Here is a 114,109-nt window from a genome sequence, read left to right as displayed (position 1 = left end):
CTTCGGGCGAGCCTCCTGATTTTGCAGCCGATTATGAGGTCGAGCGCTCGCGCGTCACCGTCGAGTTCCCGCTCAAGCTCAGGCCGCTCTTCGAGCCGCGGCGGTTCAAGGTCATGTACGGTGGCCGCGGAGGGGCGAAGTCGTGGTCCGTTGCCATGGCCTTGCTGGTGCTTGGCAGCAACCGCCCCTTGCGCATCCTTTGTGCCCGCGAGGTGCAGAAGTCCATGCGCGAGTCTGTGCATCGCCTGTTGCAGGACCAGATCGAGGCCCTGGGGTTGGGGGCGTTCTACGAGGTGCTGGGTACGGAAATCCGCGGAGCCAACGGAACACTGATCCTGTTCGCAGGCCTGCAGGCCCATACGGTGAACTCCATCAAGTCGTTCGAGGCGATCGATATCGTCTGGGTGGAGGAGGCGCAGGGCGTCAGCGCGGGCAGTTGGGAGGTGCTGGTGCCCACCATTCGGCGTCCAGGATCCGAGATCTGGCTGACGCTCAATCCTGGCCTGGCCAGTGACCCAACCTATGACCGCTTCATCACCCATGCGGATGGTGATACTTGGCTCTGCGAAATCAACTGGCGCGACAACCCATGGTTTCCCGATGTGCTGGACAAGGAACGGGGACGCCATTTCAAGCGTGATCCAGACAGCTATTGGAACATCTGGGAGGGCCGTCCCAGACGCAGCCTGGCTGGTGCCATCTACGCCAAGGAGGTGGAGCGCCTGCACAACGACGGCCGCGTTTGCCCCGTCCCCTGCAATCCCAGGTTGCCCGTGCATACTGTCTGGGACCTGGGATGGGCCGACGACATGGCGATCGCTTTCGTGCAGCGCACGGCCGTGGACTTTCGGATCATTCATTTCATGCAAGGCCACCAGAAGACCTTGGAGTGGTACGTGCAGGAGATGGAAAAACTCCCTTATCTATGGGGCACAGACTTCCTCCCGCACGATGGCGCGCATGGAGATTTCAAGACCGGGCAGACTTCGCAGCAGATCCTGCAGGATATGGGCCGAGAGGTCGAGGTGCTCGAGCGATTCGGGCTGGAGGCCGGCATACGGATGGCGCGTGGCATCTTTGCCCAGGCCTATGTTGATGCCGGCAGGTGCGCCCAATTGCTGGATTGCCTGAGCCGGTATCGGCGCCAGATAGACCCCCGAACCCAGGAGCCTGGCGCGCCGCTGCATGACGACGCCAGCCACGGCGCAGATGTGTGGCGCTATCTGGCCATGGCCCTGCCGCGCATGGATAACGCGACCCAGGGCGCGATGAGGAATCGGCGGCGCGGAGGCGGCATGGCGCGTTGAGACCGTGCCAAGCCTGCCATTGTCATGGCATGCCTGCATGCATCGATCTTCGCAAGTCCCACCTCCACCGCCGGCACGGCGACCTGCTGGCCATCTACACCTGGATCAATGGAGAGAGGGCCCTGGTCCTGATCCCCAGTCTGCGTCCCAAAGCGCCCTGGTATGTGGTGATGGAGAGCGCCGCCTATCTCTATGACCATCCGTCTTACCTTGCACGCATGTGCGTGAAGGCTTGCGAGGTTTTGGGTATTGAACCCAGCCGGGCCAACTGGGTGCGAGTGGCCACCATCATCAATGAAGGGTTGCCTGATCTGGTGGCCATGCCCAGCGAGCCGCTATGGGAGCGCCGGGGCCGCGAGTTCGGTCAGCTGGTGATCAAGATGGAAGGCAAGGAAATTGCAGCGCAGGCTTTGACCGTTCCTGATGTGGGGGCCGAGTATGTCCCTGCTTGAACCCCGCTTCAACCGCCGAGCAGGCGTGGGCGAGCACGTCCTGAACGATGAGCCGCTGGCTTTCGATGTGGTGGACACAGCGCCCCAGCATCCGCTGGACCAGGCCGAGGCCCGCAATACGCTGCGAAAGCTCCTGAGCTGGTACTACCGCGAACGCGAGATCCAGGCCGAGAACCGCCTGCAGATGTCCATCGACGCCGACTACTACGACGGCGACCAATGGGATCCTGCCGACGCAGCCACGCTGGAGGGGCGCGGCCAGGTGCCCCTGGTATTCAACGAGGTGGCCGTGATGTGCGACTGGCTGATTGGTACGGAGCGGCGAGCGCGCGTGGACTGGAGCGTGCTGCCACGTACCGAGGAAGGCGTGCAGATGGCTGACATCAAGACCAAGGTGCTCAAGTACGTGTCCGATGTGAATCGCACGGGCTTCAACCGCAGCCGGGCTTTTGAAGACACCATCAAGGTGGGTGTCGGCTGGCTGGACGACGGGGTACGGAACGACCCAACCAAGGACATCATCTACTCCAAGTACGAAGACTGGCGCAACGTGCTCTGGGACTCCATGGCCATGGAAAACGATCTGAGCGATGCGCGCTATATCTTCCGCACCCGTTGGGTGGACGAGGATGTGGCCATCACCATGTACCCAGCTCGCCGCGACGTGCTGCAGCGTGCAGTGGAGCAGGGACAGGAGCACAGCGCGCAGCAGTGGGCTGAGGACGCATTCCATTACCAGGGCCATTCCTCCAGTCAGTATTCGCGGGGTGGCCTGGCCAGTGGCTATGGCGATGCCGATGACGAGCAGCGCCGCCGCGTGCGGTTGATCGAGTGCCAGTTCCGCATGCCGGCCTCGGTTCGCGTCGTGACCGAAGGGCCGTTCAAGGGCGCGTTCGTCGAACCCTGGGACCAGGCTTTGATGGAAGCCATCGGTCAGGCTGGCGGGGCCATCGTGGACCGGGTGGTCATGCGCATGCACGTGGCCGTATTCACCGAAGGCCATCTGCTTGCGCTGGGGCCCATGCCCATGCGGCACAACAGCTTCAGCCTCACGCCCATCTGGTGCTATCGCCGCGGCCGCGATCGCATGCCCTATGGCGTGGTGCGGCGTGTACGCGATCTGCAAATGGACCTGAACAAGCGGGCCAGCAAAGCATTGTTCCTGTTGTCCACCAACCAGATATTCGCCGAGAAGGGCGCCTTCGACGATATCAACGAGGCGCGCGAGGAAATCAATCAGCCCGATGGGGTCGTGATCTATCGCGCCGGACGGAAATTCGAGGTGCACCGCGACAGCGAGATGGCCTCCGGCCAGATGCAGATGATGAACCTGGATACCCAGGCGATACAGAAGTCCGCCGGCATCGGCAGCGAGAACCTGGGCCGGCAGACGAATGCCAGCTCCGGCATTGCGATCAAGGCGCGCCAGATGCAAGGATCGGTCGTGACCACACAGCCATTCGACAATCACCGGCTGGCTGTGCAGATCCAGGGCGAGAAGCAACTGAGCCTGATCGAGCAGTGGTACACGGAGGAAAAGGTCATTCGTCTGTCAGGCCACAAAGGGCGTCTCGACTGGGTACGCATCAACTTGCCCGAGCTGCAGCCGGATGGCAGCGTGCGCTACCTCAACGACATCACAGCAAGCCTGGCTGATTTCATTGTGTCCGAGCAGGACTATGCGGGCACGTTGCGCCAGGTCATGTTCGAGTCGCTTTCACAGATGGCCGGCCGCATGCCGCCCGAGGCTGCGTTGCGCCTGTTGACCATCGCCATGGACTACTCCGACCTGCCCAATAGGGAGCAGATCGCAGATGAGATGCGCAAGCTGACCGGCGAGCGCGACCCCGCCAAACCTCTTACACCCGAAGAGCAGCAACAGATGCAGCAGCAGATGCAGGCCCAGGCCGAGGCCCTGCAAATGCAGCAGGAGGGCGCGCGCCAGGCGCTTGCCGAGCAGGTGGCCAAGGTCCGTGAAGTCAATGCCCGTGCCGAGAAGCTGGAGGCCGAGGCCGAGCACATGCGTGCCAGCGGCGGGGACCAGGCTCTGGCCTTGCGCATGGCGGGTGCGGCCGCCTCAGTGCGGCGCGATGCGGACGTCGAGCTGGACAACATGCGCCAGCAACTTGCCAAGGCCAATGCAGACCTTGCCAACAAGACGCTGCAGATCCGGGCAGACGAGGACGTGCGCCTGCAGGTGGCGTGCATCGAGGCCGATTCGCGCGAGCGCGTGGCGCAAATCCAGGCCTTGAGCCGCCAGCATCTCGATTCGATGTCGGGTCGCCTCGCCCAGTTTGAACAACAAGGAGTGATGGATGGGCAATGACGTCACGCAGGCCGCGCTCGAAGCTGCGGCCAACGCAACAAACGCTGGGGCGGCGGCGGCCATGAGCAGCAAGGTCGGCTGGAGCGGACTCGGACTGGGTGGCTTTGGCTGGCTCTTGACCTCCGAAGCCGGTGTCGCTATCGGCATAGTGGTGGGGGTCGCAGGCTTTTCGGTCAGCTGGTACTACCGCCGCAAGGAGTTTCAACTGAAGTTGGCGGAAGAGGCTCGTGATCAGGCTGAGCACGAATTGCGCATGAGCCTCATGCGCCGCAGCGGTACGCGCAATGCCCCAGACGAGGAGGGGGGGCAATGACGCAAGATCGATGGACCACCGCCTTGCCTGGGCGAACTGCCGGGCCATGGGTGCATGCCCAGGGGAATGCATGATGGCTGAGCAGACTTCCAAGGTGCCGGCATGGCTGGCAGGCCGGCTGGCTGCGCTGGTGTTGCTGGCCGGGTTGGGCAGTGGAGGGGCAATCGTGGCCCGGCACATTGACGGCCCGGCACTCAACGATCCCTATGTGCAGGCCGTTGCGGCAGATACTGAAACCTCGCCCGGCGTGAAGGTTGCGATGGTACTGGGCTCGTTCTACGAGAGCAGCGGGCGCCATGTGGGAATGCCCTATGTCGACAAGCTGGGCAAGGGCCAGCCACTGACTGTCTGCAATGGCATCACTGGGGAGGGGGTCACGGCGGGCCGCTGGTACAGCTCCTCAGACTGCTATGCACTGGAACTTGGCCGCTACCTGATTGCAGAGCGCCATGCACGGCAAATGCTTGTGGACTGGGCGGCGTATGACCCATTCGTGCAAGGGCAATTCATCGACTTCGTGCACAACAAGGGGGCGGGTAGCCTGGCTTCCAGCACGCTGCGGCGCAAAGCCAACGCCGGTGATCTGGCAGGGGCCTGCAACGAGAACCCTCGCTGGAATAGGGGCACGGTCAAGGGCGTTTCCACCGTTCTGCCGGGGCTGCAACTGCGAGGCGATGCGAATGGCGAAATCTGCCGAGAGTGGAGGGTCATGCCTTGAGCTCCCGCTTCTTCGTCCAGTCCATGGCTGCAGGACTGGCCTTCATCCTCGGTGCAGGTTGCGCGTGGTGGACTCAGGATCAACGCTACGGAGTGCGCCTGGAGCAACTGAGGCAACAGGCTGTCAGCGACGAACTGTCCCGTGTGCGCCAGGCCGCGCAGGACATGGCTGCTTTTTCCAAGGGACTTGACGATGCACTTGCCACATTCCAACGTACCCAGCAGCGCAATGCGCTGGTCCAGCAGGATCTTGAGCGCAGCCTGCGCGACATGCACATTGCTGCTGCAGGCTTGCGCGGTGACTTCGCCGGTTTGCCAGAACGTATCAGCGCAGCTACCCGGCCCTCTCTTGCCCAGTACGCCAGCACCTGCACAGCCTTACTCGAAAGTCTGGCAGAGCGAGGTACAAGAATGGCACAGCGCGGTGCAGACATCGCGCGAGCGGCTGATGGCCATGCCGCTGACGTCCGATTGATGGGTGATGCCTGGCCCCGTGCCAAGCCTGCCAATCTCCCTTGAGCACGCACATCAGGAACTGCCAACCATGACCAATCAAGACGACCAACTGCGCCTTCTGTCCGAAGCCGAGCGCGCCACGTTGCAGGAAGACGACTATGACCCCAGCGAGGACAATGCGGCAGCGCTTGCTGCGTTGGGCCGTGGCAGTCTCGATGGGAGCCCCGAAGATGAACCAATGGGGCAAGCCGATGGCCGTGACAGTGATGACGCGCCAGCATCCACGCTGAAAGCCGGGGCGGAAGCGCCAACGAGCCATTCGCCCGAAACGGACCACAATGCCGAACGCCACGGCGCCGGGGGATCCTCTAAGCCGTTGCCATCTGGCTACAGGGTGGATCTGCCCTTGGATTACCAGGACCAGGTCTGGGCCAACAAATCTGCCATGGCCGAAGTCCGCCGCAGGTTCAACGACGGTGATCTGGACCACTCGGAAATGGAGGCTGAACTGGACAGGCTGCAAGATGAGCGTGACCAGCTACGCGATGTGAAAACGCGTGCCACTGTCTCTGCGGAAATGCGCCAGCAGTCTGAAATGGATGCATGGACCCACTCCATCCACACGTTCCTGGATGACGCTGCAAAAATGCCTGAACTGGGTCGCGTGAACTACCACGCGGACTTGGAAAAACAGGCTGACCTGGACGCTTTCGTCAAGGCACTTGGGGCAGCTCCCGCCAACCAGCACAGGCCTTTTCGCTGGTTTCTGGAGGAAGCGCACAGGCGTGTTCTGGCCCTGCATGGGATCCCTACCACCAAAAAGCCCGTGGACATGCGACGCCGGGCCGATCCGTCCGACATAGTCACCAACCTGGCCGACGTGCCCGGCGGCGCGGGCGATGCCGACCCGGCGGGCGACGAGTTCGCTGAGCTGGACAAGCTCACGGGCCTGGATTACGAGCGCGCGCTGGGCCGCCTGTCCGAAGAAAAGCGTGCGCAGTTCCTGCGCTCGGTGTGAAGGGCCCCATGGCACAGGCTGCAGCATCGACGCCCGGCGTGCGCCGCATCTTCATCGAGCTGCGCACGGGGGATGTGCTGGAGGTGGGCGGCGTCCGCATCCAGCTGGAATACAAGAAGGGGCAGGCCGCGCGCATGGTGATCGCGGCGGAGCCCGAGACCTGCGTGCGAAAGATCGCAGCGGCCTCGCGGCCCGTACCAAGCCTGCCATCTTGAGGGCTGAACCATTTTTCAACCGGGGCGCTGGAGTGCTCGCTACCACACAGGAGCACTCCTATGGGCAAAACAGTGGTGGGCGTGAACAGCCCCCGCGCGGTCAAGCGCTTTTCCGGCGACCTGGCTCTCGATGTCTCTCAAGCCTCGTACTTCGGCAAGCGCTTCGCGGCCGTGGGCCAGGGCGCCAAGACGCCAATCCAACTGCTGACGGATCTGGAATCCGAAGCCGGTGACCTGGTCAGCTATGACCTGCTGGCCGAGCTGCGTATGGCACCCGTCGAGGGCGACGATGTGCTGGAGGGCAAGGAAGAAGGGCAGCGTTTCTATACCGATGAGCTGTACATCGACCAGGCGCGCGGCGGCGTCAACACGGGTGGCCGCATGTCGCGCAAGCGCACGCTGCACGATCTGCGCATGCGCGCCAAGCAGCAGCAGGCCAACTGGTGGGGCCGCTTCCAGGATGAGCTGACCTTCACCTACCTGTCGGGCTCGCGCGGCGTCAATGCCAACTTCATCCTGCCGCTGGGCTACCAGGGCCGTGCCAAGAACCCGCTGACGGCGCCCACGCCCAACCAGCACCTGTTCGGCGGCGATGCCACGGCGGTGGCCAACCTGGATGCCACCGACAAGATGTCGCTGGCCGTGGTGGACCGTGCCCGCGTTCGCGCAGACAGCCAGGGTGGCGGCGCCACCAACATCCCCGTCATGCAGCCCTGCGTGGTCGATGGCGAGGAAGTGTTCGTCATGGTCATGCACACCTTCCAGGAAGACGACCTGCGCAAGGAAACCGGCACGGGCGGCTGGCTGGAGCTGCAAAAGGCCGCGGCTGCGGCCGTGGGCTTCAAGTCGCCGCTGTTCAAGAGCGCGCTGGGCATGTACCGCAACGTGGTGCTGCACTCGCACCGCAACGTGATTCGCCACAACACCCACGGCGCCACGGGCGACCTGGAAACGGCGCGCGCGCTGTTTATGGGTGCGCAGGCCGGCGTGATGGCCTTCGGCTCGCCGGGCACGGGCATGCGCTATGGCTGGCATGAGGAAACCCGCGACAACGGCAACCAGGTCGTGATCACCACTTCGTCCATCTTCGGCGTCAAAAAGTCGGTCTTCGAGATCGAGGGCGAGAAGCAGGATCACGGCGTCTACGGCATCGACACGGCCGCTGTTTCGCGCTGATCCCCACCGAACGAAAGGAGTCATTCATGACTTTCAAGCAACTCAGTGCCGTGGCCGCAGGCCATCAGGCCCCCATCACCCCCGGCGGCTCCGAACTGGTGCGCTCGCGCTTCGGCCAGCCCCTGGCCGTGGCAGACCACGCAGTGGGTACCCGTGGCGTCATCGGCATCCTGCCCGCCGGCATGCTGCCCGTGTCGCTGTACATCCGCGTGCCTGCTGCCCTGGGCGCGGGCTTCAAGGCCTCCATTGGCCTGGCGGATGCGGCCGGCGACATCAGCACAGCGGCCGACGACGGCGGCGGCGCCTGGGTGACGGACAACGATGTGGGTGCAGCCGGTGGTTACGCGCACCTCGTGCCAGCGGCCTTCGCCAAACTCGCAACCAAGGATGAAGACCGACGCATCATCCTCAAGGTTTCGGGCGCAGGCGCGGCTGCCGGCCTGTTCACGCTGGACTTGATCTACACGAACGCCTGACAGCGCGCTCATGTGTGCGCCCCCGCAAGGGGCTTTCCCCGGTGGCATTGGCCGCCGGGGCTTTTTGAACCCCGGAGAACCAAACCATGAAGCTGTTCACTTCGCTGCCCGCACGCAAGGACGGAACCCTGATCGTGCGCCTTAAGGGCGCCACCTATGTTTTCGAGGGCAAGCCGCTGGCCTGCGACGTCGAGAACGAGGCCCATGCCGAGCATCTGCGCGCTGGCAACTTCCAGACCGAGGAGGAGTTCGACGCCGAGCAGAAATTCCAGCGCCTGGCCGCCGAGCGCGAAGCCCGCCGCGCGGCCCTGGACGGCAAGGTTCCATCCTCGCGCGGCACCTTCTCGCCCGGCGTGGGCCCGGATGATGAGGACGATCTGGACGGCGGCACAGGTATGCCCCAGGAGTCCGACTCCACTCCCACCGGCCGTGTGCGCAAGGCCTCGCGTGCTTCCAACGTGACCGGCTGATCGCACCATGGCCAGCTGGGAGAACTGGATGCCTGAGCTGGTACTGGCTGCCCCCAAGGCGCCGGTACCGCTCATTCACCTGGCGTTGAACCGCGCCGCGCGCACCTTTCTCAAGGCAACGCGCGCCTGGCAGGAATGGCTGGAGCCCACGGACGTGACTGGCGAGGCCTTCGCCGAATACACCTTCGAGCTGCCCCAGGGCGCAGAGCTGCTGCGCCTGGAGCGCGCCACGCTGGACGGCCGTCCGCTGGAAGTCGCCCAGAGCCGCGACCTGCCGGCCGACCCATGGCAGCACGAGTTGCGCGGCCGGGCCTACCTGGTCACGACCAACCTGCGCGAGTTCACGGTGCGCACCAGCAGTGCCGGCCGCCTGCAGGTCTACGCCTCGCTGATGCCGTCCCTGCGCGGCAACAGCGTGCCCGACGAGGTGGCCTCGCTCTACCATGAGGCGATCCGCGAGGGCGCCAAGGCCGAGCTGCTGGCCACCGAGGGCACGGACTACTACAAGCCCGACCAGGCCGGCGTGGCCCTGGCGTTCTTCCAGAGCGCCATGGATGACGCCACGGCCGACGTGTGGCGCTCCAATACCAGCCGCGGCTCGCGCGGGAGGGCATCATGGCTTTGACCGTGGCCCAGCTGCTGGACGATGCAGCGCGCGACCTGCAGGACAAGGGGCACATTCGCTGGACCCGCGCGGATCTGCTGGACTGGTTCAACGCGGCGCAGCGCGCCTTTGCCGAGCAGCGGCCCGACCAGATGGTCCAGCCGCGCGACCTTGTGCTGGCCGCCGGGTGGCGGCAGGAGCTGCCGGCCGACGTGCTCACGCTGATCGACATCACCAACAACGCCAACGCCACGCAGCGGCGCATCACCAAGACCGACCTGTGGGTGCTGGACGCCGTGGCCGGCGCCTGGCGCTCAGGCTCGCCGGGCCGCGAGGTGCAGCACTACATGCACAACCTGGGCACGCCGCAGGAATTCCTGGTCTATCCGCCCGTGGTCGCCGGCACCAAGGTGCGCGCCATGGTGGGTGTCGCGGCTGTGGACCTGGCCGACGAGAATGGCACGCCCTCGGTTCCCGAGCGCTGGATGGACGCCGTGCGGCACTTCGTGCTGTTCCGGGCCTGGTCCATCGACGCCGAGTTCGGCGGCAACGCGACCATCGCGGCGGCGCACCGTGCCCTCTACAACGAGGCGCTGGGCATTCAGGCCCAGGCTGCGGCCACCACGGCCGTGGCCCAGAAGTGAACCAAGCCTGCCATCCTGGCGGGCATCTTCAATCGGGGCGCTGGAGTGCTCGAAGCCATAGGAGCCATCATGGCTGGTTTCAGCACATCCCTCGCCAACGCGATCATCAGCGCCACGCTGCGCAAGCAGGCCTTCCCGGCCATCCGCAACACCTTCTTCGCCCTGTTCACGGCGGACCCCACCGACGCCTTCACCGCCGGCACCGAGGTGGCAGCACCGTGGTACCAGCGCGTGGCCACGGGCGCCTTTGCCGCGCCCAACAACGGCGCCACCTACAACGCCGTGCGTGCGGAGTTTCCGCCCGTCACGGGCGCCCAGGTCACGGTCACGCACATCGGAATCATGGAAGGTGACTCGGCCACCGATGGCACGGCCACGCTCATGTATTCCGAGCCGCTGCCCACGCCGCGCACGCTGCAGATCAATGACGTGTTCCTGGTAGACAGTCAGGCACTGACGGGCGACTTCACGCTGCAGCTGCTGTAAGCCATGAACAGGGGAGCACTCAATGGCTTCGCGCTGAACGGGCGGGCCTCCGATCCCGTGGTGCGCATCCGCGTGGATGCCAAGGGCTATGCCCGTGTGCGTGCCGGTGGCAGAGTGCTCGCCTATGCGGTGGTCCACTCGGCTCCGGCCGCTGCGCTGACCGGCCCGCTGGGCCGCGTGCATGCCAAGCTCTCGGCCGATTCCGTGGCGCGTGCAGCTGTCGAGGGCGTGCTGGGCCGGGTCCATGTGCGCAGCCTGCTGGCCACCACGGGCCGCGCCATCGTCAAGGTCACGCTGCCTCCCGTGCGCGGGCGTGTGGCAGTCCAGGCACGGGCCAACGCCACGGTCACGGCCCATGTGCAGGCCCGCGTTGGCGTGGACGCGACCGCGAGTGCCAGCTTCAAGCCCCAGGCGCGTTTGCTGCGCCGTGGCCCTGTGCAATCCACGCCCACGGCGCGTGGCTCTGCCGATGGCCGCATCTACGTGCGCCGCTGGCTGCGTTCGCCTGTGGACGGCAAGGGCCAGGCCTTTGTCGTCACGCAGGGGCGGGTCGAGGCGCGTCTGGCCGCGCTGGTCCACGCCAAGGCTGCGATCACGGCCCGTGGGCAGCGCCTGGTGCGCGCGCCGCTGCAGGCCCAGGGCGTGGCCTTCATCGACATCGATCCGGCCGTCCACAAGCGCCTGCCCTTCGATGAGCAGGCGCCCGAATCCCGAACCTTCCTCGTGCCCGCAGGAATGACCACCTTCTACGTCACAGACCAGGGGCAAAGCATGTTCCGCACTTCCCCCATGCAGCCTGCAGACACGCAGGACTACGACATCGAGTTCGCCGACTGGTTTCCCCCAGGCGACGAGATTGTTTCCGTGCAGCTCAAGGTCCACCCGGCCATGCCCATGCCGCCGTCCTTTGCCTTCCTTGGTCAGCGCGTGAAGGTCTGGATCTATGCGGGCGGGGCCAGCGGCCAGAAGTACCAGATCAGCGTGGCCGCAACGACCAACGACGGCCGCACGAAAGAGGTGGAGCTGATCGTGCCCATCAAGGAAAAATAGAAATGCCGCAGCTGTTCCTGAACAACTTCCAGACCCAGTTCATCGCCGACGTGCGCGCGGCGCCGCAGACAGGCGCCCCGGCCAGCGAGCTGGACTACGGCGTGCTGCGCGTGTCCGATGGCGCCGCTGGCACGCTGCTGAATCCTCCCGCCGGCGGCTGGTACGTGCTGACAGCGTACAAGCGCAACGGATCGCTCGAAACCGACTACGAGATCCTGCGCGTCACCGCCGTGGACAACTCGGTGATTGGCGAATGCCGCCTGACGGTGCTGCGCGGCCAGGAGGGCACAGCACCCCGGGCCTACAACTCGGGCGACCTGCTGGAGATGCGCATGACGGCCGGGGGTATGCGCGAGGTGGTGCAGACCACGGATGAGCGCATGTCGAATCCGCGTGTACCGACCGGCGCGGCCGGTGGCGTGCTGGCCGGCCAGTACCCGAACCCCACGTTTGCCCAACCCATGGCCACAGCGGCGGATCTGCAGGGCAAGGTGGACAAGGTGCCCGGTAAGGGCCTGAGCGCCAACGATTTCACCGACGAGGCTTCGACAAAGCTCAGTGGTGTAGCGACGGGTGCCACCAAGAACGCCACGGATGCACAGCTGCGCGACCGCAGTACGCACACAGGGACGCAGGCGATAGAAACTGTTGCCGGTCTGCAGGTGGCCCTGGATGCTGCAAGGCAGTTCAGCAATCTCACCGGCAAACCCACCACGGGGGCCGGCTACGGGATTACGGATGTGTTGACCAGCAAACCCATCTTGTTGGCCGCAGGCACAGATTTGAATTTGTTGCCTGATGAGAACAGGATCTATGACGGGTTCAATTTCAAGAACAGCCCGTGGGGTCCGGATATGTGGTGCTACGTGGAAACGAGGGCGCACACATCGCCTAACTACCAGTATCAGATTACCCGTCTACTGACAGAAGAAAGCCCGATTATGGAGCGCCGAAAAATGGGTGTTCTTGGGTTTGGGCCGTGGAGAATCCAGAGCGCATTTTCTGTGCAGCCAATATCCGCAGGAGGGACAGGGGCTGCAAGCGCAGTAGCTGCAAGGCAGAATCTATCCGTTCGGCAATACTCCCCTGTCGGCATGACGTTCTATGTTCGCGCTGATGGAAATGACAATAATACGGGTCTGGAGGATTCGGCTGCAGGAGCATTCAGAACCATTACTCGGGCTGTAAATTATGCGAGCCTAATTGATCGATCTACAGTTTGGACAATTATTAAGATTGGTCCGGGAAATTTTGCCGGGGTATCCATTGGCGCCTACTCGGGATTCAGCGGGAACATGACCTTTGAAGGGGCAGGTGCGGGATTTACGAACGTGGAGGCGGTGGCTGGTGTATCCGCATTTTCGCTGGTCGCGTGCCGTGTCACGATCAAGAATTTGTCCCTTGTGGCTGCGCAAGGAAGCAGCAACACCTACCTTGTGGTCGCTGATCACAATTGCTTGCTTGATCTGTTTGATGTGACGTTTGGCGGTAACGGAGTGGTTCCCTATGTACTGCTTTATTCTGCAAATGGCGGGAATATCATTCTGGGGAATATCACAATCAATGGCACTTTTGGCTATGGCTTGTATGCCACCTACTATGGAAGAATATATGTAGCAAGTCAGAGAACAAATTTTGTGAATGCTGCTTGTCAGAACTATTTTATCAACGTTCTCACTAATTCAGCTGTGGCATGGGCTAATACGACTGTGACAGGGTCACTCGCAGGCTCAGGCGGTAAATATTACGCAATCGGTAATTCCACAATTAGCACGGGTGGTGCGGGTGCCAGTGCAATTCCTGGAGTAAATCCTGGTAGCTTGGTTTCTGGAGGGCAATTGACATGAAAAACTCAATCTATCGACTGTCCCATGACAAACTGGTGTTTCGCAGCAATGTGGATGGCACTATTTCCACCATTGCGCTCACTGATACACCCGAGTTCCCCAACAGGAACCCGGACTACCTGGCCTACCTGGCCTGGTGCGCGGCAGGCAACGTGCCTGCGCCTGCGGACCCGCTGCCAGTACCCGTGCCCCAGGCCATCACCCGAGCCCAGGGCAAAGCGGCGCTGATCCAGGCGGGTCTGTGGCCGCAGGTGCAGGCCTTCATGGCCGGCATCGAAGATCCCAACGAGCAGCTGCTGGCCGAGGTCGCTTTGAACGACACCGTGACCTGGGAGCGCAGCAGCCCGTTCCTCGCGCGTGTCGCCGTGGCGCTGGGCCTGAGCGAGCAGCAGCTCGATGAGCTGTTCATCGCGGCGGCGGCCGTGGTGCTGTAGCGGCCTGTCCGAGCTGGTGCCAAGCCTGACACGGTAGCGGGCCATGACCACCTACAAGCTGTCAGCATTCCCGGGCGAGGCGCCCAGCGTGTCCGATCGCGCGTTGGGCGCGAACTTCGCCCGGGAGCACTTCAATCTCTTTTTGCCCAGCTCCGAGTTCTGGCCGCTGGCCACGGACCGGCGCCACTCGGCGTGCCTGGCCGGCACCCGCACGCTGCACCGCTTTGCACGCGATGCCAGCGGCGCCGTGCAGCAGAACCCGGCCGCTCCCATTCGCTCCTGGGTGCAGGAGCTGTCCCTGGTCAAGGGCCAGATCAACGACGAGGCCACCGAGCGCACCTACCAGACCACCAACGACGGCAGCGCGGCGCCGCGTGCGCTGGACGTGCGCGGCAACGACCGGCTGCTGGGCGTGGTGCGCCCGGTCAAGCCCACCGTCACGCTGCAGGTAGTGGACGAGTTCACCACTGAGGAGGCCAAGACCTGGCTGTATGGCGACTTCGCCGAGCTGGTGCGCGCGGACCTGCTGGCCACGGTGATCCAGCACGAGGGCCACCAGGAGGCCATCCGCTGGGATTCCAACGGCAAGGCCTATGCCGGCGCCACGTCCAACTACGGGCTGTCCCTGTCGACCGCCGTAGGCGCTGGCGCCTCGGCTGGCAACCTCTACGCCGTGGTCACGGCGGCCCGCGCGGCTGCATGCGAGATGGACACTACACGCCTGGGTGCCGTCAAGACAGCCAGCGGCTGGGCCATCCCACTGGCCGCCATGCCGTTCAGTTACCCGTTCCGCCGGCCCGCTCTGGTGGAGGCGCTGCAGCAGCATGAGTTTCCGGACACGGCCGGCGAGCGCTCCGGTGAAACTGTGCTCACGGCCGACCAGGCCGCCAAGCTGGCCGACCTGGTGGAGGAGGCCGTGGCCCCGGGCACCAAGTGCGCCAACTGGCGCAGCGAGCTGGACAAGCTGGTGAAGGAGTTCGCCGACCTGGGCCTGGCCAAGGCCTGGGCCACGCCGGGCGCGGCGCCCGTGAAGCCCAGCGAGCCCAAGGCCGCGCAGTACTACTTCGACTCCGACAACAACGCCATCGAGCATGCCGACTGGGTGCAGTACAGGCGCGACCTGGAGGCCTACTACAAGTCCCTGGACACCTACACGGAAGGCAAGACCGCTGCCACCTCGCAGGCGGCCAGCCTGAATGCCCGCATGGTCGAGATCCAGCAGCGCTGCAGCACGTTGGTGTCCAGCATCCAGACCCAGCTGGCCAGCCAGTACATCGCGGCCACGGGTGATACGGCCGTGATCGGCACCTGGCTGGACCAGCTGGGCGGCGTGGCCGACTTGGTGGGCAAGACCGTGGAGCGCGTGGTGGACTCGCGCTTTTACGTCGTGGCCTTTGTGACCGACTGGGGCGAGGAGTCCGAGCCGTCGCCCATCTCCGACATGCTGGAGGTGGACCAGAACGACACCGTGACCATCCAGCGGCCCCAGGCCATGACGGGCGAGCAGCATGCCGCGCGCCACGTCGTGAAGTGGCGCATCTACCGCAGCAACGCCTCGGCCGCAGCGGCGGCCTGGCAGCTGGTGCAGGAGCTGCAGATCTCCGTGGCCAGCTTCCTCGATGACAAGAAGGGCGAGGAGCTGGACAGCCTGCAGCCGCAGTTCACCTGGGCCGCGCCGCCGTACCGCATGGACAGCCAGTACGAGGGCGACAACAAGCCCAGCGTGGGCGCCAATCCCTACCTGCGCGGCCTCACGGGCATGCCCAACGGGATCATGGCCGGCTTCATCGACAACACCGTAGCCTTCTGCGAGCCCTACATCCCCTACGCCTGGCCCGTGGACTACCAAGTCACGACCGAGTGGCCCATCGTGGGCATGGCTGTGTTCGACCAGACGCTGTTCGTGGGCACGGCCGGCAATCCCTACTTCGTGACAGGCGCGCACTCGGCGCAGATGTCGGCCATCAAGCTGGACAGCAACCAGTCCTGCAGCGCACGTCGCTCCATCGTTCCCGTGCAGGGCGGCGTGCTCTATGCCTCGCCCGATGGCCTGTGCCTGGCCAGCCCGGGCGGCGTGCAGGTGGTCACGCGGCAGCTGATCGCACGCCAGGACTGGCAGCGCATGCAGCCATCCACCATGTTCGCGGCCGAGCACGAGGGCGTGTACTACCTGTTCTACGCCGGGGCCGGCGGTGGCTGCCTGGCGTTCAGCGCACAGGACGGGGCCAAGCTCGGCCATACCGACCTGGGCGGCGCGGGTGTGACGGCGGTCTGGGTGGACCGTTTCAACGACCTCATGTACGTGGCGCGCGGCCAGGACATCCTGGAATGCTTCACGGGCGATGCCCTGCGCTCGGCGCGCTGGCGCACAGGCCTGGCCACCCAGGGCCAGCAGCTGCCGCTGGCCTGGGCCAAGGTCTACGGCCTGCAGGACGCCCAGCACCCGATCACGCTGCGCCTGTGGGGCGACGGCCAGCTGCAGCACACGGCCCAGTTCACCGACCTGCAGCCGCAGCGCCTGCCGCCCGGGCGCTGGCTGGAGCACCAGGTGGAAATCGAGGGCGCGGCCCGCGTCACCAGCGTGGTGCTGTGCTCGACCACCGAGGAGCTGCGCAGCGTATGACCAACCGCAAGAAAATCGACACAGGCGCGGCCCGCCTGCCGGCCCTGGCCAGGGTCAACGTCCAGGACAAGGCCCTGTCCAACTGGATGCAGGCCGTGACCGAGCACCTGGAAGTGCGCTCCGGCGCCCGGGGCAACGAGTTTGAGCGCGGCGTGACCCTGCGCGAGCTGGTGGCCCTGCAGGGCTCGGTGCAGGGCGTCACTCAACTGCTGGCCGCCGACAAGACGCCCGGCGAGGGCGAAACGGTCATCGACCTGGGCGGCGGCCTGTCCGCCATCGTGGCGGTGGACCGCTTTGCCAAGGAGATTATCGAGTCGCGCCTGTTCAAGAGCTTGGCCAAGACCCTGGACGACCCCACCCGCTTCGACCACCTGGCGCAGGAGATCCGCGACGAGCTGCTGCGCTCCATCGCCGACGAGGCCGCCAAGCGCGGCGCCGAGGTGCGCGAGCTGCAGACCGTGGTGCAGAGCAACGAGCGCAGCCTGGCCATGGCCGTGCGCGAGGTCACTGCCAGCCTGCGCAACGCCAGCGCAGGCCTGCGCGCCACACAGGCGGCGTTCGCGGACGGCCAGCGGGCAATGGCCACCAACGTGCTGCAGCTGCAGGCCTCCCTGGGGAACTACTACCAGGACGGCAAGCCGGGCCGCGCCATGCTGGAGCAGGAGATGACGGTGCTGGCCGGCTACAGCGAGGGTCTGCGCGCGCAGTACACGCTCAAGGTGCAGGCCGGCGGGGCTCTTGCCGGCTACGGCATCGCGGCCGAGGAGGTCAACGGCAAGACCTCCAGCGCCTTCATCATCATGGCGGACAAGTTCGCCATCGTCTCCCCCAGCTACAACGCCGGCCAGATGCGCACGCCGCGGCCCGAGGACGTGGTGTTCGGCGTCGATGGCGACGGCATCTACCTGCAGCGCAACGTCTACCTCAAGGGCAACATGCGCATCGATGGGCTGGGCAAGAAGCTCGTGGACGGCCTGCGCGGCTCGGTGCAGCTGGCGGCCAGCGGCAGCTTCTGGAGCGATGCCACCGCACGCCAGGCCGTCTGGCAGGCCCTGGGCAACAGCGGCAGCGCGCCCAACACAAACCACCTGATCGTGGGCGATGCCGTGACCATCAGCAACGGCGCCGGCTTCACGCAGACGCGCCACTGGATGGGCACGGCCTGGCTGATCCCGGCCGCCGTGCTCAACGGCGATCTGCTGGTGGACGGCACGGTGGCGGCGCGCAAGGTGGATACGCGCGGCCTCACCGTGCGCGACAACGCCGGCAACGTCATCCTGGACGCCAACGGCCTGGACGCGCAATGGCTGCGTAATCTCAAGGCCGCCCAGGTCAACGGCCTGGGGCCACTGGCCACCAAGGACAAGGCCCGCATTGGCGACACCGTGGCGTTTCCGGACGGCACGACGATGAACACCAGCGACTTCATCAACCGGCTGCAGCGCATCACGTCCAACAACATCGGGGTGTTCATGGACACGGCGGCCATTGGTACGGCCTATATCGGGCAGGCGGCCGTGGGCACGCTCCAAATCAAGGGGGGCTCAGTCACCTCCATGGTCCAAGGTGAACAGGAGCCCGGTCGGATCATCTACATATCTCCTGGTGCCGAAATTGAACTGTGTCGATGCACCTTGCAGATGGCCGAAGGTGGCACAGGCGTAGCCATCATGGCATTTGCCAACGCCATGCCTCGAAATGGCGATGCAGGGCTGGGGTTGACCATATTCCGCGACAACAACGCAATGCGTTTCAGCGGGACTTCGATGCTTAATGGATTCCGGACAGCGGCCTATGTTGGCGCCTTTGAAAGCTGGCCACCTGCGGGCAATCTGACGTATAGATTGGTGGCCACTAACCTTGATGCAAACCGGGCCATAGAGGTCCATTTGTCGCACATCATGGCCACAGGGGGAAAGCGGTGAACCACTACGTATTGATAGGTGCCGCCGGTGACATCCTTGGCCGGGGGAGTACCAACGCGCCGCTGGCGGCAGTGCCAACGCCGCCAGGCGGGCAAGTGGTGCGGCTGGGCGACGATCTTGTCGCGGGAGGGCCGCTGTTTTTTGATGGGCACCAAGTGCGCGTGGCGGCCCCAGCCCCTTCTCCGTTTCATGTGCTGTCGAATTCAGGCGCCTGGACGCTGAATGAAGCTGCGGCCTGGGCGACCGTGCGCGCGGACCGCGACCGGCGTATCGCCGCCTGTGACTGGCGTGTGACTCGGGCGCAAGAGGAGGGCCGGCGCCTGGAGCCTGAGTGGATGGCCTACCGCCAGGCCCTGCGCGACATCACCGACCAGCCCGACCCGCTCACCATCGTGTGGCCCACGCCGCCGGCCTGATGCGTGCCAAGCCTGCCAATGTGGCAAGCATGCTGGACTACGACACGCTCGCCATCTACGCCTTCCTGCGCATGCGCATCCCTGGCCTGTTGAGCACCGAGGGCGCTGTGGGCATTGGCTGGAAGCGCGGCGGGGTGCTTGTGGCCGGGGCCGTCTTCGAGCAGCACAACGGCCGCACCGTGTGGGCGCATGTGGCCATCGACGCCCCGCTATCGCGCCGCTTCCTGCGCGCGTTTCTTGACTACCCGTTCGCTGTGTGCGCGGTCGATGCGCTGCGCGGCTACGTGCTCGCTTCCAACACCAGGCTGCGTGCACTGGCCCACCGGCTGGGCGCCGTGGAGGAAGCGGTGCTGGCAGGCGCAGCGCGCGACGGCAGCGATGTGGTGGTCTGCACCCTTTGGAGAGGAAAGCTGAAACATGACACGCTGGCACAGCACTGAATTTGATTTCCTGCCCGAGCAGGCATTCCGACCTCGGCCCGGGGGCGGCATGACGTTGGAGGGTGGCGGCGCCTCGACCCCAGCACCCGATCCGCGACTGGTGGAAGCGCAGGTGAAGAACCTGGGCATCCAGGACGACATGATCAAGCAGATCATCGGCAATGCGAACGACATGGCGCCGCTCCAAAAGGAGCAGACGCAGTTCGCGCTGGACTCCACTCGCACAGCGTGGGAGCAGTCGCAGGCCGACCGCGACTATGCGCTGGGGCGCCGTGACCAGTTGACGGGCCTGCAGGACACGATGGTGGAGGACGCGCGCACCTTCGACATGGAGGGCAAGCGCGAGGAACTGGCCGGCCAGGCGGCTGCCGATGTCTCCAACGCCTACGAAAGCGCCAAGCGCACGCAGGGCGCTGAAATGGCGCGAATGGGCATCAACCCCGCCGATGCCAAATATGGCGCCGCGTCCAACGCGCTGACCGCAGGTACAGCACTGGCTACGGCCCAGGGCAAGAATTCCGCTAGAACCGCTGCGCGTGCGGAAGGCCGGGCGCTGACAGATAGGGCATCGAATGCGCTGGCTGGATATCCCTCCATGGGTATCCAGACGACGGCTGCCACTGCAGGCTATGGCACCGCTGGACTGAACATTGCTACCACCGGCCTCGCGGGCCTCAACTCGGGCTATGGCCAGGCGGCAGGCATGGCTGGAAACGCTGGCAACAGCGCGGCCAATATGTGGGGACAGCAGTCCAATGCCTACCAGCAATCTCGTTCCACCGCAGGCTCCAGTACGGGCGCGCTGATCGGTGCAGGTGCAACTATCGCTGCGGCGGCAATTATGTAATGACCATGAATTTACTCGCATACCGACGACCAGCCCTTCAATTCTCTGGCGGCAAGGATTCCCTTGCCTGCCTTTACAAGCTACGGGACAAGCTCGATCAGCTCACGGTGTATTGGTTGAACACACAAGACGTCTGCGATGAAACCTTGGCGGTTATCGAACACGTCCGGCCTTGGATACCCAACTTTGAGGAAGTGCGCTCTGACGTGAAGGCGTGGAGAGCTGAAAACGGTACACCTTCGGACATTCTTCCAACCAGTTGTACGGAGTTGGGGAATCTCTATGGACTGAGCGCATTGCGGGTATCCGACCGATTTGCGTGTTGCGCCGCAAACCGGATGCTGCCATTGCACCAGCGCATGCTGCAAGACGGTGTTGACTTGGTTATTCGTGGCACCAAGCTGTCCGACACCGGGCGCCTGCCGGCCGAAGGCCGGACCCCCTGGTATGAGCTGTGGCTGCCGCTGCGTGACTGGAGTCGTGAACAGGTCTTTGAGTACCTTGAATCGGTCAATGCCCCGCGCAATTCGCTCTACGACTACTTCAAGAGTGCAAGTGCAATGGACTGTCTGGGCTGCACCGCGCTTTGGGGTGAGGACAAAGCTACGTATTTCCGTGCCCGTCACCCGGAGCGACTATCCGAGTACAGCACAACGCTACAAGCGCTGCGCGGTGAGTTGCGCAAGCACATGCAGCAATTGGATACCCAAATTAAGGAGTGTGAACCATGGCAATGAGCGGATTTGCATCTGGCCTGTTGGCAGGGCAACAAGCGGCAATGAACGGCATCAGCATCTATCGGCAAGCACAGCAGCAGCAAGAAAAGGATGAGCAGAAGCAAGCGTTGCGCGATATCGCAAGTACCAAGGCGGAAGAGTCCACGGGCTACACCGCCGACCAGGGCAAGGAGCTGGAAGGCCTGGCCGCCAACGGCTACAAGATCGACTTTGACGGCTCGCAGAAGGCCTATGTCGCGCGCAACGATGCGGGCGACACCAAGACCATCGCCATGCAGGGCGTGACCGACTTCATGGGCGAGCGTTCGGCGGGGTCGATGAGTCGCGAGCAGCAGGACAGCACGCGCATGCTGGCCATGGCCGACGTGATCGGCCGCACGGACCCTGAGCGCAGCCTGCAGATGCGCCAACAGCTCACGCTGGGGGCGCACGATGTCAAGCGCCAGGCTAGAGAGATGAAGCAATGGCAGCAGGATGACGAAGTGGGGCGCATCGAGGGCGAGCAACGAAAGCAGTTCCAGGCATCGTTGATTGACCAGAGCGGCAAGTCACGCGAAGCGACGATGGACGACCGCCTTGCCCATAGTCAGCGCCGTATAGCGGCGCTGACACAGGCTGGGCATCTCAAGGCTGCGGACCAGGCTACCCAGGATTTGATGGCGCAGTCGCACATCAAAATCCAGATGGATACAAAAAGGCGTCAGGAAGCATCTGACAAAGCCGCTGCTGGCCTGGCGGTGGGCGACTATGCCCCGCTGATGGAGCTCTACAACCGCTATGTTCCCAGTGGCTACAAAATTTCCGGCATCGAGGCGGGACAGGGAGGGGCTTTGCAGATCAAGCGCACAGACCTGAATGGCCGGGAGGCGGCGCCAGTCACTCTTAAGGACAGTGGCGAGGCTCTTGGACTTCTCAAGTCCATGGCCAGCCCGGCGGCGCTGTACCAGTATTCCCAGGGCGAGTTCCAACGCAGCTTGCGTCCGAGCCGAGAAACCGTCCCGAGCGGCTTGCCGTATGGCGCCTCCAGGTAGCGCAGCACTGATCCTGGGATGCAGCCACCAAGGCCCGCTTAAGCGGGCCTTGTCGTTTCAGGAGCCCGGGCGCCGCTGCCTGCCGTGCCAAGCCTGCCAGTCTGTGCTTCTTGCCAAAAGGGGATCAGATGAGCAGCAAGAAGTACAAGCGCGAAAGGCTGGATCAGCCGGGCGGCCGGGCCTACGAGCCAGAGGCATTCGAATTGCTGGACGGGCTGGATGTGACCGGCATCGGTGCCGGCGCACGCTACCGGCCCGTGCCTGCCCAACCGCCTGCACAGCCGCAGGAGCGCAGCTGGGGTGAGGCGATCGCGGATGCTGGCGTGCAAAGCGCTGAAGGGGTGAATACAACCTTGGGCAGCGTTTTCAACCTCTTTTCGCCCTCATCCGGTGTTGCGGATTTTTTCCGCAGCAATGGCGAGCATTGGCGCAAGGCACAAAGCCCCGTGATGCAGCGCAAGCTGGCCGAAGCCGAAAAGGTGATCAGCGCGGCGGACCAGGATTCGATCATCGAACAATCCATCGCGGCAGCGCGGGCCTACAGCTCGGACCCCGTACTGATCTCGCGCTTCATCTTCACGAATCTGCCCAGTGTGCTCCCGGGCCTTGGCGCGTCGAGGGTGGGGCAGATCGCCACGCTGGCCGCAGGAGGAAGCACTGCCCTGGCGGCTACGGCCGGCACCACCATGGCAGGTGCTACGGAGGCACTGATGAATGCGGGGGGCGCCCGTGGAAAAGCCTTCGAAGAGATCCGCGACACGCTGCGCAAGCAAAGCGTCCCGGAGGACGAGGCGGTACGGATCGCCCTCGGCAAGTCGGTGTTGCCTGCTGCCATAGGCAGCTTGACCGGCTTGCTGCCTGGCAAGCGCCACATCGAGCGTGCTCTGGCGGGCAGGGGACATGCCGTGACCGGAGCACTGGCATCGGCGATGCTGGGCAAGCAGCTCGATGACGTACTGCCCCAGATGGCGACAAACCACCAGGCTGGGGAGGTCGATGGGCGGCCGTTGTCGCGCAATGTCGGACGCACGGCGGTGGAGGCCGCTGTCAGCGGCCTGCCGCCTGCGGGCGTCGCTGCCATCGCCGCCAGGCGCAGCCGGGCCCAAGGGGGCAAGGCGGGTAGTGAGGGCGATGCAGCGCTGCCCATCACCAGCCCGGAATCTGCAAGCCCGTCGCGGCCCGGATCGCCGGTACCTGTGGACGCAGGCCCGGCTGCCATGGAAATCTCCGCAGGTCCTGCCAAGATGGACAAGGCTGTCAGCACGGTACCTGCAGCATCTGGTCGTGGAGCCGATGGCGACGCCAAGCCGCAAGGCGCCAGGCAACGCGGGCCAGTGCCGGCCGATGCCTTTGCTAGTGGCGATGCGCCGGCCTTCGATCCAGCTACGGTGCAGGCCCGCAATTGGCTGCAGTTCGTGTCCGAGCGCGGCGAGAACATCGGCAGGCTGCGCAGGGGTACACCTGCCTGGGAATTGCTGCAGGACGATTGGAAAGCCGTGCAGGCTGCACGCAGGGAAGCCTCGGCTGACCGCACAGCGCCCGTGGAGGATGCCACGGTCCGTGCACCGGGCGACGAGAATGCGCCCGCCGCCCCTGTCGCTGAAGACAGCGCACCGGTGCCGGGCAGCGAGAAGGCATCCATGCAACCTGCCCCGGGTGTGCGGCGGAGTGGGGAGCCTACTGCGGATGAGGCTTCTGGTGCACAGGACTCCTCCGGGCCGCCTGCCGCTGCGGCGCAACGGCCCCATCCGGGTGGAGAACTGCCCGCCGCGTTGCCAGCTGCAGTGAAGGTCGGTGCGGGCGATGGCGCCTCGGCACCCGATACAGCGCCTGCTGCGGTACAGCCAGCTTCGCGCCAGGATGCAGACAAGAGTGCAAGCCCGGCGCCTGATGCCTCCATGGGCAACGTGAAAGAGGTGGCTGATGCCATCAGTGCCTCATGGACCAAGGGACCTCCGGTGGGCGTCATGTTCGACCTGAAGGAGCCCCGCCTGGCGCAGGCAATGCGTGATGCCGGCCGGGAACCGGGGGCCGATGGCGGCACGCAGGGGCCGCGCGGTTTCTATGCCGATGGTCAGCTCCACCTGCTTGCCAATGCAAGCCATACGCCGGCCCAGGTTGCGCGGGTCGTATACCGGCAGGCGCTAGGCCAGCATGGTCTTCAGGGGGCGTTTGGCGAAGGGATGGATGCCGTGCTCGACCAGATCGTCGCAGCGCGCCCGCGCGATGTGCGTGAGAAGGCCCAGGAGCACGGACTGGCCGAGGGCCGGGAGGGTCGGCGTGCCGCCGCCCAGGATGTGCTGGCGGCCATGGCCGAGCAGTCGCCGCAGGCGGGGTTCGTTCGAAAGGCTGTCGAGGCGGTCCGCTCGCGGCTGCGTGCTCAACTGCCATCCATCAGGCCCATGGCGATGTCCGATGCCAGGATCATCGAGGACTTCATCCTGCCTGCCCGCGACTGGGTGCGGCGGGGCGGGCAGCCTGCTGGCAACGGCCTGCCCGCCGCCGTCGCTGCGCCACGCGCCGAAGCCGATGCGCAGCGGCAGAGGGTGGACACGCAGGCCCGCACCGGCATGGACAAGGGCGAGTCCGGCGATGTGGGCTCCAGGCAGTGACGCGGGGCCCGTGGCAGGAATCGCCGACCCGGGGCGTTGCACACCATGACGACATCCATTGAATCCGTCAGCCCGCCCGAGGACTCGGCGGCGCAGCTGCTGGAGTGCGAGCTGCTGGAGATTGCTGAGCAGGAGCTTGGGCTGAGCGGCCCGCAGGCCTTGTCCGTTGCCCAGGCCATGTTGCGCGGGTTGCGAAAGCGCTATGGCGGCATGCGCATGGGCGCACGCGGCGCCGCCATCTACGTGCCCGCGCCCAGCAAGAAGGAGCGCAACGAAGCCATCCGCCAGGAATTCAACGGGGTCAACCGCAAGCAGTTGCAGACCAAATATGGACTCCAGCGGGCTCAGCTGTACCGCATCCTGGGCAAGCGGCCAGGCGCGGTTCGCAACGGCGTTTCCAGTCCGGAGACATCGCTTTGCGTAGAGGGCTGAGCCGTGCAGCGCAGCGGCGGACGGCGACCGCTGCTGGGCCTGGCATGCGCTTGAAAACAGTCTCATTTGTCGGCAGGAAATGAGACGCGAGGACAGAGAAACTGTCTGAACACGCCCAGCAGGGCGCAATGGAACCCAAGGATACAGGCGGTCTTTTTCCTATGTTCACCCACTCGAGAAACAACACCTTCAACACTGCGGCCTCGGTCGCAGGCTTGCCGGATGCAGCGGACGGTTGTGTCCGCAGCCAGACGGCCGCCATCAGAGCGTGCGCCTGATGCTGCAGCTGGAATCCATCCTGGCCTCCCGCCTCAAGTCGTTGCCGGCCTTCGGGGGCTGGCGCGTCAGCGGAGCCAGTGAGTCCGTCGACGGCTCGGCCGTGCCTGCTGCGCAGGTGCGCATGGCATCTGCCACGGGGGTGGCCGCCATGAGGACCGCGGCGCAGTTGCAGCCGACCTGGGTTGCCGCCCTGATGGTGCCGCGCGGCGCACAGGCTGCTGCCGCGCTGGGCGAGGCACTCGCGGCCTTGGTCGAAGCACTGCACAACTGGTCGCCGGGAGCGGTCGATGACCGCTTCTGGACCCCCTTCCAGTTCGCCTCCATCCAGGAGGCGGTTTTCCCCGACCCAGGCCTCGTGGGGTACGAGGTCGTATTCACCACCACGGCCCTGTTCGACGGCCAGCCGTGATTTCTTACCTTTGATTGGAGCAGCGACATGCCGATTGCACACCCGAAAAATGACTACCAGATTCCACGAGGCCGCGTCTACATCGACCTCTATGACGCCAACGAGCAACTGACGGGCGAGATTCCCATGGGCAACTGCCCGGGCTTCACCCTCACCGTCGCGGCAGAAAAGGCTGAGCACTTCAGCAGCGAAGAGGGCATGTCCGAGAAGGACGGCAGCTGGCCCATCAAGGTTACCCGCACCGGCGCCCTGACCTGCGACAACATCAGCGCGCGCAACGTGGCCTCCTGGCTGTCCGGCACCCATGCGCTGAAGACTCAGGACGCCACCCCCGTGGACAACGAGATCCGCGCCGTGGTCCCCGGCCGCCAGTACCAGCTGGGCGCCACCGCTGCCAATCCGCTGGGTGTGCGCAACGTCTCCACCGTGTCCATCAAGAGCGAGGACGGCCAGACCAGCTACGTCGCGGGCCGCGACTACAACCTGAGCCTGGAGACCGGCCGTGTCCAGATCATCGAAGGCGGCCAGATCGCCGCCGGCAAGGTGGTCTTCGGCTACACGCCCGTGGCCGGCCAGTTCGAGTCGGTGATGACGGGCGCCAAGACCGACATGACCTGTGCGATCCGCATCGTGTCCGACAGCGCTGCCGGCCTGGACAGCGACTGGTACATGCCGCTGGTGGCGCTCACGCCCACGGGCGAGATGCCTCTGATCACCGAGGACACCAAGCCCGTGAGCATGCAGTTCTCGCTGGAAGTGCTCAAGGGGCCCAACGCGCAGGCCATCTACCGCGACGGCCGTCCGGTCTCCATCCCTTGATGTAAGCCTCCCCACCTGGCCACGCGCCGGGTGGTTCGCCCTGCCGCTTGGACAGGCGGCAGGGCCAACCAGAAATGCCTACAAAAAACCTCTGAATCATGGTCGAGAAAATCATTTCCATGCTCACCAGCGCCAAGGATGCCTCAGTGAAGGCATTCGACAGCCTTCAGGCCAAGGCGGCCGAGGTGGGCGCATCGATGCTCAAGAGTTTCGGCGCTGCGGTCACATCCGCTTTCGACAAGGCGGCCAAAGGGATCAGCAATGTCCAGACCGTAATTGACGGCGTGCAGGCAGTCCTGGATCAGTTGGCATCCAAGGCCAGCCAGGGCGCGCAGGCCTTCACCGGGCTGGGAGCGGCAGCCGGCTCGGCAGTGAGCGGGTTGGTGAGCAAGGGCATGGCCTCATTGGACGGCCTGAACTCCAAGCTCCAGGAGGTGGGCGCATCGATGTTCAAGGGCCTGGGCTCCTCGGCGGCCACGACGTTCCAGGGTGCTGTCGACAGTGCGGCAGCCTTCGAGTCGGCAATGGACCGTGTCCAGGTCGCCACCGGCAGTTCGGCCGAGGAGATGGCCGCGCTGACCAAGGCGGCCACGGATGCCGGACTCACCACGCAGTACTCCGGCGTGCAGGCTGCCGGTGCGCTGGAAAGCCTGGCCCAGGCAGGGTTGACGGCCCAGGAGAGCATTGCCACGTTGCCGGCGGTTCTGAACCTCGCGCAGGCCGGCGGCATGGAACTGTCCGCCGCCAGCGAAGCCGTGACCAAGGCGGTCTCGGGCATGGGCCTGCAATTCGAGGATGCAGGGCGCGTGGCGGATGTGCTGGCCAAAGGGTCGGTGCTCACCGGCACCAGTATCGGCAGCCTGGCCGAGACCCTGGGCACGGTGGGCCCTGCTGCCGGACGCGTGGGACTGAGCCTGGAGAGCACGGTGGCCATGATCGGCCAGTTTTCGCAGGCTGGGACCGATGCGGGGAAGGCCGGTTCGGCGTTCAACACCATCCTGGGCCAGTTCGCGGATCCGGCCAGCGCGTTCCGCAAGGAGCTGGGCGAGGCCGGCATTGTCACCGACGATTTCGAGCAGGCATTGCAGCAACTGGCCGGCAAGGGCCCGGAAGGTGCGCAGGCCATCAAGGCGCTGGGGACGGAGGCCGGTCCCGTGCTGTCCGGGCTGCTCAGCCAGGGCATGGGCTCACTGAATGCTCTCTCCACCACGCTGGGCAACGCTTCCGGCAGTGCCGCCGACATGGCAGCAACCATGTCGGACAACCTCAATGGCTCGGTCAAGGGGTTCGAAAATGTCTGGGAGGGTGTCAAGACCACGCTAGGCACGCCCGTGCTGCCTGTTCTCAAGGAGGCGGTGGATGCGGTGGCGGAGGGCTTCCGCACTGCCGTTGCTGACGGCGCCATCGGGCGCTTCGGCGAATCGATTGCCGCGGCCTTCCGCTCCGGCCTGGAATTCGCCAAGGGCTTCATTTCCACGATCGATTTCAAGGCCGTGGGCGAGAAGCTGCAGGCCTTCGCAGACCAGGCCAAGGACGCCCTGACGCGGGTGCAGGAGTACGGCACGAATACCGGCAACGTGCTGAAGATTGCCTGGGGCACGATGAGCGCTGGCGTCAATGGCGTGATGACCGTCATCTATGGCCTGGGTGCGGGGTTCGCCGAGATCGCCAGCGCTGTCATGACCGGAGTGGCGAAGTTGCGCGAAGGTCTGGCCGCCGTGACGTTCGGCCAACTGTCCCAATCCTTCAAGCTGGCCGCGCAGGACGCCGAGGTGATGGCGGGCGGCTTCGGGGCTTCGGCCCAGGCCATGCGCGACAAGGCCGCCGAGTCCCTGCAGGCCGTGGCCGATGCCGCGCAGACGGCGCGCAATGGATTCACCGGCCTAGTGCAAGGCTCCCAGGAAGCCAGTACGGCGAGCGGCGAATCGGAGCGCGCCTTCCGGCAGATGGCTGCTTCCATCGAGGAGACCGGCCGAAAGAGCATGGAAACCAAGGTGGCGCTGGAGAGTACGGCTACGGCGACGGCCACCGCGTCACAAAGCGTCAGCCAGTTGCGTTCCGAATATCGGCAACTGATGGAGGCGGGCAACCTGCAGGCCGCTGCAGAGAAGCTGGAGGAAATCAACAAGATCCAGAAGGCGCTTCCCGAGTCCGCTCAGAGCGCGCAGCAGGCGGCCAAGGCGGTGGATGAAGCCTATACGGGCCTGGACAAGGGCAAAGCCTCCTTGCAAGGTCTCAAGTCCGAGGTGGACAAGACAGGGAAAAGCACCAGGGACCTGAAAGACGCTGCCGACAAGACGAAAGGCTCGAACGATCAGTTAACCCGTGCCGTGAACGACCAGCGTACTGCACTGGAGCGCTTGAATGCCGAGCGTGAGCGAGAGATCGCCGCGCAGGAAAAGGCCAACGAGCTCAAGGAACGAGAGCTGGAGCTGTACCGAAAGAAATGGAATATCGACAAGGAAGGCCACAGCCTGAACACCGCAGGCGAGCGAGTGGCACTCACCATTCTTTCGCGCACGGCCGTGCTCGAAATGGCCAAGGGCCAGGGGCTGGATGACGCGGCCGCATTGCGCGTCGTGGACCAGTTCGAGCAGCAGTACGACAAACCCGCCGGCATTTTCGGCGGGATCCAGGGCGGCGTGAATCCGAACGAGGTGAACAGGGCTATCGCCGATGCTGTTTTGCAGCAGGCGAGGGACAAGGTTGCCCAAGCGCAGAGGGCACCGCTGGAGTCTCCCACCAACACGTCCACGGTTGGGGCCGCAGCTCGGGTCATCGACCTGCGGATCAACGGCAGCTCGCTGGGCAATGTAAGGACCGACGCCGATGGCGAACGGGCGATCGAACGCCTGCTGTCGGAGCTTGAGCGAAGCAAGAACCTTTCCGGAATATGACGATGACAGCCAAGAACCACCTATTGGGAACGCTTGAGATTCCCCGCGGGATGACCTGGATGGATGAATTCACATGGTCCGCCGTGGCGCGCAGTACGGCGCGCAGCATCACGGGGGCGCTGATCGTGGACGAAGCCGGCAAGTCTGCGGGACGTCCGATCACTCTGGAGGGGGATGAGTCCCATGGCTGGATCCGCCGCGCCACCTTGCTCGTGCTGCTGCAGATGGCTGGCGCCGCAGGCCAGGTCTACAGCCTGCGGCTGGCGGATGGCCGCGCCTTCGACGTGCAGTTTTCCGGCGACGAACCCATCACGGCCCGGCCCGTCGGCAGGCCCGAGCTTCCCGCGCTCGCCAATCCCTATGTCGCAACGTTGCGGCTCATCACAGTTTGAGGAGTTGAAAATATGACAATCAGAGACGGCGATATCCGCCTGCTCGAGTCCAAGGTCATGACCGATGACCCCAATGGCGGCGGCGGCCCCACGGGCAACGTCATCGCCTGGGGCAAGAGCAATGGCATCTTCGAGGACATCACCGAAGTGGACCGCGCCGGCGGCGACGTGAGCATCCGTCAGGTGCATGCGGCCGTGCAGACGCCGACGACCGAGGCACTGATGGATACCAATATCATCGTCTCGGCAGTACCCAGTGATCCCAACGTATCCATCACCATAGCGGCCTGTGGTGTGTTCGCGCGCCGCTCGGAGATCGCGGCAGCCATCGCCGCCTACCTGATCCCGGGCACGGAGTGGAGCGGTTTCCTGCTGGAAAACCACGTCCAGGGACAGGCCTCGATCAAGATATTCCATCGTCCCGGAACCCCTGCACCGACCATTGGTCGCACGCTGATCCTCGTCCACAACGAGGGTCTGGCCAGCCAGGTGCTGCAATACGTGCGTGTGCTGCGCGCGGAGACGGAGACGCAGACCTTCACACACAGCGGCAACGGCTTTGTGGACTATCAGGCCAGTGTCACCACCTGTGAGGTCACCCCCCGGCTGCGCAGCGCGTTCCCCGGCACGGCACCCAACCGCAACTATGTCCTGGACACCACGAAGACTCGCATCCGGGACACCACCGTGGCGGATGCGGCCAGCTTTTTCGGTGCCCAGCCGCTGACCGTTGCCGCACAACTGGGCGAGAGCATGCTGCGCGTGGCCGGCATCCATACCCAGCTGGTGCCCAACTCGCGTACCGAGACAGCGGCTCTGGATCAGCGCCCGGCCGGCGTGCGGCAGTTGGTGCTCGCTACCTCGCCGCGTGAGATCCGGGTGCCCAATTCCCCGCATACCAGGCGAATCAAGGTAGGCCAGGAAAACCGTGGTTTCAGCTGGGTGGCCATCCTCAAGCCCTTTCCGGCGCCCGGCACGCTTGTGGTGTCCTTCCAAGTGATGGGCGTCTGGTACACCGCATCCGACAACGGGCAGGGCGGGCTGACGGGCTCGGCCGTGGGCACGGTGAACTATGCCAATGGCTCGGTGTCCGTGACGCTGCCCGCTTTGCCTGATGTGGGCAGCTCCATCATCTTCCAGTGGGGCGAGGCCTCGGCCTTCGTCAACCGCTCCAGCGCCACGGGCTGGCGGCTGCCCGAGCACGCCATGCGCCTACCGCACCAGGGCATCAAGCCGGGCTCGCTGGTCATCAAATGGACCTCGGGCGGCGTGCTGCGCACGGCCACGGACAACGGCCAGGGTGACCTGCAGGGCGCCGCCACGGGCGAGATCAACTACGCATCAGCCGCGCTGTTGCTGCGCCCGCAATTCATGATCGACGCAGGCGGGCAGTTCGCCATCGAGTACGACTATGCCGTGACGGTGAGCAAGAACGTCTCGGTCGTCCTCGACGCAGGCGGCTACGGCGCGATCACCCTGGACACCATCCCTGCGCCCGGCACCGTGTCCGTGGCGTGGATCACCGTGCGCAATCTCTCGGCCAGCTCCGGCGCCTCATCCGGTGGTACCTCGGCCTCCAAAAACGGCGGCAGCGGCAAATTCAGCTACCTGCCCCAGGTGCCCCCGGCGCCTGCGCCCGTCATCACTTCGCGTGTGCCTCTATCCGATGGATCGACCACAGGCAAGTACATGGCCCAGGGCGGCGCGCGCGCCAGCGGCGGGGCCGTCTATATCGAGGTCGGCGCCACCAGCTCGCCCGAGGGCAACCACTACGTGCCGCCCGACGTCGATGGCGTGGTCTGGACCGACGCCGAGTACACGGCGGGCGTCAAGTCCATCGGCGGCGTGGATTACCGGCGCTGGGGCGCCTGATCAATTAAGGGAGAAAAACCATGGCAGAAGTATCAGTGGGCCGCGTATCGGGCGGCGTTGTCATGCAGACAACAAGGACATCGGCAAGCTCGTCTTCGACACACAGCCGGTCCAGCTACCAGACAAGCAAGACCCAGGACACGGTGCGCCACCTGTTGACGGATGACGGCCGGGGCACGTTCGGCCCGGACGGCACCATCAACTACGCGGGCAAGTTCCTCAACATCAAGTTCGTGCAGCTGGACAGCAAGACCGAGGGCTACAACAGTGACTACGAAAACGCCCTGAGTTTTGAAGAAACCACGATGGGCGGCAATGGCAGCGACCCCAGCTTCTCCACCATGTCCAAGGGCGGTGACCGCCGCGATACCTCGGTGAGCGAAGAACTGCTGGCGGCCAGCACGGTGACGGTGACTTACGCTGAGGACTTCACCAGCGCGCAGCACCATGTGATGAATTTCACACCGGAGCCCGTGGTGCTGGACCTGTGCCCCTACACCACCGACTACATCGTGCCGGGCAGCGTGCGGTTTCGGTGGATGGGCCATGTCTACGAGGACTACGACGGCGTGCTGGTGCGCGACCGCACGTCCACGGCGCTGGGCATCGTGGCTGGCGCGCTGGACTACTCCAGCGGCGTGGCGCGGATCTTCGACTATGTGGTCGATGGTCCGGCCACCGACCTGGTGGTCGAGAGCCTGTGGACCGTGCGCCAGAACTGGACCACGGCCAGCATCTTCATGCGCACGGCCGCCGCGCCCATCAAGCCCTCCGGCTTTGTCATGAACCTGTCCGATGCCACGGGCGAGCAGATCACGGCCTCGGCCGGCATCGACGGCGTGATCTCGGGCACACACCTGCGCGGCAAGATCGACTACCAGAGCGGCGTGGTCGAGCTGCAGTTCGGCGACTATGTGCTGGACACCTCGCTGACCGCTGCCCAGAAGACCGAGTGGTGGTATTCGGCTGACGACATCGGGGCTGTGCAGCCAAACCGCATCTGGCGCCCCTGGCCCGTGGACCCGACCACGCTGCGCTACAACAGCGTCAGCTACTTCTACTTGCCGCTGGACGCTGATGTCATCGGCCTGGACCCGGTGCGCCTGCCGCCCGATGGCCGCGTGCCCATCTACCGGGTGGGCAGCTACATCGTGATTGGCCACACAGGCACGGTCGGCCCCGTCACAGTGGCCAACGGCCAGGTCATCAACTGCGGCCGCGTGCGGCTCTCGCGTGCCTATGTCATCGGCGCCGATGGCCAGCGCATCCAACAGGGCTGGAGCGTGGATCTTGAGGCGGGCAAGATCACGGTTAGCGACATCACGGGCTGGGTCCAGCCGGTCACGTTCCAGCACCGCATCGAGGAGATGGCGCGCGTCAGCGATGTGCAGATCAACGGCATGCTGGCGATCACCAAGCAGCTGAGCCACGAGTTCCCCGTGGGCAGCGTGGTGTCCAGCGCGCTGATGGCCGGAACGCTGCGCGCGCGTGTCAGCCTCATGTTTGATCAGGACAACTGGGGCAACCGATGGCAGGACACGGTGGATGGAGCCGAGGCCCTGGCCAGCTACAACGACACCATTGCTCCTCTCATCGTGACCAACGCCGGCGCGCTGCCCGAGCGCTGGATGTGCCGCTTCACCAGCGCCACGACGTTCGAGTTCATCGGAGAGCACGTGGGCAACCTGGGCCCCGGCTCCACGAATGCGGACTTCGCGCCCATCAATCCCATCAGCGGCGTTCCCTACATCACCATCCGTGCCCTGGGCTGGGGCCAGGGTTGGAGCGCGGGCAACGTGCTGCGCATCAACACCGAGGGCGGCATTGCCCCCCATGCCCTCATCCGCACCGTGCAGCCCAGCGAGGCTGTAGCCGACGACTACCAGTTCGAGCACCTGGTGCGCGGCAGCGTCGACCGTCCCTGATTTTTTGGAGATCACCTATGGCATCCCTTGTCGATACCAGCGTCAAGCACTTTCTCTACAGCATGTACGGCGCCCCCGTGCAAAACGGCTTGGCCGGCAGCAAGATTGCCGTGCTCGACGCCTGCCTGGTCACGGGTTTCGGCCTGCGCGCGGCGACGCGGATCACTGTGGCAGCTGGCGTTGCCACGGTGGAGTTTTCCGTGGGCGCTTCGCAGCCTCCCACGCCAGACAGCGTGCTGCTGATCACCGGCGCCGCGCAGGCCCTGCTCAACGGGGAACAGCGCGTGACCGAGTCGGGCAGCGGTGTGTTCAAGTTCCGCACGGCCGCGCCCGACAGCGTGGACAACGGCACAGGCATCACGTTCAAGTTTGCGGCGCTGGGCTGGGCCAAACCGTTCTCTGGGACCAACCAGGCCGTGTATCGGTCCACCGACCCGCAGAGCTATGGCATGTACCTCTATGTCGACGACCGCACAACGACCGCTGTATCCATGCGCGGCTACGAAAGCATGTCGGCCATCGATATGGGGACCGGACCGTTTCCCAGCGCTGCGCAGCGAGCTGACGGCGCCTGGTGGGTCAAGAGCAATTCAGCGAATGCCAGCCCTACACGCTGGACGATTGTGGGTGATAGCCGGATTTTCTTCGACAACTCGGCACCATCATCGCCAATGTCAGCTACGAATACGGCGGGCGGGACGAGGGTATTTGGTGACTTGCTGGCATTGCGCAAGGCGGGGGATGCATACGCCTGTCTGCTCTGTGGCGGCGTATCCCAGTCAAACGTCGCGAACACTCCCAACAATGGAGCTATTGATTCAGCATCCAGCGGTTGGTACTTCTTGCCGAGGGCCGTTACAAGTCTAGGGGGCAGCGTAGCGCCAGATCTCAGGTGCTTCGCATCAACCGCGACCGCAGGATCTGGTTCTGACTCCGCGCTTGGGAATTTTCCGAGTGACGTTGACGGTGAGTTGAAACTCGCGCAGCTGTATTTAAGCAATTCGCCGGTTTCCACCAATACGCCGCGTGCTGTTGTGCCGGGATACAGGTATGTGCCGCAGTCGCAGGTAGCCCAGTATTTCGAGCGTGACTCAACATTGATCGAAGCCGTAAGCGGTCGCCGCCTCCTGGCCCTTCCGCATAGCTCCTCTGCATCCTCCCCGGCAGGCTTTGGCTTCATCGATATCACAGGGCCTTGGCGCTAACGGTATGGCCGAGTTGTCTTATTCAACCAGCCTGTTCCAGCCCACGGCAGTCGTGGGCCTGGGTGGGCGAGAACTTTACCGGGGCGCGTATGTCGTCCGGCGGCCTGGAGCGAGCCAACTGGACTACGTGCTGGGCGGCAACGGCCTGGGCCGCGTGCGCGGCCGCACAGTCGAGCAGGAAGACAAGAACAGTCCCAAGGTGCCTGTCTCGCGCCGCGTGCGTCTGTACCGCGACCGCGACGGCCTGCTGGTCCGCGAGGCCTGGAGCAACGCCCAGGGCGACTACGAGTTCGCGCGCATCGACAGCACCACCGCATACACCGTGCTCAGCTACGACCATGAGGGCGACTTCCGCGCCGTGGTCGCCGACCGCGTCACGCCGGAGGCCATGCCATGACACAGCGCAGTGTTGAAATCACGGTGCAGGCCAACGAGGCCCGCTTGCAGGGCCTGCGCGATCTGCTGCTGGACGTGGGTCCGGGCACGGCCTGCGTGCGCTTCTTTGCGGACGCCCAGCGGCCCGCCTTCGGCGAGCCCTCGGCCCTGCCCATGCTGGTGGAGCTGCCGCTGGCCAGACCCTGTGGCGAGATCGTGGCCGGCCGGCTGCGGCTGCTGGCCCGTGATGCGGCCGGCGCCATGATCCTGGAGTCCGGCATCGCCACCTGGGGCCGCGTCGTCTCGGCCGGCGGTGCGCTGGTGCTCGACGCGGATGTGTCGATCGAAGGTGGCGAGGGTCAGATCCAGATCCCGGACAGCACCCAGCTGTACGCGGGCGGCTATCTGACGCTGGCGCCGACCAGCTACATCGAGTAGCGCCATGGCACGCATTGAGCTGATCTTCCATCGCCCACCAGCCGCTGGCTCACCCAGCCAGATGGTGTTCGGCAACGAGGACGATTCGGACCCGGGCTCGACTCAGGACGCAGTCGCACGGATGGCCATCCGGCTGCCGGGGACGAGCGTGGTCATCGGTGCCTTGCGTCGCAAGGCCGCTGGCGCCGGCATTCGCCTGCCTGGGGCGCGCATGGCGCTTGGAGCGGCGTACCAGACGCGCACCGACAGGCCGGCCGTGGGGGGCACATTGTCGGGATTTGAAGAGGCCCCCCTGGCACAGGGCGGCCTGGTGTCTGTCTACCAGCAGGCGGCCATTGCCGACAGGGTCACGCAGATTCGCGGTTGGCGAGCGCTGCACGCAGGCGCGGCCACCGTGCAGCGCTGGCAGGACTCGGCGCGCCTGCGCCTGACCACGCGCCAAGGCATGGGCTTTGCCATGGACGTGGGGGGACTCACGGCCCAGGCCTGGCAAGAGGGTATGCGCGTGCGCCTGGCCACGCGCCAGGGCCTGGCCAACGCACTGGCTGGCCAGGCGGTTGTGCTGCAGAGGTTCCAGGAGGGCATCATTTTGCGCCGTGCCATGCGGCAGGCTTTCAGCGACGGCCTCTGCGAAGGTGCCTGGCACGCCAGCAGCATGGGCGATGCCCGGGTGCTGGGCATCGTGATGGGCGGTGCCCGCCATCAGGACGCCATGGCGCCGCTGCCCGGCGTCACGCCGGGCCGCCCTGTCGATCCGCCCAAGCCGCCACCGTGCTATCGGCCGCCGCCGGGTGGGGCCGTCGAGCTGGCGTTCTCGAGCGTCTGGAGTGAAAGCTCCGAACTCGTGTTCATCTGCTGCAGGCCGGGCCCGGATCCCCAACCACCCCGCTATGTCATCCCGCAACTGAAGGTTTACATGACAGTACACACGATGGAGGCAGCCCTGCTGCCGGGCATGGAAGCCGTTGCGCTGAGCGATGTGACGATCGCCAGCGATGACGACGGCTTCGGATGGAGCTTTTCGGCCAATGGTCCGGAACACCTGCTGGATCAACTGGCGCCGTCCGGGGGACTGCCTGCACGGCTGCGCGTGGTGGTCGATGGCATCGACTTCGTCTTTGTCGTACAAAGCCTGAGCCGCACGCGCAGCTTCGGCAACCACCGCGTGGCCGTACAGGGCGTGAGTGCCACCGCCCTGCTGAGCAGTCCCTACATGCCGGAGCAGACCTGGCTGAACACGGCGCCGGCCACGGCGCAGCAACTGATCCGCAATGCGCTGGAGTTCACCGGCGTGCAGCTGGACTGGAAGGTGTCGGACTGGCTGGTGCCGGCCGGCGCCTGGAGCCACCGTGGCACGCCGTTGTCGGCCGTGATGCGTGTGGCTGCTTCGATTGGCGCGGTGGTGAGCAGCCATCGGACGCAGGAGCGCTTGATCGTCGCGCCGCGCTTCGCACATCTGCCATGGAAGTGGGCGGATGCGACGCCGGACGTGCGCATGCCGGCGGACGTCATCGTGACGGACGAGCTGCGGCCCGAGCCGCGTGCCGCCTACAACGCGATCTATGTCAGCGGCCAGGCGGGCGGCATCCTCGGTCACGTGCGCCGAGCCGGGACGGCGGGCAACAGCCTGGCTCCCCAGGTCACGGATGCCCTGATCACCGAGGCCGTGGCTGCACGCCAGCGTGGCGAGGCCGTGCTGGGAGCATCGGGCAACAAGCTGGTCCAGTCCATCACCATGCCTTTGCTTTCCGGTGGGACGGCACCAGGCCTGATCCGGCCCGGCCAATTGATCGAAGTCGTCGATACCGACGAATCCTGGCGCGGCCTGGTCCGTGGAACCCGGCTCAGCGCTGCCATGCCCGTGGTGCGGCAGCAGATTACCGTGGAGCGCGCAACCGTATGAGCACCGTCAATCTCTTCAAGCGTCTTGTCCAACTGCTGCCTGACGAGCCTGTGCTCACCGGGCGGATCAGCGCGGTGCATGGCGACGGAACAGCCACGGTCGATCTGCCTGGCAATGGCCGATTGCGCGTACGCAATCCCCTGGGCAGCCAGGAGGGCGGCAGCGTCTATGTCCAGGGGCAGGCGATCACGGGTGAAGCCCCTCAATTGACCTATGTGCTCATTGATATCTAAGGGGTGCGCCAGGGCTTCGATGCAGGGTGACCGGGTAACTGGGGCGTGCTGCGGGGAGGCGCGGTCCCCGCGCTGCCGCCGCACACTGAAAACCGAGGGCAAATCCCCAATGCGGCCTTTCTGATGGGAAAAGCGCCTCGTTTATAATGCTTGGCTTCGCTTATCACGGGTTGAGCGAACCATGCGAGGTCCAGGCGGCCAGGCGCATGCGATGTAAGCCCTTGAAATCTGAGGTGCCGCGCGGCCGACTGGCTTCGGTCCGCGATGCACCGTGACTTTGCGCAATACGGTGCGGGCTGCATGTCAGCCGGCACGGTCCAATCCCTCATAGGAACAAACATGGCCGTTACTGTTGAAACCCTTGAAAAGCTCGAGCGCAAGATCACGCTGAGCCTGCCGCTGAACTCCATCCAGAGCGAAGTCGAGAACCGCCTCAAGCAAGTGGCGCGCACCGTGAAGATGGACGGCTTCCGTCCCGGCAAGGTGCCGATGAGCGTGGTGGCCCAGCGTTATGGCTACTCGGTGCAGTACGAAGTGCTCAACGACAAGGTTGGCGAGGCTTTTGCACAGGCCGTCAACGAAGCCAAGCTGCGCGTGGCTGGCCAGCCCCGCATCTCCGAAAAGGAAGGCGCTCCCGAGGGCGAGGCCCAGTTCGAAGCCATCTTCGAAGTGATGCCTGAAGTCAAGATCGGTGACCTGACCTCGGCCGAAGTCGAGAAGCTGACCGCCGAAGTGGACGACGCCGCCATCGACAAGACCGTGGACATCCTGCGCAAGCAGCGCCGCACCTTCGCGCAGCGCGCCCAGGCCGATGTGGCCGTGGACGGCGACCGCGTGACCGTGGACTTCGAAGGCAAGATCGACGGCGAGACCTTCTCCGGCGGCAAGGCTGAAGACTTCCAGTTCCTGGTCGGCGAAGGCCAGATGCTCAAGGAATTCGAAGACGCAGTGCGCGGCATGAAGGCTGGCGAGTCCAAGACCTTCCCGCTGGCATTCCCCGCCGACTACCACGGCAAGGACGTGGCCGGCAAGACCGCCGATTTCCTGGTGACGGTCAAGAAGATCGAAGCCGCCAACCTGCCGGAAGTGGACGAGGCCTTTGCCAAGGCACTGGGCGTGGCTGAAGGCACGGTCGAAGGCCTGCGCGCCGACATCAAGAAGAACCTGGAGCGTGAAGTCAAGTTCCGCGTCCAGGGCCGCAACAAGCAGGCCGTGATGGACGCCCTGGTGTCCAAGGCCGAGCTGGAACTGCCCAAGGCTTCGGTGCAGGCTGAAGTCGCACGTCTGCTGGAAGGCGCCCGCGCCGAGCTGCAGCAGCGCGGCATCAAGGACGCCGAGAAGGCCGAGATCCCTGAAGACGTGTTCCTGCCCCAAGCCGAGCGCCGCGTGCGCCTGGGCCTGGTGGTGGCCGAGCTGGTGCGCGCCAACGAGCTGCACGCCACGCCCGACCAGATCAAGGCCCACGTGGAAGAGCTGGCCGCCAGCTACGAAAAGCCCGAAGACGTGGCACGCTGGTACTTCGGCGACCGCCAACGCCTGGCTGAAGTCGAAGCCGTTGTCATCGAAAACAACGTGACCGAGTTCGTGCTGGGCAAGGCCAAGGTCTCCGACAAGGCCGTGTCCTTCGACGAACTGATGGGCCAGGCCTGAGGGTTTGAGCACCGCCTGCCTGCCGCTTCGTGAGATCGGCGGGCGGGTTGGCATCTGCGGGGCTTGTGCTTTGGCGCACAAGCCCCATTTTCTTTCCGGATACGGCTAAAGTAGCCCCCTAGTACTGGAGAAAACATGAGCGCATTGGAAACTCAGGGTTTGGGCATGATCCCAATGGTCATCGAACAGTCCGGCCGCGGAGAGCGGTCGTACGACATCTACTCGCGCCTGCTCAAGGACCGGGTGATCTTCCTGGTGGGCCCTGTCAATGACCAGACGGCCAACCTCGTCGTGGCCCAGCTGCTGTTCCTTGAAAGCGAAAACCCCGACAAGGACATTTCGTTCTACATCAACAGCCCCGGCGGCTCCGTGAGCGCCGGCCTGGCCATCTTCGACACGATGAACTTCATCAAGCCCGATGTGTCCACGCTGTGCACCGGCATCGCAGCCAGCATGGGCGCCTTCCTGCTGGCCGCTGGCACCAAGGGCAAGCGCTTTGCGCTGCCCAATTCCCAGGTCATGATCCACCAGCCGCTGGGCGGCATGCAGGGCCAGGCCACCGAGATCGAAATCCACGCACGCGAGATCCTCAAGACCCGCGAGCGCCTGAACAAGATCCTGGCCGAGCGCACGGGCCAGCCGCTGGAAAAGATCCAGCACGACACCGAACGCGACTACTTCCTGTCCGCCGAGGAAGCCAAGGACTACGGCCTGGTCGATCAGGTGATCAACAAGCGCTCCTGAAGTCCGGAGGCTGCATGAGAATGGGCGGCGTTTTCCCCCTACGGAAAACGCCGCTTTCCATTTGGTTATCATCCTTTTCCATATTTCTGTAACAAGGCACCGACCCCATGGCCGAGAAAAAAGGCTCCTCCAGCGAAAAAAACCTTTATTGCACCTTCTGCGGCAAGAGCCAGCATGAGGTCAAGAAGCTGATCGCGGGTCCGTCAGTCTTTATCTGCGACGAGTGCATCGATCTCTGCAACGAGATCATCCGCGACGAGCAGCCCAGCACCGAGGCCAAGGACGGCCGAGGCGACCTGCCCACGCCCGCCGAAATCAAGGCCAACCTCGACAACTACGTGATCGGCCAGGACCTGCCCAAGCGCACGCTGGCCGTTGCCGTCTACAACCACTACAAGCGCCTGCGTCACAAGGACAAGGCCGGCAAGGACGAGATTGAGCTGGCCAAGAGCAACATCCTGCTCATCGGTCCCACGGGCTCCGGCAAGACGCTGCTGGCGCAGACGCTGGCGCGCATGCTCAACGTTCCCTTCGTCATGGCCGATGCCACCACGCTGACCGAAGCCGGCTACGTGGGCGAGGACGTCGAGAACATCATCCAGAAGCTGCTGCAAAGCTGCGAGTACGACGTTGAGCGTGCACAGCGCGGCATCGTCTACATCGACGAGATCGACAAGATCTCGCGCAAGTCCGACAACCCCAGCATCACGCGCGACGTGTCGGGCGAGGGTGTGCAGCAGGCCCTGCTCAAGCTCATCGAAGGCACCATGGCCAGCGTTCCCCCGCAAGGCGGCCGCAAGCATCCGAACCAGGACTTCCTGCAGATCGACACGACCAACATCCTGTTCATCTGCGGCGGCGCGTTCGCGGGCCTGGAGAAGGTCATCGAGAACCGCACCGAGGCGTCCGGCATCGGCTTTGGCGCCACGGTCAAGAGCAAGAAGCAGCGCTCCATCTCGGAAGTGTTCCAGGAGATCGAGCCTGAAGACCTGATCAAGTTCGGCATCATCCCCGAGCTGGTCGGCCGCATGCCCGTGGTCACGGCCCTGGCCGAACTGGGCGAAGATGCCCTGGTGCAGATCCTGACCGAGCCCAAGAACGCCCTGGTCAAGCAGTACAGCAAGCTGCTGGCCATGGAAGGCGTGGAGCTGGAGATCCGGCCTGCCGCGCTCAAGGCCATCGCCCGCAAGGCGCTGGCGCGCAAGACGGGTGCCCGTGGCCTGCGCTCCATCCTGGAGCAATCGCTGATCGGCACCATGTACGAGCTGCCCAATGCCGACAATGTCGAAAAGGTAGTGGTGGACGAGTCCACCATCGAAGACGGAAAGGCGCCGCTGCTGGTTTACCGCGAAGCGGCCAAGAAGGCCTGATGCGCCGCCGCCTGCAAAGGTCCGGCAGCGCAAGTCCCTGCGGCCCGAAATCCTTTCGGGCCGCAGGGTTGAAATACACCGGTGTGCGGACCATCTTCCGCTGACAAACCGAGGATTCCCATGTCAGGACATACCCCTTTGCCTTCCACCCCCCTAGACCTGGCGCTGCTGCCGCTGCGTGACGTGGTCGTGTTCCCCCACATGGTGATCCCGCTGTTCGTGGGGCGCGCCAAGAGCATCAAGGCGCTGGAGCTGGCCATGGAGGGCGACCGCCGCATCATGCTGGTGGCCCAGAAGACCGCCTCCAAGGACGAGCCCACGGCCGCTGACATGTTCGATGTCGGCTGCGTGTCCACCATCCTGCAGATGCTCAAGCTGCCCGACGGCACGGTCAAGGTGCTGGTCGAAGGCCAGCAGCGCGCGCTGGTCAAGCAGGTCATGGACGAAGAGACCCACTTCGTGGGCTCCGTCGTGCCCGTGGCGCCCGAGGCCGAAACCCACAAGCCCAGCGAGATCGAGGCCCTGCGCCGCGCCGTGACGCAGCAGTTCGACCAGTACGTCAAGCTCAACAAGAAGATCCCGCCCGAGATCCTCACCTCCATCGCCAGCATCGACGATGCCGGTCGCCTGGCCGACACCATTGCCGCGCACCTGCCGCTCAAGCTTGAGAACAAGCAGGCCGTGCTCGACCTGGTGGACATCAAGGAGCGCCTGGAGAACCTCTTCGAGCAACTGGACCGCGAAGTCGACATCCTCAACGTCGACAAGCGCATCCGTGGCCGCGTCAAGCGCCAGATGGAGAAGAACCAGCGCGACTTCTATCTGAACGAGCAGGTCAAGGCCATCCAGAAGGAACTGGGCGAGGGCGAAGACGGCGCCGACATCGAAGAGATCGAAAAGAAGATCAAGCTGGCCCGCATGCCCGCCGAGGCGCGCAAGAAGGCCGAGGCCGAGCTCAAGAAGCTCAAGCTCATGTCGCCCATGTCGGCCGAAGCCACCGTGGTGCGCAACTACATCGACGTGCTCACGGGCCTGCCCTGGAGCAAGAAAACCAAGATCAAGCACGACCTGGCCAATGCCGAGGACGTGCTCAATGCCGACCACTTCGGCCTCGAAAAGGTCAAGGACCGCATCCTTGAATATCTTGCTGTGCAGCAGCGCGTGGACAAGGTCAAGGCGCCCATCCTGTGCCTGGTCGGACCTCCGGGCGTGGGCAAGACCTCGCTGGGCCAGTCCATCGCCAAGGCCACGGGCCGCAAGTACGTGCGCATGGCGCTGGGCGGCATGCGTGACGAGGCGGAAATCCGCGGCCACCGCCGCACCTACATCGGCGCCATGCCGGGCAAGGTGCTGCAGAGCCTGGACAAGGTCGGCACGCGCAACCCGCTGTTCCTGCTGGACGAAATCGACAAGCTCGGAATGGACTTCCGTGGCGACCCGTCGAGCGCCCTGCTGGAAGTGCTGGACCCCGAGCAGAACCACACCTTCGGCGATCACTACGTCGAGGTGGACTTCGACCTCAGCGACGTGATGTTCGTGGCGACCTCCAACTCCATGAACATCCCGCCCGCGCTGCTGGACCGCATGGAAGTGATCCGCCTGTCGGGTTACACCGAGGACGAAAAGGTCAACATCGCCATCCGCTACCTGCTGCCCAAGCAACTCACCAACAACGGTGTGAAGGACGGCGAAATGCAGGTTGATGAGTCCGCCATCCGCGACATCGTGCGCTACTACACGCGTGAAGCCGGCGTGCGCTCGCTGGAACGCGAGCTCTCCAAGATCTGCCGCAAGGTGGTCAAGGGACTGCAGCTCAAGAAGCTGGAGCCCACCGTCGTCGTCAATGCCGACAACCTCACCGACTACCTGGGTGTGCGCAAGTACAGCTACGGCCGTGCCGAGCACAACAACCAGGTCGGCCAAGTCGTGGGCCTGGCATGGACCGAGGTCGGTGGCGACCTGCTGACCATCGAGGCCGCCATCATGCCCGGCAAGGGCGTGATCTCGCGCACCGGCTCCCTGGGCGATGTGATGAAGGAATCCGTGGAAGCCGCCCGCACCGTGGTGCGGAGCCGCTCGCGCATGCTCGGCATCAAGGACGAGGCCTTCGAGAAGAAGGACATCCACGTGCACGTGCCCGATGGCGCCACGCCCAAGGACGGCCCCAGCGCGGGTGCGGCCATGACGACGGCCTTCGTCTCTGCGCTGACCGGTATCCCGGTGCGTGCCGATGTCGCCATGACTGGCGAGATCACGCTGCGCGGTGAGGTCACCGCCATCGGCGGCCTCAAGGAAAAGCTGCTGGCGGCCCTGCGTGGCGGCATCAAGACGGTGCTGATCCCGGAAGAGAACGTCAAGGATCTCCAGGAGATCCCCGACAACGTCAAGAGCGGCCTGGAAATCATCCCCGTCAAGTGGATCGACCAGGTCCTCAAGGTGGCGCTGGAGCGCGTGCCCGAGCCCTTGTCCGAGGAGGAGGCCGCAGCGCCGCCGCCAGCGGAATCCAAGCCTGTGGAGCCAGCCGTCAAGCACTGAAGATGAAAAAATGTAGCGTTTTTCCTGAACCCTCCAAGAACTACGCTACAATTCATCCCATCGCAGCAAACGACGTTGTAGAATGTCAGGCTTCGGTAGAAATGCGGGAATAGCTCAGTTGGTAGAGCGCAACCTTGCCAAGGTTGAGGTCGACGGTTCGAACCCGTTTTCCCGCTCCAGATTTTGAACATGCTTTCGGGTGTGTTTGGTTCTGGTGGCGGTTGGCTGCCAGAATGGATGATTCAAGCGGGAATAGCTCAGTTGGTAGAGCGCAACCTTGCCAAGGTTGAGGTCGACGGTTCGAACCCGTTTTCCCGCTCCAGTTTTGGATGTGCCTAGTGCACATCCGATTCAGGTGACGGTTGGTTGCTTGAATTTTTTGCGGGAATAGCTCAGTTGGTAGAGCGCAACCTTGCCAAGGTTGAGGTCGACGGTTCGAACCCGTTTTCCCGCTCCAGTTTTAAAAACTGCAGCAATGCTGCATGTTTGATAGTGATCTTGGCGCGATAGCAAAGCGGTTATGCCCCGGATTGCAAATCCGGTTAGACCAGTTCGACTCTGGTTCGCGCCTCCAAAAATTCATTGCAGACACAGTGTTCAAAAGGCCCCTCGGGGCCTTTTTCTTTTTCTGCATCACGGATCGTTGTTGGTCCTTGATGCCATGTCTCCGCAGCGGCCTCGATTTGGCTGGCGCATCTTTTTCTCTTCCGATTCAGTGCCATGGCGGTGCTTCACGCTCTGTGCATCGACAGCATGGCTGCATGCCTGTTTTGGTCATTCATTGCTGATTTGGTGAATTTGATTGTTTCCATTTGTTTTGAATGAGCAGTCGTCATTGAAATTTGGCATTGCTTGTCCATTGAGAAATTGCAAGAAATTGCAAATGGGTTGTCATTGCCGGTAGATTGAATTGGCGTGTCGTGGATATGATGCGCGCTTCATTTATCGGGCGGGATTATGAAGATCAAGCTATTGACGGCGATTGTTGCCAGCGGCGTGGTGCTGGCGGGCTGTAAAACCATGGAGTCTGCCGATGTGGGCGGGTTGCTGGATTCGGGCTCCACGGCCATGAAGGCCATGACGCTCACAGATGACGACGTGGTCACGCTGTCCAATGATTCCTGCGCAGCCATGGATGCCCAGAACAAGGTGGCAGATGCAAAGAGCAAGTACACCCTGCGGCTGAACAAGGTGATTGCAGGCATGCCGCAGGCTGTCAATGGGAAGAAGGCTGTCTACAAGGTCTATATGACGCAGGACGTGAATGCCTGGGCCATGGCCAATGGCTGCATTCGTGTCTACAGCGGCCTGATGGATCTGATGAGCGATGACGAGCTGCGTGGCGTGATTGGCCATGAGATCGGGCACGTGGCACTGGGTCACAGCAAGAAGCGCATGCAGACGGCCTATGCGGCGTCGGCTGCACGCTCTATTGCGGCCAATAGCGGCAATTCGGCGCTGGCCTCGCTGTCGCGTTCGCAGGCGGGTGATCTGGGTGAGAAGTTCATCAATGCCCAGTTCTCGCAGTCGCAGGAGTCGGCGGCTGATGACTACTCCTTCGATCTGCTCACGGAAAAGAAGATGAGCCGCCAGGGGCTGGTCACATCGTTCCAGAAGCTGGCCAAGCTCAGCGCTGGCAGCGGCGGCAGTTCCATCCTGAGCTCCCATCCGCCGTCCGAACAGCGGGCCAAGCGCATGCAGGATCGCATCGACGGCAAGTAGGCGTCGACGGTGAAGCAGCCTGCCGCAGCAAAGTGCAAGGCGGGCTGCGATCTGCCTTGGTGCAGATTTTTTGCGGGCTTCTTCCGAAGCACCAAAAATCTGCGCTAGAATTCAAGTCTGCTCTGTGAAGCGCACAGCTTTACAAATACGCGGGAATAGCTCAGTTGGTAGAGCGCAACCTTGCCAAGGTTGAGGTCGACGGTTCGAACCCGTTTTCCCGCTCCAATTCAGAAAAAAGGGAAGCGGTAACGCTTCCCTTTTTCGTTGGTGCTGCAGTTGCAGGTGTGAGCAGTTCGCGCTGACCTGTGACGCTGCGGTGCAGGGCCCCGATGGTGAAATTGGTAGACACTGCGGACTTAAAATCCGCCGCTTCCGAACAGGGGCGTGCCGGTTCGATCCCGGCTCGGGGCACCACAACCCAATACGTACTAGGCATTGTTGCTATCTATACGGTAGCGGATTGAAGCAGCCAAGGCGCCTGCTGTTCCGCAAATTCAGGCGTCAGGCCGCAACGTGCATCGACGGTCCTGCCCGCTTGCTGCGCTGCACGGTGTCCATGCGTTGCCAAGTCCTTGCCCGTTGGCATAACGTGCGAGAATCCATTCATCAGGCCCCGGGCTGCTTGCCTGGATGGCGCGGCTCGGGCAGACAGTGATGGCGATGCCTGCATGCGTTCCGTTGACGTTGATCGTGGCACATGGTGCGGCGTGACAGGTGTGGCCAAACTCATCCCAGACGAGAACATGTCGAATTACAACGCTCCATTTGAAATCCACGTGCACGGCCAAGTGCTGCTGCGCCCCGACACGACCTACGAGCAGTTGCAGGAAGCGCTGGGTCCGCTGTGGAAGTATGCGGGGGCCCGTTCCCTGGCCGATGGCGCTGGCAGCGTCTATGAGGAAGAGCCAGGCATCCAGTTCGATACCAAGGAGCGCCTGCTCCAGGTGTGCTGGACCGTGCGTGGTGACGAGGATTTCCGCCAGTCGCTGGACGACATGTGCATGGGCATCAATGAGCTGGCCGAGCAGGGCGCGGCCATCGAGGTGACCTTCTACGACACCGAGTTCGACGAGGAAGAGGAGTCCGAAGAGGCCGAGTCGCGCGACGACTTCGTCATGCTCTTCGTGGGCCCGACGCCTGCGGCCATCATGCAGGTGCAGCGCGATCTGCTGGTGCAGGACGTGGTCAACCTGATGGAGCGCCATTTCGACGGCTCCGAGCTGGGTGGTGTGGTGCAGGAGATCGACAAGCTGTTCTCCCAGCGCTTCGACGCCCTGGTCAGTTCGCTGGAGATCGGCAAGCCGCCGCGTGGCATGGGTGGATCGGGTTCGGGCCACGGCGGCAACCGCCGCCCTCGCCACCTGCATTGAGCGCAAGGCGCTGCCCCGCGCAGCGTACAGCCATGGCGGCACAGGCCAGCACGCCCAAGTATTCCGGAGCAGTCACCGAGACCGTGCGCCGCCAGCGCGAGCAGCGGCGCGAGGTGGCCGGTGGCGCGCTGCCGCTTCCCTACCTGTCCGCCTACCCGGCCGCGCTGCAGTCACAGGTGCGTGGCTGGCTGGCCGATGACAAGGCCGAGGCCTGGCTGCTGCGCAAGCATCCCGAGGCCCATGCCGTGCGCACGGACAAGAGCCTCTATGACTACGTGGATGCCCTCAAGGGCCGGCACATGCGCAATGCCGGCACGCTGAACAAGGTGGCCTACGACGGCCGCATCCATGTGGTCCACAACGCCCTGGGCCTGCACACGCGCCGCACCGTGGTGCAGGGAAGCCGCCTCAATGCACGGCATGAGATCCGCATCGGCGCACTGTTCAAGCAGGCGCCCGAGGCTTTCTTGCGCATGATCGTCGTCCACGAGCTGGCCCATCTGCGCGAGCCCGATCACGACAAGGCCTTCTACCAGCTGTGTACCCACATGGAGCCCGACTACCACCAGCTGGAGTTCGAGCTGCGGCTGTACCTGAGCTGGATGGACCACTCGGGCCGGCGCCTGTGGCAGGCGCAGCCGTGATTCAAGCGGCCGTGGGGACGGCGCTGGATTCGCCGACCTGAACGGACGAGCAGCATTGCGCGGGCAGCTCCAGCCAGCGCGATGCGGCCGATTGCAGGGCCTGCAGCGATCCCGTGGTCATCAGCTGGACCTGGCCCTCTGCCGCGGGCAAGGGTCCTGATTCGCTGGCCAGGGTGCCCAGGCGGTCCAGCACGCGCCGCGTCTGGCGGGCTACCGGGGCACCTGTGTCGATGAACTGGATGTCCGGCCCCAGCAGCGTGCGCAACTGCTCGCGGGCGAATATGTAGTGGGTGCAGCCCAGCACCAGGGAATCCATCTCACCCGTCTTCTGTCCGAAGCTGCCCAGGGCATTCACATACCTGGCGCACAGTTGCGCGACCTCGGTGGCCATGGGGTCGGCGGGAACGGGTTGCTCCGTGCTTTCCTCGATGGCCTTGGCCAGTCCGTCGCAGGGCTGGACATGGAATTGAACGCGCTGGCCATGGTCGGCCACCAGGCGTGCAAAGCGTGCGCTGCTCACCGTGCCGCGTGTGGCCATCACGCCCACGTGGCCAGTCTGGCTCGACAGCGAAGCGGGCTTGATGGCGGGCTCCACGCCGATCAGGGGCAGTTCGGGCATTTCGGCGCGCAGCATGTCCACGGCTGCTGCCGTGGCTGTGTTGCAGGCGATCACCAGCACCTTGATCTGGTGCTGCTCGCGCAGATGGCGCGCAATGGTGCGCGTGCGCTGCTGAACGAAGGCATCGCCACGCGCATCGCCATAGGGTGCATTGCCGCTGTCGGCCAGGTAGACGAAGCGCTCATGCGGCAGTTCATGGCGCAGCGCCTGCAGCACGCTGAGGCCGCCGATGCCGCTGTCGAAGACGCCGATGGGAGAGGCCGGGGAGGTCATGTGGAGATGCGGATAAAGGCTTTTGGAGGCGGCGCCCAGTATGCCCGCTCGGGCGCGTTCATGCTGCGGCCATGGCTTGCTGCTGCAGCCATTGGGCATGTGTCAGGCGGTACAGGCAATGCCTGCGCAGCGCATGGCCTGCCGGCACCTGCGGATGGTCGAAGTCATGGGCGTCGCGCTCCATGCCCAGGCGCTGCATCACGGCCTGCGAACGCAGGTTGGACAGCGCGGTGAACGAGACGATGGACTCTAGATGCAAGGCGCCGAAGCCGTGCTCCAGCGCCGCCCGTGCGCCTTCGCTGGCCAGGCCCTGGCCCCAGAAAGGCCGGGCGAGCCGCCAGCCGATTTCCACGCAGGGCGAGAACGGCAAAGACGCTGCGGGAGTATGCAGCCCGATGAAGCCCATGAACTCGCCGCTGGCAAGGTGCTCTGCCGCCCAGAAGCCCCAGCCGCGTTCCTCGATCAGTGCCTGGATCCTGTCTGCCATGGCATCGCTTTGTTCACGGCTGAGCAGTGCCGGAAAGTGCTCCATGACCTGTGGGTCGGCATTCAGCGCGGCAAAGGGCTGCCGGTCGCTGGCCTGCCACTGGCGCAGTATCAGGCGCGGTGTCCGCAGGGTCGCTACAGGGGAATGTGTGGTGGTCATGGTTGGAGAGGGCGCTGCAGTACCAGCAGATAGGCGGCTGCATGGCCGTGGAAGGAGTGGGGGATGAAGCCTGCCTCGCCTGCCAGCTTTTCCACGCTGGTGCGGCGCTGGAAATGCGGGTCGAAGACCAGTTCGGCCACGGCCAGCAGGCCGCCGGGGCGCAGGCTCTGGAAGATATCGGCCAGCGCGGCCTGGCGGTCCGGGATCTCTCCCAGCACGGCGGCCATCACGGCGCGGTCGTGCTGCTCGGCTGCGAGCTGCCCCTGGCCCAGCGCAGCCGCCTGGGTGCGCACATTCTCCAGCCCCTGGGCGCGCGCCTTGGCAGCCACCTGTTCGAGCATGGCCGGCTGCAGGTCCACGGCCAGCACCTGTCCCTGCGCGCCAACGGCACGCGCCAATGGCAGGGTGACGCGGCCCGGGCCGCAGCCCGCATCCAGCACCTTCATGCCCGGCTGGATCTGCAGTTGCCCGACGATGAAGGCGGCCTTGTTGCTGGCCGCGAAGGGGTTGTCAAGCTCGACCATCCAGCGCAGCCAGGACGGGCAGGGCAGGACATGGCGGCGGGAGGACAGGCGCCAGGCCAGGCTGGTCACGGCCAGCAGGGCGATGAGAACGAGCGCGATGGTCATGTTGAATGGGCTGTGTTGCAGGCAGCGGGCAGTCTGTCACAAATGCCCGCACCAATGAAAAGACCGCCCGAAGGCGGTCCCTTTGCGCTTGGCGCCGGCCTCAGGCCGAGGCGATCTCAATGGTCTTGAACTCGCCGGATGCGATGCGCTTTTGCCATTCGGCAGGGCCGGTGATGTGGGCGCTGGTGCCGCCGGCATCCACGGCCACGGTCACGGGCATGTCCACCACGTCGAATTCGTAGATGGCTTCCATGCCCAGGTCCTCGAAGCCCACGACCTTGGCGTTCTTGATGGCCTTGGACACCAGGTAGGCGGCGCCGCCCACGGCCATCAGGTAGGCCGACTTGTGGTTCTTGATGGACTCGATGGCCACCGGGCCGCGCTCGGCCTTGCCGATCATGGCGATCAGGCCGGTCTGCTCCAGCATCATGTCGGTGAACTTGTCCATGCGGGTGGCCGTGGTGGGGCCTGCGGGGCCCACGGCTTCGTCCTTGACCGGGTCCACGGGGCCGACGTAGTAGATCACGCGGTTGGTGAAGTCCACGGGCAGCTTCTCGCCCTTGGCCAGCATGTCCTGGATGCGCTTGTGGGCGGCATCGCGGCCCGTGAGCATCTTGCCGTTGAGCAGCAGGGTGTCGCCGGGCTTCCAACTGGCCACTTCTTCCTTGGTCAGTGCGTTGAGGTCCACGCGGCGCGACTTGTTGTAGTCGGGCTCCCAGTCGATCTTGGGCCACAGGTCCAGCGATGGCGCGTCCATGTAGACCGCGCCGGAGCCGTCCATCACGAAGTGCGCGTGGCGCGTGGCTGCGCAGTTGGGGATCATGGCCACGGGCTTGGAGGCCGCGTGCGTGGGGTACATCTTGATCTTGATGTCCAGCACGGTGGCCAGGCCGCCCAGGCCTTGCGCGCCGATGCCCAGGGCGTTGACCTTCTCGTACAGCTCCAGGCGCAGTTCCTCGACCTGGTCGAGCTTCTCGCCGCGCGCGGCCTTGGCCTGCAGCTCGTACATGTCCAGGTCTTCCATCAGGCTTTCCTTGGCCAGCAGCACGGCCTTCTCGGCGGTGCCGCCGATGCCGATGCCCAGCATGCCCGGCGGGCACCAGCCCGCGCCCATGGTCGGAACGGTCTTGAGAACCCAGTCCACCAGGTTGTCGCTGGGGTTCATCATGATCATCTTGGACTTGTTCTCCGAGCCGCCGCCCTTGGCGGCCACGGTCACGTCCAGCTTGTCGCCGGGCACGATCTGCACGTTGATGACGGCAGGCGTGTTGTCCTTGGTGTTCTTGCGCGCGAACAGCGGATCGGCCACGACCGAGGCACGCAGCGTGTTCTCGGGGTGGTTGTAGCCGCGGCGTACGCCTTCGTTGATGGCGTCTTCCAGGCCGCCCGTGAAGCCTTCCCAGCGCACGTCCATGCCCACCTTCAGGAACACGTTGACGATGCCGGTGTCCTGGCAGATCGGGCGGTGGCCGGTGGCCGACATCTTGGAGTTGGTCAGGATCTGGGCCATCGCGTCCTTGGCCGCCGGGCTCTGCTCGCGTTCGTAGGCGCGGGCCAGGTGGGCGATGTAGTCGGCGGGGTGGTAGTAGCTGATGTACTGCAGGGCGCCTGCGATCGAATCGATCAGGTCCTGCTGGCGGATCGTGGTGGTCATCGGTGGGGTGTCTTTTTGATCGGGGGAACAGGGGAGGGGAATCCCGGGGGCGATTATCGGCGCTGCAGGGGGAAAAGTGCACGCAATGGGCGCAGTCTTGTACAAGAGTCGAGGGGTTTGCCTGGACAAGCCCGCCTCGGCGACACCTCAGTGGGGGACGGATGCGAGAGGTTCCCATTTACGGAGTTACCATGAGCGGGTTTTTGCCATTGCGGCCCTGCCAGCCAGATATCCCCGAGCCACGTCCTGCGCGGCCCGCCGACCTGCCTCCAGCCAACTGCGCCGCGTTGTTTTCACCAAGGAGTCCATACCAATGACCGCGACCCGCCAGGAAAAAGACACTTTCGGACCCATAGCCGTCCCCGCAGACAAGCTCTGGGGTGCGCAGACGCAGCGTTCGCTGCAGAACTTCGACATCAGCGGCGAGCAGCAGCCGCGCGAGATCATCCACGCGCTGGCCCAGGTCAAGAGGGCCTCGGCCACCGTCAACCACAAGCTGGGCCTGCTCGACGAGAAGAAGACCCAGGCCATCCTGGCCGCCGCCGACGAGGTGATCGCCGGCAAGCACCCGGACGAGTTCCCGCTGGTGGTCTGGCAGACTGGCTCGGGCACGCAGACCAACATGAACGTCAACGAGGTGCTGGCCAACCGCGCCAGCGAAATCCTCGGTGGCGAGCGCGGCGAGTCGCGCCTGGTCCACCCCAATGACGACGTGAACAAGAGCCAGTCGAGCAACGACGTGTTCCCGACCGCCATGCACGTGGCTGCCGTCACGGCCATCGAGCAAAAGCTGCTGCCCGCCATTGCCCTGCTGCGCAACACGCTGCAGGCCAAGAGCGAGGCCTATGCCGACATCGTCAAGATCGGCCGCACCCATCTGCAGGACGCCACCCCGCTGACGCTGGGCCAGGAAATCTCGGGCTGGGTGGCCCAGCTGGCCCATGGCGAAAAGCATGTGCGCGCCGCGCTGCCGCACCTGTACGAGCTGGCGCTGGGCGGCACGGCCGTGGGCACGGGCCTGAATGCGCCCAAGGGCTATGCCGAGGGCGTGGCGGCCGAGCTGTCCCAGCTCACCGGCTACCCGTTCGTGACGGCGCCCAGCAAGTTCGAGGCCCTGGCCTCGTGCGACGGCCTGGTCCACGCCCACGGCGCGCTCAAGACGCTGGCCGCCAGCATGATGAAGATCGCCAACGACGTGCGCTGGCTGGCCTCGGGCCCGCGCAGCGGCCTGGGCGAGATCTCCATCCCCGAGAACGAGCCCGGCTCGTCCATCATGCCCGGCAAGGTCAATCCCACGCAGAGCGAAGCCGTGACCATGCTGGCGGCCCAGGTCTTCGGCAACGACGTGGCCATCAACTTCGGCGGCGCCTCGGGCAACTTCGAGCTGAACGTGTTCCGCCCCATGGTCTCGCACAACTTCCTGCAGAGCGTGCGCCTGCTGGCCGATGGCATGAAGAGCTTCAACGACCACTGCGCCGTGGGCATCGAGCCCAACCGCGAGCGGATCACCGAGCTGGTGCAGCGCTCGCTGATGCTGGTGACGGCGCTGAACCCGCACATCGGCTACGACAAGGCGGCCTACATCGCCAAGAAGGCGCACAAGGAAGGCTCCAGCCTGCGTGAAGCCGCCGTGGCTTCCGGCCACCTGACCGGCGAACAGTTCGACGCCTGGGTGATCCCTGCCAAGATGGTCGGCAATCTGTAAGACCTGCTGATGCAATCAAAAAGGGGAGCCGGCCGGCTCCCCTTTTTTCTTCACCGCCTGGCCTGGCTCAGTTGTCCGCCTGCGGGCGGCGCACGGTGCGGAACACGTACTTGAGCGCGTCGCCGATGGTGCTTTCCCAGACCGGCCATTCATGCTTGCCGTTGACGATGCGCAGCTCGGCAGGCTGCTTGTTCCTGCGCAGCTGGGCGTAGAGCTGGGCGGCGTCGGACTCGATCATGAATTCATCGTCGTCGCCCGAGTTGATGTACATGGGCACGCTGATCTTGCGGGCGAGAAAGCTGTCCCACAGCACAGGGTAGTTGTAGCTCTTCCAGACCGTGGTGCTGTACTGGCCGCCCGTGTTGGGTTCGGCAAAGACCTTGACCGAGCGTGCCGAGGAATCGGCGGGCGGCTCGGGGTTGTAGATGGCGGGGCTCAGCAGGGCGGCGGCCTGGAATTTCTCGGGATACTTGAGCACGTAGCGCAGCGCGCCATAGCCGCCCATGGACAGGCCGCCGATCACGCGGCCATCGCGGCTGGTGAGGGTGCGGTACTTCTTCTCGACATGGGGGACGAGGTCCTGGAAGAAGGCCGTCTCCATGGGCTCCTTGAGGTCCACGTACCAGGTCGTTCCCGCGTCGGGCATGACGATGATGGCGGGCGGGATCTCGCCGTTCTGGATCAGCTGGTCCACCGTGCGCAGCAGATTGCCCTTGACGGGCCAGTCGTTGCGCTGGCCGTCATTGCCGTGCAGCAGGTACATGACGGGGTAGCGCAGCCTGGACTGGGCGTCGTAGCCCGTGGGCAGGTAGACGTTGTAGGTCCAGCTGCGCTGCAGCGTGGCGCTCTTGAACTCGGCGGCCTCGATGGAGCCGGCCTGGGCGGCTGTGCCGGCCAGCAGCGCGGCGGCTGCCAGCGTGCCGGTGGCGGCTTGGCGCAGGACGATGGAAAAGGAAAGTTGGCGCATGGTTTTTTGTCTCCTGTGGGCCGTGGCGGCTGGCCACGGCTGCGCCAATGTAATCGAGGGCCTGCGCGCCTCGCACCCGCATTCGGCCGGACCGTCGCCTGGGCGACTGTGGCCCTCAGCCGGGGCGGCCCTCGCCGGGGCGGCCCTCAGCCGGGCGCCCGCTGCGCGTAGCGCAGCGCGCTGCGAAAGCCCAGTTGCCCCAGCACGCAGGCCACCACCAGGGCCAGCGCTGCCGACAGCGCCGGGTTGCTGCCCAGGCTGGCGCCAAGCGTGCACAGGCCGCCCACGGCCATCTGGGTGCTGCCGTAGACACCGGCGGCCGAGCCCGTGAGGCGCGGATGCACGCTGAGCGCGCTGGCCAGCGCCGCAGGGCTGGTCAGGCCCGAGCCCAGCGCGAACAGCACCATCAGCCCCACCACGATGGCCGGCGTGAGCTGGTTGAACAGGGCCAGCAACAGCAGCATGGCCGCGCTGGCCAGGCTCAGCAGATTGCCGTTGAGCATCAGCCGCTCCAGGGGCCAGTGGCGTATCAGCTGACGGGCCAGCGCATTGCCCACGGCCATGCCGCCCATGAGCACTCCCAGGTAGATGGCCACCTCATGCTTGGTGGAATGCAGTTGCTCGATGAAGACGAAGGGCGCCGCCGCCAGGAAGGCATAGATGGACGTGGTGGCGCAGCCGCCGCCCACGGCAAAGCCCACGAAGGCCGGCGAGCGCAGCAGGCTGCGGTAGTCGTCGCGGATGGTGCCCAGGTGCAGGCGGCCCGTGGGCTGGCCGGTTTCGGGCAGCAGCTTCCAGATGGCGAAGGCCGTCACGCCGCCGACCACGGCCAGCGTGCCGAAGATGGCGCGCCAGCCCAGGGCGTCGTCGATGGCCGAGCCGATGGCCGGCGCGATGCCGGGGCCGATCATCATCATCAGGTTGAGCAGCGCCAGGCTGCCCACGGCGTTCTCGGGCGTGCTTGAATCGCGTGCAATGGCGCGGCCCAGGGCCAGGCCCGCGCAGCCGCCCAGCGCCTGGAGCAGCCGCGCGCCGATCAGCCAGGGGGCGGATGGGGCGAGAAAGGCTGCCAGGCTGGCCAGCGCATAGAGGATGAGCCCTGCCAGCAGCATGGGGCGGCGCCCCAGGCTGTCCGACAGCGGGCCATAGATCAGCTGGCCTACGCCCAGGCCCAGGATGTAGACCGTGATGGTCAGCTGCATCTGGCTGGCGCCGGCCTGGAGCTGCCGTGCCGCATCGGGCAGGGCGGGCAGGAACATGTGCATGGCCAGCGTGCCGACGATGGTCACGATCACCAGCAGCCACAGCGGCGCCTTGCGGCTGGCCGCTGTATGGTCCTGGGCGGGTGGCAGCGAAGAGTGCTCGGCCACCATCTCAGGCAGCCTGCTCGTCGGGCAGGTCCGTGTCGCAGGCGGGCTCGGCGGCCATGGCCTCCAGCAGGCGCTGCAGCGTGGCATAGGCCGCGCCCAGTTCCTCGGGCGGCACGGCACCCAGCACCTGGGCGCGCGCCTGCTGCAGCAGGCCCTGCACGGCCTCTACCTGGGCATGGCCGGCTGGCGTGAGCTGGATTTTTCTGACGCGGCGGTCGCTGTCGTCCACGCGCTCTATCCAGCCCTGGGCGGCCAGGCCGTCCACCAGCCGCACGACGGAGGAGCTGTCCAGCGCCAGGGAGTGGGCCAGATCCTTCTGGCGCATGGCCTCGGGCGAGCGCGCCAGATGCATCAGCGGCATCCACAGTGCCTGGGTCAGTCCCATGGGTGCCAGCAGCCGGTCCAGCGTCCGGCGCCACTGTTTGTTCACCTGCCCCAGCGTGAACATGAAATGCCTTTGCACGGCGGTGGGGTCGGCCTGCGTGAGCGGGAAGGGGGCGGAGGGGGACGACATCGGGTGATATTCAAATAGTTGGCATCCCAATTATCTGCATATCAACGATGTCGTTTGCGGGGCTGCCCTGATACATCCGCATGCATCAGGGTCTTGCCCGCAGTGCCGGGGCTGTGTGCCTGGGTTGTAAGCCGGGGCGTGTGCCGGCAGTTACATGCCCAGCGACTTGAGCAGTTCGTCGGTGTCGGTGCTGGCGGCCGGCGCGGGCGCTGCGGCCGGGGTGCTTGCGGCGGTCTGGGCCATGAGCGCATCGGGGTCGGGGCGCTCCTGGGGCTCGAAGTCCACGACCTTGATGAACTCGGTGCGGTCCATGGCCAGTTCGAGATAGAAGATGTTGTTGTTGCCCGTGTAGAAGGTCACGCGGCGCGCCTCGGGGGAGTCGAGGTTGGCGTCCACGCTGAGGTTGACCTGCTTGTTCAGGCGGATCATCTTGGGCTGGCTCTGGGTGATGTAGGTCTGAAGCTCGCGCTGGACCTTGCTGGTGAAGTCGCCCACCACCTGGTTCATCAGCTCGCCCATGACGTTGCTGACATCGTCCGAGGTATAGGAGGTGGCCAGGTCGTCCTCGCCCATGCCCATGCTCAGCATGTAGCTGCGGTACAGCTCCATGGCGGCGGCGGCCGAGAAATTGATGATCACCAGGCCCGAGAAGCCGCCGTCCACCAGGACAAAGCAGCCGATGTCGGGCTTGAGGCTGGTCTTGGTGATGCGTTGCACCATGCCCGAATACTGGATCTGGCACTGCGTGGCCACCTGGAGCACGCGCGAGACGGAGTTGCAGAGGCTGATCAGCACGTCTTCCGTGCCATGGACGATGGGATGTTGGGGCTGGTTCATGAGGTCAACGGGACAAAATTGTGAGCGATTATGGGTGCAAGTCCGTTGTTGCGACCATTTGTAACTCCGAAGGCGTATTCTGGATGTCGGACCGGGCAGCCCGCCGGGTCCGCACCTTTGATGCAACGGAGGTTGGACGATGAGAGCGCAACAGCATCTGACCCGGGTTCCGCTGGACGCACTGCGTCCCACGCAGATGACCATAGGCGCCGCCGAAGTGCAGACCAAGCGCGCCCAGTGGAGCCGCCTCAAGCGCAAGGAGCGCGAAGGCCTTCTGGCCTCGCACTGGTTTCCGGCCGTGCTGGGGCCGCGTGGCCTGCACTACATCGTTGACCACCACCACCTGGGGCTGGCGCTGACGCAGGAGTCCGTGGAGCAGGTCTGGGTCATGCAGCTGGCCGATTTCAGCGAGGCCGATCCGTTGATGTTCTGGCGCCTGATGGAGTTCCACCAATGGGCCCATCCGTATGACGAGCGCGGCCGCCGCTGCGACTGGGTCAAGATGCCCGAGCAGTTGGACAGCCTGCGCGACGACCCCTACCGCAGCCTGGCCGGCGCCGTGCGCAAGGCCGGTGGCTATGCCAAGGACACGGCGCCTTTCGTCGAATTCCTCTGGGCCGATTTTTTCCGCACGCGCTTTGCACCCAAGGACCTGCGCAGTGGCAAGAGCGATGTCGCCTTGCCCGATCAGGCCCTGCACGAGGCCCTGGGCCTGGCGCACGGCGCCGAGGCGCGCTACCTGCCGGGCTGGTCCGGCGTCGTTGCCCCGCAATCCTGATGCGTGCCCCTGGCCTGCCTGCCTTGGCCGATTGGGGCGCCGGCCTGTCCATCGCCGGCCTGCTGCTGCCCGAGGCCGTGGCCTATTCCGGCATCGCCGGCCTGCCGCCGCAGGCCGGGGTGATTGCGCTGTTCGCCGGGCTGCTGGCCTATGGCCTGCTGGGGACCAGCCGCTTCGCCATCGTCTCGGCCACATCCTCCTCTGCCGCCGTGCTGCTGGCGGCCACGGCGTCCATGGCCGGCACCTCGCCGCAGCAGCGCATGCTGCTGGGCGTGGGCATCGTGCTGCTGACGGGCCTGTTCTTCGTGGTGGCGGGGCTGGCGCGGCTGGGCGCGGTCTCCAATTTCATTGCCAAGCCCGTGCTGCGCGGTTTTGCGCTGGGGCTGGCGCTGACCATCGTGGTCAAGCAGATCCCGCATGCCGTCGCCTTCCAGCCCGTGCATGGCGATCTGCCGCGCTTTGTCTGGGAGCTGCTGGCCGGCTGGCGGCACTGGAATGGAGCGGGTCTGGCCATGGCCGTTGCGGCGTTGCTGCTGATGCGTGCGCTGGCCCGCTGGCGTGCCCTGCCTGCGGCCTTGCTGGTGCTTGCGGCTGGCATTGCGCTGGATGCGGGCGGCTGGTGCGCACGCTGGGGCATTGCGGCCGTGGGGCCGATACGGCTGGATTTCTCCAACCCCGGCATTCCCTCGCTGTCGCGCGCCGAATGGCTGCGCCTGGGCGAGCTGGCCTTTGCGATGGCGCTCATCCTCTATGCCGAGTCATATGGCTCCATCCGTACCTTTGCGCTGCGCCATGGCGACCGCGTCGATGCCAACCGCGACCTGATGGCGCTGGGCGCGGCCAACCTGCTGTCGGGCGTGTTCCATGGCATGCCTGTGGGCGCGGGTTACTCGGCCACATCGGCCAACGAGGTGGCGGGCGCGCAAAGCCGCGCTGCGGGCCTGGTGGCCTGCGCCGTGGTGGGCCTGGCCGTCTGGCTGCTGCTGCCCTGGATAGAGCGCACGCCGCAGCCGCTGCTGGCCGCAATCGTCATCCACGCCGTGGGCCACACGCTGAACCCTGCCGCGCTGCGCCCTTACTTCGCCTGGCGGCGAGACCGGCTGATCGTGGTGCTGGCCTTCTTTGCCGTGCTGGCGCTGGGCGTGCTCGACGGGTTGCTGCTGGCCATCGCGGCCAGCCTGCTCATGCTGCTGCAAACGCTGTCGCGCTCGCACGTGAGCTGGCTGGGCAGGCTGGGGGACACGCATGACTTTGTCGATGCCGCACGCCACCCCGACGCGGTGGTGCCGGCCGGCCTGCTGATCGCGCGGCCTGAGGCGCCGCTGTTCTTCGGCAATGCCGACCCGGTGTTTGCGGCCATCCGGGAGCGGCTGCAATCCCTGCCTTCGCCCCGCGGCGTGGTGCTGAGCCTGGAAGATTCGGCCGATCTGGATGCCACCAGTGTCGAGGCGCTGTGCGACTTCGCGGCCCAGTTGCGGCAACTGGGCGTGCCGCTGGCCCTGGCCCGCGTCAAGGACCCCGTGCGCGACCTGCTGGCGCGCGTGGGCAATCCGGCCTTGCCGCACGCCAGCTATGCGGGCTGGAGCGTGGACGACGCCGTGCGCCAGTTGCAGATCCCTGCGTGATCCCCGCCCCGGCGCAGCGCCTCAGCCCGCCGCCTGGGTGGACTCGCGCACGATGCAGCGCCCCTGCATGATCACCTTGCGCAGCGGCAGGTCGGGCGTGTGCAGCCGCTCCATGAGCAGGCCGAATGCGGCGCGGCCCATGGCCTCCACCGGCTGCTCGATCACGGTGATGGCGGGGGCCACCAGTTCTGTCCAGCGCTCGTTGTCGAAACCGGCGAGCGCCACATCGCCGGGGATGCGCAGGCCTGCGGCGCGTATCGCGCGCAGGCAGCCTTCCAGCAGCAGGCTGTTGCTGGCCAAGAAGGCATCGGGCCGCTGCGGCTGGCGCAGCCATTGCGCGACCTCGGCCTCGGCGGCATCGCTGGTTGGGGGCAACTGGCGCAAGTCGGGCTCCAGGCCCGCATCGCGCATGGCGGCCAGATAGCCGTCGCAGCGCTCGCGCGCCGTGCTGCTGGTGCTGCCGAAGACGCCTGCAATGCGGCGGCGGCCCTGGTCCACCAGATGCCTGACCAGGGTGGCGCAGGCCTGGGCGTTGTCCAGCACCACGCTGTCATGGAAGGCCGGGGCGCCCGCCCGGTCCACCAGGACGACGGGAAACTCCAGCTGCATGCGCTCCAGCTTGTGCAGGCTGGCCTGGGTGGGTGCAAAGATCAGCCCCGCGATGCGCTCTTCCTGCATGAGCTGCAGGTACATGGCTTCGCGCTGCGGGTCTTCGTCGGTATTGCACAACAGCACGCGCCGGCCCTGGCGATAGGCCTCGGCCTCGACCGCGCGGATCAGGGCCGTGAAAAACGGGTTGCGTATGTCGGCCACCAGCACGCCCATGGGGCCAGCGTCGCGCGCGCGCAGCCGGCGCGCCATCAGATTGGGCCGGTAGCCCGTGGCCTGCACGGCGGCGGCGACCCGCGCCCGGACCTCCTCGCTGACCGAGCCGCCCGCCAGCGCGCGCGACACCGTCGATTTGGAAACCCCGGCCGCACGGGCCACATCGTTGATGCTGATGCTCAATGCAATCGTTCCCGTTGGTTGTGGTGTGCCGCAGAGGATAACTCCAAAGAAATGCCGAGTTATGGCCGGATTGTGGCCGGGTTATGTTGCAGTGCAGATTGACTGATGGTTGGGAACGTTCCCACAATCCGCGCCATGATCAATGCCCATTCATCCCTCCCGGCGGTTGCACCCACCGCTCCTGCGGGCCTGCAGATCGCCGTGCGCCTGGACGCCAGGGTGCGCGACAAGGCCGACGCCATTGCCCAGGCGGCCCGGCTGCTCCAGGACCGTGGCTGCGTGGCCCCTGGCTATGCCGCCGGCATGCAGGCGCGCGAGGCCCAGGCCGAAACCTTTCTGGGCCACGGCGTGGCCATTCCCCACGGCCGCGCCGAAGACCGGGCCCTGGTGCTGCGCGACGCGGTGGCCGTGCTCCAGGTGCGCGAGGGCCTGGATTGGAATGCCGGCCAGAACGTGCATCTGGTGGTGGCGGTGGCGGCACGCTCCGATGCCCACATCACCTTGCTGCGCCGCCTGGCCGGCCTGCTGCAGACACCCCGGCTGCAGGCGCTGTTCACCACCGGCGATGCGCAGCAGGTGATTGATGTGCTCCAGGGGCAAGCGGACCCGGCGCCGCCTGCCGCCCGCCCGGCGGCAGCGGATCTGGCCGAGGCGCGCGAATGGACCATTGCCTATCCCAACGGCCTGCATGCGCGGCCTGCCACGCGCTGGGCGGAGGCGGCGCGCGGCTTTGCCTCGCGCATCCAGGTGCGCCATGGCGGCGAGGTGGCCGATGCGCGGCAGATGGCCAGCCTGCTGCAGCTGGGACTACGCGAAGGCGACAAGGTCACCGTCTCGGCAGAGGGTCCCGACGCCAGTGCCGCGGTCCAGCGCTTGTGTGCCGTGGCCCAGGCCCTGGTGGCCCAGGAACGTGCCGATGCCGACGCCGCTGCGCGCAAGGCGGCCGAATCGCCCGCCACGGGCTGGCTGCCGCCGCTGGCGCGGCCTGCCTTTGTGGGCCTGGGCGCCAGCCCGGGGCTGGCCGTGGCCCGCATCCACCAGTGGCGTGTGGAGGCAGCCGAGATCCCCGACCTGCCCGAGCCGCTCAGCGTGGGCGGCGCGCGGCTGCATGCGGCGCTGGCCGAGACGCAGGGCCAGCTGCGCGCCCTGCATGACGACACCCGCCGCCGCCTGGGCGAAGGCGATGCGGCCATCTTCAGCGCGCAGGCCGAGTGGCTGGGCGACACCGGACTCATCACGCGCGCCTGCCAGTTCATGGTCCAGGGCCACGGCGTGGCCTGGGCCTGGGACCAGGCCGTGGAGGAGGGGGCTGCCCGTCTCCAGGCGCTGGACAACCCTGCGCTGGCCGCGCGTGCCGCCGATCTGCGCGACGTGGGCCGGCGCGTGCTGGTGCAACTGCAGCCCTCGCTGGCAGCGGCGGTACCGGAGGGCCTGCCGGAAGGCGGCTGCATCCTGGTCGCGGCCGATCTTTCGCCCTCGGAAACCGCCCAGCTGGACACGGCGCGCGTGGCCGCGCTGGTCACGGCGCAGGGCAGTCCCACCTCGCACACGGCCATACTCGCGCGCACGCTGGGGCTGCCGGCCGCCGTGGCGGCAGGCGGCGGCGTGCTGGGCATGGCCGATGGGGCCCTGGCCATCGTCGATGGCGCCAATGGCCGCATCTACCTTGATCCCTCGGAGCAGGACCTGGCTTCAGCGCGTGCCCACATGGCCGAGCAGCGGGCGCTGCAGGAACGCGTGTCCGCGCAGCGCAGCCTGCCTGCCATCACCACCGATGGCGTGCGCATCGAAGTCTGCGCCAACGTCAACCTGCCCGAGCAGGTGCCGCTGGCCCTGTCCCAGGGCGCCGAGGGCGTGGGCCTGATGCGCACGGAATTCCTGTTCCTGGAGCGCGGCAGCACGCCCGGCGAGGACGAGCAGTATGAAACCTACCGCGCCATGGCGCAGGCGCTGGAGGGCCGGCCGCTGGTCGTTCGCGCGCTGGACATCGGCGGCGACAAGCAGGTCGCCCACCTGGAGCTGCCGCGCGAGGACAACCCCTTCCTGGGCGTGCGCGGCGCGCGGCTGCTGCTGCGCCGCCCCGACCTGCTGGAGCCCCAGATGCGCGCCCTGTACCGGGCGGCCCGCGATGGCGCAAGGCTGTCCGTGATGTTTCCCATGGTCACCGGCGTGCAGGAGCTGCTGGCGCTGCGCGCGGCCTGCGAACGGCTGCGTGCCGAACTGGACGCCCCGGTCCTGCCGCTGGGCATCATGATCGAGGTGCCCGCCGCCGCCGTGCAGGCCGACGCACTGGCCCGCCATGCCGATTTCTTCTCCATCGGCACCAACGACCTGACCCAGTACGTGCTGGCCATGGACCGCCAGAACCCGCAACTGGCGGCCGAGGCGGACAGCCTGCATCCGGCCGTGCTGCGGATGGTGCGCGCCACCGTGCAGGGTGCTGCCACCCGCGCGCGCGCCGTGGGCGTCTGCGGCGGACTGGCCGGCGACCCGTTCGGTGCGCTGCTGCTGGCCGGGCTGGGGGTGGGCGAGCTGTCCATGACCCCCAACGACATCGCCGGTGTCAAGGCCGGCCTGCGCGCGGCCAGCCTGCGGCAGTTGCAGGCGCTGGCAGACAGGGCGCTCGGCTGCGAGGATGCCGCGCAGGTGCGGGCACTGGCCAAGGAGGTGACGGCATGAACGCCCCGCAAGCCATCACTGTGACCCTGAACCCGGCCATAGACCAGCTTGTGACCCTGGGTGAGCTGCTGCCCGGCCAGGTGCAGCGCGCATTGGGCAGCGTGCAGGCGCCGGGTGGCAAGGGCATCAATGTTGCCGCCGCCTTGGCGGGCCTGGGAGTTTCCACGGCCGCGCTGGGCGTGCTGGGCAGTGACAACGCCGGCATGTTCGAGGCCTTGTTCGCCCAGCGCGGCATTGCCGACGCCTGCCTGCGCGTGCCGGGCCATACGCGCACCAACATCAAGCTGGTGGCCGACGGCGGACGCCAGACCACGGACATCAACCTGCCGGGCCTGGCCTTGGCCGAAGCGCATCTGGACGCCGTCATGGCCGCGCTGGCCCGGTATCTGCGGCCCGGCCTGGCCGTGGTGCTGTCGGGCAGCCTGCCGGCCGGCCTGCCTGCGGACAGCTGGGCCCGGCTCCAGGCCCAGGCCGTGGCCGCCGGTGCCGACGTGCTGCTGGACACCAGCGAGGCCCCCCTGGCCGCCGCCCTGGCGACGGCCCCCCATGCGGCCATGCCCTGGGCCATCAAGCCCAACCGGGAGGAGTTGCAGGCCGCCACAGGCCGGCGCCTGGACGGCCGCGATGCGCTTCTGGCCGCCGCGCGCCGCCTGCTGGACAGGGGGCTGGGGCTGGCCGTGGTGTCCATGGGCGAAGAGGGCGCGCTGTTCGCCACCGCGCAAGGCGCGGTGATTGCGCGGCCGCCGCAGCGCGCGCGCGGCAGCTCCGTGGGTGCGGGAGATGCCATGGTCGCGGGCATGGTGGCCGCGCGGCTGCGCGGACTGGATCTGGCGGACACCGCACGCCTGTCCACGGCCAGCGCGCTGGCCTGGCTGCAGGCCGCGCCCGCGCGCGAAGTCGATGCCAACCGCGTCCAGGCATTGGCTGCCAGCGTGCTGCTGGAGCCATGCCAGTGGCCGTGATCCCCCATTCTTCAGGAGCTCTCATGAACCCTCTTTTTGTGGTGATCGCAGCCGCCGGGCACGACGCCGAAGCGCTGCTGGCCGCCGAAGCCCTGCGCCATGCGGCCGGACAGCGTCCCTTGGCCGTGGAGGTGCGCGCCAGCGGCGGTGTGATCGGGATGCATGCGGCCGATGCCGCCGCGCAGGCCGGGCAATTGCTGATCGTGGGGAATGCCGGCACCGATGACGATGCAGATACCGCCGCCGATGCCTCCCGCTTCGTGCAGGCCGCCGTCGAGCGCTGCAGCCTGCGCGAGGCGCTTGATGATCCGGCCGGCGTGCTTGCACGCTGCGCTGCCGCCAGTCCCGCAGCACAGCGCACGGGCAAGCGGATCGTGGCCGTCACCTCCTGCCCCACTGGCATCGCCCACACCTTCATGGCGGCCGAGGGGCTGCAGCGCGGCGCGGCGGCGCTGGGCCACGCCATGCGCGTGGAGACACAAGGCTCGGTGGGCGCGCTCGATGCGCTGACGCCGCAGGAGATTGCCGAGGCCGACCTGGTCATCATCGCCGCCGACCGCGAGGTCGATCTTTCGCGCTTCGCGGGCAAGCCGCTGCTGCGCAGCGGCACCAAGCCGGCCATACGCGACGGCTCGGGGCTGATCGCCAAGGCGCTGGCCGAAGCAACCGTGCATGGTGCCGCCGTGGGCGCTGCTGCAGGTGGCGCCGCGCCCACGCCGGCCCGGACCCAGGGCGGTGCCTATCGCCACCTGATGACCGGCGTGTCCTTCATGCTGCCCTTCGTCACGGCGGGCGGCATTCTGATCGCCATGGCCTTTGCGCTGGGCGGCATCTATGTCCATGACGATGCCCACCAGGGCACGCTGGGATGGACGCTGTTCCAGATCGGCGCCAAGGGCGGCTTTGCGCTGATGGTGCCGGCGCTGGCCGGCTATATCGCCTACTCCATTGCCGACCGGCCCGGCATTGCGCCGGGCATGATCGGCGGAATGATCGCGTCCAGCATGGGCGCAGGCTTCATCGGCGGCATCGCGGCCGGCTTCATCGCCGGCTACGGCGTGGCCTTCATGGCGGCGCACATCCGGCTGCCGCAGGCGCTCAAGGGCTTGCTGCCCATGCTGATCCTGCCTGTGCTGGGAAGCCTGTTCACGGGGCTGCTGATGTTCTATCTGGTCGGTGCGCCCGTGGCCGAGCTGCTGCAGTGGCTGAGCGCCTGGCTGCGCGGCATGCAGGGTGCCAGCGCCTTGCTGCTGGGCCTGTTGCTGGGCGCGATGATGGCCTTTGACATGGGCGGGCCGGTGAACAAGGCCGCCTATGCGTTTTCCACGGGAATGATCGCGAGCCAGGTCTACACGCCCATGGCTGCAGCCATGATCGCCGGCATGACGCCGCCGCTGGGGCTGGCCCTGGCCACGCGCCTGTTTGTCGACCGCTTCACGCGCGAGGAGCGCGGCAGCGCCGCCTCGGCCGGCGTGCTGGGCCTGGCCTTTGTCACCGAGGGGGCCATTCCCTACGCGGCGCGCGATCCGCTGCGCACGATTCCGGCCCTGGTGCTGGGCTCGGCCGTGGCCGGCGCCGTGTCCATGCTGGCGGGTGTGGAGCTGAAGGTGCCGCATGGCGGCATCTTCGTCGCACCCATTCCCAACGCCGTGACCCATGTGGCCATGTATGCGGTGGCGCTGGTGGCGGGCGTGGTGGTCACGGCCATCGCCCTGCGCATGTTCAAAAGGCCCGCCGAAGCGGGCCTTTGAAGCGGGCCTTTGAAGCAGGAAGCCGGGGGGAGCGCCTGTAGCGGCTCCCCCCGCAGCGTTCAGCGGGCTGCGGCGCGGGCCTGTTCCAGCCAGCCGTCGAAGGTCTTCTGGTGGGCCTTGATCCAGCCGTCCACATGACGGTTGATGTCCGAGGGCTTGTTCTGGCCCTGGCTCATCATGTGGTTCTGCGCGCTGATGTCGCCCACGGGCAGCTGCATCAGCTCGAACAGCTTGCCGGCGTCGGGATGCTTGTCGGTGAAGGCCTTGTTGGCCACGATCTGCTGCTTGTTCACCACGAAGCCGTAGTTCTTGCCGTTGGGCAGCTTGGTATCGAACTTGGCCTGCTCGCCGGGCAGCGAGGAGAAGGGCACCTCCAGCCACACCACGTCCTTGCCGGGCTTGAGCACGTTGCTCACCCAGTAGGGCGTCCAGGTGTAGTAGAGGATGGGCTTGCCGGCCTTGTAGCGCGAGATGGTGTCGGCGATCAGCGCCGAGTACGTGCCCTGCTTGTGGGTCACGGTGTCACGCAGCTTGTAGGCCGTCAGATGGTGCTCGATCACGGCCTCGCAGCCCCAGCCCGGCGTGCAGCCGGTGAGGTCGGCCTTGCCGTCGCCGTCCGAGTCGAACAGCTTGGCGATCTTGGGGTCCTTCAACTGGCCGATATTGGTGATCTTGTATTCGTCGGCCGTCTTCTTGTCGATCAGATAGCCCTGGGCGGCGTTGTCCGAGTACACGCCCTTGCGGAACAGCTTGGCGTCGCCGCCCGCGTTCTTGTAGTAGTCGGCGTGCAGCGGGTTCCAGTGCGTGGCCAGGAAGGTGGCATCGCCATTGGCAATCGCCACGTGGGCCGTGGGGTACTCGACTTCCTGGAAGGGCTGCACGTCGTAGCCCAGCTTCTCCAGGGCCTTCATGACGATCAGGGTCTGGAAGCTTTCTTCGGCGATGGAGCTCTTGAGCGGCGACACCTTCACACCCTTGCCGGGCTGGTCGCTGGCGGCTGATGCGCCTGCGCAGGCCAGTGCGATGCCGGCAGCCATCGTGGCGGTGCGCAGCCAGTGGCTGGCAGCGGCAGTTGGCAGTCGATTGTGGTTCAGGGCTTGGTTCATCCTCGGGTTCCTCCGTTGTGTGATGAAAGGGGAGTGGGCGGCCAGCGTGGCTGGCCGCTTTTCGGGAAGGCGGCGCGGCAGTGGGCCCATCCGCGCCGCAGTGAAGGCATTCAGCTGGTGCTGCCGCGATGGACCGGCTTGTTGCCGGCGCCCAGCAGGCGGGCGATGCAGCCGGCGGGGCCGCTGTGCCACCAGCGCGCACCGCCACGGGTCGTCTGCCCCATGGCCTGGGTGATGCGGTCCAGCACGATGGCCAGCAGCACGATGCCCAGTCCGCCCACGGTGGCCAGGCCCATGTCCAGGCGGCCGATGCCGCGCAGCACCATCTGGCCCAGGCCGCCCACGGCGATCATGGAGGCGATCACCACCATGGACAGCGACAGCATCAGCGCCTGGTTCACGCCCGCCATGATGGAGGGCATGGCCAGCGGCAGCTGCACCTTCCACAGCAACTGCCAGGGCGATGCGCCATAGGCACGGCTGGCCTCGATCAGGTCGGGGCGCACCTGGCGGATGCCCAGGTTGGTCAGTCGGATCAGCGGCGGCAGCGCGAAGATGATGGTCACGATCACGCCGGGCACGTTGCCGATGCCGAACAGCATCACCACGGGCACCAGGTAGACGAAGGCCGGCGTGGTCTGCATGGCGTCGAGCAGCGGGCGTGTCCAGCGCTGCGCACGGTCGCTGGAGGCCAGCAAAATCCCCGCGGGCAGGCCGATGACCATGCAGAACACCAGCGAGGTCAGCACCAGGGACAGCGTCACCATGGCCTCGGGCCAGATGCCCAGCATGGCGACCACCACCAGCGAGACGGCGGCACCAATGGCCATGGCGCGGCCCGCGAACTGCCAGGCCACCAGGGTCAGGACCAGGACCAGCAGCGGCCAGGGCAGGGCCAGCATGGCATCGGTGATGCCCGACAGCGTGCCGTCGATGGGCGTGCGCACGGCCTGGAAGAAGGGGCGGAAATGGTGGACCACCCATTCCAGGCCGCCGTTGATCCAGCCCTGCACGGGCAGGCCGTCGGTGGTCAGTTGGTGCCAGAGGCTGGCATGGGCGTCGTCGGGAACGCCCGAGCCGGCCGAGGCGCCCAGCCAGTCACCGCCTGCGGCATCACCGCCGCTGGCGGCGCCCCAGGGATCGGCAGAGGCATCGGGCGCCGGCGTGGCGGCGGTGGCCCAGGGGTCGGCGCTTGCAGAGGCCGCGGAATCGGTGGAAGCAGGGGCTGCGGAATCGGTGGAAGCAGGGGCTGTGCTCGCATCGGCCCAGGGATCGGTGGCGGCAGCGGCGGTGTTCGGGTTCAGGCTGTTGGTTGCATCGCTCATGCGGCATCTCCTTGTCGTTGTTCGATCGGCTCCACGGTCGGCGCGACGGTGGGGGCGTTGGAGGCCGGGAAATGCGGGTTGAGCGTGACCGGCGGCACGATCTCCTGCGGCGGCGGCACGGGCGGCGTGTCGCGGTCCAGGAAGCGCAGCATGGTGGTGCGGCTGACCACGCCCATGAACTGGCCGTCGTCGCTGGTCACCGGCAGCGCGCAGGGCGCGGCGGCCACGGGGCCGAACAGCTCGGCCACCGGCGTGCCTGCGGACAGCGGCTCGACGTTGGGCAGGAAGGCGTGGCTCAGGCCCAGCATGCCGGGGCGGCCATGCAGTGCGTCGCGCAGCGACTGCGAGGACACCACGCCCAGGAAGCGGCGGCGCGCGTTCACCACATAGGCGTAGTCGCGGTCGGAGTCTTCCAGCAGACGCTGGGCTGCGCGGCAGCCGCGGTCGCTGTGCTCGGACACCACGGTCAGCGCCTGGCGCGCGATGTCGCCGGCCTTGAAGACCGAGGCTGCATCCACGCCGCGCACGAAGCTGCGCACATAGTCGTCGGCGGGGCTGCGCAGGATCTCGTCGGGCGTGCCGACCTGGATCACCTGGCCGTCCTTCATGATGGCGATGCGGTCGCCGATGCGCATGGCCTCGTCCAGGTCATGCGAGATGAAGACGATGGTGCGGCGCTGGATCTGCTGCAGGCGCAGCAGCTCGGACTGCATCTCCGTGCGGATGATGGGGTCCAGGGCCGAGAAGGCCTCGTCCATCAGCAGGATGGACGGATCGGACGCCAGCGCCCGGGCCAGGCCCACGCGCTGCTGCATGCCGCCCGACAGCTCGTCGGGGTAGCTGGCGCCCCAGGCGCCCAGGCCCACCTGCTCCAGCGCGGCCTGGGCCTGTGTCTGGCGCTCGGCCTTGTCGGCGCCGGCCAGCTCCAGGCCGAAGGCCGTGTTGTCCAGCACCGTCATGTGCGGCATCAGCGCAAAGGACTGGAACACCATGGAGATGTCCTTGCGGCGCAGCGCACGCAGATCGCGCTCGCTCAGGGCATTGATGTCCTGGCCATCGACCACGATACGCCCGGCCGTGGGCTCGATGAGGCGGTTGAGCATGCGCACCAGGGTGGACTTGCCCGAGCCCGACAGGCCCATGACGACGAAGATCTCGCCGGCCTCGATGGTGAAATTGGCGTCGAACACGCCAATGGACTGGCCCGTGCGCTCCAGGATCTCCTGTTTGCTCAGGCCCTGTTGGACGAGGTCGAGTGCGGTCTTGGGGTCGTCCCCGAACACCTTGAACACATGATCGATGATGATCTGCTTGGCCACTGTGGCGTTCTCCTTTTGGGTGAGATGGAACACAGTCCAGCGTCTTCGACGGGCGAAGACGCTGGCGCGCAAGCCAAAAATGAAGCCCTGATGCCGTTCGCTGCAGGGGACTGCCGTCCCCCGTTGCTGGGATTCAAACAGGTGCGAAAGCACCCGAGGCGGCTCGGATGGCACGCGAAGCGGTGCGCAAGAGCCAGAAGGCGAGAGCAGCCGGCGGCGAGGCGCGCGGTGTCTCAGTCGGGCATCGTGGCTGAAGATCAGCCAGCGCGATGCCCCACAACATCAGGACCGAGTTTCGGCCCGGTTGACGGGGCTGTGCCGGGAGCACAACGATCCGCCGGGGTGTATCGGCAGGCCGTGAAGACGGTGCCGATGACCTGCTTGGCAGGTTGTAAAGAAGCCCAAATTATATAAAACAGGTTTTACTGCGTCAAAACGCATGAGCCGAAGAAGGCCTGTTTTGGGCTGTTTCAAGCCCTTGGGGGCTGCAATCCGGTCAGTATTTGCTCACTTAATGAGAGCATAGAGGCCATGATTCACAAGGCATATGCTGTCATCGATGAATAAAATCGGTCAAGCGTCAGCTTGAGGAAAGCTTCAGGCCCGATCTGCGGCAAAAAGCGTGCCCGGTGCGCTGGCCGGCCGGGCGCTGGCAGGTGACCGACCCGTTGCCTGCGCCCGCCCATGAAAAAAGCCCCGTAGCGGCTGGCGCTGCGGGGCTTTGGTGCGGGATGCCGCCGGCTCAGTGGTTGCTGGCCGTGCTGTTGATCAGCTTGTCGGTGTAGGCGATGGCCAGGGCGCTGGCCAGGAAGGTGACGTGGATGATGGTCTGCCACATCAGCACCTTGACGTCGTAGCTGCCTGCGTTGATGAAGGTCTTGAGCAGGTGGATGGAGCTGATGCCGATGATGGACAGGGCCAGCTTGACCTTGAGGATGGAGGCGTTCACGTGGCCCAGCCACTCGGGCTGGTCGGGGTGGCTGTCCAGGCCCAGGCGGCTGACGAAGGTTTCGTAGCCGCCCACGATGACCATGATCAGCAGGTTGGAGATCATCACCACGTCGATCAGCGCCAGGACCACCAGCATGATGATGGTCTCGTTGAGCGCGCCGATGGGCGCATCGTGCTTGTAGCCGATGCTGGTGATCAGCGCCTGCAGCGCTTCCTGGTTGCCGAAGGCGGCCTCGATCAGGTGCCACAACTCGAGCAGGAAGTGCCAGACATAGACGCCCTGGGCGGCGATCAGGCCCAGGTACAGCGGCAGCTGCAGCCAGCGGCTGGCGAAGATCAGGGAGGGCAGGGGACGCAGGGGGGAGCCGGGGGCTCGATTGGAGTTTTGCTGGCGGGCCATGGTGGTCGGTCGCGCTTGTCTGGTGTGGGAGCGTGGATGGGAGGGGACAATGGCCGTGGAAAACGGGCGCGCGATTTTAGCGGCGAAACAGGCCATTGCCAGTGACAGCCAGGAACTGCGGGGAATCCCCAGGTAGACGCGCCCAAGGGGGTTTCAGTCAGTGGCATGTAAGACCGGCCCCCGACAGTCACACCACAATTTTTATTTGGCCAGCCCAGGAGACAAGCAAGCATGAGCACCGCAACAGCATCCCCCATTGAATCGGTCCTGGTGGAGAACCGGGTCTTCCCGCCGCCGGCAGACTTCGCCGCCAAGGCCCGCATCTCCGGAATGGAGCAGTACAAGGCGCTGTGCGCCGAGGCAGAGAACGACTACCAGGGCTTCTGGGCCCGCCTGGCGCGCGAGAACGTGGTCTGGTCCAAGCCCTTCACCCAGGTGCTGGACGACAGCAATCCCCCGTTCTTCCGCTGGTTCGCCGACGGTGAACTCAACGCCAGCGCCAACTGCCTGGACAAGCACATGGGCACGGACGTCGAGCACAAGACGGCCATCATCTTCGAGGCCGATGGCGGCGAGGTCACCAAGGTCAGCTACCGCGAACTGCTGGAGCGCGTCTCGCAGTTCGCCAACGCGCTCAAGGCCCAGGGCGTGCAAAAGGGCGACCGTGTCCTGATCTACATGCCCATGACCATTGAGGGCGTGATCGCCATGCAGGCCTGCGCCCGCATCGGCGCCACGCACAGCGTGGTGTTCGGCGGCTTCTCGGCCAAGGCGGTGCAGGAGCGCATCGTGGACGTGGGCGCCGTGGCCGTGATCACCGCCAACTACCAGATGCGCGGCGGCAAGGAGCTGCCGCTCAAGGCCATCGTGGACGATGCGCTGGCGCTGGGCGGCTGCGAGGCCGTGCGCCACGTCTTCGTCTACGAGCGCACGGCCACGGCCTGTGCCATGACGGCAGGCCGCGACAAGACCTTCGGCGAGATCCTGGCGGGCCAGAGCACCGAGTGCGCGCCCGTGGCCGTGGATTCCGAACACCCGCTGTTCATCCTCTACACCAGCGGCTCCACGGGCAAGCCCAAGGGCGTGCAGCACTGCACGGGCGGCTATGTGCTGTGGGCCAAGCAGACCATGGAGTGGACCTTCGACCTCAAGCCCAGCGACGTGTTCTGGTGCACGGCCGACATCGGCTGGATCACCGGCCACACCTACGTGGCCTATGGGCCGCTGGCCGCTGGCGCCACGCAGATCGTGTTCGAGGGCGTGCCCACCTTCCCCAACGCGGGCCGCTTCTGGCAGATGATCGAGCGCCACGGCTGCACCATCTTCTACACGGCGCCCACGGCCATCCGCTCGCTGATCAAGGCCGCCGACGGCGATGCCGCCGTGCATCCGAAGAACTCGGACCTGTCCAGCCTGCGCCTGCTGGGCAGCGTGGGCGAGCCCATCAATCCCGAGGCCTGGATGTGGTACCACCGCAATGTGGGCGGCGAGCGCTGCCCCATCGTGGACACCTTCTGGCAGACCGAAAACGGCGGCCACGTGATCGCTCCCATGCCTGGCGCCACGCCGCTGGTGCCGGGTTCGTGCACGCTGCCGCTGCCGGGCATCATGGCCGCCATCGTCGACGAGACCGGCCATGAACTGCCCAACGGCGCAGGCGGCCTGCTGGTGGTCACCAAGCCCTGGCCCAGCATGATCCGCACCATCTGGGGCGACCCCGAGCGCTTCAAGAAGAGCTACTTCCCGGCCGAGCTGGGCGGGCAGACCTACCTGGCCGGCGACGGCGCCGTGCGCAGCGAGGACCGTGGCTACTTCCGCATCACGGGCCGCATCGACGACGTGCTCAATGTCTCGGGCCACCGCATGGGCACGATGGAGATCGAGTCGGCCCTGGTGTCCAAGACCGACCTGGTGGCCGAAGCCGCCGTGGTGGGCCGCCCCGATGACCTGACAGGCGAGGCCATCTGCGCCTTCGTGGTGCTCAAGCGCTCGCGTCCCACGGGCGAGGAGGCCAAGCAGATCGCCAAGGAGCTGCGCGACTGGGTGGCCAAGGAAATCGGCCCCATCGCCAAGCCCAAGGACATCCGCTTTGGCGACAACCTGCCCAAGACGCGCAGCGGCAAGATCATGCGCCGCCTGCTGCGCTCGATTGCCAAGGGCGAGGCCATCACCCAGGACACGAGCGAGCACGCTGGAGAACCCGGCCATCCTCGATCAGTTGGCCGAGACGAACTGAGGGCTGACACGCCCGCCATGAAGAACCGGAGCACAGGCTCCGGTTTTTTCTTGGCTGGACTGCGGGCGGCGCGCTGTCTTGCAGTCCTATTTTGTGTGGGCCGACAGCTCAGGCATGATGGTTGCAGTACAACCGAAGCTGTTGTTTTCACCACTGCCGAGGGAGGCGTTGCACCATGAATCTGAGAACCCTGTCGCTGCTGATCACCGTGGCCCTGATTGCGCTGCTGGCGGCATTCAACTGGAACACGCTGGCCGCGCCTTCCGTCGTGTCGCTGGGCGTGACCGAAGTCCAGGCGCCGCTGGGCGTGCTGATGCTGGCGCTGACCTGCCTGCTGGGCGTGTTCTTCGTCGCCTATGTGCTGTGGCTGCAGGGCTCGGTACTGATGGAGGCGCGCCGCCACGCCAAGGAAATGCAGGCCCAGCGTGACCTGGCCGACAAGGCCGAGGCTTCGCGTTTCACCGAGCTGCGCACCGTGCTGGAAGACCTGCATGCGCGTGACAAGGAAGTGCTGATGGCACGGCTGGACGGGCTGGAGGCGCACCTGGTGCAGCGCGCCCAGGAGTCGGACAACAGCACGGCCGCCTATGTGGGGCAGCTGGAGCAGCAGGTTCGCCTGTACCAGCAGCCCGGCGCAGGCGCTCCGGATTACAGGTAGGCGGCCCGCGCCGGGATTTATGGGCGGACCATGAAAAAAACCGCGCGACTTGCGTTGCGCGCGGTTTTTTTCGTTGCGGGCCCCGAGGCGGGAGGCCTGCGGAAATTACTTCAGCGACAGCACCCAGGCGGCCAGCTTCTTGGCGTCGGCATCGTTGACCTGGGGGTTGGCGGGCATGGGAACCGGACCCCAGACGCCGCTGCCGCCCTTCATGATCTTGGCAGCCAGCTTGTCCACCGCGTCCTTCTGGCCTGCGTACTTGGAGGCCACATCCTTATAGGACGGGCCCACCAGCTTCTTGTCCACGGCGTGGCAGGCCATGCAGTTCTTGGAGGCGGCAAGAGCCTGGTCGGCCATGGCGGGAGCCACGGTGACGACGGTCAAGGCAAATGCGATCAATGTCTGCTTCATCATGAGTTCCTGGGGGTTGTCGGGAATAATTATGCGAAACATTGTAGTGGGCGCGCATGCCTGATGCGTTACCTCGTGTGAAGCACCGTCTGGTGAAGGAGAAGTTATGTATCTGTTGGGAATCGCGGTCCTGCTCACCCTGCTGAAGTTGGCCGATATCGAGCCTGTGGCCTCCTGGTCCTGGTACGTCATCCTGGGCGCCTATAGCGTGACGGCAGCCTGGTGGGCTTGGGCCGACACCTCTGGCTACACCAAGCGGCGCGCGGCCGACAAGATCGAGCAGCGGCGCTTGAAGCGCATCGAAAAGAACAAGGAAGCCATGGGCACGGGCACGCGCTCGCGTTCGCGCCGCTGAGGGGCCTTGAACGGCGGCGCAGGCTTCGCCGCAGGCGATGCCTGGGGTCTGCAAAGGGGCGGCCCATGCCGGCCGGGGCATTCCTGTGCCCCAGCGGTGCGGCGGGCGCTGCGCCATAATCTTCGCCCAGACCCTGGCCTTCCCCACAGGACCAGGGATGGACCGAGACGACAGACAACTGGATTCCCCATGCCCGCATACCGTTCCAAGACTTCCACCGGCGGCCGCAACATGGCCGGTGCGCGCGCCCTGTGGCGTGCCACCGGCATGAAGGACGGCGACTTCGACAAGCCCATCATCGCCATCGCCAACTCCTTCACGCAGTTCGTTCCGGGCCACGTCCACCTCAAGGACCTGGGCCAGTTGGTGGCACGCGAGATCGAGGCCGCAGGCGGCGTGGCCAAGGAATTCAACACCATTGCCGTGGACGACGGCATCGCCATGGGCCATGACGGCATGCTGTATTCGCTGCCCAGCCGCGACATCATCGCGGACTCGGTGGAGTACATGGTCAACGCCCACTGCGCCGACGCGCTGGTGTGCATCTCCAACTGCGACAAGATCACCCCCGGCATGCTGATGGCCGCCATGCGGCTGAACATTCCGGTGATCTTCGTCTCCGGGGGCCCCATGGAGGCGGGCAAGACCAAGCTGGCCAATCCCAACACGCACAAGCTGGAGTTCAAGAAGCTGGACCTGGTCGATGCCATGGTGATCGCGGCCGACTCCAACTACACCGACGAGCAGGTCGCCCAGGTCGAGCGCTCGGCCTGCCCGACCTGCGGTTCCTGCTCGGGCATGTTCACCGCCAACTCCATGAACTGCCTGACCGAGGCGCTGGGCCTGTCCCTGCCCGGCAACGGCACGGTGCTGGCCACGCATGCCGACCGCGAGGAACTGTTCAAGCGCGCCGGCCGCCGCATCGTCGAGCTGGCCCGGGAGTACTACGAGCAGGAAGACGCCTCCGTGCTGCCGCGCTCCGTGGGCTTCAAGGCCTTCGAGAACGCGATGACGCTGGACATCGCCATGGGCGGCTCCACCAACACCATCCTGCACCTGCTGGCCATTGCCCGTGAAGCCGAGATCGACTTCACCATGGCCGACATCGACCGCCTCTCGCGCTCCGTGCCCCAGCTGTGCAAGGTGGCGCCCAACACGCAGAAATACCACATCGAGGATGTGCACCGCGCCGGCGGCATCTTCGCCATCCTCGGCGAGCTGGCCCGCGCCGGCAAGCTGCACACCGACGTGCCCACCGTGCACGCCAAGACCCTGGGCGAAGGCCTGGCGCAGTGGGACATCGCCACCACCCAGGACGAGGCCGTCAGGCACTTCTACCTGGCAGGCCCGGCCGGCATTCCCACCCAGGTGGCCTTCAGCCAGAACACGCGCTGGCCCAGCCTGGACCTGGACCGTGCTGAAGGCTGCATCCGCTCCTACGAGCACGCCTTCTCCAAGGAAGGCGGCCTGGCCGTGCTGACCGGCAACATCGCCCTGGACGGCTGCGTGGTCAAGTCGGCCGGCGTGGACGAAAGCATCCACGTGTTCGAAGGCACGGCCCACGTGACCGAGTCGCAGGACGAGGCCGTGCAGAACATCCTGGACGACAAGGTCAAGGCCGGCGACATCGTCGTCGTGCGCTATGAAGGTCCCAAGGGCGGCCCCGGCATGCAGGAAATGCTCTACCCGACCAGCTACATCAAGTCCAAGGGCCTGGGCAAGGAGTGCGCACTGCTGACCGACGGACGCTTCTCGGGCGGCACCTCGGGCCTGTCCATCGGCCACTGCTCGCCGGAAGCTGCCGCTGGCGGCGCCATCGGCCTGGTGCGCAACGGCGACCGCATCCGCATCGACATTCCCAACCGCAGCATCAACGTGCTGGTCTCCGACGAGGAGCTGGCCCGCCGCCGTGCCGAGCAGGATGCCAAGGGCTGGAAGCCCGCCGAGCCGCGCCCGCGCAAGGTCTCGGCCGCGCTCAAGGCCTATGCCAAGCTGGTGATGTCGGCCGACAAGGGCGCCGTGCGCGACCTGTCCCTGCTGGACGACTGACACCGGGCTGCACCGCCGCCCGGCGGTGCGCACCCGATGAAAATGAAAAGGGATGGAAGGCCTTGCGGCTTTCCATCCCTTTTTCTTTTCTCTTCTCTCAGGCCCTTGAGGGCTCTTGTTTCATCGCGGGGCGGCCCACCGCGGGGCGACCGGCTTGCCGTTTCATCGTGGCTGCCGGTTCGGGTTTTCATCGTGGAGCAAACAGCCCACTCTCATTTATGGGAAGTGCCTGAAAAACTGGCGCGGCCAAAACAAGGGACAGCGAGCAAGGGCCGCCCCGCCGCGAGGCTGTTGTCCCCCTCCCGCGAAGCGAGAGAGGGGGAAGGCGCGAAGCGCCTCAGGGGGAGCTTCATTCAGGCCGGCTCGCCCATCTTGCTTTGCAGGTAGTTGGGCAGACCGATCTTCTCGATCAGGCCCAATTGCTTCTCCAGCCAGTAGGCGTGGTCTTCCTCGGTATCGCGCAGCTGGGCCAGCAGCAGGTCGCGGCTGTTGAAGTCGCTGTGGCGCTCGCACAGGGCCATGGCCGAGCGCAGGCTGTCACGCACGCGGTATTCGGTGGCCAGGTCCTTGCGCAGCATCTCTTCGACGGTCTCGCCGGGCGTGAACTCGTGCGGGCGCATGTCGGGGCGGCCGCCCAGGAACAGGATGCGGCGCAGGATGGCGTCGGCGTGCTGGGTTTCCTCTTCCATCTCATGGCCGATGCGCTCGAACAGGCGCAGCAGGCCCTGGTCTTCGTACTGGCGCGAGTGGATGAAGTACTGGTCGCGCGCGGCAAGCTCGCCGCGCAGCAACTCTATGAGGCATTCGATGACTTCTGGTTGGCCTTGCATGTTCTTCTTCTCCTGACTGTGTGAACGCCGCAAGTATCGCGTGAACCGGCCCTTGGGCCAAAGCGCGCGCTGCAATTCCCCGTGGACGGCGCATTGCATGCATGCGCGACGCAGAAGCATTCGCATCGCGGCAGGCTGGCGGGGGGATGGAGCTAGGGTAAACGCTGTATTGCGGGCTTCAATAATAGTTATTTATCATAACGATTATGGAACCGAAGCATCGGTGTCCAAAACCCCATTTCCCCTTTGCACAAGGAAGCGCAATGAGCACCGAACGTACCGAAGAACAGACCGTGTCCTGCACCGTCACAGGCCGCGTGGCCTGGGTGAAATTCAACCGCCCCGAAAAGCGCAACGCCATGAGCCCCCAGCTCAACCGCCAGATGATGCGTGTGCTCGACGACCTGGAGTTCCGTGACGACGTGGGCGTGGTCGTGCTTGCAGGCGAAGGCACGGCCTGGACGGCCGGCATGGACCTGAAGGAATACTTCCGCGAGACCGAGGCCACCGGCCTGGCCGGAACCCGCAAGGCCCAGCGCGAGAGCTATGGCTGGTGGCGCCGCCTGCGCTGGTTCCAGAAGCCGACCATTGCCATGGTCAACGGCTGGTGCTTCGGCGGCGGCTACGGCCCCCTGTTCGCCTGCGACCTGGCCTTTGCCTCGGATGACGCCAAGTTCGGCCTGTCCGAAATCAACTGGGGCATCCTGCCCGGTGGCGGCGCCTCCAAGGTGGCAGTGGAGCTGCTGTCCTTCCGCCGTGCCATGTACCACGCCATGCTGGGCGAGAACATCGACGGCCGCACGGCCGCCGAGTGGGGCCTGGTCAACGAGTCGCTGCCGGCCGATCGCCTGCAGGCCCGCGTCACCGAAGTGGCCGAGGCCCTGCTGCAGAAGAATCCCAGCGCCCTGAAGGCCACCAAGGACGCCATCCGCCGCGTGCGCGACATGAGCTACGACAACGCCGAGGACTACCTGGTGCGCGCCCAGGAAGCCGCCAACAGCTACGACAACGAAGGCCGCAAGGAAGGCATGCGCCAGTTCCTCGACGACAAGACCTACAAGCCTGGCCTGGGCACCTACGACCTTTCGAAGCAAAAGTCCTGAAGACCCGCACATCCTGAGTGGCCGCGCCCTCGCTGCTAGGGCGCCTGCCGCCAACCCATTGGAGACAAGAATGACAACGACAGAGATGGCGGCCGCCCTGCGGCCCGACATCGGCAGGCTGCTGAGGCCGCGTTCCATCGCCATCGTCGGCGCCTCGGCCACGCCGGGTGCGCTGGGCGCATCGGTGCTGGGCAATCTGGAGCGCAACGGCTTTGCCGGCGACATCCACCTGATCAATCCCAAGCGCAGCGAGATCGCCGGGCGGGCCTGCCTGGCCTCGGTTGATCAGCTGCCCGAAGGCGTGGATGTGGCCGTGCTGGCCATCCCTCAGCCCTTTGTACTGGACACGGTGCGCGCATTGGCGGAGCGCCGCGTGGGCGCGGCGGTGATCTTCTCGGCAGGCTTTGCCGAGGCGGGCGAGCGCGGCATGGCCGAGCAGCGCGAGATCGCACGCATTGCCGCCGAGGCGGGCATGGTGGTGGAAGGCCCCAACTGCCTGGGCTGCATCAACTACCTGCAGCGCGTGCCGCTGACCTTTGTCGAAGTGAATATCGACGCGCAGCAGGCCGATGCCACGCGGCCCGCCATTGGCGTGGTCTCGCAAAGCGGCGCCATGATGACCGTGCTGTGCACCACGCTGGCCAGCCGCGCGCTGCCGCTGTCGCACGCCATCTCCACGGGCAACGAGGCCGCCAGCCATGCCGAGGACTATGTGGACTTCCTGCTGGAGCAGCCTTCCACGCGCGTGGTCGCCATGATCGTCGAGCAGTTCCGCCAGCCCGCGCGCATCCTGGCCGCCGTGGCCCATGCGCGCAGCCTGGGCAAGTCCGTGGTGCTGCTGCACCCGGGCAAGAGCAGCGCGGCGCGCGCCTCGGCCGCCACGCACACCGGTGCCATGGCCGGCGACTATGCGCTGATGCGCACCAAGCTGGAACGCGCAGGCGCGGTGTTTGCCGAGACACTGGAGGAGCTGGGCGACATCGCCGAGATCGCCATCCGCTGCCCGGTGCTGCCATCAACTGGTGCGGCTGGTGCGGCCGCTGCAGCCGGTGCAGCGGGAGTTGCCGTGCTGGGCGAGTCCGGCGCCTTCAAGGCGCTGACGCTGGACTGGGCCGAGGAACTGGGCCTGGCCCTGCCCGCCATCGGCGACGACGACTCGCCCGCGCTGCGTGCTGCACTGCCCGAGTTCGTGGGCGTGAGCAACCCGCTGGACCTCACGGCCCAGGGCCTGGTGGAGCCGGACCTGTATTTCCGCACGCTGGATGCGCTGTTTGGCGATGCGCGCTTTTCCGCCGTCCTGGTCGGCCTGATCCAGGGCGACCCGGTGACCTGCGGCATCAAGATGCCGCCCGTGCTGCGCGCCGTGCGCGAGCTGCGGCCGGCCAAGCCCGTCATCGTCGCGGGCCTGGACGAGGGCGCGGCCGTGCCTGCCGAGTTCATCGCCGAGATGCGTGCGCTGGGCGTGCCGTACTTCCCCAGCACCGAGCGTGCCCTGCGCGCCGTGCAGCGCCTGACCGCCTTCAGCCAGCGCAGTTTCGAGCGCACCGATGCCCAGCCCATCGCTCTGGCCCTGCCCGCAGGCCGCACGGTGGTGCCCGAGTACGAATCCAAGGCCGTGCTGGCACAGGCCGGCATACCCTTTGCGCGCGGCCGGCTGGCCACCTCGGCCGAGCAGGCCGTGGCGATTGCGTCGGAGATCGGCTGGCCCGTGGCGCTCAAGGCCCAGTCCGCCGACCTCAGCCACAAGAGCGATGCGGGCGGCGTGATCCTGAACATTGCCGATGCGCAGGCCATGGGCGAGGCCTGGGGCCGGCTGCATGCCAACGTGGCGGCCTATGACAGCGCCATTGCGCTGGACGGCGTGCTGATCGAGGCCATGGGCCAACGCGGCCTGGAGATGATCATCGGCGCGCGCAACGATCCGCAGTGGGGCCCGGTGATCCTGGCCGGCTTGGGGGGCGTGACGGCCGAGATCATGCGCGATGCGCGCCTGCTGGACGCCGACCTGTCCACCGGCGAGGTGCTGCGCGAGCTGGACCGCCTGCAGGGCGCGCCGCTGCTGCACGGCTACCGTGGCGCCCCGGCGCTGGACCGCCAGGCGCTGGCCGAGCTCATCGTGCGCCTGGGCCAGGTGCTGCGCGGCACGCCGGCCATCCGCGAGATCGACCTGAACCCGGTCATCGTGCTGCCCGAAGGGCAGGGCGTGGTCGCGCTTGATGCGCTGATGCTGGTCGAGCACAGCGCGGGTTGATGCCCGCGCAAGGGCTGGCGCGGCGCGCCGGCCCTTTTCATGCGCATCCCTTTTTCGCTTTCCCGCTTTCCTTTTTCCGCTTCCCCTTCCTCCACAGGAGGTCTCCATGAGCCTGCCTTACCCGCCGGGCCGCGTGTCCACGCCCGCGCCGGCCGAGTCGAACGGACTCGGCTATGCCTACTACGTCACCATCATCCTGCTGCTGGCCTACACCCTGTCCTTTGTGGACCGGCAGATCCTGGGCCTGCTGGTGCAGCCCATCAAGAAGGATCTGCAGCTGTCGGACTGGGTGTTCAGCATCGTCCACGGCTTTGCCTTCGCCATCTTCTACACCTTCGTCGGCATCTTCCTGGGGCGCCTGGCCGACCGCTGGAACCGCCGCAACCTCATCGTCATCGGCATGGCGATCTGGGTGGTGGCCACGGCGGCCGGTGGCTATGTCACGGGCTTTGTCTCGCTGTTCGTGGCGCGCATGTTCGTGGGCGTGGGCGAGGCGGCGCTGTCGCCGGCTGCCTATTCCATGCTGGCCGACTACTTCCCGCCCGAGCGCCGCGCGCGCGCCATGAGCATCTACACCTCGGGCGTGTACATCGGCTCGGCCACCGCCTTCATCGTGGGCGGCCTGGTCATCCAGGCCACCAGCCAGGCCGGCGAGGTGGTGTTCCCGCTGCTGGGCAGCTTCAAGCCCTGGCAGGCGGCCTTCATCTTCGTGGCCCTGCCCGGCATTCCGCTGGTGGCGCTGATGTACACCGTGCGCGAGCCGGTGCGCCGCGGCCTGCAGGCGGCAGGCGCCTCCGCCAGGGCCGCCGCTGCGGCAGGCCCCGCGCCCGATCTGTCCCATGTGTTCCGCAACAAGCGCGCCTTCCTGCCGCTGCTGCTGGCGCCTGGCATCACGGCCATGATCACCTTTGGCGTCACGGCCTGGCTGCCGGCCACCTTCATTCGCCAGTGGGGCTGGACGCCCGGCGAGATCGGCCCGGCCTACGGCGTCATCATCCTGACCTTCGGCATTGGCGGCATGCTGCTCAGCGGCTTCCTGGCCGACTACCTCACGGCGCGCGGCAAGCAGGTGGGCTCGATCGTCATCTCGCTGGTGGCCACCGGCGTGCTCATCGCCAGCGGCCTGGTGCTGGCCTTTGCGCCTTCGCCCACCGTGGCCCTGGTGGCCGTGGCGGTCACCACCTTCTTCCTGGGCATGCCGGTGGCGCTGGCGCCGCCCATCCTGCAGGCGGTCACGCCCAACCAGCTGCGCGGCCAGGTGACTTCCATCTACCTGCTGCTGATCAACCTGATCGGCCTGGGGCTTGGTCCCTTCCTCGTGGCCTTCTTCACCGACTTCGTCTTCCATGACGAAAAGCTCGTGGGCCTGTCGCTGGGCCTGGTGTCCGCCCTGGCCGCGCTGCTGTCCGTGCTGTGCCTGGCCAGCGCCATCGGCCCCTACCGCCGCCTGGTCGCGGCCATGGAGGGCCGGGCATGAGCGCGCAGGCATCGCATTGCTCGCATTACCAGCCGCCGCTGCAGGACATCCGCTTCGTCCAGCAGCACTGGCTGGGCGCAGAGGCCGACTGGCGCCGCATGCCGGCCCATGACGCCCTGGACCAGGAGACGGCCGACATGGTGGTCGAGGCGGCCGGGCGCTTTTGCGCCGACGTGCTGGCCCCGCTCAACGGCCCGGCCGACCTGCAGGGCTGCCGCCTGCAAGAGGGCAGGGTGCGCACGCCCGACGGCTTTCCCGAGGCCTATGCGGCCTTCGTGGAAGCCGGCTGGCCGGCCCTGGCCTGCGCGCCCGAGGCCGGCGGCCAGGGCCTGCCCCAGCTGCTGGATGCCGCGCTGCACGAAATGCTGGCCTCGGCCAACCATGGCTGGACCATGTACCCGGGCATCCTGCACGGCGCCTATGCCTGCCTGCACGCCCATGGCGACGCGCACCTGCGCGCCACCTATCTGCCGCACATCGTCAGCGGGCGCTGGCTGGCCACCATGTGCCTGACCGAGCCCCAGGCCGGCTCCGACCTGGGCCTGCTGCGCAGCCAGGCCCGGCCCCGGGGCGATGGCAGCTACAGCCTGGACGGCAGCAAGATCTTCATCTCGGGCGGCGACCAGGACATGAGCGAGAACATCGTGCACCTGGTGCTGGCGCGCCTGCCCGATGCGCCGGCGGGCACGCGCGGGCTGTCGCTGTTCCTGGCGCCGCGCGGCATTCCGCAGGACGGCGGCGGGTTCCTGCCCAACGCCATTCACTGCGACGGCATTGAAAAGAAGATGGGCATCAAGGGCAGCGCCACCTGCGCCATGCGCTTCGAGGGTGCGCAGGCCTGGCTGGTGGGCCAGCCCCACCAGGGCCTGGCCGCCATGTTCGTGATGATGAATTCCGCCCGCCTGCACGTGGGCCTGCAGGGCCTGGGCCATGCCGAGATGGCCTGGCAACTGGCGCGCGCCTATGCGGCCGAGCGCCGCCAGATGCGCGCCCAGCCGCGGCCCGCCGATGCGCAGGGCCCCGCCGACCCCATCGCCCTGCAGCCTGCCGTGCAGCGCATGCTGGCCGACCTGCGTGTCTGGACCGAAGGCATGCGAGCCATTGCAGGCTGGGTGGCGCACCAGCTGGATCTGGCCGAACAGGCGCCGGATGCCGAGGAGCGCGCCCAGGCCCATGCGCTGGCCTCGCTGCTCACGCCCGTGGTCAAGTCCTTCTTCACCGAGCGGGGCTTTGCGCTGGCCAGCGAGGCGCTGCAAGTCTTCGGCGGCTACGGCTATGTGCACGAGTACCGCATCGAGCAGACGCTGCGCGATGCGCGCATCGCCATGATCTACGAGGGCACGAACCAGATCCAGGCGCTGGACCTGCTGCAGCGCAAGGTGGCCGCCAGCGGCGGGGCCGCGCTGGCACCGCTGCTGGCGGCACTGCGCGAGGAGGCCGCTGCCTGCGAGGCGGCGGGCATGGAGCCCGGCCTGGCCGGCGCGCTGCGCAGCTGGAGCGATCGCACCGAAGCGCTGACGGGCGCGCTGTGCGCCCGCGCCGCAGGCGACGCCCCGTTGCTGGCGCGCTGCGCCGAGGACTATCTGCGCCTGGTCGGCACGCTGTGCATGGCCTTTGCCTGGGCGCGCGCGGCGCGCGTCAGCCAGCCGCTGGCCGATCCGGCGCTGCGCCTCTCCAAGGCGGACAGCGCGGCCTGGTTCTTCGCGCATGGGCTGCTGGATGCGGAGCACTGGCTGCGCCGCACCGAGTCCGCCGCCCGCACGCCGCTGCCGGCTGCCGTGGCCTGAGCGGGCAGCCGGGGCTTTTATGATGGAACGTCGCACCGGCCCTGAAGATCCGCAGGCGCCGGGGCGGCTTTGCCTCGGTGTGCCTTCTTCCTCTTCCAGATCCGTGTCCATGGACAGCTCCTCCGAACCCGCCGTCGATCAGTCGCGCCTGCAGCGTTTCCTGGGCTACCGCCTCACGCGCGCGGAAATCCACATCCACAAGCTGTTCGCGCGGCGCGTGGCCGAACTGGACCTCAAGCCCAGCGAGTTCTCCATCCTGGTGCTGATCCACTCCAATCCCGGCATCTACCTGCGCCAGCTGGGCGAGGCGCTGGACATCTCGCCCTCCAACCTGGTGCCGGTGGTCGAGCGCCTGGTGCAGCGCGGGCTCATCGGGCGCCAGCCCGATCCGCGCGACCGCCGGCTGCAGCAGCTGCACATGACGGCCGAAGGCAGCGCGCTGCAGGCGCGGGCCGAGGGCGTGGTGGTGCAACTGGAAGACGAGCTGGAGCAACTTCTGACCGCCACCGAGCAGCGCCATCTGTTCGCGGCCCTGGACAAGCTCATGGCCATCCAGGAAAGCCAGCCGGGCTGAACCGCCGCGCCGCCAGCTTTCCAACCCCTGGCCGGCGCCGGCCATGCGGCGCTGCGGCACAATGCCGACCATGCTGATGTACCCGCAGATCGATCCCGTGGCCCTGCAGATCGGGCCCCTCGCCGTGCACTGGTACGGCCTGACCTATCTGGCCGCTTTCGGCCTCTTCCTCTGGCTGGGAACGCGCAGGCTGCGCCACCCGCCCTTCGTGCGCATGCAGGGCGACCGCGCCTGGACGCGCAAGGACGTGGAAGACATTCTTTTCCTGGGCGTGCTCGGCGTCGTCGTCGGCGGCCGGCTGGGCTACTGCCTGTTCTACAAGCCGGGCTACTACCTGAGCCACCCGCTGGAGATCTTCTATGTCTGGCAGGGCGGCATGAGCTTTCATGGCGGCCTGGTCGGCGTGATCGCCTCCATGGTCTGGTTCGCGCGATCGCGGGCCCGCTCCTGGCTGGAGGTGGCCGACTTCGTCGCGCCCTGCGTGCCCACGGGCCTGGCGGCCGGCCGCATCGGCAACTTCATCAACGGGGAACTGTGGGGCCGCTTCGCCAGCCCCGAGCTGCCCTGGGCCATGGTCTTCCCGCAAAGCGGCTCCATGCTGCCGCGCCACCCCTCGCAGGTCTACCAGTTCCTGCTGGAAGGCCTGCTGCTGTTCGTGCTGCTGTGGCTGTATGCGCGCAAGGAGCACAAGCCGGGCCAGGTGGCGGCGGTCTTCCTCGTTGGCTACGGAGCCTTCCGCTTCATTGCCGAGTACTTCCGCGAGCCCGATGACTTCCTGGGCCTGCTGTCGCTGGGCATGAGCATGGGCCAGTGGCTGTGCGTGCCCATGGTGATCGGCGGCATCGCCATGTGGTTCTGGGCCGCGGGGCGCCCGGCCTATCCTGCCCAGGCGGGCAAGCCGGCCTGAGGCCGGCGGTACGCACGGATACGAAGCGGGCCTGGTGCCCGCTTTTTTTTGTGCAAGGTTGACGGGAGAGGGGACAGGGGCATGCATGGGGATAGCCCGAAGACAAGAACGCGACATCGGCGTACACGGTCTGCCGTGCAGACTCTCATAATGTGAGCAGTAAAAGATTGTCATTGGCCGATTGGCGGCATGACAGTCTCGTGACCGCTTGACATGGAGGAACTTCTGAATGGGTCTGGCTACTGACTGGATTGCCCGCAATGTGTCCCGCTTTCGCAGCACCGATGCGGCTGCGCCTGCAACAAAGTCCGAGGGCGAGGCAGCCAAGGGACCCGCGCCGCGCGGCACGGCACAGCGCCTGCAGGCCACCCTGCGGCGCGGCCAGGAAGTGCTGTCCCCGCGCGAGCTGCGCAAGCTCATGGAAGACCTGCAGGCTGCCGCCGACGCCGGCCTGAGCGATGTCGAGGGCGGCCGCCATGCGCAACTGCTCATGGACTGGTACGCCCAGGCCGAGCTGCCTGCGCACAAGGATTTCTGGGCGCTGATCGTCGAGCAGTTCGGCCCCGATACCGAAGCCCTGATGGCCGCGCGCAAGCGCTATGACACGGCGGCCAGCGATGCCGAGCGCGGCCAGGCCGAGATGGACCTGCGCCGCGCGCTGATGTCGCCGCGCACGCGGCTGCTGCAGCGCTTTGCCCAGCCCCAGGGCGGCATGGGCTTTCTGGTGGACCTGCGCGCCGAACTCCTGGCCCTGCCCAAGGCGGAGCAGCAGCGCTTTTCCGCGCTGGACGCCGAGTTGGAGCATCTGTTTGCCAACTGGTTCGACGTGGCCCTGCTGGAGCTGCGCCGCCTGAGCTGGGACTCGCCGGCCTCGCTGATCGAAAAGCTCATCCAGTACGAGGCCGTGCACGACATCCGCAGCTGGGCCGACCTCAAGAACCGCCTGGACAGCGACCGTCGCTGCTACGGGTTCTTCCACCCGCGCATGCCCACCGTGCCCCTGATCTTCGTGGAGGTGGCGCTGGTGGACCGGATGTCCGACAGCATCGCCCCGCTGCTGGACGAGACGGCGGCGGCCGCCGATCTGGGCCGCGCCACCACGGCCATCTTCTACTCCATCAGCAACACCCAGGCCGGCCTGCGCGGCGTGAGCTTTGGCGACTCGCTGATCAAGCATGTGGTGGAGACGCTGACGGGCGAGTTCCCCCGGCTGCGCCATTTCGCCACGCTGTCTCCCATTCCGGGCCTGCGTGCCTGGATCGCCAAGCACGGCGATGCCATCCTGGAGAAGATGGACGAGCGCCAGCGCAAGGCCTTCGAGCTCAAGGCCGGCGGCATGGGCGCCGAGCACCTGCTGGCGGCGCTGGATGCGCCGCAGGATCTCAAGCCCGACGCACCCGTGCGCCGCGCACTGCTGTTCTGCGCCGCCCACTATCTGGGGCGCGAGACGGCCAAGGGCCGGCCGCTGGACCCGGTGGCACGCTTTCACCTGGGCAACGGGGCGCGCGTGGAGCGGCTCAACTGGGCGGCCGACCTGTCGGCCAAGGGACTCAAGCAGTCGCTGGGGCTGATGGTCAACTACCTCTACGACCTCAAGCGCCTGGACAAGCATCGCGGCCTGCTGGCGCAGGGCCGCATACCGGTGTCCTCGGACATCGAAGCCCTGTGCAAATGAAAAGGGGCGCGGCGCAGGCCGTGCCCCTTTTCTTGCACAGGGACTGCTGCGCCTGACAACGAAGACAGCCTCAAAGAGGCGACAAGGAGACAAGTCATGCAAGCTTCCCACCCCACGGGGCGGCGCGCGGTGTTGCGCGCAGCCGGGGCCTCGATGGCCGCGCTGGCCCTGCCCATGGCAGCCCGCGCGGCGGCGGACTGGCCGTCCAAACCCGTGAACCTGGTCGTGCCGTTTCCGGCCGGCGGGGGCACCGATGCCTTTGCCCGGCCGTTCTCGGCCCAGTTCGCCAAGAGCGCGGGCAAGACCCTGGTGATCGACAACCGCGGCGGCGCAGGCGGCACCCTGGGCGCCAGCTACGCGGCCAAGCTGGCGCCGGACGGCTACAACTTCTTCATGGGCGGCACCCACCATGTGATTGCGCCGTCCATGTACCCGCGCCTGGACTATGACCTGGAGCGCGACTTCATCGCGCTGGCCCTGCTGGCCAGCGTGCCACAGGTGCTGGTGGTCAACCCGCGCAACGTGCCGCACAAGACCGTGCAGGAGCTGCTGTCCGACCTGCGCAAGCGGCCGGGCAAGCTCAACTACGCCTCGGCGGGCGCGGGCACCTCGCACCACCTGGCCGGCGAGCTGTTCAAGCTGCAGACCAACACCTTCATCACCCACATTCCCTATCGGGGCGCGGGCCCGGCGCTGCAGGACCTGATCGCCGGCAATGTGGACATGATGTTCGACGGCCTGGGCTCGTCGGCCCAGCACATCAAGAGCGGACGCATCCGCGCGCTGATGGTCTCGGGGGACAAGCGCAACCCCGCCTTCCCCGACGTGCCCTGCGCGGCCGAGTCCGGCCTGCCCGACTACACGGTCACGACCTGGTACGGCCTGTGGGCGCCCAAGGGCACGCCGCAGGCCGTGCAGGCCCAGGTCATCGACCAGGTGCAGCGCATAGGCTCGGCCGAAGAGATCAAGTCCATCTGGGCGCGCAACGGCGCCGACTACGGCGGCATGAACCAGCAGCAGTTCGCGGCCATGGTGCATGGCGAGATCGCGCGCTGGGCGCAGGTGGTCAAGGCCTCGGGCGCCAAGCTGGAGTAGCGGACGAGGGGCTGGTCAGGGCAGGGGCAGGGCAGGGGCAGGGCGGCGGCATGCGCGTGCATGTCACCACCCTGTCACGGGCCTTGGCTACGGTCCATCCCTTCTGAGATCCATCCTGGGAGGGAATATGAACAAGGCAGACAAGGTCCGCTCGCCCGCATCCGTGCTGCTCGCGCTGGTCCTGGCTTTCGGCACGGCCACGGGCCTGGCAGGCTGCGGCGGCAGCGACGACGGCCCCGAGACCATCGGCTCGCTGCGGCTGATCGGCGACTACAGCATCAAGACCAAGACACTGTTCGACGGCGTGGAGTTCGGCGGCATCTCCGGCCTGGACCGCGCGCCCGATGGCAGCTACTGGGCCATCTCCGATGAGCGCGGCGGCGAGCGTGGCACGCCGCGCTTCTACAACCTGGGCATTCAGTTCGATGACAAGGCCATCCAGGCCGTGACTATCCGCAAGATGGTCACGCTCAAGGGCCGCGACGGCCAGCCGCTGCCCGGCACGCGCCGCACCGTGGACCCCGAAGGCATCCGCGTGGCGCCCAACGGCAACCTCTACGTATCCAGCGAGGGCAACTTCAGCACCGACCCCGCCAGCCTGTTCCAGCCCTTTGTGCGCGAGATCAGGGTCGACGGCAGCTTCGTGCGCGACTTCGAGACGCCTGCGGCCTTCAACTACGTGGACAACACCACCAGCGGAGGGCGCAACAACAAGCTGTTCGAGGCCCTGGCCGTCACGCCCGACGGCAGCGTGTTCACGGCCAACGAGGATGCGCTGGTGGAAGACGGCCCCCTCACCACGCTGGCTGCGGGCAGCGTCATCCGCGTCCTCAAGCTCGATCCGGCCACGGGCAAGTCGGGCGCGCAGTACGCCTACCAACTGCCGAAGATTCCCCTGGACAAGGCCGCCAGCGGCAGCTTTCCGCCGGACAACGGCCTGCCCGAGCTGCTGGCGGTCTCCAACAACGAGTTCATCGCCATCGAGCGCGCCTTTGCCGATGGCGTGGGCAACACCATCCGCCTGACGCGCGCCACCATCGAGCCCGACACCACCGACGTGCGCAGCTTCAAGAGCCTGGTGGGCGCCAGCTACAAGCCCATGAAGCGCGAGCTGCTGCTGGAAATGCCCGTGACCTACCAGGGCGTCAAGCTGGACAACATCGAAGGCATCTCCTGGGGTCCGCGCCTGGCCAACGGCAACCGCACCCTGGTGCTGGTGGCCGACAACAACTTCGCGGACAACCAGGTCACGCAGTTCCTGGCCTTCGAAGTGCGGCCCTGAGCCCTCTTCGGGCTACCTTGACTTGCGCGGGCGCTCGTACCCCGCCTGCGCGGGCGCGCCCAGCACCATGTCGGTGAAGGCGCTGCCGCCTGCGCAGATGTGCTGGCGCATGGCCTCGGCGGCCACCTCCGCCTGGCCTGCACAGATGGCGGCCACCACGGTGGCGTGCTCCTGCTGCGAGCGCGCAAGCCGGCCGGGTTTCTCGAACATGCGGCCCCGGTAGGGCGTGATGCGCAGCCGCAGCAGCCGCGTCTGCTCCACGATGAAGTCGTTGCCGCTGGCCTCGTATATCAGTTCGTGCAGCTGCATGTTGGCCTGCACATAGCCTTCGGCATCCTGCGCCTGGGCGCAGGCAGCGGTGTGCGCCAGCGCCGCCTGCAGCCGCTCGCGCAGCTGCGCATGGATGCGCGTGGCAGCCAGCCGTGCCAGCACGCCTTCCAGCTCGGCCAGGCCTTCCATCATGGCCACCAGCTCGCGCGCATCCAGCCGCCGCACATAGATGCCCGAGCGCGGAACGATCTCTACCAGCCCCTTGGCCACCAGCAGCAGCAGCGCCTCGCGCACGGGGGTGCGCGAGGCGCCGAAGCGTTCGCACAGGGCCGGCTCGTCGATGGCGTCGCCGGGCCGCATGGCGCCCGAGCGCAGCTCGTCTTCCAGCGATTGCCGTATACGCTCCTGCAGGCTGGACGTGGCCGGGGTTTTCTCCAATGGCTGCTTGGCTGGAAGCATTTTCTAATTCAAATATATCTGATTGACTGACTGATACATATGACACCCAGACTCGACATCCAGGATCACCTGGCCACCATCACGCTGCAGCGCCCCGAAGCGGCCAACAAGCTGGCCCCGGAAGACCTGGGCGCGCTGGTCGCGCACATGGAGCATATCAACCACCGCGACGATGTGCGCGTGGTGGTGCTGCGCAGCGAAGGCAAGTACTTTTGCAGTGGTTATGATATATCAGAGATCCAGGGCAGCCAGACCGAGGGCAGCAGCTTCGGCGAGATGGTGGACGCCATCGAACAATGCCGCGCCGTGACCGTGGCCGCCATCCACGGCGGCGTCTACGGCGGCGCCACCGACATGGCCCTGGCCTGCGACTTTCGCGTGGGCAGCACGGCGGCCGAAATGTTCATGCCGGCCGCGCGCCTGGGCCTGCATTTCTACGCGGGCGGGCTGGAGCGCTATGTCTCGCGCCTGGGCCTGGACACGGCCAAGCGGCTGTTCCTGACCTGCGAGCGCATCCAGGCCCCGGAGATGAAGGCCTGCGGATTCCTCACCCATCTGGCCGATCCCGCCGCCTTCGCCGCGGCCGTGGAGCAGCTCACCGGCACGCTGGCCGCCATGGCGCCCATCCCCCTGTTCGGCATGAAAAAGCACCTGAACCTGATCGCGCGCGGCCGCCATGACGTGGCCGAGATCACGCGCGAGGTGCAGCGCAGCATCGCCTCCGAAGACCTGCAGGAAGGCGGCCGGGCCTGGCGCGAGAAGCGCAGCCCGGAGTTCAAGGGGCGCTGAACCGCATCCTCCCGCATACACGCAGATTGCCCGTGGTGCTGCCTACCGCCCACAGCCCACGGAACCGGCGCGGCCCAACTCGGGGACACCGAGGAAGGGCCGCTCCCGCACCGAGGGTGTCGTCCCCCTTTGGGGGAAGGCGCGCAGCGACTCAGGGGGTATCAATAAACAGGAGACAAGCCATGTTCAAGCGTTTTGCACTGTCGTTGCTGCTGGCCGGATTGGCCGGTGGCACGATGGCCCAGTCCTATCCCGCCCGGCCCGTCACGCTGGTCGTGGGATTTCCGCCCGGCGGCGGCGCCGACGCGGTGGCGCGCATCGTGGCCGACAAGGTCGGCAAGATCCTGGGCCAGCCCCTGCTGGTGGACAACCGCCCGGGCGCCGGCACCACGCTGGCCTCCGAGCATGTGGCGCGTGCAGCGCCCGACGGCTACACGCTGCTGCTGGGCAGCGCCAATATCTATGGCTCGGACCAGCTGCTCTACAAGAGCGCGCGCTATGACGGCGCGCGCAACTTCACGGGCATCACGCGCTGGAGTTCGGCCCCCATGCTGCTGGCCGTGCGCAAGGATTTTCCGGGCCAGGGCGTGGGCGATCTGGTGGCGCTGGCGCGCAGCCAGCCCGACAAGCTCAGCTATTCCTCCTCGGGCGCAGGCGTGATCACGCACCTAGCCACGCTGTCGTTCGCGGGCGCCAGCGGTGGGCTGCGCATGCTGCATGTGCCGTTCAAGGGCGGTGCGCCATCGATACAGGCCGTGGCCGCCGGCGATGTGGACCTGACCTTCGGCACGCCGCCCTCGGTGCTGCCGCTGGCCCAGGCGGGCAAGCTGCGCATGCTGGCCGTGAGCACGGCAGAACGTTCGCCGCTCTTCCCCGACCTGCCGGGCATGAAGGAGTCCGGCATGCCGGGCTTTGACTACACCTTCTGGTTCGGGCTGTTCGCACCGGCGGGCCTGCCCGAGGAGGTGGCCAGGAAGCTGTTCGATGCCAGCACCAAGGCCCTGGAAGACCCCGATGTCAAGGCCAGGCTGGCCAAGCAGGGCAATCTGGCCGCGCCCTCGGCATCCCTAGAAGAATTCCGCGCCTGGGCCCTCAAGGAAGGGCAGGAGTCCAAGGCCCTGACCCAGCGTTCCGGCGCCGGGCTGCAGTGAGACACCCCCTGAGGCGCCACACGCCTTCCCCCTCTCGCTTCGCGGGGGGACGACACCCTCGGTGCGGGAGCGGCCCTTCCTCGGTGTCCTGGTCTTGGGCCCCGCCGGTCCCACAGGTTGTGGGTGTCGCATCAAGCAATAGATAACGATATGGAAATCCCTATGAATGAACAAGCCACGGGCCTGCCGCTGGAAGGCCTTACCGTCATCGACCTCACGCGCGTGCTGGCCGGCCCCATGTGCACTCAGATGCTGGCCGACCTGGGCGCGCGCGTGATCAAGGTGGAGCAGCCCGGCACGGGCGACGATGCGCGCGGCATCGGGCCGTTTGTGGACGGAGGGTCGGCCTATTTCCTGTCGGTGAACCGCAACAAGGAATCCATTGCGCTGGACCTCAAGCAGCCGCAGGACCGCGAGGTCTTCGAGCGCCTGCTGCAAGGCGCCGATGTGCTGGTCGAGAACTTCCGCCCCGGCACCATGGACAAGCTCGGCTATGGCTGGGAGACCCTGCATGCGCGCCATCCCCGGCTGGTGATGACGTCGGTCTCTGGCTTTGGCCAGACGGGTCCCTACAGCGGCTTTCCTGCCTACGACATGGTGGTGCAGGCCATGAGCGGAATGATGAGCGTGACCGGCCACCCGGGTGCCGGGCCCTGCCGCGTGGGCGTGTCCATCGGCGACCTGGGCGCAGGGCTGTACGCCGTCATCGGCACGCAGGCCGCACTCATGCGCCGCGCCCGCACGGGGCAGGGCGAGCGTGTCGATGTTTCTATGCTCGACTGCCAGGTGGCCCTGCTGGAGAACCCCGTGGCGCGGCTCGGCGCGCTGGGCAGCGTGCCGGGGCCCATGGGTACGCGGCATCCGTCCATGGCACCCTTCGATGTATTCACGGCGCAGGACGGCTGGTTCGTCATCGCCGTGGGCAGCGATGCGCTGTTCCGCAAGCTGTGCAGCCTGCTGCAATTGCCCGAACTGGCCGAGGACGCGCGCTTTGCCGGCAATGCCCTGCGCTGCGAGCACCAGGCCGAACTCAAGGCCGCGCTGGAGGCGCGCCTGCGGGACAGTCCCAGGGCGCATTGGCTGCGCCTGCTCACTGATAATGGCATCCCGGCGGGGGAGTACAACAGCGTGGCCGATGTCGTCGAGCACCCCCAGGTGCGCGAGCGCGGCATGCTGGCCCAGGTGCAGGCCCCCGGTGGCCAGACGCTGCGCGTGGCGGGCAACCCCTTGCTGGCCGCGTGCGATCAGCCCCTGGTGCGCAGGCAGCCGCCCGCGCTGGACGCGGACCGCGAGCGCATCCTGCGCGAGCTGTCCGTGGCGCAGTCTTCGCCCAACCATGAACGTGCCTGAGATTTCCCTGCTTCCCGCGGACTCTTCCTTCTTCTTCACAGCCATGACCAACCGCAATCTGTTCGCTGCCTTGCGCGCCGCCTTTCCCCAGGATCTGCAGAAGTGGGCCGTAGAGGCCATAGGCGCGGACGGCGCCAGCCTGTTCTACAGCTGGGCCGACCTGGACCGTGGCAGCGCGCGCATGGCCAACCTGCTGCAGTCGCTGCAACTGCCGCCCGCCAGCCGCATCGCCGTGCAGGTGGAAAAGTCGGTCGAGGCGCTGATGCTCTACCTGGCCACGCTGCGCAGCGGCCACGTCTTCCTGCCGCTGAACACTGCCTACCAGAGCGCCGAGATCGAATACTTCGTGGGCAATGCCGAGCCAGCCGTCGTGGTCTGCGCGCCAGGCAGTTTCGGCTGGGTCTCCAAGATCGCCTTCACCTCGGGCGTGGCCCATGTCTACACCCTGGGCGACGACCGCAGCGGCACGCTGCTGGAACGCGCGGCCCACCATGGCGACGAGCATGAGGTGGTGGAGCGCGGCGAGGACGACCTGGCCGCCATCCTCTACACCAGCGGCACCACGGGCCGCAGCAAGGGGGCGATGCTCACGCACGGCAACATGCTGTCCAACGCCGAGACGCTCAAGGACTACTGGGGCTGGCAGGACGGCGACGTGCTCATCCACGCGCTGCCCATCTTCCATGTGCACGGCCTGTTCGTGGCCATCCACGGCGCGCTGATCAATGGCAGCCCCATGATCTGGCTGTCCAAGTTCGAGCCCGGCACGGTGATCTCGCGCATGCGCGACGCCACCGTCTTCATGGGCGTGCCCACGCTCTACGTGCGCATGCTGGCGGACGCGCGGCTCACGCGCGAGGCGGCGGCCCACATGCGGCTGTTCATCTCGGGCTCGGCCCCCATGCTGGTGGAGACGCACCGCGACTGGCAGGAGCGCACCGGCCACGTCATCCTGGAGCGCTACGGCATGAGCGAGACCATCATGCTGACCTCCAATCCCTACCGCGCCGACGCGCACAACGGCGGCCAGTCCGAGCGCCGCGCCGGCACCGTGGGCTTTGCGCTGCCCGGCGTGGGCGTGCGCATCGTGGACGACGCAGGCGAGCAGGTGCCCGTGGGCGAGATCGGCAACATCCAGGTGCGTGGCCCCAATGTGTTCAAGGGCTACTGGCGCATGCCCGAGAAGACGGCCGAGGAGTTCACGGCCGATGGCTGGTTCCGCACGGGCGACGTGGGCAAGCTCGACGAGCGGGACTATGTGAGCATCGTGGGCCGCAGCAAGGACCTGATCATCTCGGGCGGCTACAACGTCTATCCGGCCGAGATCGAAGGCTTCATCAACGAGCTGCCCGGCGTGGCCGAAAGCGCCCTGGTCGGCGTGCCGCACCCGGACTTCGGCGAAGTGGGCGTGGCCGTGGTCGTGCCGCGCCCCGGGGCCGCCCTGGAGCCCCAGGCGGTGGTCGATGCGCTCAAGGGCCAGCTGGCCAATTTCAAGATTCCCAAGCGCTGCTTCGTAGTGCAGGAGCTGCCGCGCAACACCATGGGCAAGGTGCAGAAGAACCTGCTGCGCGACGAACACAAGCAGCTGTTCGCCTGAGTTGGCGTCAGGGTGCGGATTGCGCCCTGGCCTGATTGAAAAAGCAAAAGGCATCGGCGCCGCCGATGCCTTTTTTTGTGTGGAGGCCGCCGAGGCTGCCGCTACCCTTCAACGCAGGACGAGCACAGGGATATGGGTGTGCGTGAGCACATGCTGCGTCTCGCTGCCCAGCAGCAGGCGCTGCAGGCCCTTGCGTCCGTGCGAGGCCATGACGATGAGATCGCAGTCGCGGCGCTTGGCCACGTCGATCACGCTTTCGGCGACCAGGTCGGACTTGACGATCTCGGTGGTCACGTTGACCTTCAGAGCCTGTCCCTTGGCATGGATGGCATCCAGCACGGTCTGCGCGTTGGAAGTCCACTGGCCTTCGATGCGCTCGATCTGCTTGAGGTCCACGGTCTCGCCGCCCTCGAAGTAGCTGCGCGGATAGTGTTGCACCACCTGGACGACGACGACGCTGGCGCCGCACAGCGCGGCAAGGCCCAGCCCGCTGTCCACGGCCTTGTCGGAAAGCTCGGAACCGTCGGTGGCGATCAGGATGCGGTTGTACATGCGTGCTCCTTTCGTGTGTGCTGATGGATGGGATGAAGTCAGCATAGACCCAACCATGAGTTAACGGTTGATTAATGTCAATACGCTTATCATGCGGCCCGATTACGCTAAGAACCATGCCCCACACCACGATAGCCCCATCCAGCGAGGCGGCAGTGGCGGCGCTTGATTCAGGCCCCTCGCCCTCGCAGCAGGCCACCGCCCGGCTGCTGGATGATCCGCAGGAGTGGAGTTCGTTCGGACGGCCCGCAGGCCCCGCAACTCCCGCCGACCCTTCCAAGGAACCTACCGACTTTCCCGCCTGGGATTCGCACGTCGTTCTGGAAGGCATGCACTGTGCCGCATGCGCCCTGACCATCGAGGATGCGCTGCGTGCCGTGCCCGGAGTGGAGAAGGCCGAAGTCAGTGCTGCCACGCGCCGCGCCCGTGTCACCTGGCGCCACGCGCAGGTGCTTCCCTCCGAGTGGATGGAGGCCGTGCGGCGCGCCGGCTACCAGGCGCTTCCCGCACGCGATGCCTTTGCGCGCGAGCGTCGCCAGGCCGAGAGCCGCCGGGCGCTGTGGCGCTGGCTGGTGGCCGGCTTTTGCATGATGCAGGTGATGATGTATGCGTGGCCCGCCTACGTGGCCCGCCCCGGCGACCTGTCGCAGGAGATGGAGACGCTGCTGCGCTGGGCCTCCTGGGTCATCTCGCTGCCCGTGGTGCTGTTTTGCTGCGGCCCCTTCTTCTCCAGCGCGCTGCGCGACATACGCCAGCGCCGCGTGAGCATGGACCTGCCCGTGGCGCTGGGCATGCTGATCACCTTCGTGATCAGTTCGCTGGGCACCTTCGATCCTTCGGGTCCCTTCGGCGAGGAAGTCTTCTACGACTCGCTGACCATGTTCGTCTTCTTCCTGCTGTCCGGCCGCTGGCTGGAGCTGCGCCTGCGCGACCGCACAGCCGGCGCACTGGAAGCCGTGATGAACCGCCTGCCCGATGCCGTGCTGCGCGAGAACGCAGCCGGCCATTTCGAGCGCGTGGCCACGCGCCGCCTGCGGGCGGGCGACCGGGTGCGCGTGCTCAGTGGCGAGGCCTTCCCGGCCGACGGCACCATCGTGCGCGGCCGCACCCATGCCGACGAGGCCCTGCTCACCGGCGAGTCCACGCCCGTGCTGCGTGCCGAGGGCGATACCGTCACGGCCGGCAGCTACAACCTGGATGCCGTGGTCGATGTGCGCGTGGATGGCGTGGGCGCCGATACGCGCTTCGCCCAGATCGTGGGCCTGATGGAAAGCGCCTCGCTGCAAAAGCCGCGCTTGGCCCAACTGGCCGACAAGGTGGCGCGGCCCTTTCTCGTCGTGGTGCTGCTGGCTGCGCTGGGCGCCGCCATCTGGTGGTGGCCCACCGATCCCGGCAAGGCCATGATGGTGGCGGTGGCCGTGCTCATCGTCACCTGCCCCTGCGCGCTGTCGCTGGCCACGCCCGTGGCCATGCTCACTGCCGCCGGCACGCTGGCGCGCAGCGGCGTGCTGGTGCGCAACCTGCAGGGCCTGGAGGCGCTGGCCGCCGTGGACACCCTGGTGTTCGACAAGACCGGCACGCTCACGCGCGATGGCCTGGCCCTGTCGTCCTTCGAGCCTGCTGCGGGCGAAGACGCCGACGAAGTGCTGGCACTGGCGGCGCTGCTGGCGCGCCAGTCCATCCACCCGGCCTCGCGCGCCATTGCGCAGGCCGGCGCCGATGCCGCCACCGACTGGAAGCTGGACACCATGCAGGAAATGGCCGGCCTGGGCCTGGACGCCTGGGTGCAGCGCCCCGGCGCGCGCCGCCATCTGCGGCTGGGCTCGGCCCTGCACGCAGGCCTGGCCGGGGAGCAGCCCGTGCAGGGTGTGCTGCTGGCCGAGGAGACCTCGCAGGGCTGGCACACGCTGGCCCGCTTCGTCCTCAGCGAGGACGTGCGGCCCGAGGCCGCAGCCGTGGTGCAGGCGCTGCACCGGCATGGCGTACAGGTGATGCTGCTGTCCGGCGACCGCGAGGACGCGGCCCGCGCCATGGCGGCGCGCGTGGGCATCACCCAGGCCGAAGGCGGCTGCAGCCCGCAGGACAAGCTGGAGCGCCTGCAGCAGGCGCAGGCTGCCGGCCACCATGTGGCCATGGTGGGCGACGGCCTCAACGACGGCCCAGTTTTAGCTGGAGCGCATGTCTCTTTTGCGTTTGGTAGAGCAGTGCCCCTGGCACAATCGCGCGCAGATTTCGTTGTTCTGGGTGACAGCCTGGAACTGGTACTCCAGGCATGCCTGTTGTCGCGCCGCACGCTGCAGGTGGTGCGCCAGAACATGGCCTGGGCAGCCGCTTACAACGCGGTGTCGATTCCGCTGGCCCTGGCGGGCTTCATGCCTGCCTGGGTGGCCGGCCTGGGAATGGCACTGAGTTCGCTGCTGGTGGTGATGAATGCCGCGCGCCTTGCGCGCAGCCTGCCACTGGCTGCAACGAAACACACGGGCACGCCTGCTGCGCCCGCAGCGTCCGTCGCGATAAAGACGGGCTCCACCGCAACGGTGGGGAGGTTCTGATGGAAATACACCCCCTGAGCGGCTGCGCCGCTTCCCCCTCTCTCGCTTCGCGGGAGGGGAACGACACCTTCGCCGCGAGGCGGCTCTTGCTCGGTGTCACTGAGCTGGATCGCGCCCGTTCTGGGGGCAAGGCGTGGCGCGTCAGCGCCACGGGGAACTGACCATGGATATTTTGTATTTGCTGATCCCGCTGTCGGTGGTGCTGGTGCTGGCCATCCTTGCGGCCCTGTGGTGGGCCGTGTATCGCGGGCAGTTCGAGAGTGTGGAGCAAGAGGGTGAGCGCATTCTTCGGGACGATTGACGTGGGTCAACACGCCCGGGAGCGAAGAACGTAACACTTTGATAGCAATCTAAGGGGTGCACGATGGATAGTTCAAATAAAAACGCTGTCTATTACGACGATTCCGTCGTAAGGCAGTTCTCTATCATGGCCGTCGTCTGGGGGGTGGTAGGCATGGCTGTCGGGGTGTTGATCGCCTCGCAGCTGGCCTGGCCGGAACTCAACTTCGGCATTCCATGGCTGAGCTACGGGCGCCTGCGTCCGCTGCACACGAACGCCGTGATCTTTGCCTTTGGCGGATCGGCGCTGTTCGCAACCAGCTACTACGTGGTGCAGCGCACCTGCCAGACGCGGCTGTTCATGCCCAAGCTGGCCAGCCTGACCTTCTGGGGCTGGCAGATCGTCATTCTCGCCGCCGCCATCAGCCTGCCGCTGGGCTACACCCAGGGCAAGGAGTACGCCGAGCTGGAGTGGCCGATCGACCTGCTGATCGCCGTGACCTGGGTTTCGTATGCCATCGTGTTCTTCGGAACCATCGGCATCCGCAAGGTCCGTCACATCTACGTGGCCAACTGGTTCTTCGGCGCCTTCATCATCGCCGTGGCACTGCTGCACATCGTCAACAGCGCGGCCATTCCGGCCGGCTGGATGAAGAGCTACTCGGCCTACGCCGGCGTGCAGGACGCGATGGTGCAGTGGTGGTACGGCCATAACGCCGTGGGCTTCTTCCTGACCGCAGGCTTCCTGGGCATGATGTATTACTTCATCCCCAAGCAGGCTGGCCGTCCGGTCTACAGCTACCGCCTGTCCATCGTCCACTTCTGGGCGCTGATCTTCACCTATATGTGGGCGGGTCCTCACCACCTGCACTACACCGCGCTGCCCGACTGGACGCAGTCCGTGGGCATGGTGTTCTCGCTGATCCTGCTGGCTCCCAGCTGGGGCGGCATGATCAACGGCGTGATGACGCTGTCGGGCGCATGGCACAAGCTGCGCGATGACCCCATCCTGCGCTTCCTGATCGTGTCGCTGTCGTTCTACGGCATGTCCACGTTCGAAGGTCCGATGATGTCCATCAAGACCGTCAACGCGCTGTCGCACTACACGGACTGGACCGTGGGCCACGTTCACTCGGGCGCCCTCGGCTGGGTGGGCCTGATCACCATGGGCTCGCTGTACTACCTGATCCCGCGCCTGTTCGGCAAGACCAAGATGCACTCGGTGGGCGCCATCGAACTGCACTTCTGGATGGCCACCATCGGCATCGTGCTGTACATCGCCGCGATGTGGATCGCCGGTGTGATGCAGGGCCTGATGTGGCGCGCCGTCAATCCCGATGGCACGCTGACCTACACCTTCGTCGAAAGCGTCAAGGCCAGCTATCCGTTCTACGTGATCCGCGTGGCCGGTGGCCTGCTGTACCTGGGCGGCATGCTGGTCATGCTGTGGAACACCTGGAAGACCGCGATCTCGGGCCGTTCGGTGAAGGTGGCCGTGCCTGCCGTCGTGGCCCACGCCTGAGCGTCTAGGAGCATTACTCATGTCCGATCACAACAATAGCGCTCCCAAGAGCTTTTCCCACGAGAAGGTGGAAACCAACAATTTCCTGCTGATCGTGCTGACCCTGCTGGTGGTCGCCGTCGGCGGCATGGTGGAAATCGTTCCGCTGTTCTTCCAGAAGTCGACCACGGAAGCGGTGGCGGGCCTCAAGCCCTACACGCCGCTGCAGCTGATGGGCCGCGACGTCTATCTGCGCGAGGGCTGCTACAACTGCCACTCGCAGATGATCCGCCCCTTCCGCGCCGAGACCATGCGCTACGGCCACTACTCGGTGGCTGGCGAGTTCGTCTATGACCACCCCTTCCAGTGGGGTTCCAAGCGCACGGGTCCCGACCTGCACCGCGTGGGCGGCAAGTACAGCGACGAATGGCATCGCATCCACCTGAACAACCCGCGCGACGTGGTGCCCGAGTCCAACATGCCTGCCTACACCTGGCTGGAAAAGAACAAGGTGGATGACACCGTGGTCGCCCAGCACATGAGCGCGCTGCGCAAGGTGGGCGTGCCCTACAGCGACGAGGAAATCAGCGGCGCTGCCGAGCAGGTCAAGGGCAAGACGGAAATGGACGCCGTCATCGCCTACCTGCAGGTCCTGGGCCGTTCGGTCAAGTAAAGGAGAGCGACATGGACATCACCACCATGCGCATCGTGGCCACGCTGGCCTCGCTGGCCTGCTTCATCGGCATCTGGTGGTGGGCGTTCGCCCGCCGCAACCAGGCCCGTTTCGACGAGGCCGCCCAGCTGCCGTTCGAGCAAGACTGAGTCCCTCCACCAGAACGAGAACTTCCCATGAGCGATTTCGTAAACAACTTCTGGTCGATCTATGTCACGGCGATCACGCTGGGCGGCATCATCGGCTGCCTGCTGCTGCTGTATCTCACCGCACGCAAGAAGGTGGTCCCATCGGCCGACAACACCACGGGCCACGTCTGGGACGAGGACCTGCGCGAGCTGAACAACCCCATGCCCAAGTGGTGGATGTGGCTGTTCATCATCACCTCGGTGTTCGGCTTCGCCTACCTGGCGGCCTATCCGGGCCTGGGCTCGTTCGCGGGCAAGCTGGGCTGGACGCAGCTGGGCGCCTATGAAAACGAGATGGCCAAGGCCCGCGCGGACCTGGAGCCGCTGTACGCCAAGTTCACGAGCATGAGCACCGAAGACATGGCCAAGGACCCCCAGGCCATGGCCATCGGCGAGCGCCTGTTCATGAACAACTGCGCACAGTGCCACGGCTCGGACGCACGCGGCGGCAAGAGCTTCCCCAACCTGACCGATGGCGACTGGCTGCATGGCGGCACGCCCGAGAAGATCAGGGAAACCATCACGGGCGGCCGCATCGGCATCATGCCGCCCATGGCCGCTGCCGTCGGCACGCCCGACGATGTGCGCAATCTCTCGCACTATGTGCTGAGCCTGTCGGGCAGCCCGCACGACTCGCTCAAGGCCTCGCTGGGCAAGTCCAAGTTCACGGCCTGCGCAGCCTGCCACGGCATGGACGGCAAGGGCAACCAGGCTCTGGGCGCGCCCAACCTGACCGATGACATCTGGCTGCACGGCTGGGGCGAGGCCGCCATCACGGCCATGATCAACAACGGCAAGCACAACGAGATGCCTGCCCAGAAGGACAAGCTGACCGAGGCGCAGATCGCGGTGCTTGCTTCCTATGTCTGGGGCATGTCGCACAAAGACGGCGCAGTCCGTCAGTAAGCACAGGGGCGGCGCTGCGGCGCCGCCTTTTTGCGTTTTGAGTTTTCAGATATTTCAAAAAAACAAAGGAACCCACCATGAAGCCCGAGAGCGGGGATGACACCGGGAAGCCTCCCCGCAAAGTCATTCCGATCACGCCGGCCACGCCTGATCCGGGCGAGCTGGTGTCGATGTTCGAGTCGGAAAAGAAGGTCTACCCGCGCTCCATCAGCGGTGTCTTCGCACGCTGGCGATGGGCCCTGGTGTTTCTCACCCAACTGGTTTTCTACGGCCTGCCCTGGCTGGAGTGGGGCCAGCGCCAGATGGTGCTGTTCGACCTCGGAACGCGGCGCTTCTATCTCTTCGGGCTGGTGCTGTACCCGCAGGACTTCATCTACCTGGCGGGCCTGCTGATCATCTCGGCGCTGGCATTGTTCCTGTTCACGGCCGTGGCCGGGCGCCTGTGGTGCGGCTTCTCGTGCCCGCAGACGGTCTACACCGAGATCTTCATGTGGGTGGAGCGCAAGGTCGAAGGCGACCGCAGCGCGCGCATGCGGCTGGACAAGAACGGCTGGACCTTCGAGAAGGCCTGGAAGAAGTCGCTCAAGCAGTTGCTGTGGATCGCCATTGCGCTGTGGACCGGCTTCACCTTCGTGGGCTACTTCGTGCCCATCCGCGAGCTGGGCGGCGAGCTGCTGGCGCTGCAGGGCAGCTGGCAGATGTTCTGGGTGCTGTTCTACGGCTTTGCCACCTATGGCAACGCGGGCTACATGCGCGAGCAGGTCTGCAAGTACATGTGCCCCTATGCGCGCTTTCAGAGCGCCATGTTCGACCGGGACACCATGATCGTCAGCTACGATACGGGCCGGGGCGAGCCGCGTGCACCGCGCACCAAGAAGGTGGACTACAAGGCCCAGGGCCTGGGCGACTGCATCGACTGCAAGATGTGCGTGCAGGTCTGCCCCGTGGGCATCGACATCCGCAACGGTCTGCAATACGAATGCATTGGCTGCGGCCTGTGCATAGACGCCTGCAATTCCATCATGGACAAGATGGAGTACCCGCGCGGCCTGATCCGCCTGACCACGCAGAACGCCATGGCCGGCCTGTGGCGGCGTGCCCAGGTGCTGCGCCGCATCTTCCGTCCGCGCGTGCTGATCTACTCGGCCGTGCTGATCGGCTTGAGCGTGGCCATGATCGTGAGCCTGGCGCTGCGCCAGTCGGTCAAGGTGGACGTGATCCGCGACCGCGCCTCGCTGTCGCGCATCGTGGCTGGCGGCAAGCTGGAGAATGTCTACCGCCTGCAGATCATGAATGCCACCGAGCAGGCCCAGCGCTACCGCATCAGCGCCCATGGCCTCGATGGGCTGGAGCTGGCGTCCGAGCAGGAAGTCGAGGTCGGCCCGGCCGAGACGCGCGGCATTGCGGCGCGACTGCAGATTCCCTACGGTTCGGCCGAGCCGGGCTCGCACACCGTATTCTTCGATATCGATGCCGTGCATTCGGGCGCGGGACGCGCGTCCGAAAAGGCCGTCTTCCTGGTGCCCCGGTGATGTTCCTGGCAGGCGTGGCACGGTCCGCGCCTGCCGCCTGAAAGAAAGAGGTTTCCCATGTCTTCCAGTCCCGCAGTGTCCGCGCCCGCGCAGGCTCCCTCGCACCCCGACGCCGGCAAGCCCTGGTGGAAGTTCGGCCATGTCTGGCTGGTGGTGGCCGGCCCGGCGGCCGTGGTGGTCGCTGCCGTGATCACGGCCATCATCGCCATCAATGGCGCCGATCCCGTGATCGACCCCGACTACTACCGCAACGGCATCACGATCAACGAGCGTGCCGATGGCGTGCGCGAAGTGCCCAAGAGCATGGCGCCCGCCGTCACCGGCCGCAACCATGCGGCCACGCCCGCGCACGATCACCCCACGGACCGCTGATCGCCGTGCACCCCTGCAAGAGGCCGCAGTCGCGGCCTTTTTGCATGGCGGATCGCATCTCCGGCATGCGCGACGGGTGAGGGTTTCCTACAGGCGTGCAGGGCGCTGCGGGGCTTGGCGCCATGCGTTGGCGCGGCGCACAATGAAGGCGCCCCCTCGACAGCACAAGGAGATCGCTGATGTTGGCCCAACGCTGGATGTGGATTGCCTGGCCTGCCTTTTTGGCAGCCGCCGTGATGGAGATGCTGGTTTTTGCCTTTGTGGACCCGCTGGAGCTGCATTGGCTCGGCGACCTGGGCTGGTCGCGCCAGGGCATCTACACGCTGGCCTTCTTCGCCTTCTGGGGCGTGACCATGCTCTCCAGCCTGATGACCACCATGCTGGGCCGATCGGCCCGCGATCTCAACGACGGCGTGGTCTCCGAGCCCGACCCGGACCTGGCCATGCAGGGGCTGGGGCGGGACTGAGCGAGAGCCCGCTGCAATGAACAAGGCCCGCTGTCGCGGGCCTTGTTCATTGGCGGATGAATGCTTGCCGCCCTTGCGGCCTCACTGGCACTGCTGGCTGTTGACGATGCGCTTGAGCGCCTCCGTGTCCAGGATGCGCAGATGGCGCTGGCGCACCTCGATGATGTTGTCGTCCGCGAACTTGGAGAAGGTGCGGCTCACCGTCTCCAGCTTCAGGCCCAGGTAGCTGCCGATTTCCTCGCGCGTCATGCGCAGCACCAGTTCCGACTTGGAAAAGCCCCGCGCATGCAGGCGCTGCACCAGGTTGAGCACGAAGGCGGCCAGGCGCTCTTCGGCGCGCATGCTGCCCAGCAGCAGCATCACGCCGTGCTCGCGCACGATCTCGCGGCTCATGACCTTGTGCACATGGTTTTGCAGGGCCGTGACCTCGCGCGACAGGTCTTCCAGCTTGTCGAAGGGCATGACGCAGACTTCGGCGTCTTCCAGCGCGACGGCATCGCAGGTGTGGTGGTCGTTGACGATGCCGTCCAGGCCGATGATCTCGCCGGCCATCTGAAAGCCTGTGACCTGGTCGCGTCCGTCCTCGGTGGCCACGCAGGTCTTGAAGAAGCCGGTGCGGATGGCGTACAGCGAGGTGAATGTCTCGCCGTTGCGAAACAGCAGGCCTCCGCGCTTGACCTTGCGGCGCGTGGCCACGATGTCGTCGATGCGCTGCATCTGCTCGGCATCCAGGCCCATGGGCATGCACAGTTCGCGCAGGTTGCAGTTGGAGCAGGAGGCTTTGATGGTCTGAAGGTTCATGGAGTGATAAACATCAGCGGCACACAGCGTGCCGGCGGTGACCTCGTGGATTGCGATGAGTTGGATCAAATTGTCGCAGCAGTCCCTCAAACAACTCTTGATATGAGTCAAGGACATGACCGATGTGCTGCGGCACAGTCGAGGTATTAGAGGAAAAAACCCATGACCGCTGTCACCCCAGAGCTGCTGCGTCGCTTTGACGTACCGGGGCCCCGATACACCTCGTTCCCTACCGCCGACCGCTTTGTCGAGGCCTTTGGTGCAGAGGACTATATCCTGGCGCTGCAACAACGCAAATCGAGTACCGCAGCGCGTGCCACGCCTTTGTCGCTGTATGTGCACGTGCCCTTTTGCGAGTCGCTTTGCTACTACTGCGCCTGCAACAAGATCGTGACGCGCCACCACGATCGCGCCGCCGTCTACCTGGACTACCTGGCGCGCGAGATGGCCTTGCATACGGCCCATTGCGGCAAGGGCCAGACCGTCAGCCAGCTGCACCTGGGCGGCGGCACGCCCACCTTCTTCTCCGACGACGAGTTGCGCACGCTGATGGGCCTGTTGCGCGAGCATTTCAAGCTGGAGCCGGGTGGCGAGTACTCCATCGAGGTCGATCCGCGCACCGTCAGCGTCGAGCGCCTGGCCGTGCTCAAGGAGCTGGGCTTCAACCGCCTGAGCTTCGGCGTGCAGGACTTTGACGAACAGGTGCAGATCGCGGTTCATCGCGTGCAGCCGGCCGAGCAGGTGTTCGAGCTGGTGGCGGCCGCGCGGCAGCTGGGCTTTGCCTCCATCAACGTGGACCTGATCTACGGCCTGCCCAAGCAGACGCCCGAATCCTTCGAGCGCACGCTGGCCCAGGTCAACGCGCTGCGGCCCGACCGCATCGCGCTCTATGCCTATGCCCACCTGCCCGAGCGCTTCAAGCCGCAGCGGCGCATTGCGGCCGAGGATCTGCCCCAGGGGGCCGACAAGCTGGCCATGCTGTCGCGTTCCATCGCCGCGTTCATGGACGGTGGCTATGTCTATGTGGGCATGGACCACTTCGCCCTGCCCGAGGACTCGCTGGCCGTGGCCAAGCGCCAGGGCCGGCTGCACCGCAACTTCCAGGGCTACAGCACCCAGCCCGACTGCGACCTGATTGCGCTGGGCGTGTCGGCCATCGGCAAGGTGGGTGCCAGCTACAGCCAGAACGCCAAGACGCTGGAGGAGTACTACGACGCCATCGACGCCAGCCACCTGCCCGTGGTGCGGGGCCTGGCGCTGTCGCGCGACGACCTGGTGCGCCGCGCCGTCATCATGGCCATCATGTGTCAGGGCGCCGTGCTGTTCGAGCCCATGGAGCAGGCCTGGCTGCTGGGCTTTCGCGAGTACTTCGCGCCCGAGATGGCGGCCCTGGAGGACTTGCAGGCCAAGGGCCTGGTGCAGATCAGCGACGAGGGCTTCCAGGTCACGCCCATGGGCTGGTACTTCGTGCGCGGCGTAGCCATGCTGTTTGACCGATATCTGCAGGCGGACAAGAACCGGGCGCGGTTTTCGAGGATCATCTAGGCCCCATGCTGTTGTCGCTGCTCTGGACCGCTTTGATCATGGGGCTCGTCGGCGGGCCCCATTGCCTTGCCATGTGCGCTGCGCCCTGCGGCGTGGTCACGGGCGGGGCGGGGCAGGGCGGCGGCTCGCAGGTGGTGGCCGTGCATGGATTGCAAAGCCGGCTGTGGCTGCGCACGGCGCTGTTCCACGGCGGCCGTCTGGCCGGCTATGCCAGCCTGGGCGCTGCCTCGGCCCTGGCCATGGAGAGCCTGTCCTGGCTCACCAGCCAGACCACGGCGCTGCAGCCGTTCTGGACGCTGACCCATGTCGCCGTGATGGCCTGGGGCCTGGCCATGATGGTGCAGGCCCGCCAGCCCGCCTGGCTGGAGTCTGCTGGCCGCGCCGCCTGGCGGCGCGTGCAGCCCTGGGTGTCGGCGCCGGGCGGCACGCTGGCGGCAGGCTATGCCTGGGCGCTCATGCCTTGCGGACTGCTGTATTCGGCCGTGCTGGTCGCCGCGCTCAGCGGCGGCCCGTTGCAGGGCGCGCTGGCCATGGCGGCCTTTGGCGTGGGCAGCGGGCTGTGGCTGGTGGCCGGCCCCTGGCTGTGGCGGCTGGGCCGGCAGCGCCTGAACGGTCTGCGCGCCGAATGGGGCACGCGCCTGGCCGGCCTGATGCTGGTGGGCGTGGCCGTCTGGGCGCTGTGGATGGACCTGATCTACAAGCCCAGCCTCTGGTGCCGTTGAGCAACAGCTGAGGCCAGACTTGGCACCTGGGGTCGCGGATTGGCTGCGAGGCCCTCAGAACTGGAGATAATGCCCGAATCATCGGCTTACATATTGCCGATTCCTTCAGCCTCGGGGCCGTTGCCGCGCGTGAACCATTCCGTCCTCATCGATATCCGAGACCTCCGTCCGGGCATGTTTGTCCAGCTCGATGTTGGGTGGCTGAACCATCCCTTTCCGGTCAGCAGCTTCAAGATCACCTCCAGCGCACAGATCCAGACCCTGAAATCCCTGGGCCTGGAGGTGGTGCGCTGTGTCCCGCACAAAAGCGACACCTGGCCCGCCGAGGTGCGCACCCCGCCGCCGCAGGAGCTGCCGCCCGTCGTGGTGGCCCCCGAGCCTGCACCCACCGAACCTGCGCCAGCACCGCTGCTGCTGTCCGTGCCCGACTGGCGCGGCCGGCTGGAGGACTGCAATGCGCGCTTTCAGAAGGTGGAGCGCGGCTATGTGGCCATAGAGACCACCATCGCCAGCGCGCCCGAGCAGGCGCGCATGCCCACCGAGGCCCTGGTCGATGGCTGCCTGGCCGAACTGGCGGGCCCGCAGGACGTGGCCATTCACCTGCTGTCCGATGGCGTGGGCAGCAGCCAGAGCGTGCATGCCGTCAACGTGACCGTGCTCAGCCTGCTGCTGGGCCGGGCCCTGGGCCTGCAGGAATCGCTGCTGCGCGACCTGGGCCTGGCGGCGCTGCTGCATGACGCGGGCAAGCCCGTGGCCGGTGTCGAAGGTATGCACGGCCTGGCCCTGGAGCCTTCCGTGCCCGACGCCCTGCGCGAGCGCTACGAGCGCCATGTGGGCGAATCCGTGGCCATTGCCATGCGCATGGGCCTGTCGGCCCAGGTCACAACGGCCATCGCCCAGCACCATGAATGGGCCGACGGCACGGGGTTCCCGCTGAGCCTGGTGGCCGAAGACATGGAACTCACGGGCCAGATCCTGGCCCTGGTCAACAGCTACGACCGCCTGTGCAATCCTGGCGATGCACAGACGCCGCATACGCCGCACGAGGCCCTGTCCATGCTGTTCAGTCGGCTGCGCGACAAGTTCGCCGCGCCCGTGCTCAATGGCTTCATCCGCATGATGGGTGTGTTCCCCCCGGGCTCGGTGGTGGAGCTGACCGATGGGCGCCATGCCATGGTCATGTCCGTGAATGCATCACGCCCGCTCAAGCCCTCGGTGATGGTGCACGATGCCGGCGTGCCGGCCGCGCAGGCGCCCGTGCTGGCGCTGGAGCTGTTTCCCGAGCTGGGCATACGCCGGGGAGTGGCGCCCGCGCAGCTGCCGCGCGATGCGCTGGACTACCTGTCGCCGCGCCGGCGTGTCTGCTATTACTTTGAACGGGCGGTGGAGTTGGATCCACCGAAGGTGGCGTCTTGAACAAGCAAGCGCTCAACCGCGCCTGGCCCCGCCTGCTGGATGCACTGCAGGAGGCCCTGTGGCTGATCGATGCGCGCACCCTGAAGGTGCTGCGCGCCAACGCCGCCAGCGAATCCGTCACCGGCTATGAGGCCGATGCGGCCCCGGGCCTGCCCGTGCAGGTGCTGGCCGCCACGCCGCAGCAGCAGGCTTTCTGGAGCGATCCCTTCAACTGGCAGGCCGGAGCCCAGTTCATTGCCGAGGTGCGCCGCGCCGATGGCCAGCTGGCGCCCGTGGAGATGCGCGTGCGCGCGCTCGACGGCGAGGTGCTGCTGGTCAGCATGCTGGACCGGCGCGAGCAGGCCTTGCACGAGGCCGAGTTCGAGAGCCTGCTGGGCGAGTTGCGCGCCACGCTGGAGTCCGCGGCCGACGCCATCCTGGTCTGCGATCCCGATGGCCGCATCCGCGCCTTCAACCACCGCTTTGCCACGCTCTGGGGCATTCCCGAGGCCCTGCTGGTGCGTCGCAACGACGTGGCCATCCTCGACCACCTGGCCAGCCAGGTGCGCGATGCCGAATCCTATGCGCGCCAGTTGAAGCTGCTGTCGGCCCAGCCCCTGATGGAGGCGGCCGACGTGCTGGACCTGCGCGACGGCCGCATCCTGGAGCGCCGCGCCGTGCCCCAGCTGCGCCGGGGCCTGCCCATGGGGCGGATCTTTTCCTTTCGCGACATCACGGCCGAGGCCCAGACCCAGGCGGGCCTGGAGCTGGCAGCGCGCGTCTTCGAGTCCAGCCTGGACGGCATCTTCATTGCCGACGGCTACATGGATGTGGCCCGCACCAACCCGGCCTGCGAGCGCCTGCTGGGCGGCATGCCCGTGCAGGGGCGCACGGTGGAGTCGCTGTTCGAGGCCTCCGAAGGCCAGGCCGACACCCTGGGCGACCTGGCCCGCATCCAGTGGCACCAGGGCGGCTTCTGGGAGGGCGACCTGTGGCTGCGCCAGGCCGGCGGCGCGCGCTGCGCCGTGCGCCTGTCCTGGGTGCCGCTGCGCAACGCGCAGGGCGACGTGGTGCAGAGCATCGGCTTCATGCGCGACCTCACGCAGCAGCGCGTGGCCCAGCAGCGCATTGAACAGCTGGCCTACAGCGACGCGCTCACCGGCCTGCCCAACCGCCTGAACCTCACGGAGCGCGTGGATGCAGCCATCGAGGCCGCGCGCGCAGGCGGCACGGTGTTCAGCATCCTGTTCATCGACCTGGACCGCTTCAAGATCATCAACGACTCGCTGGGCCACCAGTTCGGCGACCGCGTGCTCAAGCTGGTCGCGCAGCGCCTGAGCGACTGCATGCGGCCCGTGGACATCCTGTGCCGCCTGGGTGGCGACGAGTTCGTGCTCTATCTGCAGGGCTGCAACGCCGAGCTGGCCGCGTCGGTGGCCAAGCGCATCCTGCAGGAGATGGAGCGCCCCTTCCTGCTCGACGGCCTGGGTTTCTCCGTGCAGTGCAGCATCGGCGTGGCCCAGTACCCGGCCGATGGCCTCACGCTGGATGAGCTGATCCGCCAGGCCGACACCGCCATGTACCGCGTCAAGGAGCGGGGCCGGGGCCATTTCAGCTTCTACCAGCCGCAGATGAGCGCCGGCCTGCTGTCGCGCATGAAGCTGGAGCACGCCATGCGCCAGGCGCTGGAGCATGGCCGCATGGCGGTCTACTTCCAGCCCCAGGTGCACATAGACAGCGACCGCATCGTCGCGGCCGAGGCGCTGCTGCGCTGGACCGATCCCGAATTTGGCGTGGTCTCGCCGGGTGTCTTCATCCCGCTGGCCGAGGAGTCGGGCTACATCGTCACGCTGGGCGCCTGGGTCATGGAGCAGGCCGTGCAGGAGGCTGCACGCTGGCAGCAGCAGGGCATGCCCATCAAGGTCTCGGTCAACGTGTCGGCGCTGGAGTTCCGCCAGTCAGGCTTTGTCGAGCGGGTGACCGAGCTGCTGCGCAGCTACGGCCTGACACCCCAGCTGCTGGAGCTGGAGCTGACGGAAAGCATCTTGCTGCAGGACGCCCAGGACATGGCGCTGCGCGTATGCCAGATCGCCGACCTGGGCGTGGGCATGGTGATTGACGACTTCGGCACTGGCTACTCCAACCTGGCCTACCTGAAGAAGCTGCCCATCTCCAAGATCAAGATCGACCAGAGCTTCGTGCGCGGCCTGCCCAGCGACGAGGGCGACCAGGCCATCGTCGGCGCCATCATCAGCCTGGGTCTGGCGCTGGGCGTGGAGATCGTGGCCGAGGGCGTGGAAACGCACGAGCAGCTGACGGCCATCCACCGCATGCAGGGCCACTACTTCCAGGGCTTCCTGTGCGCGCCTGGCCTGCCGCGCGAGCAGTTCGGCGAATGCCTGCAGGCGCAGCGCGCCGGCATTGGCGCCATCGCCTACCGGCAGAGAATGGCCCAGGCCGCGAGCGCTCAGCTGCCTGCGCTCAAGCCCTTCCAGAGCATGTAGGCCGCCAGGCCGAACAGCAGCGTGGCAAAGATGCGCTTGAGCTGGCCCACGGGCAGCCGGTGCGCGGCCCGTGCCCCCAGCGGTGCCGTCAGCACGCTGCAGCAGGCCAGGGCCAGCAGGGCCGGCAGCCACAGGTAGCCCAGCGAGTATTCGGGGCGCCCGGCGTCGCCCGCGCCGGTGAAGATCAGGCCCGCCGCATTCACCACGGCAATCGGAAACCCCAGTGCCGCGCTGGTGCCCACTGCCATGTGCATGGGCACCGAGCAGCGCATCATGAAGGGCACGCTGATGAAGGCCCCGCCCGCACCCACAAGCCCCGAGATGAAGCCCAGGCCCGTGCCCGCGCCGTACAGCCCCAGCGGCCCCGGCAGGGCGCGCGTGGCCGTGGGCTGGCTGTTGCTGCGCAGCATGCGCAGCGCCATGTAGCCGATGAACACGCCAAAGAACAGTGCCAGGTACTTGCCGCGCAGCAGCGCGAAAACGCCCAGGCTGGCGAGCAGGCCGCCCGTGATGATGCCCGGCGCCAGGCTGCGCACGATGTCCCAGCGCACGGCGCCGCGACCGTGGTGGGCGCGCAGGCTGGAGATCGAGGTGAACACGATGGTGGCCATGGCCGTGGCGATCGCCATCTTCACGGACAGGTCGGGGCCGACCCCGCGCTTGTCGAGAAAGTAGGTCAGAAACGGCACGAGCACCATGCCGCCGCCCACTCCCAGCAGGCCGGCCAGGAAACCGGAGCACAGGCCCAGCAGGGCCAGTTCGAGAAACAGCAGGTCAGGCATGCGGCAGAAGATCGGTAGTGAATGGGCGGGGAGGGGCGGGCAACAAAAAACCCGGCGCACCGTGGAGGTGCGCCGGGTTGGAATCAGGTGTCTGCAAAGACCACCGGGCCGTCATCCTGAACCGGGGTTCAGGGGGGCAAGGGCAGCCAGACGTTGGGTTCATCTAACGCGAGACGATCACGCTCGAATGGCAATGTACCAAGCCCGGGCTCATAGAGCATTGGTCCAAGGAACTATAAAGCCCGGCGGGTTTGCAGACGCCTCCATTCTACGGCGATTGAGCATGCCCGCAATCAAGTTCTTTGAACGGCATGGGCTTTCCATTGACATGGCCGATGCCATGAAAAACGGCCTCCGAAGAGGCCGTTGCATGGGCGGGGTTGTGGCGGCTCAGAGCAGCCGTGCATCGCTTTCCAGGGCCTGGTCCAGGCGCAGCACCAGTTGCTCGGCAAGGGCCTGCTGGCGCTGGCGCTCGGCCAGTTCCTCGGGGCTGGGCTCGGGCGGCAGGGACTGGGCGGCATGCTGCGAAGTGACCTCGTCATGCAGGGACTGCATTTCGGCCTGGGCCGTGGCCATGGCGCTTTCCTGCGCTTCGCGGTCCAGCACGTCGAAGGCCATGTTCAGCGCGGACAGCACGGCCACGCGCTCGCGCGAGCGGACCTTGCCGCTGTCGCGGATACGGGTCATGGCCGTGTCCACACGGCGCACGGCCTCGAGCAGACGCTCTTCCTGGCCATCGGGGCAGGTCAGCACATAGCTTTGCTGCAGGATTTGCACTTCGATCTGCTTCATGGGCGTTCGGGGCGTCGGCGGTTGCGAAGGGGGTCAAGCCCCCTGGTTGGAGGGCAGGCGCTCGATCAGGACATCGACGCGGGCCCGGGCGGCGTTGAGCCGCGAGCGCAGCGAATCACGCTCCTGGGTCAGGGCCGCCACCTGTTCGGCGAGTAGCGCATTCGTGCGTTGCAGTTCCTCGTGGCGAACCAGCAGGCGCTCCACGCGCTCTGCAATGTGGTCGAGGGAAGTCTGGGAGGTCATAGACGCTGAGATTGTAGGACGTGCGAACGAAGTGAGCGCATTCCGTGGAAGTATCCGAGGAAACCTGATAGCAGGGGGGCTTAGAAGGCTTGACGTCAGCGCCGTGCTCAGGTATTCGAGCGTAGGCGGCAGACTGTCTCACAAAATCGTAGCGCCATGTGTAGGACGCGTCTGCTTCGGCGGGGTGTAATGCGTAAGCATTGGTTGCGGGCGCGGTACGGGTCGGGTGCGGATACGGCGGGGGTGCGCACTACAATGCGCCGCGTTGGCGGAGCGGCCGGTTCAAGGCAGCGTCGCACGGAGCAAACAAATACACATGAATATTGACCTTGGCCGGGGCGGGGCACGCTGCCCGGCGCTGCTGATCACTTCCACGGCCTCGGGCCAGGGCAAGACCACGCTGACGGCTGCGCTGGCGCGGCTGCATGCGCGCCAGGGGCGCCGCGTGCGCGTGTTCAAGTGCGGCCCTGACTTCCTGGACCCGCACTGGCACGAGCTGGCCAGCGGCGCGCCCGTGCACAGCGTCGATCTGTGGATGACGGGCGAGGCCGACATGCGTGCGCGCCTGCACGCCGCCGCCTGCGAGGCCGACCTCATCCTGGTGGAAGGCGTCATGGGCCTGTTCGACGGCACGCCCTGCGCGGCCGATGTAGCCGAGCGGCTGGGCCTGCCGGTGCTGGCCGTGATCGACGCCTCGGGCATGGCCGGCACCTTTGGCGCACTGGCCCATGGCCTGCAGCACTACCGGCCGGGCCTGCGCTGGGCCGGCCTGCTGGCCAACCGCGTGGGCAGCGCCCACCATGCCGACCTGCTGCGTGCCGGCCTGCGCGAGCCTTCGCTGTGGCTGGGCGCGCTGGCGCGGGTGCAGGGTGCAGGCGCCACCTCGCTGCTGCCCGAGCGGCACCTGGGCCTGGTTGCCGCGCATGAGCTGGACGATGCCCTGCAGCGCCTGGACGTGGCCGCCGATGCGCTGCTGGCCACGCCGCTGGGCCAGTTGTCCTGGCAGGCCGAAGCCGGCCAGAGCGCCAGCTGGCAGGACTGGT

General features: G+C 66.3%; 101 protein-coding genes, 6 tRNA genes and 1 pseudogene (2 of these 108 running past the window's edge). 87 read left to right on the top strand and 21 right to left on the bottom strand.

Annotation, left to right across the window (positions count from 1 at the left end; genetic code table 11):
- The 50 genes from A4F85_RS11765 to A4F85_RS11520 form a co-directional block, all read left to right on the top strand.
- Positions 1–1,307, top strand: the 3' portion of a protein-coding gene (locus A4F85_RS11765) for a PBSX family phage terminase large subunit (RefSeq protein WP_013803299.1). Its footprint begins 49 nt before the window's first position; only the last 1,307 of its 1,356 coding nucleotides appear in the window; the start codon falls outside the window, past its left edge; the stop codon is at positions 1,305–1,307.
- A gap of 29 nt (positions 1,308–1,336) precedes the next feature.
- Positions 1,337–1,759 carry a hypothetical protein gene (locus A4F85_RS11760; RefSeq protein ID WP_063326678.1) on the top strand — a complete coding sequence of 141 codons (423 nt, stop codon included), beginning with the start codon at positions 1,337–1,339 and terminating at the stop codon, positions 1,757–1,759.
- Positions 1,746–4,085, top strand: coding sequence for a portal protein (locus A4F85_RS11755; protein ID WP_013803297.1), 2,340 nt, complete (start codon positions 1,746–1,748; stop codon positions 4,083–4,085). Before A4F85_RS11760 ends, A4F85_RS11755 begins: the two co-directional genes overlap by 14 nt.
- Positions 4,075–4,398: a holin gene (locus A4F85_RS11750; protein WP_051940599.1), complete on the top strand. Its 324-nt coding sequence runs from the start codon at positions 4,075–4,077 to the stop codon at positions 4,396–4,398. The genes A4F85_RS11755 and A4F85_RS11750 overlap by 11 nt, the downstream gene beginning before the upstream one ends.
- 73 nt (positions 4,399–4,471) lie before the next feature.
- Positions 4,472–5,116 carry a lysozyme gene (locus A4F85_RS11745; protein WP_231890529.1) on the top strand — a complete coding sequence of 215 codons (645 nt, stop codon included), beginning with the start codon at positions 4,472–4,474 and terminating at the stop codon, positions 5,114–5,116.
- Positions 5,113–5,634, top strand: a complete 522-nt coding sequence (locus A4F85_RS11740; RefSeq protein WP_080736826.1) for a hypothetical protein — start codon at positions 5,113–5,115, stop codon at positions 5,632–5,634. Before A4F85_RS11745 ends, A4F85_RS11740 begins: the two co-directional genes overlap by 4 nt.
- Before the next feature lie 25 nt (positions 5,635–5,659).
- Positions 5,660–6,589 (top strand): hypothetical protein, encoded by a 930-nt coding sequence (locus A4F85_RS11735; RefSeq protein WP_063326676.1) that lies wholly within the window; start codon positions 5,660–5,662, stop codon positions 6,587–6,589.
- 8 nt (positions 6,590–6,597) lie between these two features.
- Entirely contained in the window at positions 6,598–6,804 is a 207-nt protein-coding gene (locus A4F85_RS11730) for a hypothetical protein (protein WP_013803293.1), read from the top strand.
- A 60-nt stretch (positions 6,805–6,864) separates the two neighbouring features.
- Positions 6,865–7,980: a N4-gp56 family major capsid protein gene (locus tag A4F85_RS11725; RefSeq protein WP_063326675.1), complete on the top strand. Its 1,116-nt coding sequence runs from the start codon at positions 6,865–6,867 to the stop codon at positions 7,978–7,980.
- A 26-nt stretch (positions 7,981–8,006) separates the two neighbouring features.
- On the top strand, positions 8,007–8,456 hold the full coding sequence (locus A4F85_RS11720) for a hypothetical protein (protein ID WP_063326674.1): 450 nt from the start codon (positions 8,007–8,009) through the stop codon (positions 8,454–8,456).
- A gap of 86 nt (positions 8,457–8,542) precedes the next feature.
- Positions 8,543–8,926, top strand: a complete 384-nt coding sequence (locus A4F85_RS11715; RefSeq protein WP_063326673.1) for a hypothetical protein — start codon at positions 8,543–8,545, stop codon at positions 8,924–8,926.
- Positions 8,927–8,954: 28 nt separating this feature from the next.
- The gene (locus A4F85_RS11710) at positions 8,955–9,551 is read left to right on the top strand and encodes a hypothetical protein (RefSeq protein WP_197485486.1); all 597 of its coding nucleotides are present in this window, start codon (positions 8,955–8,957) and stop codon (positions 9,549–9,551) included.
- Positions 9,542–10,174, top strand: coding sequence for a phage adaptor protein (locus tag A4F85_RS11705; protein WP_063326671.1), 633 nt, complete (start codon positions 9,542–9,544; stop codon positions 10,172–10,174). Before A4F85_RS11710 ends, A4F85_RS11705 begins: the two co-directional genes overlap by 10 nt.
- A 69-nt stretch (positions 10,175–10,243) precedes the next feature.
- Positions 10,244–10,660 carry a phage tail fiber protein gene (locus A4F85_RS11700; RefSeq protein WP_013803287.1) on the top strand — a complete coding sequence of 139 codons (417 nt, stop codon included), beginning with the start codon at positions 10,244–10,246 and terminating at the stop codon, positions 10,658–10,660.
- Positions 10,661–10,663: 3 nt separating this feature from the next.
- Positions 10,664–11,710 (top strand): phage fiber-tail adaptor protein, encoded by a 1,047-nt coding sequence (locus A4F85_RS11695; RefSeq protein WP_063326670.1) that lies wholly within the window; start codon positions 10,664–10,666, stop codon positions 11,708–11,710.
- A 2-nt stretch (positions 11,711–11,712) separates the two neighbouring features.
- Positions 11,713–13,557 (top strand): hypothetical protein, encoded by a 1,845-nt coding sequence (locus A4F85_RS11690; protein WP_063326669.1) that lies wholly within the window; start codon positions 11,713–11,715, stop codon positions 13,555–13,557.
- A complete protein-coding gene (locus A4F85_RS11685; protein WP_063326668.1) occupies positions 13,554–13,991 on the top strand; it encodes a hypothetical protein in 438 nt (145 codons plus the stop codon). Before A4F85_RS11690 ends, A4F85_RS11685 begins: the two co-directional genes overlap by 4 nt.
- Positions 13,992–14,034: 43 nt before the next feature.
- A complete protein-coding gene (locus tag A4F85_RS11680; protein WP_063326667.1) occupies positions 14,035–16,614 on the top strand; it encodes a hypothetical protein in 2,580 nt (859 codons plus the stop codon).
- Positions 16,611–18,539, top strand: coding sequence for a phage tail tip fiber protein (locus tag A4F85_RS11675; protein WP_063326666.1), 1,929 nt, complete (start codon positions 16,611–16,613; stop codon positions 18,537–18,539). Before A4F85_RS11680 ends, A4F85_RS11675 begins: the two co-directional genes overlap by 4 nt.
- A 191-nt stretch (positions 18,540–18,730) precedes the next feature.
- Complete coding sequence (locus A4F85_RS30885; RefSeq protein WP_063326665.1) at positions 18,731–18,955, top strand: phage tail assembly chaperone; 225 nt, start codon at positions 18,731–18,733, stop codon at positions 18,953–18,955.
- Complete coding sequence (locus tag A4F85_RS11665; protein WP_197485485.1) at positions 18,955–19,395, top strand: N-acetyltransferase; 441 nt, start codon at positions 18,955–18,957, stop codon at positions 19,393–19,395. The genes A4F85_RS30885 and A4F85_RS11665 overlap by 1 nt, the downstream gene beginning before the upstream one ends.
- Positions 19,373–20,242 (top strand): hypothetical protein, encoded by an 870-nt coding sequence (locus A4F85_RS11660; protein WP_063326663.1) that lies wholly within the window; start codon positions 19,373–19,375, stop codon positions 20,240–20,242. The genes A4F85_RS11665 and A4F85_RS11660 overlap by 23 nt, the downstream gene beginning before the upstream one ends.
- Before the next feature lie 5 nt (positions 20,243–20,247).
- Entirely contained in the window at positions 20,248–20,979 is a 732-nt protein-coding gene (locus tag A4F85_RS11655) for a phosphoadenosine phosphosulfate reductase domain-containing protein (protein WP_228676798.1), read from the top strand.
- Positions 20,970–22,010, top strand: coding sequence for a hypothetical protein (locus tag A4F85_RS11650; RefSeq protein ID WP_156517007.1), 1,041 nt, complete (start codon positions 20,970–20,972; stop codon positions 22,008–22,010). The genes A4F85_RS11655 and A4F85_RS11650 overlap by 10 nt, the downstream gene beginning before the upstream one ends.
- A gap of 128 nt (positions 22,011–22,138) precedes the next feature.
- On the top strand, positions 22,139–24,622 hold the full coding sequence (locus A4F85_RS11645; protein ID WP_063326661.1) for a hypothetical protein: 2,484 nt from the start codon (positions 22,139–22,141) through the stop codon (positions 24,620–24,622).
- A 45-nt stretch (positions 24,623–24,667) separates the two neighbouring features.
- Positions 24,668–25,054 (top strand): Mor transcription activator family protein, encoded by a 387-nt coding sequence (locus A4F85_RS11640; protein ID WP_063326660.1) that lies wholly within the window; start codon positions 24,668–24,670, stop codon positions 25,052–25,054.
- Positions 25,055–25,289: 235 nt separating this feature from the next.
- A complete protein-coding gene (locus tag A4F85_RS11635) occupies positions 25,290–25,742 on the top strand; it encodes a hypothetical protein (protein ID WP_231890528.1) in 453 nt (150 codons plus the stop codon).
- A 27-nt stretch (positions 25,743–25,769) separates the two neighbouring features.
- On the top strand, positions 25,770–26,561 hold the full coding sequence (locus A4F85_RS11630; RefSeq protein WP_034391723.1) for a hypothetical protein: 792 nt from the start codon (positions 25,770–25,772) through the stop codon (positions 26,559–26,561).
- Between the two features lie 98 nt (positions 26,562–26,659).
- Positions 26,660–29,458: a phage tail tape measure protein gene (locus A4F85_RS11625; protein WP_063326658.1), complete on the top strand. Its 2,799-nt coding sequence runs from the start codon at positions 26,660–26,662 to the stop codon at positions 29,456–29,458.
- Between the two features lie 2 nt (positions 29,459–29,460).
- Positions 29,461–29,850, top strand: coding sequence for a hypothetical protein (locus tag A4F85_RS11620; RefSeq protein ID WP_231890527.1), 390 nt, complete (start codon positions 29,461–29,463; stop codon positions 29,848–29,850).
- A 12-nt stretch (positions 29,851–29,862) separates the two neighbouring features.
- Entirely contained in the window at positions 29,863–31,722 is a 1,860-nt protein-coding gene (locus A4F85_RS11615; RefSeq protein ID WP_063326656.1) for a hypothetical protein, read from the top strand.
- Between the two features lie 20 nt (positions 31,723–31,742).
- Entirely contained in the window at positions 31,743–33,647 is a 1,905-nt protein-coding gene (locus A4F85_RS11610; RefSeq protein ID WP_063326655.1) for a hypothetical protein, read from the top strand.
- A 17-nt stretch (positions 33,648–33,664) separates the two neighbouring features.
- Entirely contained in the window at positions 33,665–34,852 is a 1,188-nt protein-coding gene (locus A4F85_RS11605) for a hypothetical protein (protein ID WP_063326654.1), read from the top strand.
- Positions 34,853–34,856: 4 nt separating this feature from the next.
- A complete protein-coding gene (locus A4F85_RS11600; protein WP_063326653.1) occupies positions 34,857–35,249 on the top strand; it encodes a hypothetical protein in 393 nt (130 codons plus the stop codon).
- Positions 35,246–35,665 (top strand): hypothetical protein, encoded by a 420-nt coding sequence (locus tag A4F85_RS11595; protein WP_063326652.1) that lies wholly within the window; start codon positions 35,246–35,248, stop codon positions 35,663–35,665. The genes A4F85_RS11600 and A4F85_RS11595 overlap by 4 nt, the downstream gene beginning before the upstream one ends.
- A 4-nt stretch (positions 35,666–35,669) precedes the next feature.
- Positions 35,670–37,568, top strand: a complete 1,899-nt coding sequence (locus A4F85_RS11590) for a hypothetical protein (RefSeq protein WP_063326651.1) — start codon at positions 35,670–35,672, stop codon at positions 37,566–37,568.
- A complete protein-coding gene (locus A4F85_RS11585; RefSeq protein WP_013803266.1) occupies positions 37,565–37,801 on the top strand; it encodes a hypothetical protein in 237 nt (78 codons plus the stop codon). Before A4F85_RS11590 ends, A4F85_RS11585 begins: the two co-directional genes overlap by 4 nt.
- 339 nt (positions 37,802–38,140) lie before the next feature.
- On the top strand, positions 38,141–39,451 hold the full coding sequence (gene tig, locus A4F85_RS11580) for a trigger factor (protein ID WP_012204528.1): 1,311 nt from the start codon (positions 38,141–38,143) through the stop codon (positions 39,449–39,451).
- Between the two features lie 135 nt (positions 39,452–39,586).
- Positions 39,587–40,195 carry an ATP-dependent Clp endopeptidase proteolytic subunit ClpP gene (gene clpP / locus A4F85_RS11575; RefSeq protein ID WP_012204529.1) on the top strand — a complete coding sequence of 203 codons (609 nt, stop codon included), beginning with the start codon at positions 39,587–39,589 and terminating at the stop codon, positions 40,193–40,195.
- A 107-nt stretch (positions 40,196–40,302) separates the two neighbouring features.
- The gene (clpX, locus tag A4F85_RS11570; RefSeq protein ID WP_012204530.1) at positions 40,303–41,565 is read left to right on the top strand and encodes an ATP-dependent Clp protease ATP-binding subunit ClpX; all 1,263 of its coding nucleotides are present in this window, start codon (positions 40,303–40,305) and stop codon (positions 41,563–41,565) included.
- A 120-nt stretch (positions 41,566–41,685) separates the two neighbouring features.
- On the top strand, positions 41,686–44,100 hold the full coding sequence (lon, locus tag A4F85_RS11565) for an endopeptidase La (protein ID WP_012204531.1): 2,415 nt from the start codon (positions 41,686–41,688) through the stop codon (positions 44,098–44,100).
- Between the two features lie 103 nt (positions 44,101–44,203).
- A tRNA-Gly gene (locus A4F85_RS11560) sits at positions 44,204–44,279 on the top strand.
- A gap of 67 nt (positions 44,280–44,346) precedes the next feature.
- A tRNA-Gly gene (locus A4F85_RS11555) sits at positions 44,347–44,422 on the top strand.
- Between the two features lie 59 nt (positions 44,423–44,481).
- Positions 44,482–44,557: transfer RNA gene (locus tag A4F85_RS11550), tRNA-Gly, on the top strand.
- 43 nt (positions 44,558–44,600) lie between these two features.
- Positions 44,601–44,674: transfer RNA gene (locus A4F85_RS11545), tRNA-Cys, on the top strand.
- A gap of 383 nt (positions 44,675–45,057) precedes the next feature.
- Positions 45,058–45,822 carry a M48 family metalloprotease gene (locus tag A4F85_RS11540; RefSeq protein WP_063326650.1) on the top strand — a complete coding sequence of 255 codons (765 nt, stop codon included), beginning with the start codon at positions 45,058–45,060 and terminating at the stop codon, positions 45,820–45,822.
- A gap of 149 nt (positions 45,823–45,971) precedes the next feature.
- A tRNA-Gly gene (locus A4F85_RS11535) sits at positions 45,972–46,047 on the top strand.
- A 98-nt stretch (positions 46,048–46,145) separates the two neighbouring features.
- Positions 46,146–46,236, top strand: a tRNA-Leu gene (locus tag A4F85_RS11530).
- Positions 46,237–46,565: 329 nt separating this feature from the next.
- Positions 46,566–47,192 carry a DUF6806 family protein gene (locus A4F85_RS11525; protein WP_013803265.1) on the top strand — a complete coding sequence of 209 codons (627 nt, stop codon included), beginning with the start codon at positions 46,566–46,568 and terminating at the stop codon, positions 47,190–47,192.
- A 32-nt stretch (positions 47,193–47,224) separates the two neighbouring features.
- A complete protein-coding gene (locus tag A4F85_RS11520) occupies positions 47,225–47,836 on the top strand; it encodes a M48 metallopeptidase family protein (protein WP_012204534.1) in 612 nt (203 codons plus the stop codon).
- A 1-nt stretch (position 47,837) separates the two neighbouring features.
- On the opposite strand, the gene murI is transcribed toward A4F85_RS11520, so the two are convergent.
- The 4 genes from murI to A4F85_RS11500 all read right to left on the bottom strand — a co-directional run bounded on the left by murI (position 47,838) and on the right by A4F85_RS11500 (position 51,657).
- A complete protein-coding gene (gene murI, locus A4F85_RS11515) occupies positions 47,838–48,728 on the bottom strand; it encodes a glutamate racemase (RefSeq protein WP_034391748.1) in 891 nt (296 codons plus the stop codon).
- Between the two features lie 58 nt (positions 48,729–48,786).
- Positions 48,787–49,374, bottom strand: coding sequence for a GNAT family N-acetyltransferase (locus A4F85_RS11510; protein WP_063326649.1), 588 nt, complete (start codon positions 49,372–49,374; stop codon positions 48,787–48,789).
- Positions 49,371–50,003: a class I SAM-dependent methyltransferase gene (locus tag A4F85_RS11505; protein WP_063326648.1), complete on the bottom strand. Its 633-nt coding sequence runs from the start codon at positions 50,001–50,003 to the stop codon at positions 49,371–49,373. The genes A4F85_RS11510 and A4F85_RS11505 overlap by 4 nt, the downstream gene beginning before the upstream one ends.
- Positions 50,004–50,103: 100 nt before the next feature.
- Positions 50,104–51,657 carry a fumarate hydratase gene (locus A4F85_RS11500; protein ID WP_034391754.1) on the bottom strand — a complete coding sequence of 518 codons (1,554 nt, stop codon included), beginning with the start codon at positions 51,655–51,657 and terminating at the stop codon, positions 50,104–50,106.
- 313 nt (positions 51,658–51,970) lie between these two features.
- On the opposite strand from A4F85_RS11500, the gene fumC reads away from it, so the two are divergent.
- The gene (gene fumC / locus A4F85_RS11495) at positions 51,971–53,362 is read left to right on the top strand and encodes a class II fumarate hydratase (protein ID WP_063326647.1); all 1,392 of its coding nucleotides are present in this window, start codon (positions 51,971–51,973) and stop codon (positions 53,360–53,362) included.
- A gap of 67 nt (positions 53,363–53,429) precedes the next feature.
- Here fumC and A4F85_RS11490 read toward each other — a convergent pair whose 3' ends face one another.
- From A4F85_RS11490 to A4F85_RS11475, 4 genes are all read right to left on the bottom strand, one after another.
- Complete coding sequence (locus tag A4F85_RS11490) at positions 53,430–54,329, bottom strand: alpha/beta hydrolase (RefSeq protein ID WP_012204540.1); 900 nt, start codon at positions 54,327–54,329, stop codon at positions 53,430–53,432.
- Between the two features lie 146 nt (positions 54,330–54,475).
- Positions 54,476–55,702 carry a multidrug effflux MFS transporter gene (locus A4F85_RS11485; RefSeq protein ID WP_063326646.1) on the bottom strand — a complete coding sequence of 409 codons (1,227 nt, stop codon included), beginning with the start codon at positions 55,700–55,702 and terminating at the stop codon, positions 54,476–54,478.
- Between the two features lies 1 nt (position 55,703).
- Positions 55,704–56,213, bottom strand: coding sequence for a MarR family winged helix-turn-helix transcriptional regulator (locus A4F85_RS11480; RefSeq protein WP_013803256.1), 510 nt, complete (start codon positions 56,211–56,213; stop codon positions 55,704–55,706).
- Positions 56,214–56,363: 150 nt separating this feature from the next.
- On the bottom strand, positions 56,364–57,050 hold the full coding sequence (locus A4F85_RS11475) for a DUF3334 family protein (RefSeq protein ID WP_063326645.1): 687 nt from the start codon (positions 57,048–57,050) through the stop codon (positions 56,364–56,366).
- Positions 57,051–57,189: 139 nt separating this feature from the next.
- On the opposite strand from A4F85_RS11475, the gene A4F85_RS11470 reads away from it, so the two are divergent.
- The gene (locus A4F85_RS11470; protein ID WP_063326644.1) at positions 57,190–57,828 is read left to right on the top strand and encodes a ParB-like protein; all 639 of its coding nucleotides are present in this window, start codon (positions 57,190–57,192) and stop codon (positions 57,826–57,828) included.
- A complete protein-coding gene (locus A4F85_RS11465) occupies positions 57,828–59,453 on the top strand; it encodes a SulP family inorganic anion transporter (protein WP_063326643.1) in 1,626 nt (541 codons plus the stop codon). The genes A4F85_RS11470 and A4F85_RS11465 overlap by 1 nt, the downstream gene beginning before the upstream one ends.
- Before the next feature lie 21 nt (positions 59,454–59,474).
- Here the strand turns inward: A4F85_RS11465 and A4F85_RS11460 are convergent, their stop codons facing one another.
- Positions 59,475–60,461, bottom strand: coding sequence for a LacI family DNA-binding transcriptional regulator (locus A4F85_RS11460; RefSeq protein ID WP_063326642.1), 987 nt, complete (start codon positions 60,459–60,461; stop codon positions 59,475–59,477).
- Positions 60,462–60,596: 135 nt separating this feature from the next.
- Here A4F85_RS11460 and ptsP point away from each other — a divergent pair, with 135 nt between their 5' ends.
- Genes ptsP through A4F85_RS11445 form a run of 3 tightly spaced genes read left to right on the top strand, consistent with a single transcriptional unit; the run spans position 60,597 to position 65,853 of the window.
- Complete coding sequence (ptsP, locus tag A4F85_RS11455) at positions 60,597–63,140, top strand: phosphoenolpyruvate--protein phosphotransferase (RefSeq protein ID WP_063326641.1); 2,544 nt, start codon at positions 60,597–60,599, stop codon at positions 63,138–63,140.
- A complete protein-coding gene (locus A4F85_RS11450) occupies positions 63,137–64,102 on the top strand; it encodes a 1-phosphofructokinase family hexose kinase (RefSeq protein WP_063326640.1) in 966 nt (321 codons plus the stop codon). The genes ptsP and A4F85_RS11450 overlap by 4 nt, the downstream gene beginning before the upstream one ends.
- A 23-nt stretch (positions 64,103–64,125) precedes the next feature.
- Positions 64,126–65,853 carry a PTS fructose transporter subunit IIC gene (locus A4F85_RS11445; RefSeq protein ID WP_063326639.1) on the top strand — a complete coding sequence of 576 codons (1,728 nt, stop codon included), beginning with the start codon at positions 64,126–64,128 and terminating at the stop codon, positions 65,851–65,853.
- A gap of 59 nt (positions 65,854–65,912) precedes the next feature.
- On the opposite strand, the gene proX is transcribed toward A4F85_RS11445, so the two are convergent.
- The 4 genes from proX to A4F85_RS11425 form a co-directional block, all read right to left on the bottom strand.
- A complete protein-coding gene (gene proX / locus A4F85_RS11440; protein ID WP_012204550.1) occupies positions 65,913–66,959 on the bottom strand; it encodes a glycine betaine/L-proline ABC transporter substrate-binding protein ProX in 1,047 nt (348 codons plus the stop codon).
- Between the two features lie 110 nt (positions 66,960–67,069).
- A complete protein-coding gene (gene proW / locus A4F85_RS11435; RefSeq protein ID WP_063326638.1) occupies positions 67,070–68,284 on the bottom strand; it encodes a glycine betaine/L-proline ABC transporter permease ProW in 1,215 nt (404 codons plus the stop codon).
- Positions 68,281–69,603, bottom strand: a complete 1,323-nt coding sequence (proV, locus tag A4F85_RS11430; RefSeq protein ID WP_141834109.1) for a glycine betaine/L-proline ABC transporter ATP-binding protein ProV — start codon at positions 69,601–69,603, stop codon at positions 68,281–68,283. Before proV ends, proW begins: the two co-directional genes overlap by 4 nt.
- 742 nt (positions 69,604–70,345) lie before the next feature.
- Complete coding sequence (locus A4F85_RS11425) at positions 70,346–70,954, bottom strand: TIGR00645 family protein (RefSeq protein ID WP_012204594.1); 609 nt, start codon at positions 70,952–70,954, stop codon at positions 70,346–70,348.
- 231 nt (positions 70,955–71,185) lie between these two features.
- Here A4F85_RS11425 and acs point away from each other — a divergent pair.
- Positions 71,186–73,190 (top strand): annotated as a pseudogene (acs, locus tag A4F85_RS11420) (acetate--CoA ligase).
- Positions 73,191–73,365: 175 nt separating this feature from the next.
- Positions 73,366–73,848 carry a hypothetical protein gene (locus tag A4F85_RS11415; protein ID WP_013803246.1) on the top strand — a complete coding sequence of 161 codons (483 nt, stop codon included), beginning with the start codon at positions 73,366–73,368 and terminating at the stop codon, positions 73,846–73,848.
- A 105-nt stretch (positions 73,849–73,953) separates the two neighbouring features.
- On the opposite strand, the gene A4F85_RS11410 is transcribed toward A4F85_RS11415, so the two are convergent.
- The gene (locus A4F85_RS11410) at positions 73,954–74,259 is read right to left on the bottom strand and encodes a c-type cytochrome (protein ID WP_063327963.1); all 306 of its coding nucleotides are present in this window, start codon (positions 74,257–74,259) and stop codon (positions 73,954–73,956) included.
- 106 nt (positions 74,260–74,365) lie between these two features.
- On the opposite strand from A4F85_RS11410, the gene A4F85_RS11405 reads away from it, so the two are divergent.
- Positions 74,366–74,614, top strand: a complete 249-nt coding sequence (locus tag A4F85_RS11405; protein ID WP_063326637.1) for a TIGR04438 family Trp-rich protein — start codon at positions 74,366–74,368, stop codon at positions 74,612–74,614.
- 189 nt (positions 74,615–74,803) lie between these two features.
- Positions 74,804–76,663, top strand: a complete 1,860-nt coding sequence (ilvD, locus tag A4F85_RS11400) for a dihydroxy-acid dehydratase (protein ID WP_063326636.1) — start codon at positions 74,804–74,806, stop codon at positions 76,661–76,663.
- 353 nt (positions 76,664–77,016) lie between these two features.
- Here the strand turns inward: ilvD and bfr are convergent, their stop codons facing one another.
- On the bottom strand, positions 77,017–77,493 hold the full coding sequence (bfr, locus tag A4F85_RS11395; protein WP_013803242.1) for a bacterioferritin: 477 nt from the start codon (positions 77,491–77,493) through the stop codon (positions 77,017–77,019).
- A 263-nt stretch (positions 77,494–77,756) separates the two neighbouring features.
- Between bfr and A4F85_RS11390 the strand changes: the two genes are divergently transcribed.
- The 9 genes from A4F85_RS11390 (at position 77,757) to A4F85_RS11350 (ending at position 89,644) form a co-directional block, all read left to right on the top strand.
- Positions 77,757–78,596: a p-hydroxycinnamoyl CoA hydratase/lyase gene (locus A4F85_RS11390; RefSeq protein ID WP_063326635.1), complete on the top strand. Its 840-nt coding sequence runs from the start codon at positions 77,757–77,759 to the stop codon at positions 78,594–78,596.
- Positions 78,597–78,666: 70 nt separating this feature from the next.
- The gene (locus A4F85_RS11385; RefSeq protein ID WP_063326634.1) at positions 78,667–80,847 is read left to right on the top strand and encodes an acetate--CoA ligase family protein; all 2,181 of its coding nucleotides are present in this window, start codon (positions 78,667–78,669) and stop codon (positions 80,845–80,847) included.
- Between the two features lie 106 nt (positions 80,848–80,953).
- On the top strand, positions 80,954–82,324 hold the full coding sequence (locus A4F85_RS11380) for a spinster family MFS transporter (RefSeq protein ID WP_063326633.1): 1,371 nt from the start codon (positions 80,954–80,956) through the stop codon (positions 82,322–82,324).
- Complete coding sequence (locus A4F85_RS11375) at positions 82,321–84,111, top strand: acyl-CoA dehydrogenase (protein ID WP_063326632.1); 1,791 nt, start codon at positions 82,321–82,323, stop codon at positions 84,109–84,111. The genes A4F85_RS11380 and A4F85_RS11375 overlap by 4 nt, the downstream gene beginning before the upstream one ends.
- Positions 84,112–84,220: 109 nt before the next feature.
- Positions 84,221–84,685: a MarR family winged helix-turn-helix transcriptional regulator gene (locus A4F85_RS11370; protein ID WP_013803237.1), complete on the top strand. Its 465-nt coding sequence runs from the start codon at positions 84,221–84,223 to the stop codon at positions 84,683–84,685.
- Between the two features lie 61 nt (positions 84,686–84,746).
- Complete coding sequence (gene lgt, locus A4F85_RS11365) at positions 84,747–85,592, top strand: prolipoprotein diacylglyceryl transferase (RefSeq protein WP_231890526.1); 846 nt, start codon at positions 84,747–84,749, stop codon at positions 85,590–85,592.
- 229 nt (positions 85,593–85,821) lie between these two features.
- On the top strand, positions 85,822–87,267 hold the full coding sequence (locus A4F85_RS11360) for a malonyl-CoA decarboxylase (RefSeq protein WP_043819465.1): 1,446 nt from the start codon (positions 85,822–85,824) through the stop codon (positions 87,265–87,267).
- Positions 87,268–87,363: 96 nt separating this feature from the next.
- A complete protein-coding gene (locus A4F85_RS11355; RefSeq protein ID WP_012204613.1) occupies positions 87,364–88,362 on the top strand; it encodes a Bug family tripartite tricarboxylate transporter substrate binding protein in 999 nt (332 codons plus the stop codon).
- Between the two features lie 127 nt (positions 88,363–88,489).
- Entirely contained in the window at positions 88,490–89,644 is a 1,155-nt protein-coding gene (locus tag A4F85_RS11350; protein ID WP_016445191.1) for an esterase-like activity of phytase family protein, read from the top strand.
- A gap of 12 nt (positions 89,645–89,656) precedes the next feature.
- On the opposite strand, the gene A4F85_RS11345 is transcribed toward A4F85_RS11350, so the two are convergent.
- A complete protein-coding gene (locus A4F85_RS11345) occupies positions 89,657–90,373 on the bottom strand; it encodes a GntR family transcriptional regulator (protein WP_013803234.1) in 717 nt (238 codons plus the stop codon).
- A 39-nt stretch (positions 90,374–90,412) separates the two neighbouring features.
- Here A4F85_RS11345 and A4F85_RS11340 point away from each other — a divergent pair, with 39 nt between their 5' ends.
- The 4 genes from A4F85_RS11340 (at position 90,413) to A4F85_RS11325 (ending at position 95,260) form a co-directional block, all read left to right on the top strand.
- Positions 90,413–91,162: an enoyl-CoA hydratase/isomerase family protein gene (locus A4F85_RS11340; protein ID WP_012204616.1), complete on the top strand. Its 750-nt coding sequence runs from the start codon at positions 90,413–90,415 to the stop codon at positions 91,160–91,162.
- A 182-nt stretch (positions 91,163–91,344) separates the two neighbouring features.
- Entirely contained in the window at positions 91,345–92,313 is a 969-nt protein-coding gene (locus A4F85_RS11335; protein WP_063326630.1) for a Bug family tripartite tricarboxylate transporter substrate binding protein, read from the top strand.
- Positions 92,314–92,475: 162 nt separating this feature from the next.
- Positions 92,476–93,663 (top strand): CaiB/BaiF CoA transferase family protein, encoded by a 1,188-nt coding sequence (locus A4F85_RS11330; RefSeq protein ID WP_063326629.1) that lies wholly within the window; start codon positions 92,476–92,478, stop codon positions 93,661–93,663.
- 43 nt (positions 93,664–93,706) lie between these two features.
- A complete protein-coding gene (locus A4F85_RS11325) occupies positions 93,707–95,260 on the top strand; it encodes a malonate--CoA ligase (protein WP_063327962.1) in 1,554 nt (517 codons plus the stop codon).
- Between the two features lie 108 nt (positions 95,261–95,368).
- On the opposite strand, the gene A4F85_RS11320 is transcribed toward A4F85_RS11325, so the two are convergent.
- Positions 95,369–95,812: a universal stress protein gene (locus A4F85_RS11320; protein WP_012204620.1), complete on the bottom strand. Its 444-nt coding sequence runs from the start codon at positions 95,810–95,812 to the stop codon at positions 95,369–95,371.
- 116 nt (positions 95,813–95,928) lie between these two features.
- Between A4F85_RS11320 and A4F85_RS11315 the strand changes: the two genes are divergently transcribed.
- The 9 genes from A4F85_RS11315 to A4F85_RS11275 all read left to right on the top strand — a co-directional run bounded on the left by A4F85_RS11315 (position 95,929) and on the right by A4F85_RS11275 (position 104,282).
- Entirely contained in the window at positions 95,929–98,364 is a 2,436-nt protein-coding gene (locus A4F85_RS11315; RefSeq protein ID WP_063326628.1) for a heavy metal translocating P-type ATPase, read from the top strand.
- Positions 98,365–98,527: 163 nt separating this feature from the next.
- Entirely contained in the window at positions 98,528–98,665 is a 138-nt protein-coding gene (gene ccoS, locus A4F85_RS11310; protein ID WP_013803228.1) for a cbb3-type cytochrome oxidase assembly protein CcoS, read from the top strand.
- A gap of 63 nt (positions 98,666–98,728) precedes the next feature.
- Positions 98,729–100,165 carry a cytochrome-c oxidase, cbb3-type subunit I gene (ccoN, locus tag A4F85_RS11305; RefSeq protein WP_063326627.1) on the top strand — a complete coding sequence of 479 codons (1,437 nt, stop codon included), beginning with the start codon at positions 98,729–98,731 and terminating at the stop codon, positions 100,163–100,165.
- 19 nt (positions 100,166–100,184) lie between these two features.
- Positions 100,185–100,817, top strand: a complete 633-nt coding sequence (ccoO, locus tag A4F85_RS11300) for a cytochrome-c oxidase, cbb3-type subunit II (RefSeq protein ID WP_012204624.1) — start codon at positions 100,185–100,187, stop codon at positions 100,815–100,817.
- Positions 100,818–100,828: 11 nt separating this feature from the next.
- A complete protein-coding gene (locus A4F85_RS11295; protein WP_012204625.1) occupies positions 100,829–100,966 on the top strand; it encodes a cbb3-type cytochrome oxidase subunit 3 in 138 nt (45 codons plus the stop codon).
- Between the two features lie 27 nt (positions 100,967–100,993).
- Positions 100,994–101,911, top strand: coding sequence for a cytochrome-c oxidase, cbb3-type subunit III (gene ccoP, locus A4F85_RS11290; RefSeq protein ID WP_012204626.1), 918 nt, complete (start codon positions 100,994–100,996; stop codon positions 101,909–101,911).
- 77 nt (positions 101,912–101,988) lie between these two features.
- Entirely contained in the window at positions 101,989–103,443 is a 1,455-nt protein-coding gene (gene ccoG / locus A4F85_RS11285; RefSeq protein WP_013803227.1) for a cytochrome c oxidase accessory protein CcoG, read from the top strand.
- Between the two features lie 57 nt (positions 103,444–103,500).
- A complete protein-coding gene (locus tag A4F85_RS11280; RefSeq protein ID WP_012204628.1) occupies positions 103,501–103,815 on the top strand; it encodes a FixH family protein in 315 nt (104 codons plus the stop codon).
- A gap of 179 nt (positions 103,816–103,994) precedes the next feature.
- A complete protein-coding gene (locus A4F85_RS11275) occupies positions 103,995–104,282 on the top strand; it encodes a hypothetical protein (RefSeq protein WP_013803226.1) in 288 nt (95 codons plus the stop codon).
- Between the two features lie 81 nt (positions 104,283–104,363).
- Here the strand turns inward: A4F85_RS11275 and fnr are convergent, their stop codons facing one another.
- Positions 104,364–105,083, bottom strand: coding sequence for a fumarate/nitrate reduction transcriptional regulator Fnr (gene fnr, locus A4F85_RS11270; protein ID WP_034391808.1), 720 nt, complete (start codon positions 105,081–105,083; stop codon positions 104,364–104,366).
- A gap of 162 nt (positions 105,084–105,245) precedes the next feature.
- Here fnr and hemN point away from each other — a divergent pair, with 162 nt between their 5' ends.
- From hemN to A4F85_RS11250, 4 genes are all read left to right on the top strand, one after another.
- Entirely contained in the window at positions 105,246–106,628 is a 1,383-nt protein-coding gene (gene hemN / locus A4F85_RS11265; RefSeq protein ID WP_012204631.1) for an oxygen-independent coproporphyrinogen III oxidase, read from the top strand.
- A 5-nt stretch (positions 106,629–106,633) separates the two neighbouring features.
- Positions 106,634–107,350: a sulfite exporter TauE/SafE family protein gene (locus A4F85_RS11260; protein ID WP_012204632.1), complete on the top strand. Its 717-nt coding sequence runs from the start codon at positions 106,634–106,636 to the stop codon at positions 107,348–107,350.
- Positions 107,351–107,419: 69 nt separating this feature from the next.
- A complete protein-coding gene (locus A4F85_RS11255) occupies positions 107,420–108,766 on the top strand; it encodes an HD-GYP domain-containing protein (RefSeq protein ID WP_071954957.1) in 1,347 nt (448 codons plus the stop codon).
- Positions 108,763–111,249 (top strand): bifunctional diguanylate cyclase/phosphodiesterase, encoded by a 2,487-nt coding sequence (locus A4F85_RS11250; protein WP_013803222.1) that lies wholly within the window; start codon positions 108,763–108,765, stop codon positions 111,247–111,249. The genes A4F85_RS11255 and A4F85_RS11250 overlap by 4 nt, the downstream gene beginning before the upstream one ends.
- Here A4F85_RS11250 and A4F85_RS11245 read toward each other — a convergent pair.
- From A4F85_RS11245 to A4F85_RS11235, 3 genes are all read right to left on the bottom strand, one after another.
- Positions 111,213–112,031: a sulfite exporter TauE/SafE family protein gene (locus A4F85_RS11245; protein WP_012204635.1), complete on the bottom strand. Its 819-nt coding sequence runs from the start codon at positions 112,029–112,031 to the stop codon at positions 111,213–111,215. The two genes, A4F85_RS11250 and A4F85_RS11245, sit on opposite strands and share 37 nt — an antisense overlap.
- Positions 112,032–112,421: 390 nt before the next feature.
- Positions 112,422–112,823: a cell division protein ZapA gene (locus A4F85_RS11240; protein ID WP_012204636.1), complete on the bottom strand. Its 402-nt coding sequence runs from the start codon at positions 112,821–112,823 to the stop codon at positions 112,422–112,424.
- Positions 112,824–112,856: 33 nt separating this feature from the next.
- A complete protein-coding gene (locus tag A4F85_RS11235) occupies positions 112,857–113,066 on the bottom strand; it encodes a hypothetical protein (RefSeq protein ID WP_063326625.1) in 210 nt (69 codons plus the stop codon).
- A gap of 316 nt (positions 113,067–113,382) precedes the next feature.
- Here A4F85_RS11235 and A4F85_RS11230 point away from each other — a divergent pair, with 316 nt between their 5' ends.
- Positions 113,383–114,109, top strand: the 5' portion of a protein-coding gene (locus A4F85_RS11230; protein WP_063326624.1) for a cobyrinate a,c-diamide synthase. 674 nt of this gene lie beyond the right edge of the window; 727 of the gene's 1,401 nt are visible here — the first part of the coding sequence; it begins with the start codon at positions 113,383–113,385; its stop codon lies beyond the right edge, outside the window.

Source organism: Delftia sp. GW456-R20, from assembly GCF_001622915.1.
Lineage (GTDB): Bacteria > Pseudomonadota > Gammaproteobacteria > Burkholderiales > Burkholderiaceae_C > Comamonas > Comamonas acidovorans.
The sequence above is the reverse complement of the archived record's forward strand: the minus strand, read 5'-3'. Positions and strand labels throughout refer to the sequence as shown.

Bases quoted from the DNA above. Each gene is read 5' to 3' on its own strand.
- A4F85_RS11505 (WP_063326648.1), bottom strand. From the start codon at position 50,003: ATGACCATCGCGCTCGTTCTCATCGCCCTGCTGGCCGTGACCAGCCTG.
- A4F85_RS11325 (WP_063327962.1), top strand. From the start codon at position 93,707: ATGACCAACCGCAATCTGTTCGCTGCCTTGCGCGCCGCCTTTCCCCAG.
- A4F85_RS11525 (WP_013803265.1), top strand. From the start codon at position 46,566: ATGTCGAATTACAACGCTCCATTTGAAATCCACGTGCACGGCCAAGTG.
- A4F85_RS11715 (WP_063326673.1), top strand. From the start codon at position 8,543: ATGAAGCTGTTCACTTCGCTGCCCGCACGCAAGGACGGAACCCTGATC.
- A4F85_RS11335 (WP_063326630.1), top strand. From the start codon at position 91,345: ATGTTCAAGCGTTTTGCACTGTCGTTGCTGCTGGCCGGATTGGCCGGT.
- ccoP (WP_012204626.1), top strand. From the start codon at position 100,994: ATGAGCGATTTCGTAAACAACTTCTGGTCGATCTATGTCACGGCGATC.
- A4F85_RS11235 (WP_063326625.1), bottom strand. From the start codon at position 113,066: ATGACCTCCCAGACTTCCCTCGACCACATTGCAGAGCGCGTGGAGCGC.
- A4F85_RS11475 (WP_063326645.1), bottom strand. From the start codon at position 57,050: ATGAACCAGCCCCAACATCCCATCGTCCATGGCACGGAAGACGTGCTG.
- lgt (WP_231890526.1), top strand. From the start codon at position 84,747: ATGCCGACCATGCTGATGTACCCGCAGATCGATCCCGTGGCCCTGCAG.
- A4F85_RS11405 (WP_063326637.1), top strand. From the start codon at position 74,366: ATGTATCTGTTGGGAATCGCGGTCCTGCTCACCCTGCTGAAGTTGGCC.
- tig (WP_012204528.1), top strand. From the start codon at position 38,141: ATGGCCGTTACTGTTGAAACCCTTGAAAAGCTCGAGCGCAAGATCACG.
- A4F85_RS11500 (WP_034391754.1), bottom strand. From the start codon at position 51,657: ATGACCACCACGATCCGCCAGCAGGACCTGATCGATTCGATCGCAGGC.
- A4F85_RS11425 (WP_012204594.1), bottom strand. From the start codon at position 70,954: ATGGCCCGCCAGCAAAACTCCAATCGAGCCCCCGGCTCCCCCCTGCGT.
- A4F85_RS11760 (WP_063326678.1), top strand. From the start codon at position 1,337: ATGCCTGCATGCATCGATCTTCGCAAGTCCCACCTCCACCGCCGGCAC.
- A4F85_RS11510 (WP_063326649.1), bottom strand. From the start codon at position 49,374: ATGACCACCACACATTCCCCTGTAGCGACCCTGCGGACACCGCGCCTG.
- A4F85_RS11665 (WP_197485485.1), top strand. From the start codon at position 18,955: ATGCGTGCCAAGCCTGCCAATGTGGCAAGCATGCTGGACTACGACACG.
- A4F85_RS11660 (WP_063326663.1), top strand. From the start codon at position 19,373: ATGACACGCTGGCACAGCACTGAATTTGATTTCCTGCCCGAGCAGGCA.
- A4F85_RS11355 (WP_012204613.1), top strand. From the start codon at position 87,364: ATGCAAGCTTCCCACCCCACGGGGCGGCGCGCGGTGTTGCGCGCAGCC.
- bfr (WP_013803242.1), bottom strand. From the start codon at position 77,493: ATGCAAGGCCAACCAGAAGTCATCGAATGCCTCATAGAGTTGCTGCGC.
- A4F85_RS11415 (WP_013803246.1), top strand. From the start codon at position 73,366: ATGAATCTGAGAACCCTGTCGCTGCTGATCACCGTGGCCCTGATTGCG.
- proX (WP_012204550.1), bottom strand. From the start codon at position 66,959: ATGAACCAAGCCCTGAACCACAATCGACTGCCAACTGCCGCTGCCAGC.
- lon (WP_012204531.1), top strand. From the start codon at position 41,686: ATGTCAGGACATACCCCTTTGCCTTCCACCCCCCTAGACCTGGCGCTG.
- A4F85_RS11695 (WP_063326670.1), top strand. From the start codon at position 10,664: ATGAACAGGGGAGCACTCAATGGCTTCGCGCTGAACGGGCGGGCCTCC.
- A4F85_RS11360 (WP_043819465.1), top strand. From the start codon at position 85,822: ATGGGTCTGGCTACTGACTGGATTGCCCGCAATGTGTCCCGCTTTCGC.
- A4F85_RS11280 (WP_012204628.1), top strand. From the start codon at position 103,501: ATGTCTTCCAGTCCCGCAGTGTCCGCGCCCGCGCAGGCTCCCTCGCAC.
- A4F85_RS11330 (WP_063326629.1), top strand. From the start codon at position 92,476: ATGAATGAACAAGCCACGGGCCTGCCGCTGGAAGGCCTTACCGTCATC.
- A4F85_RS11685 (WP_063326668.1), top strand. From the start codon at position 13,554: ATGAAAAACTCAATCTATCGACTGTCCCATGACAAACTGGTGTTTCGC.
- A4F85_RS11375 (WP_063326632.1), top strand. From the start codon at position 82,321: ATGAGCGCGCAGGCATCGCATTGCTCGCATTACCAGCCGCCGCTGCAG.
- A4F85_RS11625 (WP_063326658.1), top strand. From the start codon at position 26,660: ATGGTCGAGAAAATCATTTCCATGCTCACCAGCGCCAAGGATGCCTCA.
- A4F85_RS11590 (WP_063326651.1), top strand. From the start codon at position 35,670: ATGGCACGCATTGAGCTGATCTTCCATCGCCCACCAGCCGCTGGCTCA.
- A4F85_RS11540 (WP_063326650.1), top strand. From the start codon at position 45,058: ATGAAGATCAAGCTATTGACGGCGATTGTTGCCAGCGGCGTGGTGCTG.
- A4F85_RS11240 (WP_012204636.1), bottom strand. From the start codon at position 112,823: ATGAAGCAGATCGAAGTGCAAATCCTGCAGCAAAGCTATGTGCTGACC.
- A4F85_RS11275 (WP_013803226.1), top strand. From the start codon at position 103,995: ATGTTGGCCCAACGCTGGATGTGGATTGCCTGGCCTGCCTTTTTGGCA.
- ptsP (WP_063326641.1), top strand. From the start codon at position 60,597: ATGATCAATGCCCATTCATCCCTCCCGGCGGTTGCACCCACCGCTCCT.
- A4F85_RS11350 (WP_016445191.1), top strand. From the start codon at position 88,490: ATGAACAAGGCAGACAAGGTCCGCTCGCCCGCATCCGTGCTGCTCGCG.
- proW (WP_063326638.1), bottom strand. From the start codon at position 68,284: ATGAGCGATGCAACCAACAGCCTGAACCCGAACACCGCCGCTGCCGCC.
- ccoN (WP_063326627.1), top strand. From the start codon at position 98,729: ATGGATAGTTCAAATAAAAACGCTGTCTATTACGACGATTCCGTCGTA.
- A4F85_RS11340 (WP_012204616.1), top strand. From the start codon at position 90,413: ATGACACCCAGACTCGACATCCAGGATCACCTGGCCACCATCACGCTG.
- A4F85_RS11630 (WP_034391723.1), top strand. From the start codon at position 25,770: ATGCCGATTGCACACCCGAAAAATGACTACCAGATTCCACGAGGCCGC.
- A4F85_RS11595 (WP_063326652.1), top strand. From the start codon at position 35,246: ATGACACAGCGCAGTGTTGAAATCACGGTGCAGGCCAACGAGGCCCGC.
- A4F85_RS11745 (WP_231890529.1), top strand. From the start codon at position 4,472: ATGGCTGAGCAGACTTCCAAGGTGCCGGCATGGCTGGCAGGCCGGCTG.
- A4F85_RS11255 (WP_071954957.1), top strand. From the start codon at position 107,420: ATGCCCGAATCATCGGCTTACATATTGCCGATTCCTTCAGCCTCGGGG.
- A4F85_RS11245 (WP_012204635.1), bottom strand. From the start codon at position 112,031: ATGCCTGACCTGCTGTTTCTCGAACTGGCCCTGCTGGGCCTGTGCTCC.
- A4F85_RS11320 (WP_012204620.1), bottom strand. From the start codon at position 95,812: ATGTACAACCGCATCCTGATCGCCACCGACGGTTCCGAGCTTTCCGAC.
- A4F85_RS11450 (WP_063326640.1), top strand. From the start codon at position 63,137: ATGAACGCCCCGCAAGCCATCACTGTGACCCTGAACCCGGCCATAGAC.
- A4F85_RS11705 (WP_063326671.1), top strand. From the start codon at position 9,542: ATGGCTTTGACCGTGGCCCAGCTGCTGGACGATGCAGCGCGCGACCTG.
- A4F85_RS11370 (WP_013803237.1), top strand. From the start codon at position 84,221: ATGGACAGCTCCTCCGAACCCGCCGTCGATCAGTCGCGCCTGCAGCGT.
- murI (WP_034391748.1), bottom strand. From the start codon at position 48,728: ATGACCTCCCCGGCCTCTCCCATCGGCGTCTTCGACAGCGGCATCGGC.
- A4F85_RS11680 (WP_063326667.1), top strand. From the start codon at position 14,035: ATGACCACCTACAAGCTGTCAGCATTCCCGGGCGAGGCGCCCAGCGTG.
- A4F85_RS11490 (WP_012204540.1), bottom strand. From the start codon at position 54,329: ATGCGCCAACTTTCCTTTTCCATCGTCCTGCGCCAAGCCGCCACCGGC.
- A4F85_RS11620 (WP_231890527.1), top strand. From the start codon at position 29,461: ATGACAGCCAAGAACCACCTATTGGGAACGCTTGAGATTCCCCGCGGG.
- A4F85_RS11445 (WP_063326639.1), top strand. From the start codon at position 64,126: ATGAACCCTCTTTTTGTGGTGATCGCAGCCGCCGGGCACGACGCCGAA.
- A4F85_RS11755 (WP_013803297.1), top strand. From the start codon at position 1,746: ATGTCCCTGCTTGAACCCCGCTTCAACCGCCGAGCAGGCGTGGGCGAG.
- A4F85_RS11585 (WP_013803266.1), top strand. From the start codon at position 37,565: ATGAGCACCGTCAATCTCTTCAAGCGTCTTGTCCAACTGCTGCCTGAC.
- ccoO (WP_012204624.1), top strand. From the start codon at position 100,185: ATGTCCGATCACAACAATAGCGCTCCCAAGAGCTTTTCCCACGAGAAG.
- A4F85_RS11655 (WP_228676798.1), top strand. From the start codon at position 20,248: ATGAATTTACTCGCATACCGACGACCAGCCCTTCAATTCTCTGGCGGC.
- A4F85_RS11640 (WP_063326660.1), top strand. From the start codon at position 24,668: ATGACGACATCCATTGAATCCGTCAGCCCGCCCGAGGACTCGGCGGCG.
- A4F85_RS11725 (WP_063326675.1), top strand. From the start codon at position 6,865: ATGGGCAAAACAGTGGTGGGCGTGAACAGCCCCCGCGCGGTCAAGCGC.
- hemN (WP_012204631.1), top strand. From the start codon at position 105,246: ATGACCGCTGTCACCCCAGAGCTGCTGCGTCGCTTTGACGTACCGGGG.
- A4F85_RS11465 (WP_063326643.1), top strand. From the start codon at position 57,828: ATGCGTGCCCCTGGCCTGCCTGCCTTGGCCGATTGGGGCGCCGGCCTG.
- A4F85_RS11615 (WP_063326656.1), top strand. From the start codon at position 29,863: ATGACAATCAGAGACGGCGATATCCGCCTGCTCGAGTCCAAGGTCATG.
- A4F85_RS11345 (WP_013803234.1), bottom strand. From the start codon at position 90,373: ATGCTTCCAGCCAAGCAGCCATTGGAGAAAACCCCGGCCACGTCCAGC.
- fumC (WP_063326647.1), top strand. From the start codon at position 51,971: ATGACCGCGACCCGCCAGGAAAAAGACACTTTCGGACCCATAGCCGTC.
- A4F85_RS11390 (WP_063326635.1), top strand. From the start codon at position 77,757: ATGAGCACCGAACGTACCGAAGAACAGACCGTGTCCTGCACCGTCACA.
- A4F85_RS11385 (WP_063326634.1), top strand. From the start codon at position 78,667: ATGACAACGACAGAGATGGCGGCCGCCCTGCGGCCCGACATCGGCAGG.
- A4F85_RS11260 (WP_012204632.1), top strand. From the start codon at position 106,634: ATGCTGTTGTCGCTGCTCTGGACCGCTTTGATCATGGGGCTCGTCGGC.
- A4F85_RS11600 (WP_063326653.1), top strand. From the start codon at position 34,857: ATGGCCGAGTTGTCTTATTCAACCAGCCTGTTCCAGCCCACGGCAGTC.
- A4F85_RS11605 (WP_063326654.1), top strand. From the start codon at position 33,665: ATGGCATCCCTTGTCGATACCAGCGTCAAGCACTTTCTCTACAGCATG.
- A4F85_RS11730 (WP_013803293.1), top strand. From the start codon at position 6,598: ATGGCACAGGCTGCAGCATCGACGCCCGGCGTGCGCCGCATCTTCATC.
- A4F85_RS11645 (WP_063326661.1), top strand. From the start codon at position 22,139: ATGAGCAGCAAGAAGTACAAGCGCGAAAGGCTGGATCAGCCGGGCGGC.
- fnr (WP_034391808.1), bottom strand. From the start codon at position 105,083: ATGAACCTTCAGACCATCAAAGCCTCCTGCTCCAACTGCAACCTGCGC.
- A4F85_RS11470 (WP_063326644.1), top strand. From the start codon at position 57,190: ATGAGAGCGCAACAGCATCTGACCCGGGTTCCGCTGGACGCACTGCGT.
- A4F85_RS11295 (WP_012204625.1), top strand. From the start codon at position 100,829: ATGGACATCACCACCATGCGCATCGTGGCCACGCTGGCCTCGCTGGCC.
- A4F85_RS11735 (WP_063326676.1), top strand. From the start codon at position 5,660: ATGACCAATCAAGACGACCAACTGCGCCTTCTGTCCGAAGCCGAGCGC.
- A4F85_RS11710 (WP_197485486.1), top strand. From the start codon at position 8,955: ATGCCTGAGCTGGTACTGGCTGCCCCCAAGGCGCCGGTACCGCTCATT.
- A4F85_RS11520 (WP_012204534.1), top strand. From the start codon at position 47,225: ATGGCGGCACAGGCCAGCACGCCCAAGTATTCCGGAGCAGTCACCGAG.
- ilvD (WP_063326636.1), top strand. From the start codon at position 74,804: ATGCCCGCATACCGTTCCAAGACTTCCACCGGCGGCCGCAACATGGCC.
- A4F85_RS11650 (WP_156517007.1), top strand. From the start codon at position 20,970: ATGGCAATGAGCGGATTTGCATCTGGCCTGTTGGCAGGGCAACAAGCG.
- A4F85_RS11700 (WP_013803287.1), top strand. From the start codon at position 10,244: ATGGCTGGTTTCAGCACATCCCTCGCCAACGCGATCATCAGCGCCACG.
- A4F85_RS11480 (WP_013803256.1), bottom strand. From the start codon at position 56,213: ATGTCGTCCCCCTCCGCCCCCTTCCCGCTCACGCAGGCCGACCCCACC.
- clpX (WP_012204530.1), top strand. From the start codon at position 40,303: ATGGCCGAGAAAAAAGGCTCCTCCAGCGAAAAAAACCTTTATTGCACC.
- A4F85_RS11720 (WP_063326674.1), top strand. From the start codon at position 8,007: ATGACTTTCAAGCAACTCAGTGCCGTGGCCGCAGGCCATCAGGCCCCC.
- A4F85_RS11485 (WP_063326646.1), bottom strand. From the start codon at position 55,702: ATGGTGGCCGAGCACTCTTCGCTGCCACCCGCCCAGGACCATACAGCG.
- A4F85_RS11610 (WP_063326655.1), top strand. From the start codon at position 31,743: ATGGCAGAAGTATCAGTGGGCCGCGTATCGGGCGGCGTTGTCATGCAG.
- A4F85_RS11675 (WP_063326666.1), top strand. From the start codon at position 16,611: ATGACCAACCGCAAGAAAATCGACACAGGCGCGGCCCGCCTGCCGGCC.
- clpP (WP_012204529.1), top strand. From the start codon at position 39,587: ATGAGCGCATTGGAAACTCAGGGTTTGGGCATGATCCCAATGGTCATC.
- A4F85_RS11410 (WP_063327963.1), bottom strand. From the start codon at position 74,259: ATGAAGCAGACATTGATCGCATTTGCCTTGACCGTCGTCACCGTGGCT.
- A4F85_RS11315 (WP_063326628.1), top strand. From the start codon at position 95,929: ATGCCCCACACCACGATAGCCCCATCCAGCGAGGCGGCAGTGGCGGCG.
- A4F85_RS11690 (WP_063326669.1), top strand. From the start codon at position 11,713: ATGCCGCAGCTGTTCCTGAACAACTTCCAGACCCAGTTCATCGCCGAC.
- A4F85_RS11380 (WP_063326633.1), top strand. From the start codon at position 80,954: ATGAGCCTGCCTTACCCGCCGGGCCGCGTGTCCACGCCCGCGCCGGCC.
- A4F85_RS11750 (WP_051940599.1), top strand. From the start codon at position 4,075: ATGGGCAATGACGTCACGCAGGCCGCGCTCGAAGCTGCGGCCAACGCA.
- ccoS (WP_013803228.1), top strand. From the start codon at position 98,528: ATGGATATTTTGTATTTGCTGATCCCGCTGTCGGTGGTGCTGGTGCTG.
- ccoG (WP_013803227.1), top strand. From the start codon at position 101,989: ATGAAGCCCGAGAGCGGGGATGACACCGGGAAGCCTCCCCGCAAAGTC.